General features: G+C 42.7%; 98 protein-coding genes, 3 tRNA genes, 1 other RNA gene and 2 pseudogenes (2 of these 104 cut by a window edge). 66 read left to right on the top strand and 38 right to left on the bottom strand.

Annotation, left to right across the window (positions count from 1 at the left end; all coding sequences use genetic code 11):
- From GTO83_RS08965 to GTO83_RS08940, 6 genes are all read right to left on the bottom strand, one after another.
- A protein-coding gene (locus GTO83_RS08965; protein ID WP_180870553.1) for a glutamate--cysteine ligase crosses the window boundary here: on the bottom strand, positions 1 to 683 show its start. It extends 685 nt beyond the left edge of the window; 683 of the gene's 1,368 nt are visible here — the first part of the coding sequence; the start codon lies at positions 681 to 683; its stop codon lies beyond the left edge, outside the window.
- Between the two features lie 94 nt (positions 684 to 777).
- A complete protein-coding gene (locus tag GTO83_RS08960) occupies positions 778 to 1,503 on the bottom strand; it encodes a gamma-glutamyl-gamma-aminobutyrate hydrolase family protein (RefSeq protein ID WP_180870551.1) in 726 nt (241 codons plus the stop codon).
- Between the two features lie 118 nt (positions 1,504 to 1,621).
- Positions 1,622 to 2,962 (bottom strand): aminopeptidase C, encoded by a 1,341-nt coding sequence (locus GTO83_RS08955; protein ID WP_180870550.1) that lies wholly within the window; start codon positions 2,960 to 2,962, stop codon positions 1,622 to 1,624.
- A 47-nt stretch (positions 2,963 to 3,009) separates the two neighbouring features.
- Positions 3,010 to 3,624, bottom strand: coding sequence for a sugar O-acetyltransferase (locus GTO83_RS08950; protein WP_180870548.1), 615 nt, complete (start codon positions 3,622 to 3,624; stop codon positions 3,010 to 3,012).
- A 140-nt stretch (positions 3,625 to 3,764) separates the two neighbouring features.
- Positions 3,765 to 4,445, bottom strand: coding sequence for a ribose-5-phosphate isomerase RpiA (gene rpiA / locus GTO83_RS08945; protein WP_180870546.1), 681 nt, complete (start codon positions 4,443 to 4,445; stop codon positions 3,765 to 3,767).
- 15 nt (positions 4,446 to 4,460) lie between these two features.
- On the bottom strand, positions 4,461 to 4,754 hold the full coding sequence (locus GTO83_RS08940; protein ID WP_180870544.1) for a GNAT family N-acetyltransferase: 294 nt from the start codon (positions 4,752 to 4,754) through the stop codon (positions 4,461 to 4,463).
- Positions 4,755 to 5,021: 267 nt separating this feature from the next.
- On the opposite strand from GTO83_RS08940, the gene GTO83_RS08935 reads away from it, so the two are divergent.
- The 13 genes from GTO83_RS08935 to GTO83_RS08875 all read left to right on the top strand — a co-directional run bounded on the left by GTO83_RS08935 (position 5,022) and on the right by GTO83_RS08875 (position 16,448).
- Positions 5,022 to 5,561, top strand: a complete 540-nt coding sequence (locus tag GTO83_RS08935) for a dUTP diphosphatase (protein ID WP_180872172.1) — start codon at positions 5,022 to 5,024, stop codon at positions 5,559 to 5,561.
- A gap of 137 nt (positions 5,562 to 5,698) precedes the next feature.
- Positions 5,699 to 7,075: a DNA repair protein RadA gene (radA, locus tag GTO83_RS08930; protein WP_180870543.1), complete on the top strand. Its 1,377-nt coding sequence runs from the start codon at positions 5,699 to 5,701 to the stop codon at positions 7,073 to 7,075.
- A gap of 17 nt (positions 7,076 to 7,092) precedes the next feature.
- The gene (locus tag GTO83_RS08925) at positions 7,093 to 8,199 is read left to right on the top strand and encodes a PIN/TRAM domain-containing protein (RefSeq protein WP_180870541.1); all 1,107 of its coding nucleotides are present in this window, start codon (positions 7,093 to 7,095) and stop codon (positions 8,197 to 8,199) included.
- A gap of 645 nt (positions 8,200 to 8,844) precedes the next feature.
- Positions 8,845 to 10,251, top strand: coding sequence for a cysteine--tRNA ligase (gene cysS / locus GTO83_RS08920; protein ID WP_180870540.1), 1,407 nt, complete (start codon positions 8,845 to 8,847; stop codon positions 10,249 to 10,251).
- Between the two features lies 1 nt (position 10,252).
- Complete coding sequence (locus tag GTO83_RS08915; RefSeq protein WP_180870538.1) at positions 10,253 to 10,663, top strand: Mini-ribonuclease 3; 411 nt, start codon at positions 10,253 to 10,255, stop codon at positions 10,661 to 10,663.
- On the top strand, positions 10,653 to 11,402 hold the full coding sequence (gene rlmB, locus GTO83_RS08910) for a 23S rRNA (guanosine(2251)-2'-O)-methyltransferase RlmB (protein WP_180870537.1): 750 nt from the start codon (positions 10,653 to 10,655) through the stop codon (positions 11,400 to 11,402). The genes GTO83_RS08915 and rlmB overlap by 11 nt, the downstream gene beginning before the upstream one ends.
- A gap of 391 nt (positions 11,403 to 11,793) precedes the next feature.
- Positions 11,794 to 12,375 carry an RNA polymerase sigma factor gene (locus GTO83_RS08905; protein ID WP_180870535.1) on the top strand — a complete coding sequence of 194 codons (582 nt, stop codon included), beginning with the start codon at positions 11,794 to 11,796 and terminating at the stop codon, positions 12,373 to 12,375.
- A gap of 69 nt (positions 12,376 to 12,444) precedes the next feature.
- Positions 12,445 to 12,597, top strand: a complete 153-nt coding sequence (gene rpmG / locus GTO83_RS08900; protein WP_180870534.1) for a 50S ribosomal protein L33 — start codon at positions 12,445 to 12,447, stop codon at positions 12,595 to 12,597.
- Between the two features lie 12 nt (positions 12,598 to 12,609).
- Positions 12,610 to 12,789 (top strand): preprotein translocase subunit SecE, encoded by a 180-nt coding sequence (gene secE, locus GTO83_RS08895; RefSeq protein WP_180870532.1) that lies wholly within the window; start codon positions 12,610 to 12,612, stop codon positions 12,787 to 12,789.
- A gap of 122 nt (positions 12,790 to 12,911) precedes the next feature.
- Positions 12,912 to 13,460 (top strand): transcription termination/antitermination protein NusG, encoded by a 549-nt coding sequence (nusG, locus tag GTO83_RS08890; protein WP_180870530.1) that lies wholly within the window; start codon positions 12,912 to 12,914, stop codon positions 13,458 to 13,460.
- A gap of 123 nt (positions 13,461 to 13,583) precedes the next feature.
- Positions 13,584 to 14,009, top strand: coding sequence for a 50S ribosomal protein L11 (rplK, locus tag GTO83_RS08885; RefSeq protein ID WP_180870529.1), 426 nt, complete (start codon positions 13,584 to 13,586; stop codon positions 14,007 to 14,009).
- A gap of 91 nt (positions 14,010 to 14,100) precedes the next feature.
- The gene (gene rplA, locus GTO83_RS08880) at positions 14,101 to 14,805 is read left to right on the top strand and encodes a 50S ribosomal protein L1 (protein ID WP_180870527.1); all 705 of its coding nucleotides are present in this window, start codon (positions 14,101 to 14,103) and stop codon (positions 14,803 to 14,805) included.
- Positions 14,806 to 14,927: 122 nt separating this feature from the next.
- A complete protein-coding gene (locus GTO83_RS08875) occupies positions 14,928 to 16,448 on the top strand; it encodes a gluconokinase (protein WP_180870525.1) in 1,521 nt (506 codons plus the stop codon).
- Positions 16,449 to 16,749: 301 nt separating this feature from the next.
- Here the strand turns inward: GTO83_RS08875 and GTO83_RS08870 are convergent, their stop codons facing one another.
- Complete coding sequence (locus GTO83_RS08870) at positions 16,750 to 18,189, bottom strand: amino acid permease (protein WP_180870523.1); 1,440 nt, start codon at positions 18,187 to 18,189, stop codon at positions 16,750 to 16,752.
- Positions 18,190 to 18,513: 324 nt separating this feature from the next.
- Here GTO83_RS08870 and adhP point away from each other — a divergent pair, with 324 nt between their 5' ends.
- Positions 18,514 to 19,530: an alcohol dehydrogenase AdhP gene (adhP, locus tag GTO83_RS08865; RefSeq protein ID WP_180870522.1), complete on the top strand. Its 1,017-nt coding sequence runs from the start codon at positions 18,514 to 18,516 to the stop codon at positions 19,528 to 19,530.
- A 313-nt stretch (positions 19,531 to 19,843) separates the two neighbouring features.
- Here the strand turns inward: adhP and GTO83_RS08860 are convergent, their stop codons facing one another.
- Positions 19,844 to 20,317 (bottom strand): MarR family transcriptional regulator, encoded by a 474-nt coding sequence (locus GTO83_RS08860; RefSeq protein ID WP_180870520.1) that lies wholly within the window; start codon positions 20,315 to 20,317, stop codon positions 19,844 to 19,846.
- 1 nt (position 20,318) lies between these two features.
- Entirely contained in the window at positions 20,319 to 20,948 is a 630-nt protein-coding gene (locus GTO83_RS08855; RefSeq protein WP_180870519.1) for an FMN-dependent NADH-azoreductase, read from the bottom strand.
- Between the two features lie 191 nt (positions 20,949 to 21,139).
- On the opposite strand from GTO83_RS08855, the gene GTO83_RS08850 reads away from it, so the two are divergent.
- From GTO83_RS08850 to GTO83_RS08820, 7 genes are all read left to right on the top strand, one after another.
- Complete coding sequence (locus GTO83_RS08850; protein WP_180870517.1) at positions 21,140 to 21,604, top strand: CtsR family transcriptional regulator; 465 nt, start codon at positions 21,140 to 21,142, stop codon at positions 21,602 to 21,604.
- A gap of 14 nt (positions 21,605 to 21,618) precedes the next feature.
- Positions 21,619 to 24,069: an ATP-dependent Clp protease ATP-binding subunit gene (locus tag GTO83_RS08845; protein WP_180870515.1), complete on the top strand. Its 2,451-nt coding sequence runs from the start codon at positions 21,619 to 21,621 to the stop codon at positions 24,067 to 24,069.
- Between the two features lie 219 nt (positions 24,070 to 24,288).
- Positions 24,289 to 24,900 carry a TetR/AcrR family transcriptional regulator gene (locus GTO83_RS08840; RefSeq protein WP_180870514.1) on the top strand — a complete coding sequence of 204 codons (612 nt, stop codon included), beginning with the start codon at positions 24,289 to 24,291 and terminating at the stop codon, positions 24,898 to 24,900.
- Between the two features lie 278 nt (positions 24,901 to 25,178).
- Positions 25,179 to 28,757, top strand: a complete 3,579-nt coding sequence (locus GTO83_RS08835) for a DNA-directed RNA polymerase subunit beta (RefSeq protein ID WP_180870512.1) — start codon at positions 25,179 to 25,181, stop codon at positions 28,755 to 28,757.
- 20 nt (positions 28,758 to 28,777) lie between these two features.
- Complete coding sequence (gene rpoC / locus GTO83_RS08830; RefSeq protein WP_180870511.1) at positions 28,778 to 32,440, top strand: DNA-directed RNA polymerase subunit beta'; 3,663 nt, start codon at positions 28,778 to 28,780, stop codon at positions 32,438 to 32,440.
- A gap of 101 nt (positions 32,441 to 32,541) precedes the next feature.
- On the top strand, positions 32,542 to 33,711 hold the full coding sequence (locus GTO83_RS08825) for a DUF998 domain-containing protein (RefSeq protein WP_180870509.1): 1,170 nt from the start codon (positions 32,542 to 32,544) through the stop codon (positions 33,709 to 33,711).
- A 206-nt stretch (positions 33,712 to 33,917) separates the two neighbouring features.
- On the top strand, positions 33,918 to 34,976 hold the full coding sequence (locus GTO83_RS08820; protein WP_180870505.1) for an NlpC/P60 family protein: 1,059 nt from the start codon (positions 33,918 to 33,920) through the stop codon (positions 34,974 to 34,976).
- Between the two features lie 560 nt (positions 34,977 to 35,536).
- On the opposite strand, the gene GTO83_RS08815 is transcribed toward GTO83_RS08820, so the two are convergent.
- From GTO83_RS08815 to GTO83_RS08805, 3 genes and pseudogenes are all read right to left on the bottom strand, one after another.
- Positions 35,537 to 36,217, bottom strand: a complete 681-nt coding sequence (locus GTO83_RS08815; protein ID WP_180870504.1) for an A24 family peptidase — start codon at positions 36,215 to 36,217, stop codon at positions 35,537 to 35,539.
- A gap of 197 nt (positions 36,218 to 36,414) precedes the next feature.
- Positions 36,415 to 37,524, bottom strand: coding sequence for a transposase (locus tag GTO83_RS08810; RefSeq protein ID WP_255463203.1), 1,110 nt, complete (start codon positions 37,522 to 37,524; stop codon positions 36,415 to 36,417).
- Positions 37,505 to 38,172, bottom strand: a pseudogene (locus GTO83_RS08805) (IS607 family transposase). Before GTO83_RS08805 ends, GTO83_RS08810 begins: the two are co-directional and overlap by 20 nt.
- Before the next feature lie 355 nt (positions 38,173 to 38,527).
- Here GTO83_RS08805 and rpsL point away from each other — a divergent pair.
- From rpsL to fusA, 3 genes are all read left to right on the top strand, one after another.
- Positions 38,528 to 38,941 (top strand): 30S ribosomal protein S12, encoded by a 414-nt coding sequence (gene rpsL / locus GTO83_RS08800; protein WP_019206168.1) that lies wholly within the window; start codon positions 38,528 to 38,530, stop codon positions 38,939 to 38,941.
- Positions 38,942 to 38,973: 32 nt separating this feature from the next.
- Positions 38,974 to 39,444, top strand: a complete 471-nt coding sequence (rpsG, locus tag GTO83_RS08795; RefSeq protein WP_180870501.1) for a 30S ribosomal protein S7 — start codon at positions 38,974 to 38,976, stop codon at positions 39,442 to 39,444.
- A gap of 114 nt (positions 39,445 to 39,558) precedes the next feature.
- Positions 39,559 to 41,646, top strand: coding sequence for an elongation factor G (gene fusA, locus GTO83_RS08790; RefSeq protein ID WP_180870499.1), 2,088 nt, complete (start codon positions 39,559 to 39,561; stop codon positions 41,644 to 41,646).
- A gap of 67 nt (positions 41,647 to 41,713) precedes the next feature.
- Here the strand turns inward: fusA and GTO83_RS08785 are convergent, their stop codons facing one another.
- Together GTO83_RS08785 and GTO83_RS08780 are read right to left on the bottom strand one after the other, a co-directional pair.
- Positions 41,714 to 43,363 carry a glycerophosphodiester phosphodiesterase gene (locus GTO83_RS08785; RefSeq protein WP_180870497.1) on the bottom strand — a complete coding sequence of 550 codons (1,650 nt, stop codon included), beginning with the start codon at positions 43,361 to 43,363 and terminating at the stop codon, positions 41,714 to 41,716.
- Positions 43,360 to 45,306 carry an ABC-F family ATP-binding cassette domain-containing protein gene (locus GTO83_RS08780; protein ID WP_180870496.1) on the bottom strand — a complete coding sequence of 649 codons (1,947 nt, stop codon included), beginning with the start codon at positions 45,304 to 45,306 and terminating at the stop codon, positions 43,360 to 43,362. The genes GTO83_RS08785 and GTO83_RS08780 overlap by 4 nt, the downstream gene beginning before the upstream one ends.
- Before the next feature lie 173 nt (positions 45,307 to 45,479).
- Here GTO83_RS08780 and GTO83_RS08775 point away from each other — a divergent pair, with 173 nt between their 5' ends.
- From GTO83_RS08775 to GTO83_RS08745, 7 genes are all read left to right on the top strand, one after another.
- Positions 45,480 to 46,118 carry a redox-sensing transcriptional repressor Rex gene (locus GTO83_RS08775; RefSeq protein ID WP_180870494.1) on the top strand — a complete coding sequence of 213 codons (639 nt, stop codon included), beginning with the start codon at positions 45,480 to 45,482 and terminating at the stop codon, positions 46,116 to 46,118.
- A gap of 287 nt (positions 46,119 to 46,405) precedes the next feature.
- Positions 46,406 to 46,837: a hypothetical protein gene (locus tag GTO83_RS08770; protein WP_180870492.1), complete on the top strand. Its 432-nt coding sequence runs from the start codon at positions 46,406 to 46,408 to the stop codon at positions 46,835 to 46,837.
- Positions 46,838 to 47,103: 266 nt separating this feature from the next.
- Entirely contained in the window at positions 47,104 to 47,385 is a 282-nt protein-coding gene (gene groES / locus GTO83_RS08765) for a co-chaperone GroES (RefSeq protein WP_180870490.1), read from the top strand.
- Positions 47,386 to 47,435: 50 nt separating this feature from the next.
- Positions 47,436 to 49,070 carry a chaperonin GroEL gene (groL, locus tag GTO83_RS08760; protein ID WP_180870488.1) on the top strand — a complete coding sequence of 545 codons (1,635 nt, stop codon included), beginning with the start codon at positions 47,436 to 47,438 and terminating at the stop codon, positions 49,068 to 49,070.
- Positions 49,071 to 49,577: 507 nt separating this feature from the next.
- Entirely contained in the window at positions 49,578 to 51,416 is a 1,839-nt protein-coding gene (locus GTO83_RS08755) for an APC family permease (RefSeq protein WP_180870487.1), read from the top strand.
- Positions 51,417 to 51,467: 51 nt separating this feature from the next.
- Entirely contained in the window at positions 51,468 to 51,725 is a 258-nt protein-coding gene (locus tag GTO83_RS08750) for a hypothetical protein (protein WP_180870485.1), read from the top strand.
- 398 nt (positions 51,726 to 52,123) lie between these two features.
- A complete protein-coding gene (locus GTO83_RS08745; RefSeq protein WP_370524271.1) occupies positions 52,124 to 53,506 on the top strand; it encodes an MFS transporter in 1,383 nt (460 codons plus the stop codon).
- A 69-nt stretch (positions 53,507 to 53,575) separates the two neighbouring features.
- Here the strand turns inward: GTO83_RS08745 and GTO83_RS08740 are convergent, their stop codons facing one another.
- Positions 53,576 to 54,217, bottom strand: coding sequence for a YigZ family protein (locus tag GTO83_RS08740; RefSeq protein ID WP_180870481.1), 642 nt, complete (start codon positions 54,215 to 54,217; stop codon positions 53,576 to 53,578).
- Positions 54,218 to 54,283: 66 nt separating this feature from the next.
- Here GTO83_RS08740 and GTO83_RS08735 point away from each other — a divergent pair, with 66 nt between their 5' ends.
- From GTO83_RS08735 to GTO83_RS08675, 13 genes are all read left to right on the top strand, one after another.
- The gene (locus tag GTO83_RS08735) at positions 54,284 to 55,600 is read left to right on the top strand and encodes a DEAD/DEAH box helicase (RefSeq protein ID WP_180870479.1); all 1,317 of its coding nucleotides are present in this window, start codon (positions 54,284 to 54,286) and stop codon (positions 55,598 to 55,600) included.
- A complete protein-coding gene (locus GTO83_RS08730) occupies positions 55,597 to 56,283 on the top strand; it encodes a ComF family protein (protein WP_180870477.1) in 687 nt (228 codons plus the stop codon). The genes GTO83_RS08735 and GTO83_RS08730 overlap by 4 nt, the downstream gene beginning before the upstream one ends.
- 198 nt (positions 56,284 to 56,481) lie before the next feature.
- Positions 56,482 to 57,030, top strand: a complete 549-nt coding sequence (hpf, locus tag GTO83_RS08725) for a ribosome hibernation-promoting factor, HPF/YfiA family (protein ID WP_180870475.1) — start codon at positions 56,482 to 56,484, stop codon at positions 57,028 to 57,030.
- Positions 57,031 to 57,185: 155 nt separating this feature from the next.
- Positions 57,186 to 58,889 carry a DNA polymerase III subunit gamma/tau gene (dnaX, locus tag GTO83_RS08720; RefSeq protein WP_180870473.1) on the top strand — a complete coding sequence of 568 codons (1,704 nt, stop codon included), beginning with the start codon at positions 57,186 to 57,188 and terminating at the stop codon, positions 58,887 to 58,889.
- Positions 58,890 to 58,912: 23 nt separating this feature from the next.
- Positions 58,913 to 59,221, top strand: coding sequence for a YbaB/EbfC family nucleoid-associated protein (locus GTO83_RS08715; protein WP_180870472.1), 309 nt, complete (start codon positions 58,913 to 58,915; stop codon positions 59,219 to 59,221).
- A complete protein-coding gene (recR, locus tag GTO83_RS08710; protein WP_180870470.1) occupies positions 59,221 to 59,820 on the top strand; it encodes a recombination mediator RecR in 600 nt (199 codons plus the stop codon). Before GTO83_RS08715 ends, recR begins: the two co-directional genes overlap by 1 nt.
- A gap of 2 nt (positions 59,821 to 59,822) precedes the next feature.
- Positions 59,823 to 60,071, top strand: coding sequence for a YaaL family protein (locus tag GTO83_RS08705; RefSeq protein WP_180870468.1), 249 nt, complete (start codon positions 59,823 to 59,825; stop codon positions 60,069 to 60,071).
- A 9-nt stretch (positions 60,072 to 60,080) separates the two neighbouring features.
- Positions 60,081 to 60,719, top strand: coding sequence for a dTMP kinase (tmk, locus tag GTO83_RS08700; RefSeq protein ID WP_180870466.1), 639 nt, complete (start codon positions 60,081 to 60,083; stop codon positions 60,717 to 60,719).
- A gap of 20 nt (positions 60,720 to 60,739) precedes the next feature.
- On the top strand, positions 60,740 to 61,060 hold the full coding sequence (locus GTO83_RS08695; protein ID WP_180870465.1) for a cyclic-di-AMP receptor: 321 nt from the start codon (positions 60,740 to 60,742) through the stop codon (positions 61,058 to 61,060).
- 32 nt (positions 61,061 to 61,092) lie between these two features.
- Positions 61,093 to 62,106 (top strand): DNA polymerase III subunit delta', encoded by a 1,014-nt coding sequence (gene holB, locus GTO83_RS08690; RefSeq protein ID WP_180870463.1) that lies wholly within the window; start codon positions 61,093 to 61,095, stop codon positions 62,104 to 62,106.
- Positions 62,099 to 62,443, top strand: coding sequence for a DNA replication initiation control protein YabA (locus GTO83_RS08685; protein WP_180870461.1), 345 nt, complete (start codon positions 62,099 to 62,101; stop codon positions 62,441 to 62,443). Before holB ends, GTO83_RS08685 begins: the two co-directional genes overlap by 8 nt.
- An 8-nt stretch (positions 62,444 to 62,451) precedes the next feature.
- Entirely contained in the window at positions 62,452 to 63,324 is an 873-nt protein-coding gene (gene rsmI / locus GTO83_RS08680) for a 16S rRNA (cytidine(1402)-2'-O)-methyltransferase (RefSeq protein WP_180870460.1), read from the top strand.
- A gap of 19 nt (positions 63,325 to 63,343) precedes the next feature.
- Positions 63,344 to 64,090 (top strand): acyl-[acyl-carrier-protein] thioesterase, encoded by a 747-nt coding sequence (locus GTO83_RS08675; RefSeq protein ID WP_180870458.1) that lies wholly within the window; start codon positions 63,344 to 63,346, stop codon positions 64,088 to 64,090.
- Positions 64,091 to 64,409: 319 nt separating this feature from the next.
- On the opposite strand, the gene GTO83_RS11010 is transcribed toward GTO83_RS08675, so the two are convergent.
- Complete coding sequence (locus GTO83_RS11010) at positions 64,410 to 64,544, bottom strand: hypothetical protein (RefSeq protein WP_255463119.1); 135 nt, start codon at positions 64,542 to 64,544, stop codon at positions 64,410 to 64,412.
- Positions 64,545 to 64,815: 271 nt separating this feature from the next.
- On the opposite strand from GTO83_RS11010, the gene GTO83_RS11005 reads away from it, so the two are divergent.
- The 4 genes from GTO83_RS11005 to GTO83_RS08660 all read left to right on the top strand — a co-directional run bounded on the left by GTO83_RS11005 (position 64,816) and on the right by GTO83_RS08660 (position 65,588).
- A complete protein-coding gene (locus GTO83_RS11005; RefSeq protein ID WP_006916985.1) occupies positions 64,816 to 64,947 on the top strand; it encodes a hypothetical protein in 132 nt (43 codons plus the stop codon).
- 99 nt (positions 64,948 to 65,046) lie between these two features.
- Positions 65,047 to 65,118: transfer RNA gene (locus GTO83_RS08670), tRNA-Arg, on the top strand.
- 26 nt (positions 65,119 to 65,144) lie between these two features.
- A tRNA-Leu gene (locus GTO83_RS08665) sits at positions 65,145 to 65,228 on the top strand.
- A gap of 288 nt (positions 65,229 to 65,516) precedes the next feature.
- Positions 65,517 to 65,588 (top strand) — tRNA-Arg (locus GTO83_RS08660).
- A 278-nt stretch (positions 65,589 to 65,866) separates the two neighbouring features.
- Here GTO83_RS08660 and GTO83_RS08655 read toward each other — a convergent pair.
- From GTO83_RS08655 to GTO83_RS08615, 9 genes are all read right to left on the bottom strand, one after another.
- Positions 65,867 to 67,234: an NAD-dependent succinate-semialdehyde dehydrogenase gene (locus tag GTO83_RS08655; protein ID WP_180870456.1), complete on the bottom strand. Its 1,368-nt coding sequence runs from the start codon at positions 67,232 to 67,234 to the stop codon at positions 65,867 to 65,869.
- Positions 67,235 to 67,627: 393 nt separating this feature from the next.
- A complete protein-coding gene (locus GTO83_RS08650; RefSeq protein ID WP_180870455.1) occupies positions 67,628 to 68,128 on the bottom strand; it encodes a shikimate kinase in 501 nt (166 codons plus the stop codon).
- Between the two features lies 1 nt (position 68,129).
- Positions 68,130 to 69,212: a prephenate dehydrogenase gene (locus GTO83_RS08645; protein WP_180870453.1), complete on the bottom strand. Its 1,083-nt coding sequence runs from the start codon at positions 69,210 to 69,212 to the stop codon at positions 68,130 to 68,132.
- Between the two features lie 2 nt (positions 69,213 to 69,214).
- A complete protein-coding gene (gene aroA / locus GTO83_RS08640) occupies positions 69,215 to 70,510 on the bottom strand; it encodes a 3-phosphoshikimate 1-carboxyvinyltransferase (protein WP_180870451.1) in 1,296 nt (431 codons plus the stop codon).
- Positions 70,507 to 71,046 (bottom strand): hypothetical protein, encoded by a 540-nt coding sequence (locus GTO83_RS08635; RefSeq protein ID WP_180870449.1) that lies wholly within the window; start codon positions 71,044 to 71,046, stop codon positions 70,507 to 70,509. The genes aroA and GTO83_RS08635 overlap by 4 nt, the downstream gene beginning before the upstream one ends.
- Positions 71,043 to 72,209 carry a chorismate synthase gene (aroC, locus tag GTO83_RS08630; RefSeq protein WP_180870447.1) on the bottom strand — a complete coding sequence of 389 codons (1,167 nt, stop codon included), beginning with the start codon at positions 72,207 to 72,209 and terminating at the stop codon, positions 71,043 to 71,045. Before aroC ends, GTO83_RS08635 begins: the two co-directional genes overlap by 4 nt.
- Before the next feature lie 12 nt (positions 72,210 to 72,221).
- Positions 72,222 to 72,476: a chorismate mutase gene (locus GTO83_RS08625; RefSeq protein ID WP_180870445.1), complete on the bottom strand. Its 255-nt coding sequence runs from the start codon at positions 72,474 to 72,476 to the stop codon at positions 72,222 to 72,224.
- Positions 72,477 to 72,488: 12 nt separating this feature from the next.
- Positions 72,489 to 73,697, bottom strand: a complete 1,209-nt coding sequence (locus GTO83_RS08620; RefSeq protein ID WP_180870443.1) for an MFS transporter — start codon at positions 73,695 to 73,697, stop codon at positions 72,489 to 72,491.
- Between the two features lie 379 nt (positions 73,698 to 74,076).
- Entirely contained in the window at positions 74,077 to 75,228 is a 1,152-nt protein-coding gene (locus GTO83_RS08615) for a cobalamin-independent methionine synthase II family protein (protein ID WP_180870441.1), read from the bottom strand.
- 116 nt (positions 75,229 to 75,344) lie between these two features.
- Between GTO83_RS08615 and GTO83_RS08610 the strand changes: the two genes are divergently transcribed.
- The 4 genes from GTO83_RS08610 to GTO83_RS08595 all read left to right on the top strand — a co-directional run bounded on the left by GTO83_RS08610 (position 75,345) and on the right by GTO83_RS08595 (position 80,196).
- The gene (locus tag GTO83_RS08610; protein WP_180870440.1) at positions 75,345 to 76,289 is read left to right on the top strand and encodes a LysR family transcriptional regulator; all 945 of its coding nucleotides are present in this window, start codon (positions 75,345 to 75,347) and stop codon (positions 76,287 to 76,289) included.
- Between the two features lie 222 nt (positions 76,290 to 76,511).
- Positions 76,512 to 76,928: a (deoxy)nucleoside triphosphate pyrophosphohydrolase gene (locus GTO83_RS08605; protein WP_180870438.1), complete on the top strand. Its 417-nt coding sequence runs from the start codon at positions 76,512 to 76,514 to the stop codon at positions 76,926 to 76,928.
- Complete coding sequence (locus tag GTO83_RS08600) at positions 76,925 to 79,924, top strand: DEAD/DEAH box helicase (protein ID WP_255463118.1); 3,000 nt, start codon at positions 76,925 to 76,927, stop codon at positions 79,922 to 79,924. Before GTO83_RS08605 ends, GTO83_RS08600 begins: the two co-directional genes overlap by 4 nt.
- Positions 79,925 to 79,929: 5 nt before the next feature.
- Complete coding sequence (locus GTO83_RS08595) at positions 79,930 to 80,196, top strand: helix-turn-helix domain-containing protein (protein ID WP_180870437.1); 267 nt, start codon at positions 79,930 to 79,932, stop codon at positions 80,194 to 80,196.
- A 569-nt stretch (positions 80,197 to 80,765) separates the two neighbouring features.
- Here GTO83_RS08595 and GTO83_RS08590 read toward each other — a convergent pair.
- Together GTO83_RS08590 and GTO83_RS08585 are read right to left on the bottom strand one after the other, a co-directional pair.
- Positions 80,766 to 82,010, bottom strand: coding sequence for an NADH-dependent oxidoreductase (locus GTO83_RS08590; protein WP_180870435.1), 1,245 nt, complete (start codon positions 82,008 to 82,010; stop codon positions 80,766 to 80,768).
- Positions 82,011 to 82,182: 172 nt separating this feature from the next.
- Positions 82,183 to 84,258: a BglG family transcription antiterminator gene (locus GTO83_RS08585; protein ID WP_180870434.1), complete on the bottom strand. Its 2,076-nt coding sequence runs from the start codon at positions 84,256 to 84,258 to the stop codon at positions 82,183 to 82,185.
- A gap of 138 nt (positions 84,259 to 84,396) precedes the next feature.
- On the opposite strand from GTO83_RS08585, the gene GTO83_RS08580 reads away from it, so the two are divergent.
- From GTO83_RS08580 to tkt, 4 genes are read left to right on the top strand one after another with little or no spacing between them, the layout of a single operon-like run.
- On the top strand, positions 84,397 to 84,846 hold the full coding sequence (locus GTO83_RS08580) for a PTS sugar transporter subunit IIA (protein ID WP_180870432.1): 450 nt from the start codon (positions 84,397 to 84,399) through the stop codon (positions 84,844 to 84,846).
- Positions 84,847 to 84,849: 3 nt separating this feature from the next.
- Positions 84,850 to 85,146, top strand: coding sequence for a PTS sugar transporter subunit IIB (locus tag GTO83_RS08575; RefSeq protein ID WP_180870430.1), 297 nt, complete (start codon positions 84,850 to 84,852; stop codon positions 85,144 to 85,146).
- Between the two features lie 57 nt (positions 85,147 to 85,203).
- Entirely contained in the window at positions 85,204 to 86,568 is a 1,365-nt protein-coding gene (locus tag GTO83_RS08570) for a PTS ascorbate transporter subunit IIC (RefSeq protein ID WP_180870428.1), read from the top strand.
- 33 nt (positions 86,569 to 86,601) lie between these two features.
- A complete protein-coding gene (gene tkt, locus GTO83_RS08565; protein ID WP_180870426.1) occupies positions 86,602 to 88,566 on the top strand; it encodes a transketolase in 1,965 nt (654 codons plus the stop codon).
- A gap of 561 nt (positions 88,567 to 89,127) precedes the next feature.
- On the opposite strand, the gene GTO83_RS08560 is transcribed toward tkt, so the two are convergent.
- Positions 89,128 to 90,267 (bottom strand): 5-methyltetrahydropteroyltriglutamate--homocysteine S-methyltransferase, encoded by a 1,140-nt coding sequence (locus tag GTO83_RS08560; protein WP_180870425.1) that lies wholly within the window; start codon positions 90,265 to 90,267, stop codon positions 89,128 to 89,130.
- Between the two features lie 673 nt (positions 90,268 to 90,940).
- On the bottom strand, positions 90,941 to 92,026 hold the full coding sequence (locus tag GTO83_RS08555) for an NAD(P)-dependent alcohol dehydrogenase (protein WP_180870423.1): 1,086 nt from the start codon (positions 92,024 to 92,026) through the stop codon (positions 90,941 to 90,943).
- A 126-nt stretch (positions 92,027 to 92,152) separates the two neighbouring features.
- Between GTO83_RS08555 and GTO83_RS08550 the strand changes: the two genes are divergently transcribed.
- Positions 92,153 to 93,040: a LysR family transcriptional regulator gene (locus GTO83_RS08550; RefSeq protein WP_180870421.1), complete on the top strand. Its 888-nt coding sequence runs from the start codon at positions 92,153 to 92,155 to the stop codon at positions 93,038 to 93,040.
- Between the two features lie 69 nt (positions 93,041 to 93,109).
- On the opposite strand, the gene GTO83_RS11000 is transcribed toward GTO83_RS08550, so the two are convergent.
- The 6 genes from GTO83_RS11000 to GTO83_RS08525 all read right to left on the bottom strand — a co-directional run bounded on the left by GTO83_RS11000 (position 93,110) and on the right by GTO83_RS08525 (position 97,678).
- Positions 93,110 to 93,517, bottom strand: a complete 408-nt coding sequence (locus GTO83_RS11000) for an EAL domain-containing protein (RefSeq protein WP_255463202.1) — start codon at positions 93,515 to 93,517, stop codon at positions 93,110 to 93,112.
- A 12-nt stretch (positions 93,518 to 93,529) separates the two neighbouring features.
- The gene (locus tag GTO83_RS10995; protein WP_255463117.1) at positions 93,530 to 93,916 is read right to left on the bottom strand and encodes a hypothetical protein; all 387 of its coding nucleotides are present in this window, start codon (positions 93,914 to 93,916) and stop codon (positions 93,530 to 93,532) included.
- Positions 93,909 to 95,231, bottom strand: coding sequence for a glycosyltransferase (locus GTO83_RS08540; protein WP_180870419.1), 1,323 nt, complete (start codon positions 95,229 to 95,231; stop codon positions 93,909 to 93,911). Before GTO83_RS08540 ends, GTO83_RS10995 begins: the two co-directional genes overlap by 8 nt.
- A 1-nt stretch (position 95,232) precedes the next feature.
- Positions 95,233 to 95,715: an ABC transporter permease gene (locus tag GTO83_RS08535; protein WP_180870417.1), complete on the bottom strand. Its 483-nt coding sequence runs from the start codon at positions 95,713 to 95,715 to the stop codon at positions 95,233 to 95,235.
- A 195-nt stretch (positions 95,716 to 95,910) separates the two neighbouring features.
- The gene (locus tag GTO83_RS08530; RefSeq protein WP_180870415.1) at positions 95,911 to 97,074 is read right to left on the bottom strand and encodes an RNA-guided endonuclease TnpB family protein; all 1,164 of its coding nucleotides are present in this window, start codon (positions 97,072 to 97,074) and stop codon (positions 95,911 to 95,913) included.
- Positions 97,001 to 97,678, bottom strand: coding sequence for an IS607 family transposase (locus GTO83_RS08525; RefSeq protein ID WP_180870414.1), 678 nt, complete (start codon positions 97,676 to 97,678; stop codon positions 97,001 to 97,003). Before GTO83_RS08525 ends, GTO83_RS08530 begins: the two co-directional genes overlap by 74 nt.
- A gap of 847 nt (positions 97,679 to 98,525) precedes the next feature.
- Here GTO83_RS08525 and GTO83_RS08520 point away from each other — a divergent pair.
- Entirely contained in the window at positions 98,526 to 100,268 is a 1,743-nt protein-coding gene (locus tag GTO83_RS08520) for an IS1182 family transposase (RefSeq protein ID WP_180870412.1), read from the top strand.
- Between the two features lie 45 nt (positions 100,269 to 100,313).
- Here the strand turns inward: GTO83_RS08520 and ssrA are convergent.
- Positions 100,314 to 100,690: a transfer-messenger RNA gene (gene ssrA, locus GTO83_RS08515) on the bottom strand.
- Positions 100,691 to 100,809: 119 nt separating this feature from the next.
- Here ssrA and GTO83_RS08510 point away from each other — a divergent pair.
- From GTO83_RS08510 to GTO83_RS08490, 5 genes and pseudogenes are all read left to right on the top strand, one after another.
- Positions 100,810 to 101,529, top strand: coding sequence for a response regulator transcription factor (locus GTO83_RS08510; protein ID WP_180870411.1), 720 nt, complete (start codon positions 100,810 to 100,812; stop codon positions 101,527 to 101,529).
- Positions 101,530 to 101,532: 3 nt separating this feature from the next.
- Complete coding sequence (locus tag GTO83_RS08505; RefSeq protein WP_180870409.1) at positions 101,533 to 103,056, top strand: HAMP domain-containing sensor histidine kinase; 1,524 nt, start codon at positions 101,533 to 101,535, stop codon at positions 103,054 to 103,056.
- Between the two features lie 176 nt (positions 103,057 to 103,232).
- A pseudogene (locus tag GTO83_RS08500) lies at positions 103,233 to 104,096 on the top strand (GRP family sugar transporter).
- 175 nt (positions 104,097 to 104,271) lie between these two features.
- Positions 104,272 to 105,450 carry a hypothetical protein gene (locus GTO83_RS08495; protein ID WP_180870407.1) on the top strand — a complete coding sequence of 393 codons (1,179 nt, stop codon included), beginning with the start codon at positions 104,272 to 104,274 and terminating at the stop codon, positions 105,448 to 105,450.
- Between the two features lie 507 nt (positions 105,451 to 105,957).
- Positions 105,958 to 107,376, top strand: coding sequence for a YfcC family protein (locus GTO83_RS08490; protein ID WP_180870406.1), 1,419 nt, complete (start codon positions 105,958 to 105,960; stop codon positions 107,374 to 107,376).
- Positions 107,377 to 107,514: 138 nt separating this feature from the next.
- On the opposite strand, the gene GTO83_RS08485 is transcribed toward GTO83_RS08490, so the two are convergent.
- Positions 107,515 to 108,852 carry an SLC45 family MFS transporter gene (locus GTO83_RS08485; RefSeq protein WP_180870404.1) on the bottom strand — a complete coding sequence of 446 codons (1,338 nt, stop codon included), beginning with the start codon at positions 108,850 to 108,852 and terminating at the stop codon, positions 107,515 to 107,517.
- Positions 108,853 to 108,856: 4 nt separating this feature from the next.
- Positions 108,857 to 110,551: an alpha-glucosidase gene (locus GTO83_RS08480; protein ID WP_180870402.1), complete on the bottom strand. Its 1,695-nt coding sequence runs from the start codon at positions 110,549 to 110,551 to the stop codon at positions 108,857 to 108,859.
- 150 nt (positions 110,552 to 110,701) lie between these two features.
- On the opposite strand from GTO83_RS08480, the gene GTO83_RS08475 reads away from it, so the two are divergent.
- From GTO83_RS08475 to uvrA, 3 genes are all read left to right on the top strand, one after another.
- A complete protein-coding gene (locus GTO83_RS08475) occupies positions 110,702 to 111,673 on the top strand; it encodes a LacI family DNA-binding transcriptional regulator (RefSeq protein ID WP_180870400.1) in 972 nt (323 codons plus the stop codon).
- A 138-nt stretch (positions 111,674 to 111,811) separates the two neighbouring features.
- Positions 111,812 to 113,848 (top strand): excinuclease ABC subunit UvrB, encoded by a 2,037-nt coding sequence (uvrB, locus tag GTO83_RS08470; RefSeq protein ID WP_180870398.1) that lies wholly within the window; start codon positions 111,812 to 111,814, stop codon positions 113,846 to 113,848.
- Positions 113,838 to 115,343 carry the 5' portion of an excinuclease ABC subunit UvrA gene (uvrA, locus tag GTO83_RS08465; protein ID WP_180870396.1) on the top strand. 1,344 nt of this gene lie beyond the right edge of the window, so 1,506 of the gene's 2,850 nt are visible here — the first part of the coding sequence; the start codon lies at positions 113,838 to 113,840; its stop codon lies off the right edge, out of view. The genes uvrB and uvrA overlap by 11 nt, the downstream gene beginning before the upstream one ends.

Below are 115,343 nucleotides of genomic sequence, written 5' to 3'. Positions count from 1 at the left end.
CCAAACCCATGGGAGCTTTGACGAATACTCCGTAAGGCATGTTTCGGTTCTTGACCAGGTTCAAAATAGTTTTTTTCAGCAAGGGGACTCGCTCCAAAGAGATATGTAATTAACCAACGGTAACGTAAGAAACCTTGAGCAACGACGGCGTATAAATAATTTTGAACTGCTACCCGATCTTTAAAGTCGGTTGGGAAATGTTCCAAAACAAGGTCGATCACTTCAGGGTTAATACTGAGATTGATATGTGCGCCACAGGGGGTTCCTTCCGAATATCCATGGCGTTTGGTCCATTCTTTTAAATAAGCTTCTTTAGCGGGCCCCATTTTAGCAAATTGTAAGGTACTCTTATCTTTTGGAAGTTTTGGGGGCATAGAAAGGGGCCAAAGTAATTCACCAGGTGCTAGCGCCGAGCGTAAAGCATTATTGATTCCATATAGATAATGCATTGCGTCTAAGGAGTGATGTGCAGGTGGGGTCACAACCTCAGACATGGTTTCCAGGTAGTCATTAGTGATCCAAGGATTGGTCTTTTCATCACCAATTGAAGCTGGATAAGGTTCGGAACTTAGATTGCCGGTTTCATCAACCCGTTGCATTTCAATTTCTAACCCCATCGTAAAATTAGAGGTTTTGGCAACTACTCCATGGTTGAAGATTAATTGCCCAATTCGACTGAACATAGTCTTCACTCCTTTATGAGAAATATTTAATTTTCGTCTAATTCTAGTACTAACAACGCGGATGTTCAAGTAAAAATTAGAATAGGGATTAATACTAATTTTGGCCTTGGGCACGTTGAATCAGATCAGTAAAAAGGTGTTGGGATTCTGGATAATGTTTAAACATATTTTCTGGATGCCATTGAACAGCTAAGATTTGATCATTTGTGGTTGACTCTAAGGCCTCAACAACGTCGTCATCAGCCCTTGCAACCGCTCGAAGGCTTGGAGCAACCTCTTTAATAATTTGGTGATGACGGGAATTAACATAGGGACGATCACCCATTAGGTTGTGGAGTCGTGTTCCACGTGAAACGGTTATATGGTGAGACGGAAAATTTCCAGGTGCATCTTGGGAGTGCTTAAGCACCGTAGCAGGATTTTCTGAAAGATCTTGGTAAAGCGTCCCTCCAAGAGCAACGTTAATAACTTGAAGCCCCCGGCAGATTCCAAAGACTGCCTTACCCGCTTTGAGAGTTTCTTTTAGTAATTCAATTTCAAATAGGTCTCGTTTGCGATATGTAACCCCTAATTTTTGATGCGGTTCTTCATCATAGAAGGTTGGATCAACGTCTGCTCCGCCAGCGAAAATTACCCCATCGAAAAGGTCGAGGTAATCAGGGACAAATTTTGGATTAACGCTTGGTAAAATAACGGGGACTCCACCAGACTTGACAACGGCTTCAATGATTGGCTTTGGGGCAAAAGGGGCCATCCGTTCATTGATGATATTCGTGGCTTCAGTTAAAGTATCAGCAGGGACGGCAATTTTAGGGTGCATAGCTTTTCCTCCTTAAGTAAATTAAATGTTTTAATGAATCTATCATATAATTCTAATTTAAGCAATAAAAAAACGCAATCAGAAGGCAATTTTCTGATCGCGTTTTTCTAGATGGAGTTTAAGCTAAGGTTCCCATTGGATCCCATGGTGCTAAGACTTGCGGCTCTTGGGCTTGAGCGGCCTTGAGTTCATCCGACAGATACTTCTTATTAATCACAATTTGGTAACAGTATTCATCCATCCACTCGTCGCTCATTACGAAGTAACCCTTCGTTCCGACTTTATTACCCCATGAGTTTTCAACCTTCCACTTAGTTGGTTGGTCGTTAACGAGGTCAACCCCTGTTAAAACCATGGCGTGGTTCATCATTGATTCTCCGTAGTCAAGGGCATCTGCTTTGCTCATCTTTAATTCAGTATTAAAGAGGGCTTCGTAGTTGTAAGTGTTGAGAGCCATTAAACCTAGCTTGGTTTCTGAATATTTTGAAACATTTGAACCAAACCAAACACTTTCGCCGCCCTTAAGTTGCTTGATTGCTAAGGCCTTAAATTCGTCCATTGGGAGGTTAAGGTGCTTGATTGGCCGTCCCCCAACAACGTTGCCGAGCATTTCAATCGTGTAAGTTTGGTGATACTTTTTATCAGCTGTTGGGGCTTGGATGATTGAAATGTAGTCATCAAGGTTCCAACCGACATACTTCTTAAAGAAAGTTTGTGGGGTAAGGTTTGCTTCTCGGTGGAATTCATGGTCCTTCTTGGTCCGGTATTCAAAGTCAAAGCTTTGAACTGGTTCGCCAAAACTCATTGCTAGCATCCGATAAACCCGGTTAAGCATTTCCTTGCGAGTTTGGTTAATTCGTTCGTCTTCAACCCCATAATCGTTAACTAACTTACGAAGAATAACAGCATCGTGCCGTAATTGATTATTTAAGACTTCGTTAATTTCCCGTGACTTGGAAGAATTGTAAGTTTCGGGCATTGCGGATTGAGGAACGACCCCGTACTTCTCAATCAAAGCACAAAGCATATCCCATTGGCCCCCGTCTTGTTGTGGAGTTGTCATTAACCAAGCAACTTTCCGGTCATCGTGGGGGAGTTCAGCAGTATTGATTACGTTTTTGTAGAAGTAATTGGCCTTTTCAAACTTATCCCAGAAAAATTGGTAAGATTGGGAAAGTTCAAAGTTCTCTGGCAAATTGAACTTGGCTTGCATTTCATGCCGCATCGTATTTAAAGCCGCAAACATCCAGCAACGACCAGATTGCTTTTGATCACTTACTTCACCAGTAGAAAGGTCAATGGAGAAGTGGGGGTCATTATCAGCTTGAGCATGCCAGTCAAAACTAGCATTTCGAATTCCGTTTTTGGTAACTGCCCGTTCAAGCACTTGGTTTAATGGTTGCTTTTCATAATCTGCTTGAAAAGCTTGAACATCATCATTTGTGATTTTAAAAGTCATTCAAAAGCCTCCCTATTAATTAATACGATTATTATAAGCGGTGAAACTTAATATGGAAAGTTTGTGAGCCGATCCTTTTCGGTGATTGTGCGGATAACCCGCCCTGGGTTACCAACCACTAGAGAATTTTCAGGAACAGATTTGGTAACGATTGTTCCAGCGCCAATCACGCTTCCGGCACCAATGGTTACTCCTGGAAGGACCGTCACGTTACCTGCTAACCAGCAATTATCACCAATTGTGATTGCTGCGCCGTATTCGTAGTCACCTAAGCGGCCATTAGGCTGTTGGCGAAGGATGCGTTGTTCGGCGACAAGGGGATGAAGAGCGGTTAAAAGACTAACGTTTGGGCCAATCATTACGTTATTGCCAATTGTGACGGGACAAGTATCTAAAACGGTAAAGTTGAAGTTAGCGTAGAAGTTATCACCAATGGTAGTAAACCGACCATAATCAAATTGAATCGGACCTTGAAGGTAAATGTTCTTCCCATGATTTGGGATTAATTGATCTAAAATCGCTTGCCGTTGTTTAGTTTCAGTATCGTAGGTTTTGTTATAATCCTGGCTTAAGCGGTGACCCTCACGAGAGTAGCGGTAAAGTTCTTCCGTATCTGGGGTATAGGGCTTGCCTTCAAGCATTTGGCGAGTGTTTGCTTCCATTATGTTTTCCTCCTCAAAATTCTCTTTTATTATCATAAAGGAAACGTTTCCATAAGAAAAGAAATTTGATAAATAAAATACCCCCAGAGTTGATTTCCAACTCTGGGGGTACACGTCAGACTTTCTTCCCAACCGCTAAATTACTTTACTTGTAAAACTTCAGGACCATTTTGGCGACCCACGATTACCGTGTCAACCCGGTTTAAGAACAATCCATGTTCAACTACGCCAACCGTGTGAATTAAATCTTCAGCTAGTGCTTTTGGATCTACAATTTCGCCAACTTTGAGGTCAATAATCAAATTGTGTTCATCAGTTCGGTACTTTTCACCATCCGTCATTCGCCATTTAGGATGATAACCTTGCTTTTCAAAGTAATTAAAGACATGTTGAGCTCCGAACGGGATTACTTCAACCGGAACCCCGAAGTTACCAATCCGGGGCACCATCTTTGATTCATCAACGATCCACATCCGCTTAGTGGAAGCATTATTGACGATCTTTTCCCAAAGAAGGGCACCACCGCCGCCTTTGATTCCGTTGAAGTCAGTATCAATTTCATCGGCTCCATCAATGCAAAGGTCGATGTGATCAACATCATCAAGGTCCTTAATCGTAATTCCGAGGCCTTCAGCTTGAGCGGTTGTCCGGTTAGAAGTAGTTACCCCAACAATCTTTAAACCTTCTTCTTGAACTCGTTTACCTAAAGCATCAACCATATAACGAACCGTTGAGCCAGTTCCGAGACCTACAATCATCCCATCTTGGATGTACTTAACAGCTTCTTGACCCACAAGGGCCTTTAATTCATTTTGATCCATTCTGATTTTCCTTCCTTAGAAACGATCTTCTGGTAGTAAAAGATGCTGATATTCCGGATGTTTTTTAAAACTCATTTTGGCGTATGGGCACATTAATTTAACGGTTAATCCGACTTGATCAGCATATTCAACGAAGGCTACCATCAATTTACCAGCAATCCCTTGCCCCCGATAATCAGGGTTTACAAAGACTCGTTCCAAGACAACTCGGTTGGCATCCTCATCAACCATTGGGTAATCAATTTGCCCAATTAAGGTGCCATCCGTTTCGGTGGCAATTAATTTCTCTTTTTCTGTCGTAATTTGCATGGCTCAACCCCCTAATGGAAAAACGTTTTACTACTCGTTAATATTTTCTAAGGTTCATGCTCAATTGTCAAGCAACGATCAACAATTTGTAATCGCTATCATTAGTTTAAAGCTAATTTTGCCTTCGCGCAACGATAGTTAAAATTTCGTTGTCATTGAACGGTTTGTTAGTGCTTGCTTACTTGGTTATGGTAAAATAAAAAAAGTATTCTAAAAATCAGAAGTTTAAAATACGTGTTTATTCTTAGCGTGAAGGGAAGAGTAAAAATCGTGAAACAACGCGGATTTGAGGTAGTTAGTCACAAGGCTAACCAAGACATAAATTTACCACAACGCCAAACCAAGCAGGCGGCGGGGTATGATTTTGAAGCAAGCGAAGACTTTGAATTGCCTTCAATTTGGAAGCACCATTTCTTAACCGGTTTAAAGATCTTATTGCATAAGCAAACTTTGACTGAGGACGAATTTACGCTAGCCGATAAACCATTAAAGCCCTACCTAGTTCCCACGGGGATTAAGGCTTATATGCAACCAAATGAAGTGTTAATGCTTTTTAATCGGTCTAGTGGTCCTTTGAAACGACGCTTAGTCTTGCCAAATGGCGTGGGAATCATTGACGCTGATTACTATAACAATGCTAAAAATGAAGGTGAAATTTTTGTCCAATTAATTAACTTCGGCCTTAAAGATTACCACATTAAAAAGGGAGAACGGATTGCCCAAGGGATTTTCGTTCCATATTTAGTGGCGGATGATGAAATTGCTCCTCAAGCTGACCGAACCGGTGGCTTTGGTTCGACGAAGTAACATAAAAGTTTTTTCCAGGGGTTACGCGATGATTAGGACAATCTGCCGATGAAACCGGCCAAGTCGGCTTCAAGGTTGAGGACTTAGCTAGAGTGCTATCCTGTATCTAAACGAAGATTTTAAAAGGGAGGAATTAAATGGCAAAAGCACGAACCCATTATGTTTGTCAGAACTGTGGGTACTCATCGCCCCGTTTCTTGGGGCGATGCCCAAATTGTGGAAAATGGAATACTCTGGTTGAAGAAGTTGAACAAGGTCAATCGGTAAATAAAGTTCAACCAACAACGACTTTAACCGGCATTGTTGCTAAGCCACAGAAAATCAACGAAATTGATACTCGAAAAACACCTCGGGTAAAAACAAAACTAAACGAATTAAACCGGGTTCTAGGGGGCGGAATTGTCCCTGGGTCCTTAGTGTTAATTGGTGGGGATCCAGGAATTGGAAAGTCAACTTTACTGCTACAAGTTTCCGGTCAATTAAGTACGGAGGGGCGTTCTGTTCTCTATGTATCAGGGGAAGAAAGTGCTTCCCAGATTAAAATGCGGGCTCAACGCCTTGAAGTAGCAGGAGATAATTTCTACATTTATCCAGAAACAAATATGGATAGTATTCGGGCAACAATTGATAGTTTAAATCCTGAATATGTAGTGATCGACTCGGTGCAAACAATGCAGGCTACCGATGTTACTTCAGCAATCGGGAGTGTTTCGCAAATTCGGGCGGTAACGGCACAATTAATGCAGATTGCTAAGGGGAAAAATATTACGGTATTTGTTGTTGGTCATGTTACCAAGGGTGGGGTCCTTGCCGGGCCTAAAATTTTGGAACATATGGTAGATACAGTACTGTATTTTGAGGGGGATCTCCATCATACTTACCGGATTTTGCGGGCTGTTAAAAATCGGTTTGGTTCTACCAATGAACTCGGCATTTTTGAAATGGATAATGATGGTTTAAAAGAGGTTGCTAATCCATCGGAGATCTTCTTGGAGGAACGGTTACAAGATGCCACTGGGTCAGCGGTGGTGGTTTCCCTTGAAGGTACGCGGCCAATTTTAGTTGAAATTCAAGCTTTGATTACCCCGACCGTTTTTGGAAATGCGCAACGTACGGCAACGGGCTTAAATCGGAACCGGGTTTCCTTGATTATGGCGGTACTCGAAAAACGAGCAAATCTCTTACTTCAAAACCAAGATGCCTACTTAAAGGCAGCAGGAGGTGTCAAACTCGATGAGCCAGCGATTGATTTGGCGATTGCCGTTGCGATCGCTTCTTCTTATCGTGATCGCGGAACTCAACCAACGGATGCCTTTGTTGGCGAACTAGGTTTAACTGGGGAAGTACGTCGGGTTAACCGGATTGAACAACGGGTTGCCGAGGCAGCTAAGCTCGGGTTTAAACGGATTTTTGTCCCGAAAAATAATTTACAAGGTTGGAAAACCCCGGATAATATTGAGGTAATCGGGGTGACTACCATTAGTGAAACTCTGAAGTTAGCCTTGGGTAGATAAGAGAAAGGAGGATTGAAATGAAAAGAAGAACAAATTTTATCCGGCTACTCTTTATTTTAGTGGGGATGGCAATTGGATATTACTACTTACCACCAATGTGGGCGACGTTAGGGATTAAGCCTTCTTTGGTTATCTTACCTGTCATTGTTGACATTTTACTTGGAGCAATTATATTTTGGTTATTATCACTTGCATTGATGGGTTGGATTTTACGGATTGTCCACCAAGTTGAAACAACATTAGCGAAAAAGAGTCCCTTATATCTAATTATGGGGGCAATCACCACCATTCTAGGGTTGGTATTAGCTTCGTTGATTTCTATTCCACTCTGGCGATTACGGATTCCAGTGTTAAACAATGTTTTACCAATTATTTTAATGGTCACTTTTTCTTACTTTGGGTTTGTCTTGGGGACAACCCGACTTGATGAGTGGCGTAAACTTTTGTTTAGTCGGCGCGACAAGGCCAAAGATGGGGCAATCATTAATCGCCAAGATGATAATTACCATCATTACAAAATTTTGGATACGAATATTTTGATTGATGGTCGGATTTATGACTTAGTAAAAACTGGCTTTCTTGAAGGCACTTTATTGGTTCCGAACTTTGTTTTATACGAGTTACAATACATTGCTGACTCAGTTGAAAGCATTAAGCGAGTCCGGGGCCGGCGCGGATTAGATATTCTAAATAAGCTACGGGAAGAAAAAATAGTCCCAGTTGAAATGTATGATGGTGATTTTGAGGATATTCCGGAAGTTGATAGTAAGTTAATTGCCCTTGCTAAAAAAGTTGACGGGGTAATCGTAACAAATGATTGGAATCTAAATAAGGTGATCCAGTTCCAAAACGTTCAAGTTTTAAACATTAACAACTTAGCTAAATCATTACGACCACGGGTAGTTCCCGGAGAAAAACTCCGAGTTAAAGTGGTTAAAAAGGGAACAGAGCGCCAACAAGGGGTTGCTTATCTTGATGATGGGACCATGGTTGTTGTTGAAGATGGTCGTTACTTTATGAACCAAGAATTGATTGTTGAGGTAACAAGCGCTCTCCAAACAGATGCTGGACGAATGATCTTTGCCCGACCACCACATCAAGGAATTGAAGATAAGACAGATTAGTTGATATTGGGAGACATTCTTGGCCAAACTAGTCAACTTGCTTGGCGTTTGTGAGCCCATGCAAGGCTGAATCGGTTGGTGCGACCGTCAGGGAAGCAACTGCCATTCAGCTACCGCTTTGACCATAGTTACTGAGTAACCTTCGGAGACGAAAGAGGTTGGGAAAAAAGCTCCTTGACGGCCTGGTTGGGATAAGAAGGACGAAGGTTGATTCATAGAATCGACCTTTCGTTCGCACTTATCCACTAAGGCCGTGCTTTTTGACCTTAGTTACTGAGTAACATTCGGAGATGACAAAGAAAGGCTGGGGAGAAACATGAGTTTCTTCCCAGCCTTTTCCTTTTCTAATCAAAAAGAGGCTGGCACAGCCAGCCTCAAGGAGTACTACGAATATCTTGGGGGAGATTTCGTAATTAATCTATTTTTCGGTTACTATTTGGGAGGAGTAATTGAAAAATAATAGGTTTCGGTTAATCGTGATAAGACATCTCCTTACCACGGTTCTTATAGTAACAGTCGAGTGTGAAGAAAATATGATGAAAGCCTAAAGTTACCAGTAAGAGCGGCAAAATAATTTACCATGCAGAAGCCGAGCCAACTTGTGGTAAGATTGAGATATTGATCTTGGTGAAAGGAAATAGGACGATGCTAAAAATATACAACACCTTAACGCGGCAAAAAGAAGCCTTTAAGCCAATTACCCCCGGAGTAGTGAATATGTATGTTTGTGGACCAACTGTTTATAATTACATCCATATCGGGAATGCGCGGAGTGTCGTTGCTTTTGATACTGTTCGGCGGTATCTAGAATTTAAAGGCTATCAGGTTAACTATGTTTCTAATTTTACTGATGTCGATGATAAGATGATTAAAGCCGCCAATGAACAGGGGATTACCGTTCCTGAATTAGCTGACAAGTATATTCAAGCTTTTATGGAAGATACAAAAGCACTTAACGTCGAAGATGCCACGATGCATCCCCGGGCAACGGAAAACATTGCGGAAATTATTCAAGTAGTTCAAACGTTGATTGAAAAGGGATATGCTTACGAAGCTGATGGTGATGTTTATTATCGGGCGCGGAAATTCAAACGTTATGGGGCTCTTTCTGGTCAATCCTTAGATGACCTTGAAGTTGGGGCGAGTGAGCACGTTAGCCAAGATGAAGTTGATAAAAAAGAAGATCCGCTTGATTTTGCTCTTTGGAAGGCTGCTAAGCCAGGCGAAATTAATTGGGAGTCACCATGGGGACCGGGGCGGCCAGGTTGGCATATTGAATGTTCCGTAATGTCGACCAAATACTTGGCGAATACGATTGATATTCATGCTGGTGGGCAAGATTTAACCTTTCCACACCATGAAAATGAAATTGCCCAAATTGAACCAGTAACTGGTCAACCATTTGTTCACTATTGGATGCACAATGGTTTCGTGACCATTGGAAAAGAAAATGAAAAGATGAGTAAGTCCTTGCATAATTTTATAACGGTGCATGATTTGCTAAAAACGGTTGATGGGCAAGTACTACGTTTCTTTATGGCAACCACGCAATATCGGCGGCCAATCCAATATAGTGACGAACAACTTCAAGATGCGGCCAATAACTTAAAACATTTGCAAAACACTTTTACGAATTTGAGTTACCGGCAAGAAGATGCAGAGGCAGGAAGTGATCCCGCTGTCTCAGACCAAGTTGCTAAGTTCAAAGCCCAATTTGTTACGGCAATGGATGATGATATTAACGTTCAAAACGGGATTACAGTGGTTTATGATCTTGCAAAGTATGCTAACTTATATACCCAAGCTAAAACAGTAAAGCAAGAAGCAATTGATACTTTAAAAAATTTGTTAATCCAATTAACAACAGTTTTTGGCGTTAAATTGCAAACGGAAAAAATTAACGATACAGAAATCGAAATGTTAATTGAACAACGTAATCAGGCACGGAAAGCTAAAAATTTTGCCTTAAGTGATAAGATTCGGGATGATTTAAAGGCTCAGGGAATTATCTTAGAAGATACCCCACAAGGCACACGGTACAGAAAGGAATAAAATGGCAGTAGATTATCGACAACTAAACGGGATTGCTCTAGCGTACTTAGGAGATGCGGTTTATGAAGTGTTTATTCGTGAGCACTTACTAGCGAAGGGGATGGCTAAGCCAAACCGACTTCAGCACGTGGCGACTAATTATGTTTCGGCCAAGGCACAAGCAGCTCTAATTGAAAAGATGCAAGAGGAAGACCTTTTAAATCTGGAAGAATGGGGTTACTTCAAGCGGGGGCGAAATGCTAATAGTTACACGCATGCCAAAAATACGAATGTGCTGACTTACCGGATGTCAACTGGCTTTGAAGCCTTAATTGGCTATCTTCAATTAGCAGGAAAAAGGGAACGTTTGACTGAAATCGTGCAGTGGTGCATTATGCATGTCGAAAAGGGGGATTTAAGCCGTGCCAAGTAAACAACCGGAATTTATTATTGGGCGTCATCCAGCTGTAGCGGCCTTAAAATCAGATCAAGAAATTAATAAGGTCTTTATTCAAAAAGATTTACGTTCGGATGCAATTGCTTCAGTTATTAAGTTAGCGCGGGAACGGCGACTCGTGATTTCAATGGTTCCCAAGACTAAGCTCGATCAAATGACAAATAACGAAAATCACCAAGGGGTTGCACTAGCTGTCGCGGCTTATAAATACGCAACAATTGACGATTTGTTTGCCCGGGCGACTGAACGAGATGAAGCACCATTCTTTTTAATCTTGGATGAATTGGCTGATCCGCACAATTTAGGTTCGATTTTACGGACTGCAGATGCGGCGGGTGTCCACGGTATTATTATCCCAAGACGCCGTTCAGTCGGCTTAACGAGTGTGGTGGCTAAAACTTCAACCGGGGCGATCGAACACGTTCCGGTTGCTCGGGTAACCAACTTAGTCCAAACTGCCAAAGAATTACAAGCCCGGGGATTATGGTTGTTTGGGACTGATATGCAAGGAACTGATTACCGACGCTGGGATGCTAAGGGTCCGGTTGCCTTAGTGATTGGAAACGAAGGTAAAGGGATTTCTAGTTTACTAAAAAAGACTTGCGATGAAATGCTGACGATCCCGATGATTGGCCATGTTCAAAGCTTAAATGCAAGTGTTGCCGCTAGTCTGCTCATTTATCAAGGATTTAATTCTCGTCACCCACTAGGTTAATTTAAAAATTTTTTCAATTTACTTTTGGCGGTAACTAATTTCTGCACTGAGAAATTATTCAAAAGTTTAAAAACGTTCTGTGGACACACTAACTAATTGGTGTGCCCTTTTTTTGTATATTCAGTATAAAAATTAGTTTTACTCCTAAATTTATATTGCTTATTATCTAATTAATTGATAAAAAACGTTGTTGAAAAAGATAGTTAAAAATGATAACTTATTTTTGCTGATAAGTATTTGAATTGTTAATGATAAATTAATTACTGTAATTTGATCATGATAGTGAATTGCTACTAGCTTACTATTTTAAAATTAAGCAGTTATTTGAATTAGTTTAACAATCAAGTTTTAAACGGTAAAATGCTCAAAAGGGGAGAGATTGATAAGACTAATGAAAAAACCAGAAAAGAAAATTTCCGAGCAAAAGTTAATTTATATGGTTCGGAACCATCATGACGATGCCAGTTTTGAAATGCTTTTTCGCCGGTACCTGCCAATGGTTCATAAACTCCGACGGAAATACACTGGCTTGACAATTAGTTATGAAGATTGGCATCAAGAAGCAGGAATTACTTTGTTTAAGTGTTTGAAGACTTACGATGAAATTGCGGGAGCTTTTGCAACTTACTACCGAAAGATGCTTTTAAATCGATTAAATGATCTTTACCGGAGTCAGCAAACCCAGAAGCGAATGGTGAATACAAAAACCTTTTCTTTGGACCAAATGCCGATGGCTGATCAAATTGAAGATGAGCGGGTTGCAAGTGATAAAGTAGTACGATTCCGCATTGCACTAAATAAATTAACCACTGAATGTTCGAAATTTGAGTTACTTTGTTTCTTAAAGGTTTGTAATGGAATGTCACTTGAAGAAGTAGCAGCCGAACTCCAGAAAGATCCACGCTCAGTTTACTCGGCAATTTGGCGGGTTGAACGTAAGTTTTTGCGAATTCTTGACCAAGAGTGGGATTAAAGAAGCAAGAGACATTCTTGTTCTTCCTATGCAATTATGCTAGAGTAATTCTGAATGGAGGTGGCCGTTATGGCTAACCATAAAGTTGGATTAGAATGCTCAGTCTGCGGTTCACGTAATTATTCAGTCAATGTTAGTACTAATCAGCGTGAACAACGCTTAGAACTAAAAAAATTTTGTAAACATTGTCAAAAAGTAACTGTTCACCGGCAGACACGTTAAGGGGAGGTAGCTATGCACTTAATTCAGTTTTCCAAGAATGTCGTTAAAGAAATGCATCGCATTGTTTGGCCAACTGCAAAAGAAAATCGGCGTGATACAGCGGTCGTTCTTTCAATTACGATCTTCTTTATTCTGTTTTTCGCCCTCTTTGATTGGTTGATCCAAATGGGACTTTTGGCTTTTGTAGGTTAGATTTGATTGGTCAAAGTCTACAAGGTCTGGTATAATGTCTTCTTAGGAAGTTTCCGTCTTAGGGCGGGCTTTTTTATTTTGCTTAAATATTAAGACTTCTAAACGAAAATAAGGAGAAAATCGTGGAATCACAAGAAAAACGTTGGTACGTTTTGCACACGTACTCTGGATACGAAAACCGGGTCAAAAGTAACTTGGAATCTCGGGCCCAATCAATGGGAATGGAAGACTACATTTTCCGGGTAATTGTGCCGGAAGAAACGGTTCACCAAGTTAAGGATGGGAAAAGTAAGGATATTGAAGAAAAGGTTTTCCCAGGTTACGTTTTAGTTGAAATGGTAATGACTGACCGGGCCTGGTACATTGCCCGGAATACGCCAGGAGTAACCGGATTTCTTGGTTCTCACGGTGGTGGGTCAAAGCCAACACCATTACAACCAGAAGAAGTTAATCGGATTTTGAGTTGGATGGATGACGAAGCTCCTGAACGGACTGATATTAATGTTGCAGTTGGTGACCACGTTAAGGTTATTGCTGGTTCATTTGCTAACTTAAGTGGGGTTGTAACTGAAGTTGACCATGAACACATGAAGTTGAAGGCTGAGATCGAAATGCTTGGTCGGCAAACTACGGTTGAACTTGGTTTTGACCAAATTGCAGCGGTTGAATAAATTTAAGTTGTATTTCTAGGATAGATGTGGTAGTTTTATAAGGTATGCTATCAACATACTGTGGGAGGGGCAAATTCTTATCCCCCATCATTACCACAACACGGACTAAGGAGGTTTTGTCTCGTGGCAAAGAAAGTAGCAAACATTGTCAAGTTACAAATTCCTGCTGGTGCAGCAACACCTGCTCCACCGGTAGGTCCTGCCCTTGGGCAAGCAGGGATTAACATTATGGGCTTCACGAAGGAATTCAACGCCCGGACTGCTGATCAAAAAGGAATGTTAATTCCAGTTGTGATCACGGTTTACGAAGACCGTTCCTTCGAATTTATCACCAAGACGCCACCTGCTGCTGTCTTGCTGAAGAAGGCCGCTGGTGTTGAACACGGTTCCGGTGAACCTAACACGAAGAAGGTTGCTTCTGTAACCAAGGCACAAGTTAAGGAAATCGCCGAAACTAAGATGCAAGATCTAAACGCCGCTGACGTAGAAGCAGCTATGCGCATGATCGAAGGTACTGCCCGGAGCATGGGCTTCACTGTTGAAGACTAGGCTCTAGCAGACCGGGCACTTTTTGAAAAAAAAGTTGTCCCCGTGGGAGGAGACTTCCGCTAGACCACATTTGCAAGGAGGATACATCAAGATGGCTAAAACTCGTGGTAAGAAGTACCAAGACGCGTTGAAGAAGGTTGAAGCTAAGAAGCAATACGCCTTAACTGACGCAGTTAAATTAGTAAAAGATATTGATTTTGCAAACTTCGACGCAACGGTTGAAGTTGCATTTAACTTAAACGTTGACACTAAGCAAGCGGACCAACAATTACGGGGTGCCGTAGTTCTGCCTAACGGAACTGGTAAGGACCAAACGGTTATCGTATTTGCCAAGGGTGAAAACGCTAAGGCTGCTCAAGAAGCCGGTGCGGACTTTGTTGGTGACCAAGACTTAGTTGAAAAGATCCAAGACGGTTGGCTTGACTTTGACGTTGCAATCGCTACCCCAGACATGATGCCACAAGTTGGTCGTTTGGGTCGGGTCTTAGGGCCTAAAGGTTTAATGCCAAACCCTAAGACTGGTACGGTTACGATGGACGTAGCTAAGGCCGTTTCTGAATCAAAGGCTGGTAAGGTTACTTACCGGACTGACCGGGATGGAAACGTTGCTGTTCCATTCGGTAAAGTTTCCTTTGATGCTGACAAGTTAGTTGAAAACTTAAAGACGATTGAAGACATCATTATTAAGTCACGGCCAGCTGCTGTGCGTGGGACTTACATCAAGCACGCTTCAATTGCTTCAACTTTTGGCCCAAGTGTTACCTTGGACTTAACTGACTTCTCGTCAGCACGGTAATCAAAGTAAACGCTGAAAGTTAAAAGACTGGGCATTCGCCTGGTCTTTTTTTACATAGCAGGTAAAATGCTAATGGTAAAAGATATCGTTATCATGACCTGTGATAGAAAGAGGAAAAGTAAATGGAATATCTGTTGGGAATCGATGTAGGAACCGTCCGGACAAAAGGAATTTTGTACGACAGCAAATTGCAACCGAAGAAAAGTTTTCGCGAAACGTATCCTTTATATCGGGATGCAAAAGGAATGGCTGAACAAGAGCCCGCTGAGGTTTTAGCAGCGGTCGAAAAGGTAATTAATCAAGCCTATCAAGAAGTACAACGAAATAATTGTGATTTGCTAGCCATCGCTTTTTCAAGTGAAAATCAAAGTTTATTGCTGTTGGATGAAAATTTTCAACCAATCAGTCGGATCTTAACCTGGGCAGATACGCGAGCTCGGTTGGTAGCGAGTCGGGTAAAACGAAATCTGATTGCCCGGGAACTTTACATGGATACTGGGACGCCAATTCATCCAATGTCACCATTTACAAAATTACTCTGGTTGAAAGAAGACCAACCAGAACGGTTGAAAGCTACCGCCTATGTTGCTGATATTAAGTCATATCTTTTTCACCATTTTTTTGGCGAATTCAAGATTGATATTTCGGTAGCTTCTTGTTCGGGAATGTGGAATATTAATACCCGGACTTGGGATCGTCAGGCTCTAGAAATGACAGGAATTAGTACGAGTCAACTACCGGAAATTGTTGAGAGTACTACCCAAGCAATTGGTCTGACGACGAGGGCTCAAAAAGAATTACACGTTCCGGTACAGACACCATTTGTATATGGTGCTTTCGGAGGGGCCTCCTCAAATATTGGAATGGGGGCGGTTGATGCTTCCACGGCAGCGATTGCAATTGGGACTTCAGCCGCTGTCCGCGTCATCACGGATTCACCAGTTATTGATCCACATCAACGCCTTTTTTGTTACACTTTGGATAATGAACACTGGGTTGTTGGGGGACCGTTAAATAATGGTGGTGATGTTTATCAATGGGCAGTTAATCACTTAGTTGACGCTAAAGCGGTTACAAATGAAAAAAAGACGCCATTTCAATTAGCAAATCAAATTATCGAAGGTGTTCCAGCTGGTTCGCACGGTTTAATTTTCCATCCTTTCTTGGGGGGAGAGCGGGCGCCGATCTGGGATGCTAATGCTCGAGGTTCATTCTTCGGCTTGAACTTACTGCATACTCGGGCGGATATGCTACGTTCAGTGATGGAAGGGATTACCATGAATGTCGGCAGTGTCTTTGAAGTTGTTCGCGATCTAGTCGGTGATCCAGAAAAAATAATGGCATCTGGTGGCTTTACTGATTCCGAAGTATGGCGCCAAATGTTAGCTGATGTAATTGGCTTTCCAGTTGGGGTAGCCATGGCCCATGGTGGCTGTTGCCTTGGGGCAGCAACAATTGCCCTCAAGAGCCTAGGACGGATTGATGATTATGCTGAAGTAAAGGGGATGCTTAGTCAGCCTGAGGTTTATGATCCAGATGACATGGCGGCTTATACTTATCAAAAGTACCAGCCGCTTTTCAACCAAGTTGAACATCTTTTAACCCCAGCTTACGAAGCGATTTCCCAATTACAAGAGAAATAAGGAGGTTGGGAAAAAAGCTCCTTGACGGCCTGGTTGGGATAAGAAGAACGAAGGTTGATTCATTAGAATCGACCTTTCGTTCGCACTTATCCGCTAAGGCCGTGATTTGGAGCGAACCAGCCAATTGGTTTGGCGTTTGTGAGCCCATGCAAGGCTGAATCGGTTGGTGCGACCGTTAGGGAAGCAACTGCCATTCAGCTACTGCTTTGACCTTAGTTACTGAGTAACATTCGGAGATGAAAGAACAAGAGGGTGGGAAGAAACTTGAGTTTCTTCCCACCCTCTTCTCATACGGTTGTTGCTATTGCAATTCCCTTTGCCACTTCTGATGACCACGATAGATCCAGAATGGTAAGACTGAAACAATCAAACACATTAGTGCCAAAATTACCACGTAAGTAACCCGTAAATGTTGAGGCGTCCCTTGGGCCGGAATAAAGGTAATGAAGAAAGCAACGAAAGTAATAACAAAAGCAAGGCAAGCAAAGGCGATGCTGAGATTCGGCCGCTGGGTCATCCGATATGCCCGATGAAGGTCTTCATGACGAAGCTTCAGAATGATATATGCCCAAAGCATAATCATGTACACCATTAGGTATTGAGCAGTCGTCGCTGCGAGAGCAACGTTAAAAGCAAAATCAGCATTTTGGCCACTCGTAAAGGTGATTAAAAGGGCAGTCAAAGTGACAATACTGGATTGAAGGACCATGATCCGGAAGGGAATCCCGTGTTTAGTTGCCTTCGCGAAGAAGCCAGGAAGAAACCCTTCACGGGCGGCCTCATATAACCCTTGATTAGGGCCGGCAATCCAATTGCCGAGTTCACCTAGAATTCCGCAGGCGAGCATTAAACCAATAATTTTTTCAAGCTCGTTTCCGGGAAGACCGATTGAACTTAAGAGGCGACCATAAGTATGAACGAAGCCGGTACTATTTTGGATATGAGCTGCTGGCACCGTCATTGCAATTGACATACTTCCTAGCAAATCCAAACTAATCGCAGTTATGACGAGGGCTACCATTACTTTTGGATATTGCTTAGGCTTAGCGAGGTTTTTAACGTGTGGCGCTGAAGCTTCTCCACCACAGAAAGCTAAAATAAAAGGAACAAAAGCAACTAAAGTCGATCCATTAACATGGTGTGGGAAAATGGTATGGAAGTTAATGTGCACATAAACCGGGTTACCTTGAATCAGGTAAACTGCCACGACCAAAACTAGGAGTAAAACTGGTGTCACAATTCCTAACGCAAATAACCACTCAGCAATTTTCCCGACTCGTTTGGCTCCTAAGAGTTGGCTAAAGGTTGCGCCCCAGAGAAGGATCATCATTAAACCAAACCGAATAATTGGGGTGGTATTAAACCATGGAGTGTTTAAGGCAATTGACAAGGCTCCGATGATGACATACATCATTAGGTCCATCCCGGCAGTAATGTGGATCCACTGGTAAAACATGGCGGTAAAGCCGGCCTTTTCGCCAAGGGTATTTTTAACCCAAGTAAAGATGCCCCCTTTTTGCCAGCCATCAATAGAGGCCATTTCCCCGGCTGCTTGTGTGACCGGTAAAAACCAAATTAAGCCGGCCAATAGTAGGTGAAAAAGGGCAGTTGCACCAGTTTTACCGAAGGGGGCAAACTCATCGATCGAAATTACCATCGAGCTGGTCATCGCAAAGAGCTTCAGCCCAGTTAATTGGTTATAGTGCTGGTTAGCAAGATCATTTTCTGCTGAATTTGACATATTAAACTCCTAAATTCTAAATTTGTGAAGACAATCTAAATGGTCAACTTTGCCATTATACCAATAAAATGACCTTCCGGCGGTGAAAATTATTTTAAGGATAAAAAAGTTACCCTAAACGACTTAGTGAAAAACAAATCAATCGCCAAAAAAACTATACCAATTTCGAAAACTGTGTTGATTTAAGGCTTTATTTATTTGATTAAATTATGATTAGCAAAAAATATAATGATAATGTTCAAAAATTCACTTGAAAAATTTTGGAAGTAACAGTACCATAATAATCGTAGAAAGTTTATTAGATTAACAAAGGAGATATGTTCCATGAAGGCTGCAGTTATTAATGATCCAGTAGATGGTTACGTTACTGTTAAAGATGTCACATTACGTGATTTAAAGCCAGGTGAAGCCCTGGTTGATATGGAATACTGTGGGTTATGTCACACTGACTTGCACTGTGCTGCCGGTGACTTTGGTGACAAGCCAGGTCGAATTATCGGTCACGAAGGGGTTGGTCGTGTATCAAAGGTTGCCCCTGGGGTTACGAGCTTAAAGGTTGGTGATCGGGTATCGATTGCTTGGTTCTTTAAGGGCTGTGGCCATTGTGAATACTGCTTGACTGGTCGGGAAACGCTTTGTCGCGACGTTTTGAACGCTGGTTACACCGCCGATGGGGCAATGGCCGAACAATGTATTGTTCCGGCTGATTACGCAGTTAAGGTTCCCGAAGGGCTTGATCCAGTTGAAGCTACTTCCTTAACTTGTGCTGGGGTTACAATGTACAAAGCTTTGAAGGTTGCTGATATCAAGCCTGGTCAATGGGTATCCATCGTTGGTGCTGGTGGTTTAGGTAACCTGGGGATTCAATTTGCCCACAATGTCTTTGGGGCTCATGTTATCGCTGTCGATGGTAATGAAGACAAGCTTCAAGCTGCTAAGGAAAACGGGGCTGAAATCTGCATTAATCGTCATGATGACAATGTCGATGAACAAATTCAAGCAAAGGTTGGCGGTGTTCATGCCGCAGTTGTTACGGCTGTTACTACGGCTGCCTTTGACCAAGCTGTTAACTCCCTTCGTCCAGATGGGAAGTTAGTTGCCGTTGCGCTTCCACAAGGAGACATGAACTTGAACATTGCTAAGACAGTGCTTGACGGAATTATCGTCGCTGGTTCCCTAGTTGGGACGCGGCAAGACTTGGCTGAATGTTTCCAATTTGGTGCTGAAGGCAAGGTTCACCCAATCGTTAAGACGCGGAAGCTTTCTGAAATCAACGATATGATCCAAGAATTGAAGGATAACAAAGTTGTTGGTCGGAACGTTGTTGACTTTGTTCACTAATCTAAACAAATAACGTTAATCAATAATGAAGATAGGGTGGGAAGAAATTCGAGTTTCTTCCCACCCTATTTTTTTATCTCCGAATTGTTGCAACTAAGGTCAAAGCAGTAGCTGAATGCTAGTTACTTCCCTAATGCACCTACTGATTCAACCTTGCATGGGCTCACGAACGCCAAACCAGTTGGCTGGTTCGCTCCAAATCACGGCTTTAGCGAATCAGGGCGAACGAAAGGCCGATGCTAATGAGTCAACCTACGTTCTTTTTATCCCAACCAGGCCATCGACAAGCCTTGTTCCCATTCTTTTATCTTTATTATTGATGATCCACAATTTCTTTTAAGAAACGGGCAATTATTGCTAATTCCGTTGGTTGGTATTCCTTTGCAATTTTTACTTGTAAATCACGATAGAGGTTTTGATGCATCGCTTGGTGTAATTTAGCCAATTGTAACCCGGTCGTTGTTAATTGATAATAGATGCTTTTTTGATTATTTGGATGACGTTGGCTAGTTACGAGATGAAGATTAACAAGGTGCTTGGCTGCTCGGGTCGTCCCACTCCGGCTAACTCCGATCCTTGCAGCCAGTTCAGTACCGTTAAGCTCTTTGGCAGTACTAAGCTGATCAAGAATGTGATAACCTACGATTGCGATTTGGGGAATTAAAGCCGCTTGTTCATCATCTATTGCGTGGGCTAACATCCATGTTTGAGCCTCACTTAGATCGGTTTTCCGTTGATTACGTAAGGTAGCGATTAGAATCGTAATTTCCTGAATTTTCGGGTCCATTTTAAATCCTTTCGGCAATTTTTTCGGCTTGATCAAAACAATAACTTAAGATCTTTTCGCCGTCTGCATTTCCCCAGTCTAACCCTTCAACAAAGATTTGGTGGTAACTATTTTCTTGAATCCCAAATAAACTCATTATCGTTTTAAGGTACATTGATCCTAGATCGAGCTTTGCTTGAGGGATACCAGTGTATTGATCACCACTAGCTTGAATATGAACGACTGACTTATCTTTTAGGAGACCAACTGGACCAGCTGAAGTGTATTTGAAGGTTTTATGGGGGACAGCAATTAGGTCAATGTACTGTTTCAACTCGGCAGGTAGGAAAAGGTTGTACATTGGATTAGTGAAAACATATTTGTCAGCTGCCAAAAACTCGTTTAACCACGCTTGATGTTCTTGAAAATTAATTTCTTCGTCTATCGCTAAGGGCGCATGTTGACGTTGCTTTTCTCGAATAGTCAACGTAGTAGTGTTAAGTGGGGGCACCGGCTTTGTGAAAAGATCTCGAATAATAATTTTATCACTCGGGTGGATTTGCTGATAGTGATTTAAAAAGTGCCGTTGAACTTGAAGGGAATAGCTTTTGGAAACGTGGGGATGCGCTTGAACCACTAATAAAGTTGCCATAATTAATAACCTCACTTTAAATTATTGTTGCTTAGTAACAAAACATGGATGATTGTAATCTGATTATTGTTGCGAGTCAACAATAATTTATCTTTCTTAAAATTTAGTACCAATCCAAGCAAAATCCGGGAAAAGTCAGTAAAATGTGGTATTATTAAGGTCAAGATTAGTCAAGAAGGGAGCTGAAATCAGTGGAAGAACGGAGTATCTCAGACGTGATTGAGGCTTATTTGAAATCCATCTTAGGTAACGATCCGCAAATTGAAATTCGCCGGGCGGAAATTGCGGATCATTTTGATGTTGTTCCCTCACAAATTAATTATGTGATTAAGACGCGGTTTAATCTTCAAAATGGTTACTTAGTTCAAAGTAAGCGTGGCGGTGGCGGATATATTCGAATCGAACGGGTTAACTTGCTTGCCGATGAAGATGTTCTTCAAATGGTGATTGATAATATTGGTGAAGCAATTAGTGAAAAGGATGCTATTAAAATTATTAATACCCTCTATGAAGAAAAATTAATCTCCCATCGTGAAGGGGATTTAATGTTGGTAGCAATTGATAAGGCAACCCTTAAACAGCCGACGCACCAAGCGGAAGATCAGTTGCGGGCGCGGATTTTAGTTGCGCTTTTGACGCGGCTTCGCTATGAATAATAAAGGGGATATCAATGGACGATAACTTTTACACACCAAATGCGCGGGCGGTGCTAGATTTAGCCCGGGAACAGGCAGTTTACTTTAAACATCAAGCAATTGGAACGGAACACCTACTATTAGCCCTTAGCATAGAAAATAGTGGCGTGGCAGCGGAAGTTCTTAACCAATTCAATATTTCGAGTGATGATGTCCGCGCTGAAATTGAGCGGTTTACGGGCTATGGAACTTTGGGTTCATCAAACCTTGATGAATATTTACCGGCTTCACCGAAGTTACGGGTTATTTTGCGATTGGCAACCCAATTAGCACACCAAATGAACGCAAATCGCGTTGGAACTGAGCATTTACTTCTGGCCCTTTTGAGCGATGAAACAATTTTATCATCGCGCATTTTAACCAATTTAGATGTTAATATTCAACAAGCTCGCCGGACCTTGGTTCATAAATTAGGCAAAGCTGCTTCGCAAGCAATGAACCAGCGGGGGTCACGCCGGGCCACTTCAGCCACGCCAACTCTTGATAAGCTGGGGCGTGACTTAACTAATCGGGCTACTGCTGATGACTTAGAAACGGTCGTTGGTCGGGATAAAGAAATTAAGCGGATGATTCAGCTTCTTAGCCGGAAGACGAAAAATAATCCAGTTTTGGTTGGTGAGCCAGGAGTTGGGAAAACCGCAATCGTTGAAGGCTTAGCCCAACGGATTATCAAGAAACAAGTTCCCGATAATTTAATCAATAAACGTTTGGTTGCCTTAGATATGGGGACCCTCGTTGCTGGAACTAAATTCCGGGGTGAGTTTGAAGAACGATTAAAAAAGGTCCTGACAGAAATTTATCAAAGTGGGGATGTGATCCTCTTTGTTGATGAATTACACACGGTAGTTGGTGCTGGGGGAGCAGAAGGTGCCCTTGACGCATCGAATATTTTAAAGCCCGCGCTTGCCCGGGGGGAACTCCAGTTGATTGGGGCAACTACTTTAGATGAGTATCAAAAATACATCGAAAAGGATGCGGCTTTGGAGCGGCGGTTTGCCAAGGTGATGGTTGAAGAACCAACTAAGGAACAAACCGAAGCGATCCTGAAAGGAATCCGGCCGGCGTATGAAGAACACCATCATTTGAAGATTACTGATGATGCTTTAAGGGCAGCTGTTGAACTTTCAACGCGTTATATTGCTGACCGTTTTCTTCCTGATAAGGCAATTGATCTTGTTGATGAAGCTTCTGCGATGGTGCGGATTGATGCTGATCGGCTTGATGATCAGACCCAATCGTTAATCCATGAATTGAGCAACCTTCGCCAAGCAAAAGAAGCAGCAATTGAAGAACAAAACTTTGATCGGGCAGCTAGTTTGCGCCAAGATGAACTGAACTTAAAAGCCGACCTTAATGAACGCTTAGCTAAGCAAAAGGCCAAGTTAAATGCTAAGCAACCAAAAGTAAGTGCAGAAGATATTGCCGTTGTTGTAGCAGATTGGACAGGGGTACCGGTAACCCAACTTAAGCGGAAAGAAGAAGACCGTTTAGTTAATCTTGAAAAGATCCTTCACCAACGGGTAATCGGCCAGGATGAGGCAGTGAGTGCAATTTCTCGGGCGATCCGCCGGTCACGGAGTGGTTTGAAAGATCCGCGGCGCCCAATTGGTTCCTTTATGTTCCTTGGTCCAACCGGGGTTGGAAAGACCGAACTAGCCAAGGCGCTAGCGGCAACGGTTTTTGGTTCTGAAGACAACTTAATTCGGATCGATATGTCTGAATACCAGGAACGGTATAGTACGAGTCGCTTAGTTGGAGCGGCTCCTGGATACGTTGGTTATGAAGAAGGGGGCCAGTTAACCGAAAAGGTTCGTCAACATCCATACTCCGTTGTCCTCCTTGATGAAGCGGAAAAAGCTAATCCTGAAGTCTTCAACTTACTGTTACAAGTTCTTGATGACGGTTATTTAACTGACGCTAAGGGCCGGAAAGTTGACTTTAAGAATACGATCTTGATCATGACTTCAAACCTTGGAGCGACCCAACTTCAAGATGAAAAGACGGTCGGCTTTGGCAATCAGCCAGCAAGTGATGATTATGGAGCGATGAAGGCGACGATTAATCAACAATTGAAACTTCATTACCGGCCGGAATTCTTAAACCGAATTGATGAAACGATCGTTTTCCATTCATTATCAAAGGAAAACTTACATCAAATTGTCAAGTTAATGACTAAGCAACTGGTTAGTCGCCTATCCCAACAAGCGATTGATCTTCGATTAACCCCTGCAGCAATTGATCTAATTGCAGCGAAAGGTTATCAACCAGCATACGGTGCTCGACCAATAAGAAGAGCCATTCAAACGCTAGTCGAAGACCCCTTAAGTCTACAACTTTTGGATCATGAAATTAAACCTGGTGAAAAGGTTACCATCGGGGCTAGAAAGGGAAAGTTAACTTTTACTGCTCAAAATAAAAGATCGTAATTCAATTCTTTATAATCTTAATTAAAATCCATATAAGCGAACCCTCAACTTTAAAAATTAAATTTGGGGGTCGTTTTTTTTTTTTTTTTATAAGTTTTATTGGTGGCGTGGCGTTTAACGATTGACAAATGATAGCGGTAGATAAATAATAATTAATGCTGTGGGAGTATGTTAAATCGAGATAATCGATTTTTTGCATAGAATAGGAGCGTTTAAAAAATGAGACGAGCTGAACAATTGGCCAAAACACGAAATGCGATCTTAACGACGGCAACAAAATTATTTTTGGAACATGGTTTTGCTGGAACGTCAACCCGGGATATTGCTAAGCAAATTGGGATTACCCAACCCGCTTTGTATCATCATTTTACAGATAAGGAAGAACTCTACCTTACAGTTCTGACTGAACTTTGTGGAAAGGTCCGTCAAGAAACCAACAAGGTTTTACGGAAAACAGACCTTACCCCTGAAGAACGGCTTTACCGGATTGCAAAAGTTTACTTGAAGTACCATCCATTAAATATCTATGCTCAATATCAAGCGGCATTACGGCAATTGACGCCAAGTGCACAACATAAGTTGAACATGATTTTTACGATGGATTATCTTGAACCGTTATCTGAATACTTTAAGTTGCCAGATGTTAAACTTCGACCGGATTTAATGCCAAAGGAAGCTGCTGAACTGCTGATTGCAAGTTTAGCTCCCTTGTTTGGGACATTCCAAAAAATCGGAGGTCGGTCATTAAATGCCGAACAACGCCAACGGTTGATTATTGATGCTATTATCACTGGACTGACTGATCAAGCCCACCAAGATGATCGCAAATAGATAAGCAAAAGCAGTTGCTTGGAAGGGAGAGCCGAGCAATTGCTTTTTCTTTCCATATAATGAATCTTTTTCTTGACTATTGAATTTAATTAGTGTACTTTATTCACTGTATGTAATTGTGATTTCAATGCGACTGGCGATCTCTTGTCCGTCAGCCACTTTATAAAAAACCAAAGGCAATTTTTTAGGTTGCTTTTGGATTTTTTTTGCTCAAAAGTAGGCTTTTGGACGAAATGTAATCAAAATGTAACATTGAATCACCCAACAAACTTAGAGAGGTGAATAGTTTGGCCGGACATTTAGTGAAATACGGTAAGCACCGTACTCGTCGTAGTTATTCCCGGATCAAGGAAGTCCTTGATCTCCCGAACTTGATTGAAATTCAAACTGATTCTTACAATTGGTTCATGGATAAAGGTTTGCGTGAAATGTTTGATGACATCATGCCAATCGATGATTTCCAAGGCAAGCTTTCTTTGGAGTTCGTTGATTACCAACTCCTAGAACCAAAGTATACTGTTGATGAAGCTCGTGAACACGACGCTAATTATTCTGCGCCCCTACATGTTACTTTGCGGTTAACTAACCACGAAACTGGTGAAATCAAGTCCCAAGATGTTTTCTTTGGTGATTTCCCATTAATGACCAAGCAAGGGACCTTTATTATTAACGGTGCTGAACGGGTTATTGTTTCCCAATTGGTTCGTTCCCCAGGGGTTTACTACAACTCAGAAACGGACAAAAATGGTCGGCCAAACTACGGAGCTAACTTCATTCCGAACCGTGGGGCTTGGCTTGAGTACGAAACTGATGCAAAGGGGATTTCCTATGTCCGGATTGACCGGACACGGAAGCTTCCAATGACAGAATTAGTTCGTGCTCTTGGGTTCGGTTCTGATGATGAAATTATCGATATCCTTGGCGGAAATAGTGATTCCTTAGCAGCTACAATTGATAAGGACGTTCACAAGAACCCTGAGGATTCCCGGGTTGAAGAAGCTTTGAAGGATATTTACGAACGGCTTCGTCCTGGTGAACCAAAGACGGCTGACTCTGCGCGTAGTCTTTTAAATGCTCGCTTCTTCGATCCAAAGCGTTACGATATGGCACCAGTTGGTCGTTACAAGACCAACAAGAAGTTGAACATGCGTTACCGTTTACTTGGCTTGACTTTGGCGGAAACTTTGGCTGATCCCGAGACTGGCGAAATTCTTGCCCAAAAAGGTGACGTTGTAACGAAGGAAGTTTTGAAGAAGTTGGAACCAGCTTTGGCTCAAGACGACTTCAAGATGATTACTTACACCCCATCTGACGAAGCGGTTGTTACGGAACCGGTTAAGCTTCAAAAGATCTTGGTTTACTCCAAGAATGATCCTGAACGGATTGTGCCAATCGTTGCTAATGGTCACATTCCATTGGAACTTAAGCACATCCAACCAGCTGATATCATCGCTTCCGTTAACTACTTCTTCAACTTACAAGACGGAATCGGATCAACCGATGATATTGACCACTTGGGGAACCGGCGGATTCGTTCCGTTGGAGAATTACTCCAAAACCAATTCCGGATTGGGTTAGCTCGGATGGAACGGGTTGTTCGCGAACGGATGTCAATTCAAGATATTAACACCGTTACCCCACAACAATTAATCAACATTCGGCCAGTTGTTGCTGCCATTAAGGAATTCTTTGGATCTTCTCAACTTTCTCAATTTATGGACCAAACGAACCCACTTGGGGAATTGAACCACAAGCGGCGGCTGTCTGCTTTAGGACCCGGTGGTTTAACCCGGGACCGGGCCGGATATGAAGTGCGGGACGTACACTACACCCACTATGGCCGGATGTGTCCAATTGAAACACCAGAAGGTCCAAACATTGGGTTGATCAATAACCTTTCCACTTATGCTCGGGTTAATAAGTACGGCTTTATTGAAACGCCATACCGGCGGGTTTCATGGGAAACACACAAGGTTACTGATAAGATCGACTACTTAACTGCCGATGAAGAAGATAACTACATCATTGCCCAAGCCAACACGAAGTTAAACGAAGATGGTTCCTTCGCTGAAGAAGAAATTATGTGCCGTGATAAGGAAGACTACATCACAACTTCCGCTGAAAACGTTGACTACATGGACGTTTCCCCTAAGCAAGTAGTTTCGGTTGCTTCTGCATGTATTCCATTCTTGGAAAATGATGACTCTAACCGGGCCTTGATGGGGGCTAATATGCAACGGCAAGCAGTTCCTTTGATTGACCCTCACGCTGCTTTAATCGGGACGGGGATTGAATACAAGGCTGCTCACGACTCTGGGGTTGCTTTGATTGCTAAGAATCCTGGGACAGTTGAATACGTTGATGCTCGCCAGATTCGGATTCGTCAAGAAGACGGCACGCTTGATACTTACAAGCTAATGAAGTTCCGGCGTTCAAACGGTGGTAAGAACTATAATCAACGGCCAATCGTTAAGGTCGGGGATGCAATTGATGCTGATGAAGTAATTGCCGACGGTCCAGCAATGGATCAAGGGGAATTAGCGCTTGGCCAAAACCCATTGATCGCTTTCATGACTTGGCAAGGGTACAACTTCGAAGATGCCATCGCCATTTCCGAACGATTAGTTAAGGATGACGTTTACACATCTATTCACATTGAATCATATGAATCTGAAGCACGGGAAACTAAGCTCGGACCAGAAGAAATGACTCGTGAATTGCCTAATGTTGGGGCTGATGCTTTGAAGAACCTTGATGAGACTGGAGTTATTCGGATTGGTTCTGAAGTTCACGATGGTGACATCCTAGTTGGTAAGGTTACGCCAAAAGGAGTAACTGAATTATCTGCTGAAGAACGACTCTTACACGCTATCTTTGGTGAAAAGTCACGTGAAGTTCGGGACACGTCACTTCGGGTGCCACACGGTGGTGGCGGAATCATCCAAGACGTTAAGATCTTCACTCGTGAAAACGGGGACGAACTAGCCCCTGGAGTTAACAAGATGGTGCGGGTTTACATCGCCCAAAAGCGGAAGCTTCAAGTCGGTGATAAGATGTCCGGTCGGCACGGTAACAAGGGGACGGTTTCCATTGTTATTCCAGAAGAAGATATGCCATTTATGCCAGATGGGACCCCAATCGACATCATGTTGAGTCCAATGGGTGTGCCATCCCGGATGAATATCGGTCAAGTTATTGAACTTCACTTGGGGATGGCTGCTCGTCAACTTGGTATCCACATTGCGACGCCAGTCTTTGATGGGGCAACTGATAAGGATGTTTGGGAAGCCGTTAAAGAAGCTGGCTTGCCATCAGACGGGAAGACGATTCTTTATGATGGTCGGACTGGTGAACCATTCGAAAACCGGATTGCTGTTGGGGTCATGAACTACCTTAAGCTGGCCCACATGGCTGATGACAAGATTCACGCTCGTTCAATTGGACCTTACTCCTTAGTTACGCAACAACCACTTGGTGGGAAGGCTCAATTTGGTGGTCAGCGTTTTGGTGAAATGGAAGTTTGGGCCCTTGAAGCATACGGGGCCGCTTACACCCTTCAAGAAATTTTAACTTACAAGTCTGATGACGTGGTTGGTCGGGTTAATACTTACGATGCCATCATCAACGGTGAACGGATTCCAAAGCCAGGGGTTCCAGAATCATTCCGGGTCTTGGTTAAGGAATTACAATCCCTTGGGTTAGATATGAAGGTCTTAGATGGCGACCACAAGGAAGTTCAACTTAAGAACGAAGATGAAGAAGTAATTGACGTACGCAAGCGCGCTCAAGCTAACCGTCAAAACAATGATGAAGTAAAGCCAGCTCAAACTACGCCAAATGAAGTTAATGCTGACTAAAGAATAAGGAGGATTGCCCTTTGATTGACGTCAATAAATTTGAAAGTATGCAGATCGCTTTGGCATCACCAAATAAGATTCGTTCATGGTCTTATGGGGAAGTTAAGAAGCCAGAAACGATCAACTACCGGACGCTAAAGCCAGAAAAGGAAGGGCTGTTTGACGAACGGATCTTTGGGCCAACCAAGGACTATGAATGTGCTTGTGGAAAGTACAAGCGGGTTCGTTTCAAGGGTTTGGTCTGTGATCGTTGTGGGGTCGAAGTGACTACCGCTAAGGTTCGGCGGGAACGGATGGGTCACATCGAATTAGCAGCTCCTGTTTCACACATTTGGTACTTTAAGGGAATTCCATCACGGATGGGATTAATTCTGGACATGAGCCCACGGGCCTTGGAAGAAGTAATTTACTTTGCTTCTTACGTTGTCCTTGATCCGGGTGACACGCCACTTGAAAAGAAACAACTTCTTTCTGAACCGGAATACCGGGAAAAGAAGGCTGAATATGGCGACCGTTTCATTGCTCAAATGGGGGCTGAAGCGATCCAAAAGTTGTTGAAAGATGTCGACATGGAAAAAGAAGCAGCCGAATTGAAGGCAACGCTGAAGGAAGCTACGGGTCAAAAACGGACGCGTGCCGTTCGGCGGCTTGATATTTTGGAAGCCTTCATTAAGTCTGGAAACAAGCCAGAATGGATGGTAATGGACGTAATTCCAGTTATGCCACCTGACTTGCGGCCAATGGTCCAACTTGAAGGGGGACGGTTTGCAACTTCTGACTTGAACGATCTTTACCGGCGGGTAATTAACCGGAACAACCGGTTGAAGCGATTGCTTGAATTAAATGCCCCTGGAATCATTGTTCAAAACGAAAAGCGGATGCTTCAAGAAGCCGTTGATGCCTTGATTGACAATGGTCGGCGGGGTCGTCCAGTCGCTGGTCCTGGTAACCGACCATTGAAGTCCTTGTCACACCTCCTTAAAGGTAAGCAAGGGCGGTTCCGGCAAAACTTGCTTGGGAAGCGGGTTGACTACTCCGGTCGTTCCGTTATCGATGTTGGTCCATCTTTAAAGATGAGCCAAATGGGATTACCAATTCAAATGGCTTTGGAATTGTTCAAGCCGTTCATTATGCATGAGCTGACAAAGCGGAACTTGGTAACGAACGTTAAGGCGGCTAAGCGCTTAATTGATAAGCAAGACGATAAGGTCTTCGATGTTCTTGAAGATGTTATCAAGGAACACCCCGTACTTTTAAACCGGGCACCTACTTTGCACCGGTTAGGGATCCAAGCTTTTGAACCAATCCTGGTTTCTGGTAAGTCAATGCGGTTGCACCCACTTGTTTGTGCGGCCTACAATGCCGACTTTGATGGTGACCAGATGGCTATCCACGTGCCATTGTCTGATGAAGCCCAAGCTGAAGCGCGGCTTTTGATGTTGGCTGCTCACCACATTCTGAGTCCGCGGGACGGAGAACCAATCGTGGCTCCATCTCAGGATATGGTTATTGGTAACTACTACATGACCACGGAAGACAAGGCGCGTGAAGGTGAAGGGATGATCTTTGCTGATGCTGCCGAAGCTGAAATGGCCTACAAGGATGGTTACGTAGCTCTTCAAACCCGGGTTGGGATCAAGACGGCTTCGTACAAGAATAAGCCATTCACTGATAACCAACGGGAAAAGATCATGGTAACGAGTGTTGGGAAGATCCTCTTCAACAACATCATGCCAGCTGATTACCCTTACATTAATGAACCAACAGATGATAACCTTCAAAACGGGGTTCCTGACAAGTACTTCTTGGATAAGGGACAAGATATTCACGAATACCTTGCCAACGCACCACTTGTGCCACCATTTAAGAAAGGGTTCTTATCTGACATCATTGCTGAAGTTTACAAGCGTTACAAGGTAACGATTACTTCTGAACTTTTGGATAAGATGAAGGACCTTGGTTACTACGAATCAACCATTTCCGGGTTAACGGTGGGGGTTGTTGATATCACTGACTTGAAGGAAAAGCCAGGGATCATCGAAAATGCTCACAAACAAGTTGCCATGGTTACGAAGCAATTCCGGCGTGGTCTGATTACCGATAACGAGCGGTATGAACGGGTTATTGCCATCTGGAACGATGCTAAGGATGAAGTTCAAGAAAAACTGATTGAACACATGGATATCCACAACCCAATCAACATGATGTCTGACTCCGGTGCGCGGGGGAACATTTCTAACTTTACTCAGTTGGCCGGGATGCGTGGTTTAATGGCTTCCCCATCTGGGAAGATCATGGAATTGCCAATTCTTTCTAACTTCCGGGAAGGACTTTCCGTTTTGGAAATGTTCATTTCTTCTCACGGAGCGCGGAAAGGGATGACCGATACGGCCTTGAAGACTGCCAACTCAGGTTACTTGACTCGGCGGTTAGTTGATGTTGCTCAAGATGTAATTGTTCGGGAAGAAGACTGTGGGACTGACCGTGGTTTGGAAGTTACGGCTATTACGAACGGTAACGAAATGATCGAACCATTGTACGATCGAATCCTTGGTCGTTACACGATGAAGTCTGTCTTTGATCCAGAAACTGGGGAAAAGATCGTTGGCAAGAATGTCTTACTTGACGAAGAAATGGCCCAAAAGATCGTTGATGCTGGTGTTAAGAAGGTTACGATTCGTTCTGCCTTTACTTGCAACACGGAACACGGGGTTTGTGAACGGTGCTACGGCCGGAACGCTGCTACTGGTGACCAAGTTGAAGCCGGTGAAGCAATTGGGACGATCGCTGCCCAATCAATTGGTGAACCTGGGACGCAATTGACATTACGGAACTTCCACACTGGTGGGGTTGCCGGTAACGACGATATTACCCAAGGGTTACCACGGGTTCAGGAAATTGTGGAAGCCCGGAATCCTAAAGGGAAAGCAACTATTTCAGAAGTTACTGGGGAAATTGAATCAATTGAAGAAAACCCAGCTGAACAAACGAAAGACATCACCGTTAAGGGTGAAAACGACACGCGGACGTACACCTTACCAATTACTTCCCGGCTTCGGGTTACGGAAGGTGACTTTATCCACCGTGGTTCGGCCCTGAATGAAGGGTCAATTGATCCAAAGGAATTAATTCGGGTTCGTGACGTTCTTTCAACTGAAACTTACCTCTTAGCCGAAGTTCAAAAGGTTTACCGGATGCAAGGGATTGATCTGCTTGATAAGCACGTTGAAATCATGATTCGGCAAATGATGCGGAAGGTTCGGGTCATGGATCCAGGTGATACTGATGTCTTACCTGGTGAATTAATGGACATTAACCAATTCCGGGACGCTAATTACCAAACCTTGGTTGAGGGGAAGGTTCCAGCAACCGCTCGGCCTGTTATCCTCGGGATTACCAAGGCGGCCCTTGAAACGAACAGTTTCTTGTCGGCAGCTTCCTTCCAAGAAACAACGCGGGTTCTTACCGATGCTGCTATTCGTGGTAAGGAAGACCCACTGGTTGGTTTGAAGGAAAATGTTATCATCGGGAAGATCATTCCAGCTGGTACTGGAATGGGTACTTACCGGAACATCAAGCCAAAGGAAGTTACGGTTAACAAGCCAAGTAGCGAAGCGGCATATGCAATGCCAAGTGCTTCAATCCGTGAAATGGAAGCACAAATGAAGCAGGACGAGAACTAACGGTCGGAAGAAAAAACTTTTTGCCAGAAGTTTTGTCCTATTGAAAAGAGGCTGGGTTACCAGCCTCTTTTCTGTGTACATAATTAATTGGGGGAGAGAAGATGCGTAAGTATTTGGTAGAGGTTCCAGAAGATGTAGCTAAGCGCCTTGAACGAAGTGGTGCAACTTCAATGCACATTGATAATCAATTGTTGGTAATTCGACCGGATGATAGTACGGCCCTAATTCCGCAATTACACTTTCGAAGTTTTGGAACATTAGCCGTCCTCTTTACCTTGGTCTTCTTAGCATTCATTAAATGGGGGACGAAGGCACCGTTTGTTTTACCATGGACGGGTGAATATTCGATTAGTAGCTCCATTGCTCTTTTAAGTATGGTTAGTGGGGTAGTATCCTTTGCAGCAGCCTTTATTCGCCAAAAAATTACCAAACAAGGACCGGCACGAAATTTTACTTGGCGAAGTTTACTCCCACTCGTGGTGGCTTGTGCAATGATTATTGCCATTATTGCCCTTGGTTTAGGTTGGTTAATTGATCAGCTATTTCCAGGTTTGGGGTTGGACCAGTATACGACCACCGTGTTAGTTTTTGTTAGTTTGTGTATTGTTAACTATTTGTTAATCAACCTTGCTTATACCCTTTCACCAGGAGTAGTCATTAACTTAATGACGATTATGATCATTGGAGGTGTGGGGGTTGCAATGTTAACCAATTCAAGTAAGGATTGGTGGCGTTATAATTTCAGCTTTCTGGGTACTCATGATAGTGAAAGTGCTTGGCAGTTTAATATCACCTTGATCTTTGCAGGAATGTTAATGGCAACCTTGGTGGACTATCTCTTTGTTAACCTGGCTAAGCAGTATCGTAATTGGAAAGTAACCTCGCTCCGGTGGCTCTTGTTGGCTTTAGCAGCTAACATTGCCGGGATTGGCCTGTTCCCCAATGATCCTAAGTACCACTGGTTGCATGATCAAATCGCAATGTGGTTAGTTTACCTCCTTTGGATTTTAATTGTTATTGTTCGCTGGTGTCTCCCCAAAGTTACTACTCAATTCTTGAAGGTTTCCTACGCAATTGGTGGGGTGATTGTCCTTGATTACTTTATGTTTAAAGTGGTGCGTTACTTATCATTAACCGCCTTTGAACTGTTTGCTTTTATCTTAGCTTTTGCTTGGGTTTTACTACTTTTTCAATATATTGAAAGTCTTTTACCAAGTGGAAAAGAGATCGTGCCAGTCAAGCTCGTACCAATTAAAAAGCAAAATCAGTAAATTTGAAAATTGTTTAATGTTTTTTATAATTTTTAGAAGGTTTTATTATTTAAAAGTGACCATAAAATGACTAATTTCATCGCGATTACAGGATCAATTAATTTGTAAAAATTTGTAAGTTTTTAGTAACTCCCAAGTAAATTCTTACGGCTATATTAAGAAAGTGAACTAAGGAAAAAGGTTCACAAAAAATAAGTTGGGAGTTGATGATAATTAAAGTTAAGCAAGTTGCATTAGCAACAACCATTGGCTTGGCCGGAGCAATGTTATTGACCTCTGCCAAAGCTAATGCCGATACAATCACAATTCAAAGTGGTGACACAGTTTGGGGACTTTCCCAAAAGTACGATGTTTCAATGGGTGAAATCATTCAAGCTAATCACCTTCAAAATCCAAATTTAATTTATGCGGGGGATTCTTTATATATCCCAACGTCGGCTGCTAAGTCGGCAACATCGGCAGCTCGTACGCCAGTAAGTGCAAATTCAGCGATTGCTAGCCAAGCAAGCGTAGCTAGTTCAGCATCTTCACAGGCCCCAGTAACGACCAGTGCAAGTGCTGTTATCAGTAGTTCGACTAGTGCTTCAGCAAATGTTACTAGCGCCACAAATACTACGAGTGCCGCTACAACGACCAGTGCTAATAGTATTAGCAGTAGTGCTGCTACTAGTTCAGCAACAAGTGATAATTCCGCAAACAATGTTTTATCAACGAACAGTGTTGCTTTACGAACGAATAGTTCATTAAGCGCAGCTAGTTCAACAACGACGGCTACTTCAACCAGTACGCCAGTTGCATCTTCAGATGCCACAAGCAGTGCTACAACGTCAACCGTTAGTTCATCTGCGACAACGAGTACGACGAGTTCAACGACCACTAGTGCGTCAACGTCTACAAATGGCTTAACGACTTATTCCGTAAGTGAAGCTGTTGCCCGGGCTCAATCCGTAATTGGGACACCATATGTTTATGGTGGTAACACGACGAGTGGTTTCGACTGCTCAGGATTAGTTCAATGGTCATATGGCCTTTCAAGCAGTTACCGGACGACTTACCAACAACAAGCATTAGGGACGCACCATTACGATATTGCTAATGCCCCAGCAGGAGCAATCTATTTCTGGGGTTCTGACAGTGCGCCATATCATGATGCGATTGCACTTGGAAACGGAAGTTACATTGCGGCACCAGATGTTGGTCAAACCGTTAAAACAGAAACAATTAGCGAATTTACGCCAAGTTACTATGTGGTAATTGGTGAATAAAATTGCCCAGGTCAACACAGCTAATTTGGTTGGTGTCTACTAGATAGTTTGATGTGGCAAAGGGAAGAGGAGGAGGTTGGGAAAAAAGCTCCTTGACGGCCTGGTTGGGATAAGAAGGACGAAGGTTGATTCATTAGAATCGACCTTTCGTTCGCACTTATCCGCTAAGGCCGTGCTTTTGGACCTTAGTTACTGAGTAACATTCCGAGATGAAAGTCCAGGATGGTAAAATTCATCCTGAACTAATCTTAGGTTGTTTAAATTTGTTTAATCCGGCTCCACTAAGAAAGCTTCCTCTAGATAAGAGTAAGCTTTCTGGTGGAGCCTTTTAACTTTCCTTAGAATTATCTTTTTCCGGCTTCGTGGAGTTCAGTTAAATGCTGGAAAATACTCCGACTTGAGACTAGCTAAAGTTTCAGTTAACCTTTGCAAAGTGTAGGTAAATAAGGTCTTTGGTTACATCCGGGCCAATCCGGTTTTTGGGAGTGTACTCCGGATAAGAACTTAGCTTCATGCCTTTCTGATTGTTCTCACCATCGTTAGTTCCTTGAAAAAGCCGATTATGTTACCCAACCAAAATTAATTAGTGTAATTGTGAGAATTAGCCCACCAACTAGATAGGGGATTAGGGGCAAAGCTTGCTTTTGCCAAAGTCGGCGGTTCGTCAAACTAAGGGCACAAGCAAGAAGAATTGTTAAACAAGCGGCTTGACTCCCCAAGCAAATGGTCAAAAGAAAGAGAAATTCACCGTCGCCAAGGCCGATGCCCGGGAAAAAACCAATTATCAAAAAGAGAAAGGCTATTAAGAGGTCAAATAACCAGATATGGGGATGCGGGACTAAGAAGGCTAAGGGGATGAGAGTTGGTAAAATCGTTGGGTAGATCCATTGTTCATACCAGTCAGTGGTAGTGAGAACTAACAAGCCACATACTAAGATTGTGGTTAAAAGAAGCGTTTGCCATGAGAGGGGCAAAAATAGAAAATAAAGCCAGCCACAGAAAATTTCAGTTACCGTTTGAAAGGGGCTGATCCAAGAATGGCACCACCAACATCGTCCCCGCTGAATTAACCAGCCAATAATTGGGATTAATTGCCAGGAAGCTAAGCGCTGATGACAGGTATCACAAATCGAAAAGGCAGGGTAAGTTTTACTCTTACTTAAAAGATGCCGAGACACCATTGTCGTGATAAAAGAAGCCAGACAAGCTCCCCAAAGAAATTCCGTTAAAATGATTAACATCAAAGTTCTGCTATATAAAATGTGAACAAATATAATCATGAATTAGATTTGATTATATTTGAGAAAGAATTATATAGTTTTCCTTTCTTAATTTTATTTACTACCGTCAACATTAGTATTCCCATATCCCAACAAGGGGGGTAATGACATTGACTAACTCTGATAGCTTTAGGGTGTAGCCCACCCATTAGTATTATTTATGCTAAAGCTAAAAGATTCTGAACCGCATTTTCATCACGATCCATGACTGCACCACACTCATAACAAATATATTCATTATGTTTGGTATGATGTAACTTGTTGCCATCAAGACCAACTTTATCTGTGCCAGTCTTGATAAAACCACATTGAGAACACCGTTGGGTGCTAGGATAGAATTGATCTGCCAATCGTAATTCTTTACCATACCATTGGCATTTATAAGTTAAAGCCTGTCTGAAATAGCCAAACAACGACCGTTGTAAACCTTTAGACGCAACATGGCTCATCTGCATTTGTTTCACCGCTAAATCTTCAATCACGACTTTGTCATAATCAGTAACTAGCTTAATGGTAAACTTTTGAATAATATCATGCTGAATGTTGGCAACACGCCGATAATCACGCTGTAACTTGGCTCTCGTCTTAGCATAATTATTCGATTGGGTTGCTTTCTTTCCATTGACAGTGCGCTTTCTAGCTAACTGACGTTGATAATGCATAATGCGTTTATAGAGCTTCTTTAAATGATCGGGTAGAGTATTAACTTTACCTTCGGTATAGTTAAAATGACCGACGTTAATATCAACCGCTGTTTTCTTACCAGTTTTACTTTTCTTGGCTATTTCAACTTCTAACGGTAAACTAGCCCAGTATTTACCATTTTCACGAAATACTGAAACAACTTTTAGATCACCCTTTAATGATTTTGCACCAACCATTTTAATGTCAGCCCAATCATTAACTCCGTGGGGTTTATCCAATCTCAATTTGCCATTAATAATTTTGGCACGATCAGTTTTAAAGCCCTGCCTAGGCGCTTTCTTAGATTTAAAACGAGGTTTACCCCAGTCTGGTTGAGCTTTATCAAAGAAATTCTTCCAAGCTTTACCCAAATCGGAAATTGCTAGTTGTAAGCACCGTGCTGAAAGCGCATATTGCCAGTCAACCTTCTCTGCCACTAGAATATTACGTACTTTTCTTTCACTAGGACGCAATTTTTTGTTGTCCATAATTAGAGATTCATAATACATATCATTCCATAAAGCCAGCCCTTGGTTCCAACAATAGCGACGATAGTCGCATAGTTCATCGAGATGCTTTTTCATCATCTGATTTGGATATAGCCTTACCTTCTCCGTGCGTATCACTTGTTTCACCACCTTTCAAAGTCTTATCAGCTACTAGCTTACGTTTATATTTTCGCAAACCATCTAGACGGCAAGAGAATACATGAATAATACTTACTAAATCATCTACTAATTCTTGATTAGGACTTGTATCTGGGTTGTTTATAACTACGATTAGTGTTGGCATAGCTGTTCAAACCAGTCATATCCGAAACGAACAAAACGATCCTTATAAGTAATGTAAATTGTCTTAATTTTGTCATCCATTACCTCTTGTAGTAATTGATTCCATTTCTTACGCTTGTAATTCAATCCACTGCCAATATCAGTTATAACTTCATCAAGAATTACACCTTTGGCATTCACAAACTGACGAATAAAGGCAATTTGATCTTTTAAGTCGTCCTTTTGCCCGTAGGTAGAAACCCTAGCATAGGCTACTGTTTTGCGATCCTGTACATTTTCGGACATCCCAATATATTGCAAGTATTGTTCTTCTGTATAATATCTTCGATTGGTTGGTGTTCGATGAGCTTTTAGAATTCCTTTATTATCCCAACGTTGGAGAGTTAGCACTGTAACCCCCAATTTTTCAGCCATATCTTTTGGCTTTAATATTTTAGACATAATACTCGCCCCATATTCTTCTTTCTGCGAGTATTATGTCACATTTGATTATAATTGACTATATTTAATTTAACTGTTATCTCCTCCTTAGATTAGAATTAGGCGGTTGAATCCTCTAATATATATATACGGATTTTTTGCCGAAAAATTAGCGCATCACCCAAACTTTTGTTGACTTTTTTTGCTAAGCATGTTAATTTAACAAAGGTGCTTTTTTAGCAACGGAGGGTCTGTCGGTGGGCAGACAAATGTCCCAGCGATAGCACAGAAAGAAATAATATCCAAGCACTTTTTTTATTCTCAAAAAAGAACCGCCTGGATATGTGGACTTAAAAAATTAGGAAGGGGAAAAATAATGCCTACAATTAACCAATTGGTTCGTAAGGGCCGGAAGAGCCACAAGGGTAAGTCAAAGTCACCAGCTCTTGGCTACGTCTACAACAGTTTCAAGAAGGAAGAAATCAAGGATCCATCTCCACAAAAACGTGGGGTTGCAACCCGTGTTGGGACGATGACACCAAAGAAGCCTAACTCTGCTTTGCGAAAGTACGCCCGTGTTCGTCTCTCTAACTTGATCGAAGTTACGGCATACATCCCAGGGATTGGCCACAACTTGCAAGAACACTCAGTTGTCTTGATCCGTGGGGGCCGTGTTAAGGACTTGCCTGGGGTTCGTTACCACATTATTCGTGGTACGCTCGATACTGCCGGGGTTGAAGGCCGGATGCAAAGCCGTTCCAAGTACGGTGCTAAGAAGCCTAAGAAGTAAACAAGACTTTATCAATAAGGAGGGATTAAGCAATGCCGCGTAAAGGACACATTGCAAAGCCAGAAGTATTACCAGATCCAATTTACAATTCAAAGCTGGTAACGAGTATGATCAACCACTTGATGCTTGATGGTAAGCGGGGAACTGCTTCCAAGATTTTGTACCAAGCATTTGAAATGATCAAGGAACAAACTGGGAACGACCCAGTTGAAGTTTTTGAACAAGCTATGGAAAACGTCCAACCTGCCTTGGAAGTTAAGGCACGGCGGATTGGTGGTTCTAACTACCAAGTTCCAATCGAAGTACGCCCAGACCGGCAACGGACCTTGGCGCTTCGTTGGTTAACTCAATACGCACGCCTTCGTGGAGAACACACGATGGTTCAACGGTTGGCAAACGAAATCATTGATGCTTCAAACAATACGGGTGCTTCCATCAAGAAGAAGGAAGACACTTTGCGGATGGCTGAAGCTAACCGTGCATTTGCACACTACCGCTGGTAATTTCTTGAGGACAGTCGCCTGACTGTGTTCAAATGTAAAGGGGCGACGCAGAAAATTTTTCGTCACCCCTTTTTCTAAAATTAAGACCAAATTTGAAGGGAGATTAATTTCAAGATGGCTAACAAACGTGAATACCCACTTGCAAAGACCCGGAACATCGGTATCATGGCCCACATCGACGCTGGGAAGACTACCGCAACGGAACGGATTCTCTACTACACTGGTAAAATTCACAAGATTGGTGAAACCCACGATGGGGCTTCCCAAATGGACTGGATGGATGAAGAAAAGGAACGTGGGATCACGATCACTTCCGCCGCTACTACGGCCGTATGGAAGGATCACCGGATTAACATCATCGACACCCCAGGACACGTGGACTTCACTGTCGAAGTTGAACGGGCCCTGCGGGTGCTTGACGGTGCCGTTACGGTGCTTGATGCCCAAGCCGGGGTTGAACCACAAACGGAAACGGTTTGGCGGCAAGCTGACGACTTCAACGTTCCACGGATCGTCTTCGCTAACAAGATGGATAAGTTAGGGGCAAACTTTGACTACTCCGTTCAAACGATCAAGGACCGTTTGAACGTTACTCCATTGCCAATTCAAATGCCAATTGGTGCTGAAGATGACTTCGTTGGTTTAGTTGACTTGATCGAAATGAAGGCTTACATTTACGACGAAGATAAGCTTGGTGAAAACTGGGATACGGTTGATATTCCAGACGACTTGAAGGAAGAAGCCCAAAAGCGTCATGATGCAATGATTGAAACGTTAGCTGATGTTAACGACGATATCATGGAAAAGTACCTTGAAGGTGACGAAATCTCAGTTGACGAAATCAAGGCGGCTATTCGGAAGGCTACTTTGGATATTGAACTCTTCCCTGTTTTAGCAGGTTCTGCTTACAAGGATAAAGGGATCCAAATGATGCTTGACGCCGTTATTGACTTCTTGCCATCTCCACTTGATGTTAAGCCATTTGTCGCTACTGATGAAGATGGAAACGAAGTTGAATTGACGGCCGGTGATGACAAGCCGTTCGCTGCTTTGGCCTTCAAGATTGCTACTGATCCATTCGTTGGACGGTTGACTTTCTTACGGGTTTACACTGGTTCTCTTCAATCTGGTTCTTATGTGCTTAATGCAACTAAGGGTAAGCGGGAACGGATTGGTCGTTTGCTTCAAATGCACTCTAACCAACAACAAGAAATCCCAGAAGTCTTCTCTGGTGATATTGCCGCTGCGATCGGTTTGAAGAACACTACAACTGGGGATTCCTTAACTGACCCTGATCACCCACTTCAACTTGAATCTATGGACTTCCCAGAACCTGTTATCCAAGTTTCAGTTGAACCTAAGTCCAAGAATGACCAAGACAAGATGGACAAGGGACTACAAAAGTTAGCTGAAGAAGACCCAACCTTCAAGGCTGAAACGAACCCTGAAACTGGTGAAACTTTGATCGCCGGGATGGGTGAATTGCACTTGGACATCATCGTTGAACGGCTTCGTCGTGAATTCCACGCCGAAGTTACGGTTGGTAAGCCACAAGTTTCTTACCGTGAAGCATTTACGAAGCAAGTTTCTGCACAAGGTAAGTTCGTTCGTCAATCTGGTGGTAAGGGTCAATACGGGGACGTATGGATTGAATTTACGCCACTTAAAGAAGGGGAAGGCTTCCAATTCGAAGACGCTATTGTCGGTGGGGTTGTTCCTCGTGAATACATCCCAGCTGTTGAACAAGGTTTGAAGGAAGCAATGGCTAACGGGGTGCTAGCTGGTTATCCATTGGTTGACTTGAAGGCTAAGCTTTACGATGGTTCATACCACGAAGTCGACTCTTCTGAAGCAGCCTTCAAGGTTGCTGCTTCCTTAGCCCTTAAGAACGCTGCTCCTAAGGGTGAAGCTGTTATTCTTGAACCAATCATGAAGGTTGATATCGTTGCCCCTGAAGACAACCTTGGTGATGTGATGGGTCACGTTACTGCACGGCGTGGTTCAATCGACGGGATGGAAGAACGTGGGAACGCTCAACTCGTTCACGCCTTCGTTCCACTTTCCGAAATGTTTGGTTACGCTACGACCCTTCGTTCCGCTACGCAAGGTCGTGGTACCTTCACGATGACCTTTGACCACTACTCAGCAGTGCCAAAGTCTATCCAAGAAGAAATCATCGAAAAGAACGGTGGCAACAAGTAATTTCCGATTACTTAGTTACCAAAAATAAAAAGGCCAGGAGACGTCCTGGCCTTTTTAGTACATAAAATTAGAAAAACAAGTAAACTAGCATTCGTTTGGTTATGGAAGGTTGGTTTTGAAGCTTGGCGAGGGTTTGCTTTGCTTCACTTAAATTATTAGTGATGATTCCATCAACGTGGTAAAAGTACATTTCCCTAATCCCCCACTTTGTATCTACGGTCCAAGCAAAAACTAATTGTTTTAGTTGGTGGGTTTGGCGAATAAAGTGGGGATTTAAGGTTGAATATTCCATATCTTCACCAACCTCTGAAAGTGGATTAGTTATGGTGTAGGGCTGAAGGTAGAGGAGTTTTAACTGTGGATTAAGCTGATGTAACTTTTGAATGACTCGATAATCCAATGAATGAACATAGGCATGGTGACGAATTAAAGTTTGACCATATAAGCGATTGAAATGGTTAACCATTGTGGTTGAATCGGCCGGAGTAGTTTTGATTTCAACGATTAAAGGGACGTGAAGTTGATCAGCCACCTTCAAATAGTGAGAAAAACTGACTAATTTTCCGGAATGACCGTGCTCATGAACTCGGAGCTTAGTTAATTCACGGAGGGTTAATTGGTGGGGCCGTTTATTGATCCCAGTTAGGTGCTTTAAATTTTCATCGTGCACCACGATAAACTGATGATCCCGGGTTTCGTGGATATCCATTTCGATCGCGGTTGGGTGATCATGCCGTGTTTTCTTTAATGCTGCTAAGGTATTTTGCACCGCATTATTAGCATTAGTTCCCCGGTGGGAAATTACCATTGGACGCCGGAGTGGTTGGAAATACCACTGAGCCTCAGTGAATGCAAGCCCGAGAAAAAGTAGTGATAATCCCCCGCCTAACACCCAACCCTTTTGCCGACGTGGTCTTTGGGTTTGGAGAACTTGATCAACAAACCATCCACCACTAAGCGTGAGGATTATTAGATGTCCCCATTGGATCAGTGCCAGGGTTAAGCTTGGTGTGGGGTGCCAGCTTGCTTGGATGGCGAGCCCGATTAAAGTGATGAGCACGCTAAAACCACTTGCTAAAATGCTAATTCGCCAAGTGGCTTGCCAAACAACCGGCGCCTTAGTTCGACTATGTTGCCAAGCTGTTTTAAAAGCCATTCGCTGATTGATTTGATACCAAATGGTTGGTAAGAACCGAATGGTAAGACTAAGGCAGACAAGGTTAGTAATGACTCCTAAAATCAAAAAGGTGGGTTTTCGGAAAAGAAAATCTAAAAGAATTTCCGGTAAGCGAAGTTCGACAAAGAGTGGCGTTTTAAAGATTAGGCTTACCCAGGGGGCTAAGGCTAAAATGAGAATCACAGTCTCTAACACTAATGGACCGCCAAGTAAGCGGTAGTGTTTTAGCCATTGCCGCAGGCTTGTTTTCCACGTAAAGGAGCCATCAGTAATCGCTTTAGCGGCGATAACGATACTAATTAGCTCGCTTGTAAAAAGGCCTAGGACGACAAACAGCTCAATAATTAGCAAGATGACGATTATTAACCGATGAGTAATTAACCACGTTGTGTTAGTAAGCGAAACAAAAGGGATGCTGGCGGCCTTTAAAAGGGGCGTCGTTATTTGCCAAACTAAGGGCAAAAACAGGTAGTGATTGAGGAGCTCCCATAAAAAGCCGAGGGCAACGAGAGGACCCCACGATTTTAATCTTGAAATCATGATTGTTTGGCATCAAATTGTTCAAGCTCTTCCGCGGCCGTTGTCCAATCGGTTTCAACTTGGTCAAGCTGAGTAGAAACCGTATCAAGTTGCTTTTGGAGATCGCTTAATTTGGCAATATCAGTAGCAATGTCCGGTTGACTCATTGCTTCTTCAATCTGGGCTTGTTGCTCACTGAGTTCGTTCATCTGCTCTTCTAAGCTGTCAACTTGGCGTTGGAGCTTCCGCCGGGCCCGTTGAGTTTCCTTACTTTGTTGGTAGGAAGTTTGTTTTTTTGACCCCCTTGGACGCACAGAATTTTCATTAGTCATCGTTGAGGCTTGATTAGTAGTTGGCTTAGCGATTGCGGCGAGGTAATCATCATAATTACCCTCGTAGGCGGTCATCTTATCCTTGGTAACGGCAAGAACATCAGTTGCTATTTGGTTGATAAAGTACCGATCATGGGAGATAAAAAGGACCGTCCCTGGGAATTCATTAATGGCGGTTTCAAGTACTTGGCGACTATCAATATCCAAGTGGTTCGTTGGTTCATCAAGGATTAAGAAGTTAATCGGCTTAAAGGACAACTTGGTTAATTCCAGCCGTGCTTTTTGGCCCCCAGAAAGGTCCTTAACCAATTTGAAGACGTCATCACCAACAAAGAGAAAACTCCCTAATAAGGAGCGAATATCGGTTTCGGGAACTTCGGGATGGTCATCCCAGACTTCGTTTAAAACGGTTTTCTCGGGATGGAGTTGTTGCTGTTCCTGGTCGTAGTAACCGATTTGAAGATTAACGCCAAATTTTACTTCCCCGCTAATCGCTGGTAACTTATGGAGTAAAGTTTTAAGCAGGGTTGATTTTCCAATTCCATTTGGCCCGATAATACCGATCCGTTGCCCTTTTTGTTCCTTAAAACTGAAGGGACCAGCGATGGCTTGTTCATGATAGCCAATTTTGAGATCCTTAACGGCTAAAACGTCATTTCCACTGGGTTCGCCGTATTCAAAGCTAAAGTGGATTGAACGGTCATCACTAACCGGTCGTTCAAGGCGATCTATTTTTTCGAGTTGTTTCCGGCGGGCTTGAGCTCGCTTGGTTGTTGAGGCGCGAACGATGTTGCGGTTAACAAAATCTTCAAGTGCCGCAATCTTCTTTTGTTGTTGCTCATAGTGTTTCATTTCCGCTTTAATCCGTTCGGCCTTATGTTGCATAAAAGCGGTGTAATTCCCGGTGTAGTGGGTCAAAGTTTGATTGTCAAGATCATAAACTTCATTGACTACCTTGTCTAAGAAGTACCGGTCGTGGGAAACAATTAACAAGGCCCCCGCATAACTCTTGAGGTAATCTTCTAGCCAAGTTAAAACGCCCATATCAAGGTGGTTAGTTGGTTCGTCGAGAATCAGTAAGTTTGGGGCTTGGAGTAAGATCTTGGCTAAGGCAAGCTTAGTTTTTTGCCCCCCAGAAAGGGAATTGACCGGCATTTCATACATACTTTCGGGGAAACCAAAGCCAGTTAAGACCCCACGCATCTTTGATTCAATGGCAAATCCGTCTTGCTTTTTAAAGGTAGTTTGCAAGCGGTCGTAATTATTTAAAATTTCTTGATACCGCGGAGTTGTTGAATCAACTTCAGCAAGTTGCTCTTCCAAGTGATGGATGGTTTTTTCCATTTGGTGAAGTGGAGCAAAAACACTGTCTAATTCGGCCCAAATGGTATTTTGACTATCCAGCCCCTGATCTTGGGCGAGGTAACCAATGGTGACGTTTTTAGCGACGGCAAGGGTGCCTTCATCCGGTTCCGTAATCTGGGCTAAGATCTTTAAGAGGGTCGTTTTACCAGCTCCGTTGCGACCAACAAGAGCGACCCGGGCATGATCAGTAATTTGCAGATTGATATTGTGAAATAAAACGTCCGCGCCAAATCGGCGGAGGACGTCATTAGTTTGCATTAATAACATGGGTTTAACCTATCTTTCCTTTAAACGAATATTATTGTCCACTGATGATTCTACCATGCTTTTTCGGATCAAAAAAATAACTTTTATTGCAATAAGGTTCACAAAGCTAAAGGGAATTGCTAGAATAAGTTATATGGAAAATTCACAAGTTGGAAGTTGAGGAGGAAAAAAACATGCCATCTCGGAAAATTCCGCGGGCGACAGCCAAGCGTCTGCCGGTTTATTACCGTTATCTAAACGTCTTGTTAAACGCAAATAAAAAACGGGTTTCATCAACCGAATTATCAGAAGCAGTCCAAGTTGATTCAGCGACGATTCGGCGGGACTTTTCTTACTTTGGTGAACTGGGCAAGCGTGGTTACGGCTATGATGTCGAAAGTTTATTAAAGTTTTTCCGTGGAATTCTAAACCAAGATAAATTAACGAGTGTAGCTCTTGTTGGGGTCGGGAGTTTGGGTAGTGCATTGATGAACTATAACTTCCATCAAAGCACGAATTTACGAATTAGTGCCGCTTTTGATCCAAAGCCAGAATTAGCCAATACGATTAAGAGTGGAATTCCAGTTTACCCGGCTTCAGAGTTAAAAAAGCAAATCAAAGAGCAGCAAATTGATGCGGTTATTTTGACGGTGCCTGGTGACAAATCTCAAGCGGTAACTGATGAATTAGTTGCTGCTGGGGTACACGGGATTTTAAACTTTACCCCGGTGCGGTTGTCAGTGCCGAAGAATGTGCAAGTTCAAAATATTGATTTAACCAATGAATTGCAGACCTTGATCTACTTTATTGAAACAAATAAGGTAAATGAATAGTTAAATTATTAACTCTGAGTGGGTGTGACTCAGGAAAACTTTTCGTTAGCGCTGTGCCAGGTATTTGGTGCAGTTTTTTAGTTAGGCTTTAGCAAATTTTAAATTGAGCTACCATTTTATGCTGAAATTGTTTATAATTTATTAGTGTTGTTTTTCTACATATGAGGATAGCGCAAATTAGTTATTCAAATGATGAAATGAATAAAAAGGTAATACTCTTTGGTTAAATGGGAGATAAACTAAGGGGAAACCGGTTAATCTAAGTTTGTTTTAGGGAGTACAGGGGAATGATTTCAAAAGCACAATATCAAGAAGCAAATTACCAATATCAACGGATGCGGGGGCTGAATCTTGATTTGGCGCTTGATGCCGTTTCAAATTCAGCTCGTTTTAAGATCAAGTGGTTTAGTCGCGCATCTGAAGAAGAACAAAATGAAATTGCAGTGCTGTTGAAAAACTTGATCGTCGATGGGCCAATGGAGGCCCCACGGCTATTATCTCGTTATAATCCAAATACGCAGGAATGGCAATTAACGGCTGAACAAACACTGCGGTTACGCGTTTTGTACAACCAAGGTGAACTTCAGCACCTTAACCAACAATGGCAGGCTGCTAAGAAAGTCTTAGATGAATATGCCAAAGACAGCCATCACCGATCGACAGTGATTACTAATCATGATCGGTCGAATCAGCAGTCTTTGATCGTTAATTTGGGTTAGAATAAGTGGTGTAGACTAGGGAGGAATTCTTTTTCTTTCTAGTCTTTTTTATTTTTAAATGCGATGCAAAACCAGGTTTTAAGCAGAGTAGTTCTCCCATTCCGCTTTTAAAAAAGTCAAAAAAGGTCAAACTTTTTTGTTGCAATCTGACTAAACCGTGATATAGTAGAAAATGTAATTAGCACTAGAGAACATTAAGTGCTAACACTGCATCGTGTTGAGTGCTAACTTTACTTAAAATAAAAAATATATTTGGAGGGATTAACGTGTTAAAGCCATTAGGAGATCGCGTAGTTCTGAAAGCTGAAGAAGAAGAAAAGACGGTTGGTGGGATTGTCTTAGCATCTAACGCTAAGGATAAGCCAACTACTGGTAAGGTAATTACCGTTGGGGCAGGCCGGACTTTGGACAACGGTCAAGTAGTTGCCGTTAGTGTTAAGGAAGGCGATAAGGTTTTATTTGATAAGTATGCCGGCCGCGAAGTTGAATATGACGGTGAAAAGTACTTAGTTGTTCATGAGAAGGATTTAGTTGCGGTTATTGACTAAGTTTTTCGTTTAAAAATTAAGCTTGGATAAAATTGATGAGGTGAGAATTAATGGCAAAGGAATTAAAGTTTGCTGAAGATGCACGGGGTGCAATGCTTCGCGGAGTTGATAAGTTAGCTGACACGGTTAAGACCACCATTGGTCCGAAGGGTCGGAATGTGGTTTTGGAACAAAGCTATGGTTCTCCAACGATCACTAACGATGGGGTTACGATCGCCAAGAATATTGAACTTGAAGACCACTTCGAAAACATGGGAGCTAAGTTAGTTTCTGAAGTTGCTTCTAAAACTAATGACATTGCTGGTGATGGAACGACGACTGCTACGGTTTTGACCCAAGCAATTGTTAACGAAGGAATGAAGAACGTCACTGCCGGTGCTAACCCAGTTGGAATTCGTCGTGGGATTGAAAAGGCTACGAATGCCGCTGTTGAAGAATTAAAGACGATGAGCCACGACGTTAAGACCAAGGATGACATCGCCCAAATCGCTTCTATTTCTGCTGCTAACCAAGAAGTTGGGAAGTTGATTGCCGATGCCATGGAAAAGGTTGGTAACGATGGGGTTATCACTATCGAAGATTCTCGTGGGGTCGACACCAGTGTTGACGTCGTTGAAGGGATGAGCTTTGACCGTGGTTACATGTCTCAATACATGGTTACTGACAATGATAAGATGGAAGCCGACTTGGACAACCCATACGTTTTGATCACGGACAAGAAGATTTCAAACATCCAAGATATCTTGCCATTACTTCAATCAGTTGTTCAAGAAGGTCGGGCTCTTTTGATCATCGCTGATGATATTACTGGTGAAGCTTTGCCAACTCTTGTTCTGAACAAGATTCGGGGAACTTTCAACGTGGTTGCTGTTAAGGCTCCTGGCTTTGGTGACCGGCGGAAGGCTCAACTTGAAGATATCGCTGTTTTGACTGGTGGGACAGTTATTTCTGACGACCTTGGGATGCAACTCAAGGACGCTACGATTGACCAACTTGGTTCTGCCAACAAGGTAACGGTTACGAAGGATAGTACGACAATTGTTGACGGTAGTGGCGACAAGGCTGCCATTGCTGACCGGGTTGAACAAATCAAGAAGGCTATCTCTGAAACGACTTCTGACTTTGATAAGGAAAAGCTTCAAGAACGGCTTGCTAAGTTAGCTGGTGGGGTTGCTGTTGTTAAGGTTGGTGCCGCTACGGAAACTGAATTGAAGGAACGGAAGTATCGGATCGAAGATGCTTTGAACGCTACCCGGGCTGCTGTCCAAGAAGGATTCGTTCCTGGTGGTGGTACGGCCCTTGTTAACGTAATTCCAGCCCTCGAAAAGCTTGAAAACGAATCAACGGGTGATGAACAAACTGGGGTTAAGATTGTTAAGGCTGCTTTGGAAGCACCAGTTCGCCAAATTGCTGAAAATGCTGGGGTTGAAGGTTCTGTGGTTATCAACCAATTAAAGAACGAAAAGCCAGGTATTGGTTACAACGCCGCTGATGGTAAGTACGAAGATATGGTTGAAGCCGGAATTGTTGACCCAACCAAGGTTACCCGTTCAGCTCTTCAAAATGCTGCTTCTGTTTCTGCCCTCTTGTTGACGACGGAAGCTGTTGTAGCAGACAAGCCTGAACCAAAGAGTGATGCACCTGTAAACCCAGCTGCCGGTGCCGGCATGGGTGGAATGATGTAGTAGGTTTTGCCGAAAAGTCTGTGAGGATGAGCATGACTGGTATAGAGGCCGGGAAGAAACTAATGTTTCTTTCCGGCCTCTTTTGCATCTCCGAAGGTTACTCAGTAACTAAGGTCAAAGCAGTAGCTGAATGGCAGTTGCTTCCCCAACGGTCGCACCAACCGATTCAGCCTTGCATGGGCTCACAAACGCCAAACCAGTTGGCTGGTTCGCTCCAAAGCACGGCCTTAGCGGATAAGTGCGAACGAAAGGTCGATTCTAATGAATCAACCTTCGTTCTTCTTATCCCAACCAGGCCGTCAAGGAGCTTTTTTCCATCCTCTTTAATTTTATGGTACTAGTTATTTCTATCCGTTTTCGCACGGGAATGAGACATTTCATCCATAAAAACTTGTCTTTTGAATAGGGATTGCGTTACAATTTAGCAATGGCCCCACGTTGTACTAGATGATAACGTGGGGTTGAAATCTTGAAAAGAGAAATTTAAATTAATATAGGAGAGAAATCATGTGGCGGTATCTTAAACGCGTTTTGATTGGGAAACCGTTGAAGACCCTCGATGAAGGTCAAGCCCACCTTACTAAGTTTAAGGCCCTTGCCTTACTATCGTCAGACGCTTTATCGTCGGTCGCCTACGGTACAGAACAGATTACGACTGTTTTAGTTACCCTTTCAGCAGCGGCAATTTGGTATTCGTTACCGATTGCGGCGGTTGTTTTGATCCTTTTGTTGGCGATTACCTTATCGTACCGACAAATTATTAATGCCTACCCAAGTGGTGGGGGTGCCTACGTGGTTGCAACTAAGAACTGGGGGAGTAACGGTGGTTTGATCGCTGGGGGCTCACTATTAGTTGACTATATGTTGACCGTGGCGGTTTCCACGACTTCTGGAACTGAAGCCATAACTTCGGCTATTCCAAGCCTGTACAAGTATTCAGTTGCAATCTCAATCATTATTGTTTTCTTGATCATGTTTTTGAACCTCCGGGGGATGAGCGAGAGTGCTAATTTCTTAACCATTCCGGTTTACTTCTTCGTGGTTATGATTTCAGTCATGATTATTTGGGGCTTTTATAACATTTTCACTGGGCACGTTACTTATCATGCAACAGCCGATTTTGGTCAACCAGTTGCCGGGATTTCACTAGTCCTTTTGATTCGGGCTTTCTCAGCTGGTTCAGCTTCTTTGACTGGGGTTGAAGCAATTAGTAATGCAGTGCCAAACTTTAATGAACCAAAAGAAAAAAATGCGGCTAATACGTTAGCCATTATGAGTTTAATCTTGGCGGCTTTCTTCGCCGGGATTACCTTCATGTCTTTCTACTTTGGGATTATTCCAAATCCCCGGGCAACGGTTTTATCTCAAATTGCAGCCACGGTCTTTGGTGGTCATGGAATCGGCTTTTATCTTTTGCAATTAGCGACGGCGATGATCTTAGCGGTCGCTGCTAACACTGGGTTCTCAGCCTTTCCAATTTTGGCATACAACATGGCCAAGGATAAGTTCCTTCCCCATGCCTTTATGGATCGAGGGGATCGGCTTGGCTATTCCAACGGGATTATCATTTTAGCCGTAGGCGCAGCGATCTTAATCGTTATTTTCCATGGACAAACGAACCTCTTAATTCCACTTTATGCGGTTGGGGTTTTCGTCCCATTTACCCTTTCACAATCAGGGATGATTATCCACTGGTTCCGGGAACGAGAAGGAGTTTGGCTTGGTAAGGCAACGATCAACTTGGTGGGGGCCTTAATTTCCTTGGCCTTAGTGATCTTCTTGTTCTGGCAACATTTTAACAATGTTTGGCCATACTTAATCATTATGCCAGTGCTGATGTACTTATTCCATAAGATTCACAGCCACTACATCAAGGTTGGTCAACAGTTACGAGTTGCTGAAAAGACGAAGGTTCAACTTCACGATTATGATGGAGCGACTGTAATTGTTTTAGTTGGTAACGTAACCCGAGTGACCCGGGGAGCAATTAATTATGCTCGTTCGATTGGGGACTACGTAATTGCGATGCACGTTTCCTTTGACGAAAATCCGGGTAAGGAACACAAGACGGCAAATGAATTTAAGGCGGAATACCCCGATGTTCGGTTTGTGGATATCCACTCCTCCTATCGGTCGATTGCCACGCCAACGCTCCGGTTCGTTGATGTGATTGCTAAGCGAGCGGAAGCTAAGAATTACTCAACGACCGTCTTAGTTCCACAATTTGTCCCGAAGCACCCATGGCAATTGGTTTTGCATAACCAGTCGGCATTACGCTTGCGCACACTATTAAATAGTCGGGAAAACATCATTGTTTCAACTTATAACTATCACTTGCACGAATAAGAGGTTTAAATTCAGTGCCTCTTAATTTCCCGGGAAATTAAGGAGAGGTTAATGCTTAACCGAAAAGTTATTGCGGCGATTATGGCCCTGTTAGGAATCATTTTGATGGCTTCTTTTTCCATTCAAAGCGAATGGTTTCATTCGGGGATTCTTGGAATTCTCGGAAGTGGCTGTGTGATTAGTGCCTACTTAATCTTAAATTGGAAACAGTGGCAAGCTAAAGATCACCGGGTTCGCTCGGTTACCTATACTTTACTAGCTCTTTGTTTAATCCTAATCTTTCTAAGATTTGGCGAGGCCTTGATATAAAAAAACGCGAAAAGTTAAATTGGGGTGTTAGAAATACTTCCTCCATGCTTAGCTTTTCGTGTTTTTTAATTGAAAATTGGCTAGTTGGCTAGCTAAAATAAGTGCGGAATGGGTTTGGACCAATTACTTAGCTGACTAGCCCAAGCAGTTAGCAAGTCCCAAGACAAACGAACGGATTTCATATTCAACGGTTAACAACGCCGAAATTGCGCCAATTTTGTGAGTCAAAATTTGATTAGTAGCGGAAAGCTGCTTATTTGACAGCTGAGACTGGGAATTTGTCCTAATAATTAAAGGTTATCTTTATCAAATGGAAGGTAAACTTAGTGTTAAACTTAATTCTGAAGAACTAACGGTGGTTAAACGGTCATTAATGCAAATGGTGAAGGAAGATGACAATGAGTAAGACAATTAAAGTAGCACCTCGAGTGATTGCAGCCATTGTGGCTACGGGGTTATTAACGTTTAGTGGGATTATTGTCGAGACGTCAATGAATATCGCCTTTCCGACTTTAATGCGGGACTTTAACGTACCTACCGACCAGGTTCAGTGGATGACTTCGGCTTACTTATTGGTGATTGCCATTATTGTTCCAACGTCAGCGTATTTAAAACAGTCCTATCCGATGAAGCGCTTATTTGTAGTTGCTAATTTACTCTTTTTAAGTGGGATTTTTATCGACGGGTTAGCCATAAATTTCTCAATGTTACTCGTTGGCCGGGTAGTGCAAGGACTAGGGACCGGGATTGCCCTCCCGTTAATGTTTAACATTATTTTGGAACAAGTCCCCAAGGAACGCCTTGGCTTAATGATGGGAATCGGTAACTTAATCCCGGGAATTGGACCGGCTTTAGGGCCAACTTTTGGAGGAATTGTTGTGACCCAGCTTGGTTGGCGAGCCGTTTTCTTTAGTTTAGTTCCGGTCCTAGTCGTTTCTCTCGTCTTAGGAATTTGGGGTATCCAACAATCAAGTGCGCTTGAACAAACCCAGTTAGATTGGGGAAGCTTATTGCTGATTATTTTACTGTTTGTTGGTTTTGTCACTGGTTTTGTCAATTTAACGAATAATGCCTTTTTAAGCTGGCAAGTTGGGGGAATGTTACTTCTGGGGTGTTTAGGTTTAATGGGTTTGCTTAGTCATACCTTCCGAATCGAACGGCCACTTTTGGATTTGCGCTTGTTTAAGCATCAGCGCTTTAGCCGCTTAATCTTAATGTTCTTTTTAACTCAGATGTGTTCGCTTGGCTTAGCCTTCTTGTTGCCTAATTATATCCAGTTAGCAAATCATCAATCTGCCTTTTTAGCTGGGGTAATCGTTTTGCCCGCTGGTTTGGGCGGCGCTTTAGCCGCTCCAATCGGTGGCCGTTTGTTAGATCGCAAGGGACCGTTTTTGCCGATTGTAAGTGGCGAAAGTTTAATGTTGCTATCTTTGGTTGGCTTACTAAGCCTAGGAGCAGTTAAAACTAGTTGGGCTATCGGATTGGTCTACATTCTTTATATGGCCGGAATGGGGATGTCGATGGGGTGCATCATGACGACTTCCTTAAGTGGTTTAGACCACCAAAGCCAGGCCCAAGGGAATGCGATCTTAAATACCCTCCAGCAATTTGCTGGATCAATGGGGACTTCCTTAGTTGCGATGATCGTTGCTCAAGCCCAACTTAATCATTCAAGCCAACTTGGAACCCAAATTGGGACCCTTCACGGTTATTGGCTACTTATCATCAGCAGTGTCATCATTCTCGGAACAGGTTTGGTGACTTTACGAAAAACAAACTAAAGTCGAGAAAATAGGCCACTAATTTGAAGGTTGATGTTTTAACCTTTAAATTAGTGGCCTAAATTATTTTTAATTAACCTCAACCTCATGAAAACTCAGCTCACCTTTATGGATTGTGAGTTGGTTATTAAAGCGGTTAGTAAGTTCAGTAATGTAATGCTCAGCATCGGCTTCATCGACGTAAACATGAATGATGACGTGAGTACCATAGTCTGGAGTAGCTTGAGCTAGCGTTTCTTGATTGAGGTAGTAGTTGACCTGGTCATAAAGCGAGTAAGGAGTAGTGATGTCGAGGGTTACTTGTTGGATCCGTTTGATGATCCCGGCTTGATGGATTGCCCCAGTGGTGGTGTTGCTATAAGCCCGGATTAATCCACCAGCGCCAAGCTTAATTCCGCCAAAGTACCGGGTAACAACGGCACAGACATCGTGGAGATGTTCCATTTTTAAGGCTTCTAAGATGGGAACCCCAGCCGTGCCGCTCGGCTCCCCGTTATCACTTTCGCGTTGGATCTGGTCTTGATCACCCAGCAAGTAGGCAAAACAATTGTGGTTAGCCTTCCGGTTGGCTTTGCTAGTTTCGGCGATAAAAGCTTGCGCTTCGGCTTCACTTTTAATTCGGGTTAATGAACAGATAAAACGGGACTTTTTAATTACCACTTCATAGGTTGTTCCCGTTTTAATGGTGAGATAGGGAAAATTTTCTGACATTTTTTTGCTCCTTAAAAAATGTAATTTCAATTTTTTTACGTATATATAAAGTAGGGAGGTGAATAAATGGAAAAGGAACTTTTGTATGGACGGCGAGAATTAGTTCCCATTATCCAGGTTGCCAAAGATTTAACTGCGGTTTCGGTCCTACCAACTATGGAAATTAAGGGCGGAATGATCCGCTGTTGTCGCTGTAATCATCAATTTGCCAAGGATCAAGTGGCCTTACCAAACCAACAGTATTATTGCCCGGCTTGTATTAATCTCGGCCGGGTTTCAACATTATGTAAATTTTACCATGTTGCTGAACCAAATCAATTTAACCCGCCAGTAACAATTTTGAAGTGGCAGGGGGAGTTATCACCACTCCAAGTTAAGGCGGCTGAAACGGTGAAGGCGAAAATGGCGGCTCATGCTCATCACTTATTGTGGGCGGTAACTGGGGCGGGCAAGACAGAAATGACCTATCCCGCGATTGCCCAAGCGTTAGCGAAAAAAGAACGGGTGGCGATTGCTTCACCACGGATCGATGTTTGCCGAGAACTTTATCCCCGATTTAAACGAGATTTTAATGTTGAAATTGCCTTATTGTACGGTGGTATGGAAGAACCATATACTTATCGGCAATTAACAATTTGTACCACTCACCAGTTGTTACGTTTTTACCACGCCTTTGATCTTTTAATTGTGGACGAAGTTGATGCTTTTCCGTATGCGATGAACCCAGAGTTATTATTTGCAACTCAGCAAGCTATTAAGCCGAAGGGAGGGCTTTTGTTAATGACGGCTACTCCGGATCAACGCTTGCTCCAACGGGTTCGAAAAAAAGAACTATCGATTAGTTATCTACCACTCCGTTATCATCGCCATCTTTTACCGGAAATCCACCCAGTCATAGTTGGTAATTGGCGGAAACGGGTTACTAAGGGGAACTTGCCAACGAGCCTAATTACCTGGATCAAGCGGCGACTGAATGAAAAACGAGAATTTCTCTTCTTTGTTCCTCACATTGCGGATCTATCGGGGGTGGCAGCAATTTTGCGGCAACGGTTTAAAAATATTCGTTTTACTACGGTTCATGCTGCTGATCCGGACCGGGCCGCTAAGGTAATGCAGATGCGACGCCACGAATTGGATTTTCTGATTACCACCACGATCTTAGAGCGGGGAGTAACCTTCCCGGCAATTGATTTATTAGTGTTGGGGGCTGATGATCCGATCTTTTCACCAGCAGCTTTGGTGCAAATTGCAGGACGGGTTGGGCGGTCACCCCAACGACCAACTGGAAACATAACTTTCTTTATTGGTGCTTATGCGAAAAATGTTACTCAAGCAATCCACCAAATTAAATTAGTAAATCAAAAGGGGCGCCGCTTGCAATGAAAAACTGTTTACTATGTAATCGTCGCTTAAATTGGCAACCTAGTTTTAAGGCCCTCTTGCTGTTAGGCGACATTCAAGTACCACTGGTTTGTCAAACCTGCCGAGCAAGTTTTCAAACTTGGCAGGGCCCTCATTGTGTCGGTTGTGGGCGAACTAGTCCGAGTGGTAAATTGTGTACGGACTGCCAACGTTGGCAACAACAAGGGACCCCAATGATCGAAGTTACAACCTGTTATCAATATAATTCGGCGATGCATGACTTTATGCAACGTTATAAATTTCACGGTGATTATCGCTTACGGCAGGTTTTTCGGACGCAACTGACGCAACGGGCAAAGCAGTTAGGTGATTATTTTGTGCCGGTCCCGGTGAGCCAGATGACGATGCTCACGCGGGGCTTTAACCAAGTCGCGGGGCTGCTAGATTTAAAGCTTACGCCATTACTGTCAGTGAAAGCGAAAACCAAACAAGCCCAGTCAACCAAGACGCGGGCCGAACGGTTAGCCACCAAGCAGCCCTTTGAAATTACAAAAGGGATTTCGCTACCGCAAGGTCCAATAGTCTTGATTGATGATATTTACACTACCGGGCGAACCTTTCATCACGCGATTGAGGCCTTGCACGCAGCCGGGTGTCAAGACATTAAAGGCTTGGTTTTAGCCGCGGCAAGATTAAATAATTAAAATGAACCAAAAATCGATAAAAATTGAAAAATTTGCTAATTTTTACGCTTTGAAACGAATTTTCTAAGAAAAAGAAAACGATTCCGATAAGCATTGTATATTTTAATTTATTCCTCTATAATATAGGTAAGATATCAAGGAAAGGGCTTTCTTGATATTAACAAGCCTAGTTGCTTGTGCTGAAAGGAGAGAGGTACAATGCTACAATTTAATATTCGCGGAGAAAACGTTGACTTAACTGATGCGATCCGTGACTATGTTGTAAAACGGATCAGTAAGTTAGAAAAATACTTTGAGGACAACGTTGAAGCGACTGCCCACGTCAACTTGAAGGTGTACACTAACAAGCAATTTAAGGTGGAAGTAACGATTCCACTTCCATACTTAACTCTTCGGGCAGAAGAAACTTCCAACGATATGTATGCAAGCATTGACTTGGTGACCGATAAACTTGAACGGCAAATCCGGAAGTACAAGACGAAGGTAAATCGTAAAGCTCGTGAAAAGGGCTTCAAGGGACTTGAATTCGTCGCAACTCAAGAAGAAGAACCAACTTCGCCTACTGATTCCTTAAAGATTGTGCGGACGAAGCAAATCTCTTTGAAACCAATGGACTCAGAAGAAGCTGTGCTTCAAATGGATATGTTGGGCCATGATTTCTTTGTCTTTGAAGATTCTGAAACCAACGGTACTAGCATTGTTTACCGTCGTAAGGACGGCCGGTATGGTTTGATTGAAATTAACTAAATTGTGTGATGAACATTTCGTTAGCGTTTGAAATGTAAATCGTCAATCCGGAAAGGAACCCGCGGGTTGCTTTCCGGATTTTTCGTTTCCTACTACCTATAAAAGCTTGTATAATGGATAGAGTAATCTTTGCAGCAAGGAGGAAAAAATGTAAAATGAGCTATCAGGCTTTGTACCGGGTATGGCGCCCCCAACGGTTTAGTGACGTTGTTGGGCAAGAGCTAGTGGTTACGACTTTAAAAAATGCCATTATCACTAATCAAATTAGTCACGCCTACCTCTTTGCCGGCCCCCGCGGAACTGGGAAAACGTCGGCGGCTAAGATTTTTGCCAAGGCTGTTAACTGTCATCATCAAGTTAATGGTGAACCTTGTAATGAATGCGAAACTTGTCAGGCTATTACTAATGGTCAACTAAACGATGTCATTGAAATTGACGCGGCTTCTAATAACGGAGTTGAAGAAATTCGAGACATTCGCGATAAGGCTAAGTATGCACCAACCCAGGCGGACTACAAGGTTTATATTATTGATGAAGTGCATATGCTTTCGACGGGGGCTTTTAATGCCTTGTTAAAGACCTTGGAAGAACCCCCGGCCAACGTGATTTTTATTCTGGCAACGACGGAACCGCATAAGATTCCACTAACGATTATTTCCCGGGTCCAGCGCTTTGATTTTCGGCGAATTAGCCCCCAAGATGCTTTTAACCGGATGAAGTTTATCCTCGATCAAAAGCAATTGCAATATGATGAAAAAGCCCTCTGGGTCATTGCTAATGCGGCCGAAGGGGGGATGCGGGATGCACTAAGTATCCTAGATCAAGTGCTCTCCTTTAGCGATAATCAGGTGGAATTAAAAGATGCCCTCTTAGTTACTGGGAGCGTTACTAAACAGCTGTTAAAAAAGTACTTTTTACAAGTAGCCGCTGGTAAGAGTGCGCAGGCGCTTACGACAATGGGAGAAATATTGGACCAAGGAAAAGATGGCCAACGCTTTATCGAAGACCTGATTTCCTTTATCCGGGATGTGCTCTTATACCAAGAGTCGCCGGAGCTCCTGCATGTCGAAGCTACCGGGTTAACTACCGAAGACTTTGATGAATTGATCAAGGCGGCAGATGCTCAAACCTTGTATTCAATGATCGATACCTTAAATGATATTCAAGAAGAAATGCGGTTTACGACCCACCCAGATGTCTATTTGGAAGTCTTAACGGTCCGGTTGAGTCAACAAAAAGCACCAACTCAAGCGAATGCCAAGGTTGATAACCAAGTTGTCAACCAACTACAACAAGAAGTTGTGACTTTGCAAAAGCAAATACAAGATTTACTGAAACGCTCAACTGTGCCAGCAATGCGGCGGCAACAGCCAGTTGTCCAGCCAAAAACGACTCCGCAAAGTCATTTCCGTTTGAACTTGGAACAGGTTTACCAAGTCCTTGATCATGCCACAAAAGGAGATCTTACTAACCTCCGTGACTTATGGGGAGACGCTTTAAGCTTACTTGATTCAGCTCAAAGTTCCTTAATCCGGATGGCGAAGCCAGTGGCGGCAAGTCCATCCGGAGTGGTCGTCGCTTATGAAAACGCCTTTCTGCTAGAGCAAGCTGCCGGTGGTAGTCTCGCTGAAAGTCTGGGAAAGGCGCTGGAACAAGTTAGCGGGACGCACCGGACCGTCGCCTTCGTGCCGAGTGAGCGATGGCCCAAAATTCGGCAGGATTTCTTAACCTCACGGGGATATTATGATAAGAAGGCAGCGGTGGCCCCGGCTGAAAAGCCAAAAACGCCGGCTGATCCCATTGTTGCCCAGGCTCACCGCCTTTTCGGGACTGATGGGGTTAAAGTTGAAGACAATTAATAAATAAAGGATGGTAAAAAAATATGATGCGCGGAATGAACATGCAACAAATGATGAAGCAAGCCCAAAAGATGCAAAAGAAAATGATGGAAGAACAAGCTGAAATTGCGGCGCAATCATTCACTGGGGTGGCCCCCGATGACATGGTCAAGGCTACTTTTAGTGGGGACAAGAAGTTGACTGACTTACAAATTAAGCCGGAAGCGATTGATCCTGATGATCCAGATATGTTAAGTGACTTGATTGTCGCTGCCGTTAACGATGGCTTGGCAAAGTTGGACCAAGCAACCCAAGCTAAGCTCGGTAAGTACACGAAGGGCTTAGGTCTCTAATGCAGTATCCAGAACCAATTGCGAAGCTGATTGCTTCTTACATGAAACTCCCCGGAATTGGTGAAAAAACGGCAACCCGTTTGGCCTTCTTTACCCTGGGGATGGAAGATGATGACGTTAAAGAATTTGCGCAATCTTTGGAAGCCGTCAAGCGGGATCTTCATTATTGTTCAGTGTGTGGCAATATTACCGAAGATGATCCTTGCCCAATTTGTAAGGATGCTTCCCGAGATCAAACGACGATCCTAGTAGTTGAACGCTCCCGCGATATCATGGCGATGGAACGAATGAACGAATACCATGGTTTGTATCACGTCCTTCATGGGACGATCTCACCAAGCGCCGGGACGGGGCCGATGGATATTAATATTCCATCCTTGATTGAACGGTTAAAGCAGTACACTGAGGTCAACGAAGTGATTGTGGCTACAAACGCTTCATTAGATGGGGAAACTACCGCCCAATATTTAGCCAAGTTGATTAAGCCGGCCAAGATTAAGGTTACGCGGCTGGCCCACGGACTTTCAGCCGGTTCAGATATTGATTACACTGATGAAGTTACCCTCTTTAAGGCAGTTCAAGGTAGAACGGAGATGTAAGAATGGCTTTGTTTACACGTCATCACCATATTAAGCAGGAGACCGATCAAGACCTCCTACAATTGATTTACGCTACCAAAGCCAGCTGGGACCATGCCAAGGAAACAGCCCGGGCGGTTTATGAAAGCCAAGTTGATACGGAGTTAGTTGAGCGTACCAAACTCCAAGAACAAAAGTACCTGTATTTATATGATAAAGCTCGGCAACGTCATTTGCATGGGCAATTGAACGATGGCGTAATTCAAAATTAGGTGATCAGCATGGCAGAGAAAGGAATTTTTATTTCGTTTGAAGGACCAGATGGTGCTGGCAAGACGACGGTTATGACGGCGGTGGCGGATTACTTTAAGCAAAAGCTCGGGGTTGACCAAGTCTTAGAAACGCGCGAGCCAGGAGGAACTCGGATTTCAGAACAAATCCGCGATGTCCTCTTTGATGATCAAAATACGAACATGGATCCCCGAACGGAAGCTTTACTCTTCGCGGCCGCTCGACGGCAATTAGTGGTTCAAAAGCTAAAGCCATTTTTAGCAGCGGGGAAGCTGATCCTGGCTGACCGGTACGTTGATAGTTCAGTGGCCTACCAAGGAGCGGGCCGGCATCTTGGAGTCGACCAGATCTGGGATTTAAACCAGTATGCGATCGATGGATGCTTACCGCAACTAACGATCTATCTTGATCTACCGGTCCAAGTGGGAATTGAGCGGATTACTAAGTTTCGGGCCGATCAGGTTAATCGCCTGGATAAAGAAACGCTAACTTTCCATGAAGCGGTCCACCAGGCTTTCGACCAACTAGCAACCCGACATCCCCAACGGATCGTTAAGATTGATGCCACCCAGCCCAAAGAAAAGGTAATTCAAACGGTTTTAAAAACGATTAATGACCGTTTCTTTTAAGAAGCAAGGAGGCTACAAAAATGAAAATGTTGATGGCAATTGTCCAACCAAAAGATGCAACCAAGGTCCAAACGGGTCTAGCTAAAGCTAAGATTGGAGCCACTAAACTTCAATCAACCGGGGGCTTTCTGCGCGAAGGAAATACAACCTTTATGATCGTTGTTGATGACGAGCGGGTTGATGAAGCCCTTGCTGTTATCAAGGAGAATGCTCAAACCCGGGAACAATTTGTCGCCCCATCGGCTTATATCGATAATGCGGCTAATTCGGTCCCCATGAACGTTCAAGTTGGTGGGGCAACGGTCTTTGTCCTGCCCGTCGATCAATTTATCCATTTTTAACGCAAACTTACTAAAGCTGAAAGGAGGGGGCCATGGTTTTTCAAGCGGAAGTTCTACAACCCCAAATGGTTGCGCGCTTTAAGCAAATTATTGACCAAGGTGAATTAGCCCACGCCTACTTATTAGTTGGCCAAAGTGGGGCCGGAAAAAAGGCCTTAGCTCAGTGGCTGGCCCTCCGCTTATTCTGTCAGCACGTTCAAGATGGTGAACCGGATGGAAGCTGTCCGGAGTGTGAACGGATTTTATCTGGCAACCACCCGGATGTAGTAGTAGCAAAAGCAGAAGGCCGTCAAATCAAAGTTGACCAGGTCCGGCACTTAAAAGCCGAATTTACTAAAACGGGGATGGAAGGCCAGACCAAGGTTTTCTTGATTGAAGATGCTGAAAAATTAACGGTCAGTGCAGCTAATAGTCTACTCAAGTTTATTGAAGAACCTGGTCCAGGGGTCTATATTCTGATGTTAACGACTAATAAGAATGCTGTCTTGCCAACGATCCAATCGCGGACGCAAGTTCTTGATTTATTTCCCCTTAGTCATGAGGCGGTTGATCAAAACCTAAAGGCTGCTGGGGTGCCTGACTATCTCCGGCCAGTAATGTTGGGGATAACGACGGATCCGGACCTAGCCAAAAGTTTAATTGCCGATGACTGGTTTGCCAAAGCGGTTAAGGCAGTTTGGGGCTGGTTTAAGCTCCTCGCCCAAGGAAACCCAATGGCTTTCGTTAACGTCACAACTACGCTAGTCCCATTAATGAATGATCGTCAGCAAGCCGTGGTGATGTTGGATTTAATCACCATGCTTTGGCGGGATGGGCTGATGCTCCAAAATGATTTGGCAGATCATTTACATTACCGCCAGTGGGAGCCAGAATTAGAACAACTAGTCGGACAATTAACTCACCAGCAGATTTTGCAAGCGAGTGAATTAACCTTAGAGTGTCGGAAACTACTTGATCAAAATTTAAGTTTTCAGACAGTTGCTGAGCAATTAACCTTGCGTCAACTGGCTGTCATTAATTTGGAAGGGAGGATGCATCGTGGTTGATCGCCTTGATAAAAGCGATATTTATGAACGGTTTGCGGAAGTAACGCGGCAAACGAAAGATCTGGTTGAAAGTATGGAGGTTCTCTCAGAAAAACTGAGTTTAGTGCTTGCGGAAAATGCGAAGTTGGCAATCGAAAACGATCACCTTCATGAAGTGATTAAGCAACAACACCGGGAGCAAAAGAAAGAGGGCCTTTCGGACTCACGAAAGATGCTCCAACGGCTTTATCAAGAAGGCTTCCACGTTTGCAATGATATGTATGGTAAGCGGCTGGAAGAAAATGAAGCTTGTACTTTTTGCTTAGATGCTATTTATGGTCGCCACCAGGTAAAGTGAGGGTAAAAATGCAACGAGTACGAAGTTTTCAAACAACTGATACTGGAACCCTTTACCTAGTCCCAACCCCAATTGGCAATCTAGGAGATATAACTTTTCGGGCCCTGGATATCTTTAAAGCAGTTGACCTAATTGCGGCTGAGGATACTCGCCACACCCAGCAGTTATTAAATCACTTTGAGATTAAGCAACGCTTGGTTAGTCTCCATGAACATAACTACGAACAACGGGTTCCCCAACTAATTGCTGACCTCCAAAAGGGGTTGGACGTTGCTCAATGTAGTGATGCGGGGATGCCATCCATTTCTGATCCGGGGAAAGAATTAGTAGCCGCCGCAACCCAAGCGGGGATCCCAGTGGTGGCTTTACCGGGACCTAATGCGGGCTTAACGGCCTTAATTGCCTCGGGGTTAGTGCCGCAACCCTTTACTTTCTATGGCTTCTTAGAGCGTAAGCACCAACAACAGGTTACCGCCTTGTTAAAGCTTAAACAACGTCCGGAAACTTTGATCTTTTATGAGGCTCCCCACCGGCTAAAGAAGACTCTACAATCAATGGTAGAGGCCTTTGGGGAAGAGCGACGGGTCGTTTTAGCCCGGGAATTAACCAAACGGTACGAAGAATACCTTCGGGGTACCCTGGGGGAGGCCTTGGCTTGGGCGGAAACCGAAACCGTTCGTGGAGAATTTGTCGTTCTCGTTGCCGGAAATGACCACCCGGATAAAGCACCAGCTGCCCAAGGAGCGGCAGACCCAATCCAGCAAATCAACGCGGAAGTTGCCAGGGGGCTATCGACAAATGCGGCCATTAAATTAGTGGCCAAACAACGGGGGCTTAAACGCCAAGAACTTTATCGGCAGTATCACGGGTTGAATGATTGATTTGCAAGGGGGAAGTCTGATGATTGCGAGTTACGAAATGAAACACCAAGTGCCATACTATGAATGCGACGCTACGGGCCACCAAACGCTTGCTATGTTATTTCGCCTCCTAATTCTAGCTTCTGAGGATCATAGCGACGCTTTGGGAGTTGGAACCGCCAAGATTAAGGAATATGATGGCGGTTGGGTAATTATCAATTATGCGGGCGATGTGGACCGTTTACCACGGGAAAACGAAACAGTAACGATTAAGACTTACGTGGAAGCTTATAATCGTTTTTTTGTTGTTCGGACCTTTGAAGTTTATGATGCTGACGGTAAGCAATTAGTGAAGGTAAAGGGGATGTTTGCCTTTATGAACCTAACGACCCGGAAAGTAGCAAGCATTCCAGAACCCCTTATTGTTCCTTATCAGAGTGAAGAAAGTCGCCGCTTACCAAAGGTTGCCCGGCCGCAATTAATGGCGAATGACCTAGCTTGGGAGAGGTTAGATTACCGGGTACGGTTCTTTGATATCGACCTAAATAACCACGTTAACAACGCGGTCTACTTTGATTGGTTACTAGATCCGCTCGGTGGGGAATTTTTGCGTCATCACCGCCTAGTTAATCTAAAAATGAAGTATGACCATGAAGTCCGGGCCGGTGAAAAGGTTGATAGTCAATTCATTAAAATTGAAGAAAAGAACCAAATCATCACTCATCACCAAATTCAATGCCAAGGAAAAATTGCGGCGGAAGCGGAATTTGAGTGGAAATTGGTATAGTAGCCTAAGGAGCAAACTAGCCAACTGGTTTGGCCTTTGTAATCCTATGCAAGGCTGAATCGGTTAGTACGACCGTTAGGGAAGTAACCGCCATGCCGTTCCTGTATAATATTCAGCGATGAAAGCAAGAGAGGGGCTGGGGAGAAACTCGTGTTTCTTCCCAGCCCCTCTTCATCCCCGAAGGTTACTCAGTACTAAGATCAAAAAGCACGGCCTTAGCGGATCAGGGCGAATGAAAGGTCGATTTTAATGAATCAACTTCGTTTTGCTTATCCCAACCAGGCCGTCAAGGAGCTTTTTTCCCATCTTCCTCTCGTTTTTATTTTAGATCTTCACTAATCAAATCAAGTTCAATCGTGGCACATTCATGGTCGAGTTGTGGACGATCCTTATTTTCGGCGTGGGCCTTAATTAAATCAAGTTCTTTTTGAATGTTTTTTTCGAAACGTTGCATTGTGTAAATCCTCCATTAATGATCGTATTAACTTATTATTGGTAAGTCGATTTATATACTTATTAAATCTGATATGACACTATCATAATCAAAATTGGTATAGTTAGCAAGCCCTTTTAATATTACATTTTTGACAAGGGTTTATCAATCGTGGTCTAGTAGGGATAAAGTGGTAAAATTAAAAAGTGGCTGTTAAAGGTTGATTTTTTGGCTAGATTTAGTTACAATCGGAATGTTGATTATTGACGATAGAAAAAAGGAGGCAGATAGCATGCGTAAAGCACATCCACATGGTGTACAAGGCCGTCGCCCAGTTGCTCCAAAGTACAAGCGGGCATTGAAGGAAAAGAAAATCGAAGAAATTCGTAAGTGGGCCAAGGAAAAGCCAGCTGACGAAAAGTAAATTTATCGATAATCAATTGCTAGTTAAGTTTTCTGAGAATGTTCAGAAGAATACTTGCAATTTGGTTATCAATCAGGTATTATAATACCTGTTGATAACGCGCCCTTAGTGTAATGGATCGCACGTGAGATTCCGGTTCTCGAGATCGGGGTTCGACTCCCCGGGGGCGCATTTGTTATATATAAATATATTTCGCTGCCCCAGTGGCGGAATTGGCAGACGCGCAACGTTCAGGTCGTTGTATGGGTAACCATGTACAGGTTCGAATCCTGTTTGGGGCATTAGACAACGAAAGAAGAGGTTAGGAAGAAGCACAAGTTTCTTTCTAACCTCTTTTTTTCATCCCCTAGTTTTATTTGCTAAGTTTGTAAAGGGGGTGATAGTTTGACCAATGCGATTTTGCGGATGGTAAAAGTTGCTTTTGACTTAGAAGTGTTATTGTCAAAGTAATATCTTTGGTGTAAAATAACAACGTTAGGGCGATCGATGGTATCGCTAGTAACAAATGAAAATTATGCAAAAAAGGCTAGTAATTTAGGGCCTGTTTATGTATAATAGTTAATGCTGATGCGCCCTTAGTGTAATGGATCGCACGTGAGATTCCGGTTCTCGAGATCGGGGTTCGACTCCCCGGGGGCGCATAATTAAACAGGATGAAGTAAAAGCTTCATCCTGTTTTTTCGTATATCGAAAATTTTTCCCGCGATGGATAAGCAGGTTGCGGGTAAAAAACTTGGGATGATGTGGTTCGCGGCACCTTGTGCGCAATCTGGTCTTATTTAGCATCAGAGAATTTTCAACGCAGCTTTTTCAATCAAAAGACCCAGCACTAAAGGGGAATGCTGGGTCAAGAGGAAAGGGGTTATTGGGTAATTTGAGTGTGAGTATCTGTATGGGTGTAATGCAGGGGATAATTTCTTTATTGCGCTTCGTAAACGAGGTGTTGGTTAACAAATTCGGTAAAGCCGATTTCACTCAATTCACGGCCGTAACCGGAGTGCTTAACCCCACCAAATGGAATTTCAGGTAAGGATGCCCAACCATCGTTGATCCAGGACATTCCTGTTTCAATCTTGGCAGCCACTTCACGGGCGTGCTTTACTTCACCAAAGACGGTGTTTCCAAGGCCATAGCTAGAGTTATTAGCTAACGCAATGGCTTCGTCTTCGGTCTTGTAAGTGTAGACTTCTGCTACTGGACCGAAGAGTTCTTGATCGAAAATGGGGTTGTTTTCGTCAATGTCAGTCAAAATAGTCGGTGGGAAGAATTGACCTGGTAAGTCAACTGGTTCGTGTTGGTAAGCTAAGGTTGCCCCACCGGCAATGGCGTCAGCAACTTGCTTTTCAAGCTTTTCCTTGGCCTTCTTGGAAGAAAGCGGAGCTAAGGTTGTGGAACGATCCAGTGGATCACCCATCTTAACGTTTGAGAAGACTTCCTTAACCATGGCAATAAATTGATCTTTCATGTCTTCTGGAACGAGGAACCGCTTGGAAGAAGTACATACTTGACCGGCGTTAAAGAGCCGTGCAAATTGAATCGTTGCCTGCAACTTGTCCAGATCAGCGTCGTTCAGAACAATAAAGGCATCGTTCCCACCAAGCTCCATCGTACTCTTCTTGAGGTGCTTTGCGGCTTCGGTAGCAACGGCTTTGCCACCTCGTTCAGAACCAGTTAAGCAAACGCCGGCGATGCGCGGATCCGCGATGATGTCGGCAACTTGGTCGTAGGAAATGAAGAGGTTGGTCAAGCTACCTGCTGGTGCCCCTGCTTCAGCAACCAAGTCACAGAAGGCTTGAGCAGAAGTTGGACAGTTGGCAGCATCCTTTAAGAGCATTGGATTTCCAACTAAGAAGTTTGGAATAAAGACCCGGGCGATTTGGTAGAATGGGAAGTTCCATGGTTCGACCGCCATCAATGCCCCGAGGGATTGCTTCAAAACATAAGCATTCCCAGACGCCGTGTAGATTGGCTTGGGTTGTAAGAACTCGTTGGCTTTGTCAACGTAGTAGTCACAAAAGGAAGCGCAAAGGTCAACTTCGGCTTCAGCTTCACCAATTAACTTTCCCATGTCGCGGACCATTAGTTCAGCGAGTTCCGTCCGGCGTTCCCGAAGTAATTCCCCCAAGCGAATGATCACGGCTTTCCGGGCTTCTAAGTCGTTGTCTTGCCGCCATAACTTGTAAAGGGCGTGGGCTTTGACTAAGGTTTGTTCAATTTCTTCGTTGGTCGTGTTTTCATATTCGTGTTCAACTTCATTGGTATATGGGTTTACAGTTTTGTATGCCATTTGTGCATTCCTACCTTTCGAAATTGGTTGATTATTGACTATGGCTATATTGTAACCGCTTTTTTAAATTTCACAAGTGCTTTGGTAATTAAAGATTAAATACACAATAGTTGTTAATTGGTATTGTTGTGATTGGTTGTGAAAAAAGTTGATTCTGACCGTTATTTCACAATAATTAACGCACAAAGTTGAGTAAATCATGTAACCAAAATTGATTGAGAACAATTAAAAACCCTGTTATTTTCACCGCTGAAGTTTGTGAAAATAAAAAAATAATAGCAAGGCTTTTGAACAGTCCTGCAAGATACAAAAAAAGCCGAAGCTAAATTCAGAAAACGAATTTGCTCCGGTTAATTTAGCTATTTAAATTGATAGCTCAGTTTGGCTGTTTGCTTAAAATGGGACCCGCGCTTCAATTGCTAAAGCAACTTCCATTGGTGAAAGAAGGTTGGTATCGATTGTGTAATTAGCGCAGGCTTGGTAGGCCTGGTGGCGTTGCTTTTTTAGGGCTTCAATTCCAGCTTGATCAAGCCCCTTGGCAAGCGGTCGGTTTTGGGTGTTGCCAAGCCGGGAGAGGGTTTCCTTAGCGTTAGCTCGCAGGTGGATAATCGGGACAGCGGAGTTTTGTAAGAGTGCCTGATTATCAGCACGTAATGGCGTTCCGCCACCAGTTGCCAAGATTCCTGGTTGATCAATTACGGTCGCTAAGACTTGGTGCTCTAGCTTTCGGAAGTAGGTTTCACCGTGAGTCGCAAAGATTGCGGGGATCGTTTGGCCCGCCGCTTCTTCGATGGCTTGGTCGAGATCAATTACCGGGAGACCATGACGTTGTCCGAGGAGCTTACCAACGGTGGATTTACCGCTTCCCATAAAGCCGATTAAAATTAGTTTCATCCTAATCCCCCCGATCAATAATTTCGTAGTGTGGTGCTAAAACGGTGGCGGCTGTTTTGACTTCAGCTGCGGTCCGAAAGGTCAATTGAAGAATGCCGTCAATTTCATCCCGGACTTCTAAAAGTTGGATGTTAATTAAGGACAAGTGGTGGTTGGCCAAAAGATGAGTGACCTTAGCGATTGCGCCAACCTCATCCGATAAGTTTAAAAAGAGATCGTAGAAAGGCGCCCGAGCTGGTTGATTGAGTTTTTCTCGACTAACCTTAGCTTGATTGAAGAATTGGTGGATGGCGGTTTGATCTCCAGCTCCAATTGCTTGATCAATCTGGTGTAACTGGTCGATAAAACCGGTAAGTTGTTGGCGGATGATGGATCCGTTTGCCTGTAAGATCGCTGTCCACATGGTCGGATCTGCCGCCGCAATCCGGGTCACTGACTTAAAGCCCCCGGCCGCAAGCCGCATCCCTAAGGGTTGGGTCTTAAACCGCTGATTAGTTTGGTTAACTAAGGCTGCCGCAATGATATGGGGGAGGTGGCTAATCTGGCTTACAATTTGGTCATGCTCTTGGGGCGTGACCGTTAACCACTTAACATGGGTGGCACTAAAGAGGTCCTGGATTTGTTTAGTTGCTTTTAGATGGCCGTTTGGGACCTGAAAGTAAAACGCATTTTCAAATAGGTCGGGTCGGCCCGCTTGGACACCACTTTTATGGGAACCAGCCATTGGGTGGCCGCCGACAAAGGCAACCCCCTGAGCTAATAATGGTTGGGCCGCCTTAATCACGGTTGACTTGGTACTACCGACGTCGGTGATAATCACCCCGGGTTTCAAGTTTAACTTGGCAAGGGTTTTTAAGTCAGCTTCGATTTGACTAACGGGACTGGCTAAAACAATAAAATCAGCTCGTTCTACCTGGTCAAAACCGATCGTGGCTTGGTCGATAATCCCGTGATCTAAGGCATAGGCGGTTGTCCCGGCTTGTGGATCACTGGCCAAAATCTCCATCTTTGGATGGGCTAACCGGATTGCTTGGGCCAAGGAACTGCCAATTAAACCTAGGCCTTTGAAAAAGACAGTTATCATGCTTAAGCCTTCTTTCTAAACCTTGCTAGATCAGTAAAGAATTCCGGATAGGAAACTGCCACCGCGTCCGCGTGTCCTAACGCTAGAGGCCGGTCGGCTTTGAGGGCCGCAATCGCCAGCATCATCCCGATCCGGTGGTCACCGTGACTATCGAGCTGGGTGTTTTTGATTGTCCAGTGAGGACGCCCGGTAATGATCATTCCATCGGGAAGTTCGGTAACTTGAACGCCAAGTTTTCGAAGTTCAGCACTCACGGTCGCAATCCGGTCGGTTTCTTTGACCCGGAGTTCACTAGCTCCAGTAATCTTACTGGTGCCCTGCGCGCAGGCCGCCAAAAGCGCGACCAGGGGAAGCTCATCGATGACAGCCGGAATATCAACGGGTCCCAAGTTAATTGGCTTTAAGGAACTACTTTGAATGGTTAAGTCGCCAATTGGTTCGCTAGCACTAGGGTATTCAGTAACGGTAAGCTGAGCCCCCATCTGCTGGAGAACGTTCAAGATCCCGGTCCGCGTTGGGTTGAGGTTGACTCCGGTAAGGGTGATTTGGGAATGGGGAACGATTGCTCCCGCGACTAAGAAGAAGGCCGCTGAGGAAATATCCCCTGGCACCGTAACGGTTTGTCCCTGTAAGTGGGGTGCGGGATGAACGGTAATTGTCCGCTGGTCACTTGCTGTAGTTATGTCAGCGCCAAATTGGCGTAACATTAACTCGGTGTGGTTCCGGGTTGGAAGTTTTTCGATGATCGTAGATGGCCCATCGGCTTGGAGAGCGGCGAGGATTAAGGCGCTCTTAACCTGAGCGGAAGCTACTTGTAATTCAACCGTAGCGGGGTGGAGGATCTGACCAGTGATTGTGGCGGGTAAGGTCCCCGCTGGACTTAATCGGACTTGACCGCCAAAAGCCTTCAAAGGTTCGGTTACCCGTTTCATTGGCCGTTTTTGTAGGGAAGCATCCCCAATCATTTGACTTGCAAAGGGCCGTCCTGCTAAGAGTCCCATCATCAAGCGGGTAGTCGTTCCCGAGTTTCCCATTTGCAGGGGATGATTAGTGGCGTGGAGCCCAGCCCAGCCTTGTCCATGGATTAAGACTTCATCTTGAGCTTGTTCGATCTGTACTCCCAGCTTCCGGAAGGCTTGGAGCGTCCGGAGGCAGTCTTCACCGGCTAAAAAGTGGTGGATCTGGGTCGCGCCCTGACTAATGGCGCCGAGCATAACCGCCCGGTGGGAAATACTTTTGTCACCTGGGATGGCGAGGGTCCCGGCAAGACCGGTCGGGGCAGGTAAAAGTTGGGTCATTGGCTGTGTCCTTTCGTTGGTAAAATTTGGTACACACTCCAAAGCATCGGGGTGTGAATTGCTTTCAAAATGGTAATTTCCGGGTCAGCTGGTAAAAGGTTCTGACTAGTTAAGACGTATTCGCCGTTCAGTAAAAATTGGTTAGCCGCTACAACCTTGCTGGAACAGGCTTTAATTTGAATCTCCGGGGGCAATAATTGTCTTAATAAATCAGCCGTTGCCGGATGGCTATAGGCCAGTTTTGTCGTCCGGCCTTGATAGTGGGCGACTGCCATCGGTGCCAGTTCAAAAACAAAGCCGTCAACTAACTGGAGTTGGTTTAAGCTTCGATAATGAAGTTGCCCCCAACTGAGGCCAGTCGGGCTTTGATAGGCCGCCGGAATTAAGAGATAATCACCGGCCAAGTGATTGAGTTGATCATAAATCGCCGTAAAGCTAGGGTGGAGTTGGACCGTAAATTGGGGATGGGTGTTTAAATACGCCGCCGCGGCGTGAGCACTGTCAGTTGCCGCTGGGCCAAGAGTATGCAAGATCATTGGTTCATTTCCATGCGCCAAGCTTTGACTTGGTCTTGTAAGCGGGCGAGGTTGTCGCCTTCAAAAGCCTCCAGGATGGCCTTGGCAAGTTCAATTGCCACCACGTTTTCAACGACTAAAGCGGCCGGAACAATTGCCGTGGTGTCAGACCGTTCGACGTTGGCTTTCATGACTTCCTTCGTTTGGACGTCAACGGTTTGCAGGGCCTTATAGAGGGTCGGAATCGGCTTCATCGCCGCATTCACGACTAATGGCATCCCATTAGTCATCCCCCCTTCAAAGCCACCGAGGTGGTCGGAAAGCCGGTGGTAGCCAGTTTTTTGATCAAAGGCAATCGGATCCATGACTTGACTCCCGGGGCGGGTAGCAGCTTCAAAACCATCCCCGATGGCAACCCCCTTCATGGCGTTAATCCCCATCACGGCGCCGGCAATTTTGGCATCTAATTTAGTGTCCCAGCTAACGTAAGAACCTAAACCAACGGGGACATTTTCCGCGATCACCTTGATCAAACCACCCAGAGTGTCACCGGCCCCCCGGGTATCATCAATTAACTGGTGAATGGTATCGACCTTGTCGGGATCAGTAATCCGCAGGTCATTGGCGGCGGTGACCGCCTTGATTTCTGCGACGCTTTTTAGGGGTTGCTCTGCTGGCACGGGGCCAATCTGGCGGACGTAACCAACGATTTGAATGTCCAGAGCGGCTAAGAGTTGTTCACAGACGTTGCCAATGGCGACCCGCATGGCAGTTTCGCGGGCTGAGGACCGTTCCAAGACGTTGCGCATATCGTTATGGCGGTACTTGAGGCCCCCGACTAAGTCAGCGTGACCTGGGCGGGGCCGGGTCACTTTCCGGGTCGTGTTTTCCGGCGTAGCGGGAGCTGTTGGGTCCATGATCGCACTCCAATGGGCGTGGTCGCGGTTGTGGATGACTAAGGTAATCGGTGAACCCAAGGTTACCCCGTGACGGACCCCACCGAGGATTTCGACTTGGTCATGTTCGATCTTTTGGCGGTTACCCCGGCCGTAGCCCCGTTGGCGATCAGCTAAGGCGGCGTTAATTTGGTCGACGTCAAGGGTTAAGCCGGCCGGAATCCCTTCGATAATTCCCGTGAGTTGAGGGCCGTGTGATTCGCCGGCAGTAAGATAAGTAAATGTCATGACTTCCTCCCATTATTGTCGTTCTAAGGCCCGTGATTGGGCCATAATCGTTTTAAAAACTTGTTGCAAGGGTTCTTTTAATGATGGATCTGCCTTCCCAACTTGAGCAAGGATTTCGGCTTCCCGTTGCGGATCGCAAACCGGTAACTGGGTAGTTTGTTTGAGATTGCCCACCTCAGTCACTAGGTTAAAGCGTTGAATTAACAACTGTTCTAATTGCTGGTTAATGGTGTCAATTTCGTGGCGGAGTTGGTTTAAATCAGCCATCTTAATCCCTCCTTACTTTGTCTGGTGCAAACCGGCCAAGCCAATCACGATTACCGTACCAACCAGGCCAACGATTAAGTCACCTGAGAAGGCGAGGGCAATACTTTGGGCAGATAAGAGCCCGGTAATTAGTGGAACCGTAAAGGAAGCAATACTGCCGAAGAAGTAAAAGGCGCCAGTGATCATTCCGTGGTGACTGGGGAAAAGCTTCATGAAGACCGTTAATCCGGTTTGCATGGCCCCGCCAGCCGCCGCAAACCCAAAGATAAGACTAGCCAGGTTAGCTAACCAAACGATCCGGCCGGCAAAAACCAAAATCGCTAACGCAACCACGGCCGTTAAGTTCAAAGTGATCAAAAGCTTTAGTTCGCTAACGGCACGGTTTAAGAGAATAAAGAGAATAATCACTCCGGTGATGGAACCGATACTGTAGAGGGATAAGATAAAGTGAGCCGCCGTTTCGCCGAAGTGAAGTTGTTGCTGGGCAAAGAGGGTGATCCATTGGGTAAACCAGATCATCAAGGCCATTGAGGTGTAGCCGTAACCGAGTAATAAGATTGTAGCGACAACTTTTTTAAATCCTCGTGGACCGTGACTAGTTTGACTAACGGCTTGGTTAAGTTGCTTTAGTTCGGCGTGGTTAGGAAAACGAACGGTTAAGACGTTGATGAAATTTAAAACGATGATGGTAGCCATCACAATGAAGGACCAGCCAAACCACCATTCGTGATTTGCTAGGGTCGCAACTAAGATGGGGAGGATAAATTCCCCGAGGGACATGAACCCCTTCAGTAAAATTGTGCCATCACCTCTCCCATGGTTGATTTCAACTAAAGTCGTGTAGGTTCCGGCATCGAGCGCTGAGTTGGCGATGCCGGCAAGGATGGCGAGACCGTAAGCGACGGGGATGGAAGGGCTCATCACCATCCCAACGGCAAAGACTAGGTAACACAACATCCCGATGACGACGAAGAGTTTCCGACTTAAAAGGTCGGCTAAACTCCCAGTGATTAGGTAAGCAATTAAACGACCAACCCCAATCCCGGAAATCACGAAGGAGACGGTCTTCAATGGCACGTTCCAACTATTTCCGAGGGCGGTCATGTTTTGGGCAAGGATGATAATCCCAAACCCGTGAATTAAGTAATTTAAGTAAAGAGTAAGTGATAAACGCCATTTATTGATATTCACAGTCGTTTGACTCCCTGGGGCAATTTCCATTATGGACCTCCTAAATTAATTATCACGAGGGAAACGAAAAAAACCAACTAGCATGCTTTGGGGGACGCAATCTAGTTGGTTTTCAAGTTAATATTGATTGGAGTAAATGCTACTCACTAACTTGACCCTGCTAGATTAGTACCTAGCAGAAGTCGTTAAAAGATGACTTTGCTTCGGTACGAACGCCCGCGTCCGTACCGAAATGGCCGGACGATTACTTAAAATAAGCAAAGCCAAAATAGAAACTCGTCATCGTTAGATTAAGTAACATTCTTAAAACTCCCTTCGAAATTTGTTGGTTATATTAAAACATTCTCATTTGGTGATGTCAAGAAGAAGATTAAAAAAGAGAAGCTGGAAAATTGGACGCGGGAAGTAATTATGATTGCCAGAATTCCTCGGCGAGGCGTTCACCTTGATCGATTTTAGCCCACTGTTGGTCAATCGTTAGTTCATTGCCTTCGTCACAAGAGGCAAATCCACACTGATGAGAGAGATAGAGCCGATTCTTATCCAGAATAGTGGCTGCCCGATTAAGAAGACGACGAACCCGATCTTCATCATCAAGTTCAGCTTGTTTACTTGAAAGTAGACCAAGGACCACTTCTACTTCTGGTCGATTTTGAAGGACTTTGAGGGCCGCCAGATCCCCGGCCCGTTCATCATCCCACTCCAAGAAGAAACGATCGTAGTGTTGTTCACCGAGAAATTTCTTGGCGATGGTCGTATAGGAGCCGCCGGCAGCGTGACGGGAGGCGTAGTTGCCCCGACAATTATGGGTCCATACTTTTAGACCAAGTTGGTGGCCATAGTCGGCAACCGCATTGTTAATCGTAATGAACTCATCGGCAAGGCCGGCAACCTTGTTGTCATCCCCCTTAAAGAAGGATTGTTGATTATCGGAAGCAAAGAGTTCCCAAAGGCAGTCGTCAAATTGAATGATTTCGCCCCCGGCAGCTTTATATTCAGTTAAAAATTCCTTATAAGCGTTAATTAAGCCATCGCGAAGGTCGGCTGCTGTCTGATAGACTTGGTCGTCTCCATAGAGATGATCAAAGATGGATAATTCGGTATAAGCGTGGGCGGCACCCCAAACGGTTGTTTTAATCGTTTGGTTAGGGGCGAGTGCTTTAAGTTCTTTGAAGATATCAATAAAATGGTGCCCCTTACCTGAAAGGGGAGCGGTGATGCGGACACCGATGTCTTTACGGGTTTCATAGGCGGATCCATCATGATCTTCAAAGGTGTATCCGTGGTCAGCAATGTAGCGTTCCACTCCCTGAAGGCCCCAGATAAAATCAAGGTGCCACATTGACTTGGAGTATTCGCCATCGGTAATGACCGAAATGCCGTGATCAAGTTGATCCTTAACGACTTGTTTAATCGCAGCCGTTTCAGTTGCTTGATAACCAGGAAAGTCATCATAAAATGGATAGGTAATGTCATCCCGTTTTTCGATGGCGCGTTTGTACTTCAATAATTCAGGGGTCCGCAGTAGTGATCCTACCAGTTGAAATCGATTAGTTGCCATGTTTTTTCCTCCTCGTGCTTTAAGTTGACATTAGTATAACAAGGCTAGTTGATTTTAGATAATACTTATTAACTTGATGGTATAATAGGCATTACTTATAAGAAGGGGGAATCCGCGTGCGAATTCAACAATTACAATACTTTGAAAAGATTGCCGCAACTGGCTCGATGAACGAAGCGGCCAAACAGCTGTATATCAGCCAACCATCACTTTCTCAAGCAATGAAGGAGTTGGAAAAGGAGTACCAGGTGCAATTATTGTACCGGTCTAAGGTAGGAATTACGCTAACTGATGCGGGACGGGAATTCCTCAATTATGCCCGGGGAGTTTTAGACCAAGTTTCCTTGTTAGACGAACGTTTTGGGACGAAAACGACCCATAAGCAAATTTTTTCCGTTTCTGGGCAACATTATGCCTTTGTAGTCCATGCTTTTGTGGAATTAGTAAAGAAGATTGGTAAAGAAGAATATAATTTTACCCTGCGGGAGACCCAAACTGAAAACGTCCTTAATGATATCCAAAATTTAAGGAGTGAGGTGGGGATAATCTACCTAAATCCTTTTAATGCAACGGTAATGCACCGTTTGATCAGTGAACGAAATCTCGAATTTATACCGCTTTTTTACGCTAAGCCCCACGTCTTTGTTAGTCGGGATAATCCACTGACTAAAAAAGCCTCACTAACGATTAGTGATTTGGAAGACTACCCTTACCTTTCGTATGAACAGGGGGAAACGAATTCCTTTTACTTCAGTGAAGAAATCCAATCAACGCTCAAGCATAAAAAGTGGATTCAAATTTCAGATCGGGCCACCATCTTTAACTTAATGGCCGGTTTAAACGGCTACACAATCAGTTCAGGGATTATTTCGGCTGATCTGAATGATGATAAGATCGTGGCGATTCCCCTTGAAGTGGATGATTATATGGAATTAGGTTACCTAAAACGTAAACAAATTGAGCTATCACCGATTGGTCGGGATTATATCAACCTCTTAAAGCAACATATTAAAAACTTTGGCTTTTCAATTATTGGTGAGGCAGATGAAACAACTAGGTAAAAGCTAGAATGTAATTAATTGTAAAAACAAGACCAGATAGATCTAAAAATCTGCGCAAGATTAACACAAATTGCGCAGATTTTTAGATCTGTTAGGTGTCATTTGGGATGTTTTGAAGATTTCGGTTTGATTTTGTAGCTAATGGTTGATAGTTCGGTAATGAAAGCACCTACATTTTTCGGGTGGGGGCTGCTATACTTAACAAAAAATGGGAGGAAATTTATGAGTAAGCAAATTTACGTTGTTGGCGCAACGATTTTAAATGAGAAATATCAAGTCTTAGCTTCCAAGCGAGCAGATGACCGAATTTTAGGGACGCTTTGGGAATTTCCGGGTGGCAAAATTGAACCAGGCGAAACCCCAGAGCAAGCGTTGACCCGGGAGTTACGCGAAGAATTTAACGACCAGATTACGGTCGGTCCAGCTGTTGGTCCAACTTCAGTTTACGAATATGACTTTGGGACAGTCCATCTAACGGTCTTTTATGCCCATCTTGAAAGTCACCACTTTGATTTAGTAGCTCACAGTGAATTGCGGTGGTGTGATCAAGCAAAACTAGGTGAATTAACTTGGGCTGGTGCCGATGCCCCAATTGCAAAGTTAGTTAGTCAAGCCAACTTAAAGGAGATTTCGTTTTGAGTACTAATCAACACCAGGATTTTGACTATGGGCAGTTAAGTAGCCTGGCGTCAGCGATCCAAAAAGAAACCGGCATGGCCCGCGAAGTTGCCGGGGCAGTTTTAAATGGTTACGTTAATAGTGATCAATTTCCGGCAGCAGCTAAGTACGCACCACGGCTTTTGACCAATCAATTTGGTAATCAGATTTACGATCAAATCAAAACCGAATTGGAAGAATGCCAAAGTTTTACGTTTGCCGTTGCTTTTATCACGGATGCGATGTTATCAAATCTCAAGCCAATCTTCTTACGGTTAGCCAATCATGGAGTGCAGGGGCGACTATTAACTTCAACTTATCTTTGTTTTAACAGTCCCAAAGTTTTCCACGAACTGTTAAAAATTCCGAATCTAGAAGTTCGTCTTGCTGATGTAGATGGGTTCCATCAAAAAGGCTACATTTATGAAAAAGAGGACTACCAAACGATCATTATTGGGAGTGCTAACTTAACGGAAAAAGCCCTAATGAAGAACCAAAATTATGAGTGGAGCTTGCAAATTTCATCCTTGGATAATGGAGAGATTGTTCACCAAGTCAGTGAAAATGTGGAAACGGAATGGCGAGCAGCGCAGGCATTGACAGAAGAATGGATTGAGCTGTACGCCAGTAAATACGCAGAAGCAAAGCCTGCTTTAAAGCAGATCCATTCGGGCCATGTGATTGTTGATCGGCCAGGGGAGCAAACGATTAAGCCCAATCAAATGCAGCGGGATGCCTTAGGACAGATTCAAAATCTGCGGAACCATGGGGCTGATCGGGGATTAGTGGTTTCAGCAACCGGGACGGGGAAAACTTACTTAGCTGCTTTTGACGTTCAGAATTACCGCCCCAAGCGGATGCTTTTTATTGCTCACCGGGAACAGATTTTGAATAAATCTCGCCAAAGTTTTCAACGGATTCTTGGTGGTCCGGATCAAGACTTTGGTTTGTTTACCGGAAATCACCATGAAACGGATGCCAAATACGTCTTTGCCACTAACCAAACCTTAGCTAAGGAAGCTAATTTAAAGCAGTTTAAGCCGGATCAATTTGATTACATTTTAATTGATGAGGTCCACCACGTGGGGGCTAGTACCTACCAGCGGATTTTGAATTACTTTAAGCCGCAGTTCTTCTTGGGGATGACGGCAACGCCAGAGCGGAATGATGACTTTAACGTCTTTGAACTCTTTCATTATCAAATTGCTTATGAAATTCGCCTGCAAGATGCCTTGCTGGAAAAAATGCTGTGTCCTTTCCACTATGTAGGGGTCCATGATTTTGAGTTCAAAAACGATGCCGATAATGAATTAATCAATCAATATAATGCGGCTTTAGCGAAGAATAAATCAACGAATGACCTTGAACAACGAGCGTTAAGCCTTTTAAGTAGTCAAGAGCGGGTTAAGTATATTCTGCAAGCCACGGATTACTACGGTTATTCGGGGGATGTTTTACATGGGCTGGTTTTCTGTTCAAACCGGCAAGAAGCCAAAGAAATTGCCGCTAAATTTACGCAGCAAGGTCATCCGGCTAAAGCTTTGACTGGCGAAGACTCGCAAACAATCCGGGAAGCGGTGGTAGCGGAATTGGAAGCTGGTAAGATTGACTACATCGTGACAGTTGATATTTTTAACGAAGGGATCGACATTCCCTGCGTTAATCAGGTCGTTTTCTTGCGAAATACCAATTCCAGCATTATCTATACTCAGCAGTTAGGGCGGGGGTTGCGAAAAGCATCAAATAAAGATTACGTGGAAATTATCGACTTTATCGGGAACTATCAAAATAATTACCTGATTCCAATTGCTTTGACGGGAGATAATTCTGCTTCTAAGGATAATGCACGAGGAACAATCAACACGGAACCGACGATCGGCCTTTCCACGATTGCCTTTGACGAAGTGGCTAAGGAGAAAATCTATGAATCCTTACGCCAAGTTAAATTAGATGAAATGCAACGCTTGAAGGGAATCTACCAAAACATTAAGCAACGGGTGGGGCGGATTCCACGCTTAGAAGATTTTTATCGATTCGATTCAGTAGATCCGGAAATTTTAGCTAATAAGCAAAAAAATTATGCTCGCTTCTTGCAAAAGATGAAAGAAGATGTCGTAGTTACTGATCAAGAAGATAAATGGTTAACTTTCTTAGCTGCTGAACTGCTGAACGGAAAACGACTCTATGAATTGACCTTGTTAGAACTTCTTTTGGATCAGCAAACGGTAACTGGCAAGGAACTTCTTAGTCTTCTAAAGGCCCGCGGTGCTTATCTCAAAGACTGGTCACTCTGGTCAATGCGGCAAGTGTTGAGTCTCCAGTTCTTCAGTGAAAAGGCCGCCCCAAATCGTGCGGGGTATGGTGGTGAATCCTTGATTAACTGGGATGAAGAAAGTGATACCTATACCTTAAATGTTCACTTGCAAAAAGCGTTAAAAACGAATGAATGGTTTGCCAAACTTTGGCGTGATGGGGTCACGACCGGTATTCTCCGATCAAAGCGCTACTTGGGTGCGACTCCCTTCAAGTTAGGAGAGAAGTATACTCGGAAGGATACTTTACGACTGACTGGCTATAAGCAAAATCTCACCCCATTAAACATTGGTGGCTATTACTTTACCGATCGGGAAGGGTTAATCTTCATGACCTATGACAAAGCGGAGAATATCCAAAAGTCGATTGATTATGAGGACCGCCTGTTAGATGATCAACACTTACATTATTATTCCAAAAACAATCGTCGCTTGGATAGTAGTGAGATCAAAAAGTTTCAGTCGGGTAATTATGAATTACAACTCTTTGTTCAAAAATCTGGGGCAGACGATAACAAGACTTTTTATTACCTGGGAACGATGAAGTATAACCCAGGATCGGCGCGGCAAGAAGAAATTGCTGGGAAGCCGATTGTTTCGATGAATTTTACTTTGGCTCATCCGGTTGAACACAACCTGTACGAATTATTTACTAAGGGGAATTAATAATAATGGCAATGGAACGAGAATACTTTCTTGCATGTAATTATTTAATTCATGCAGTCAGTGGTAAATGGAAGCCTTCAATTATTTGCTCTCTGGACTTAGAACCGAAACGTTTTGGTGAACTCAGAACCTATTTTAAAAAACTTTACGGAGTGACTGCATCAGAAAAGGTCTTAGCAGAACAATTAAATCAACTAATTAACGACAAAATGGTTAAACGAACTAGTTACCCAACAGTACCGCCGAAAAACAATTTACTCATTAACTGCTAATGGAAAAAGAATGAAAAATATATTAATAGAAATGTCAGAATTTAGTGAGCAACTTATTAATTCAGGAACCATTTCTGATGTTAAGTATAAGTATGGAACTCAGAATATGTTAGGAATAACAATGGTTCCTCAAGGAAGCATTAAGAATTTTAAATCAAAAAAATAAAGCGGATGAGAAACAGACTAACATTAGTAGTGAAGTTGACATGTCGAGAGCTTTTTTGTCCTTAGGAGCAACTTTACTAGATAACCACGTTTTGTTCGAAATGTTGATTTTTAGCTTTTGCATAGGAAATGGAAAATCCCCCGAAAGAATTGAACTTCAAACAGAGGATTAATAATTAATGCGATGCATATTTTGAATTGATGTTAGTAGTAGAAGTTTCTCGACGGCTTGGAAGCAGAAAGGTTGGTTCGTTAGAATGGTTGTTGGTGTTTGTGAGCTCACACAAGAACAAACAGGATTGTGCTAATTTGTATTGCCTTGACCGTAATTCTTAATAATATTTGGAGATGCAAGAGGGCGGGAAGAAACTTGATTTTCTTCCCGCCCTTAGCTTTTCATTTAATTATTCTTTAGTTTCAGAATTCTTAGGATAGTGAATTTCAGACCAACCACCAAAACCGTTATGCAGAGAACGAATATTTTCCTCACCAGGAATAGAAATTCCGGTATTTTCTGATGAATAGTTGTCAATTAGTCCCTGGGTCATATGGTTTTTGTTAACTTGCTCGATACTTAATTCAGTAACAATATCTTTCTCATCGTTATGCATTAGTTTCTCAGCAAAAAGCGGATCAATAATATTTTCACGACCAACAGCAATAAGATCAGCTAAAGCAATGGCAGATTCTGCTTTTGCTTTACTATTAATACCACCGACGATAATTTCCTTTGCGCCATTTAGGTAAGGCTTAAATAGTGTAGCAAATGGTTTATTTGAATCCTTATACTTACTGTCAGCTATATCTCTATCTAGTAACATTGCATCTCCAGGCTTAGCATCGTAATGAGGCATTGATAAATGGATATAGTCAAGCTCAAATTGCTTCGTGATAGCATCAATTAACTTTGTTGATTCGTGCCAGGTATAACCAATGTTTGTACCATGAATTTCTTCCGGACTAATCCGGTAACCGACGATAAAATCTTTAGGAGCATACTTTTTAACGGTATTCATAACTGATTCTACAACGGCTAATGGAAAGTTAAAACGTTTTTCTAATGATCCACCCCAGTGATCATCTCGACGATTAGAAAATGCAGAAACAAATTGTTGAATTAAATAATGATTAGCACCGTGTATTTCCACACCGTCAAAGCCTGCATCAATTGAACGTTTGGTTGCCTTACCAAAATCAGAAATAATGTCCTTAATTTGTTCATCACTTAACTCATGAATTTTGTATGGAAGAAATGATAGGTCAAGAGCACTTGGCGCATAAACCGGTTTACCCTGGATAGCACGATAATTAGCCTCACGTCCAGTATGGGCAATCTGCATAATAGCTTTATTACCAGAGTGTTTAATCGCTGTTGCAACTTTTGTTAACTGGGGAATGAACTTATCATCATAAACTGCTAGTTGTTCTCTTCCTCGTTTCCAAGTTAGTGCGGGGCCACCATTTTCACTAACATACATATATTCAGTGATTATCATACCGCCTGACTTAGAATGAGCATTGTAGTAATCAATCGTTTCCTGTGTTGCATAGCCATCTTTACCATTACTTGTTAGCATTGGCGGTTGAACAAAACGATTTTTAACGGTTGCTCCGTGACGGAAAGTTAGGGGTTCATCATAGTTTGCCATATTTGTAATCTCCTTTTATAAAATGCTTACAAATATATGATATGCATTTGTGATCGCTTACACAATTAGGCACTTTTTTGTTAGTAGCTTACCTAAAAGTAAGTAATTATTTTAAAGCTTTTGCTACCTTGTGGAGATGGTAGTAAGAATTTTGTCGTAAGGAAATGGAAACTTAATTTATTAAATGACTATGAATCAATGCAGTTTCTAATTCAGCTTGAGAATGAATATGATTTAACTGATTCATCCAACTATCATTTTGAATATGATGCATGAGAGCGCCTAATACTTTAAGGTGCTTTTTTTGATCGATTGGAGCTAGACCGATAATTAACTTAATTTGTTTATGCGAATTTCCAATATAGAAAGGATGTCTGAAGAGGGTATAGGTAAAGCCAAGCTTATTAACACCAGCGTTTGGGGCTGCATGGGCCAGAAATATTCCTTTCCCAATTGCCATATAGTCCCCATGCTCTTCAGTTAATTGGATAATTTTTGATACATAGCTAGGTTCAATTGACGAATTATTAATTAGTGGATTCATTGCTAACCAAGTTGCATTCTTCCATTCAACTTCTTGTTCAATATAGGTTGCAAAACTATTGTCAAAAATAGTTGGAGTAATCTTTTCAGATTGGGGTGACATTTGGTAGAAATAGCCTTTGAGCGCTTTTTCTAAACCTGGATAGTCGACAATCCGAACGTAATTAGAAATAACATCAATTACTGCATCTACCGTAATTGAAGGATGTGATGAAATAGCTTGTTCAGAAATCAAGCCGACCTTAACTAACCACCCGTCAACTCGTTGCCAATCTGTTCTGGTCGGCATTACGGGCATTGTGATTAAGGGGCGAGCGGTTTCGATACGATTAGTCAATTTAACCGTACTAATAATTAAGCGGACATTATTTATCGAGGCATTTTCATATTGGAAACTGTTGAATGGACCTAGGAAGTTAACCGATGGATAGCGTCGTCGTAACTGGGTAATTAATAGTTGAGAAGTACCAATTCCGCTTGAACAAATTACCATCACACCGTCATCACTGTCGATGGGGAGATTTAAATTTTGGATAGCTCCACTAAAATAAACCGTAATGAGGGCTAGCTCATCATCTGAAAGTGGACGTTGCGTAAAATCGATAAAGGGTTGGACGGCAGTCCGAGTGATTTCAAATGATTCACGGTAATTTTTCTTAATTTGATTTAGTAACGGGTTGTGGTATTTAATATCGTATTTTGCTCGATAATAAGTAGAAACCATATGAATTAGCAAATCATGAGATAGTTTACTATCACCTATAGGAAGCTCTGTTCCCGAAACTTGGTTAAACCGTTGAATCATCTTTTGCGTGATTGGCTTTAACTGTTTAATGAGGGGATTATTCCAATTAATATGTTGAAAAGCCTGAGTATTGATAATTTCAGCTAGGAAGGTCGCTTCACTACGGGATGTTACCTTTTCATCACTTAAGAAACTATTAGCCCAGGTAAACGCAAGACTAGTATCTCCGTTTGTAGAATTTTGAAGTTGAAAATCTGGATAGTTAATAATTCTTTCAAGTAACCATTTAATATAGAGTGTCATTGATCGAAAAGCATCATTAACTAAAGTATTTCCAGTTATTTTTTCTAAGAGTTTTAGTTGCTTTTCAATTTTAAGGTCTGTTTTAAAAGTGAGATAAGCGTCTATTAAATTAAAAATTTCCATGAGGTTAGTAAATACCCACCGTCGTTTAACAACTTCAGGACCAATGATTTTCTTTCCAATTGATGTATTTACTAAATGTAAATCATGTGGAAGAGTTTCTGAGACTATCTTTAAGTCATTAATTGTAGTGTTTCGACTGACATTAAAGAATTGATTACATTTATTAATTGAAGTTGCGGGGCGACTGATTAGAAGCCACTTAATTAAAGTGTAACGATCATTTTTGCTAAGTTGCTTTGAAAATCTTCCATGAAGTAACAATTCGTTAAAGGTAGTGAACTTGAGTGATGCACTCTGTAATTTTTTTAGCGCAATAAGCGTGTCATTAGGAAGTAGATAGCCAAGGTTGCGAATATTGATAATCCCATCAAGTTCTTCTTTAGCAAGGGCATCATTAATGGCATTGAGGGTATAAAAAATAGTTCGCCGCGATACATTAAGAGTGTTCCTTAGGGTTGATAAAGAAACACCGTGGGGATTTTGCATTAGTAGTTCTAATAGTTGGTAGCCATGTTTATTTTTTATCTGAAGCATAATTTACACCTCTTTTGATTTATATATCTTAGTTAAATTTTTGCACTTTAGCAAGTGTCTGGTTTGCACTTGTGATAAAAAATGCAAATCGATATGATTTAACCATAATCATAAGTTAATTAGAAATGAGGTGAAAATTTGGCATTAGAATTATTGAATTCACAGATGATTCAGGTAATTGATGGGAAAGGACTAGATTGGAAAGAAGCAATCAGAAAGGCTGCCAATCCACTAGTTAAAAATGGAACGATTGGTATGGACTATGTTGAAAGTATGATTCAAGTTGTAACTGATAAAGGTCCTTACATTAACATTGGTCCAGAAATTGCACTAGCACATTCTAGGCCCCAGGGCAGTGTTACTAAGGTAGGATTGTCTTTGATGAAAACAAATCAACCAATCAACCTAGTTTCTGCAGAACATCCTGTTAAATTATGGTTTGTTTTAGCTGCTGTTGATAGCACAAGTCATCTATCTGTTATTCAGGAACTTTCGCAACTGTTAATGAATAAGGAAAATCTTAAACAGTTGTTAGAAGCTGAAACGGTAGATGATATTTTGGATGTCTTAAACGTACAGGAGGGATAAATTATGAGGTTTTTAGCGCTTTGTCAATCAGGTTTAGGTAGTTCATTTATGGTGCAAATGAACATTCAAAATCTTCTGCAAGAAGAAAATGTAGCTACAGAGATTTCCGTAGAACACTCTGATATTGGTAGTGCAACTGCTGACCAAGCAGATTACTTTTTCTTAGATCCAACCTTAAAGACTTCTGCAGGAAGTCTTCCGCAAGATAGATTGGTTATTTTGGAAAGTTTAGTGGATGCCGATGAACTAAAAGAGAAAGTTAATGCTGTTTTGGATCGTGAAGGAATTGCTCACGATTAATAAAATATTTGCCTTGATCATTCTTCCTGAATGTCTTTGGCAGTTAGGAGTATAAGTATGCAAGCAATTATAAATTTTTTCGTTAGTTTAGTTCAACAGCCTTCTTTGTTGGTTGGACTCTTAGCTGTTTTAGGGCTAATTCTACAAAAGAAAAAAGCTACCGACGTTGTTCAAGGTGGGGTTAAAACTTTTGCTGGGTTTTTGATCCTCACTGGTGGAGCAACGATCTTACAAAATGCATTGGTACCATTTGCAAAAATGTTTAAATTTGCTCTTCATGTTCAAGGGGTAGTCCCAAGTAATGAAGCTGTGGTGGCAATTGCACTTGTTAAATATGGGTCAATTACTGCGTTGATTATGTTTGTGGGGATGGTTGTCAACATCGCCCTTGCCCGTTTTACTAAATTTAAGTACATCTTCTTGACGGGGCAAGCAATGTTATACGTTTCCTGTTTAACTGCCGTAATCTTAGTTAGTGCAGGATTGGGAACTGGTTGGAAAACCATTATTCTTGGTGGACTTTTCGAAGGGACTCTCTTGACTGTTACGCCTGCTCTTTGTCAACCATTTATGCGTGAGATTACCCATGGTGATGCCGTCGCAATGGGGCATACTGGGAATATTGGATATGCCATTGCTGGTTGGATTGGTAAAATTTTCGGTAATAAGAAACACAGTACGGAAGATATCCAATTCCCTAAAGCATTAGGTTTTTTACGTGACTCAACAGTATCAATTACTTTAGTAATGGCAATTGTTTACATCTGTTTAGCAATTGCATCTGGTCCTCATTTTGTTGAAACTAAGTTAAGTGCCGGAACAAACTTCTTGGTATATGTAATTGTTCAAGCAGGTACATTTGCTGCCGGATTCGCAGTTGTTCTGCAAGGGGTACGGATGATTCTGGCTGAAATTGTACCCGCCTTCCAAGGGATTTCTAAGAAGCTGGTTCCAAATTCAAAGCCAGCCTTGGACGTACCAATTATCTTCCCATACGCACCAAACGCTGTTTTGCTTGGTTTCTTTGTATCATTTATCGTTGGTACTTTATCAATGTTCGTAATGATTGCCATGCATACTACCGTTATTATTCCTGGAGTTGTTGGCCATTTCTTCTGTGGAGCTGCGGCTGCAATTTATGGTAATTCAAAAGGTGGACGTCGTGGTGCAATCTTAGGGGCAACTGTTAATAGTTTGCTGATTTCCTGGTTACCACTTTATATCTTACCAATGTTAGGAAGTTTAAAGTTAGCCGCATCAACGTTCGCTGATACTGACTACTTAATTCCAGGAATTTTACTTGGGAAGTTAGGTAGCTTTGGTAACGTGGCAATTACAGTTGGTATTCTTGCATTTGTAGTTATCGTAATTTTAGTAAGTGCAATGATGAAGCAACCAGCTACTAAAGCTGAAGCTAAATAAAAAAGTTAGAAAATTAGCCTAATGGAGGTAAAAATGGAGAGACATGAAATTAGGGCAGTTAATGCACTGCGAATTTTAAGTGCAGATATGATTCAAAAAGCCAATAGTGGGCACCCTGGAGTGGCTATTGGGGCAGCTCCAATGGCGTTTGCACTTTGGGAAAAGGTCATGAATTTTAATCCTAATTTTGCTAATTGGATTAATCGAGATCGGTTCGTGCTTTCGGCTGGACATGGTTCTTCTTTGCTATATAGTTTGTTGTACTTCAACAAATTTGGGTTAACAGTGGATGACCTCAAAAGTTTCCGTCAATTAGATTCCAAACTACCCGGACATCCAGAAGTTGGCCATACTGCTGGGGTTGATGCAACCACTGGTCCATTGTCACAAGGGCTAGCAACTGCTGTTGGAATGGCGATGGCAGAGAAGCATTTAAGTGCTCTTTATAATCGGCCAGGTTTTAATGTGATTGATCACTATACGTATTCTATTATCGGGGACGGCGATCTAATGGAGGGCCTCAGTGAAGAAGCTCTTAATATTGCCGGAGATAAGAAATTAAATAAACTGATTGTCCTCTACGATTCCAATGATGTATCTCTAGACGGACCATTGAGTTTAAGTACAGATGAGAATGTAAAGTCTCGGGTAGAAGCTGCTGGTTGGGATTACTCATTAGTGGTAGATGGAAATACGAATATTGATGCGATTACGTTAGCCATTCAAAAAGCACAAAAGACTGATCGACCTTCTTTGATTGAAATTAAGACCACGATTGGATACGGAACACCGCAACAGGGAACGAATGCGGTACACGGATCAGCTTTAGGGGAAGAAAATCTTGCTAAAATGCGTGATTTCTTTGATTGGAAGTTAGCGCCCTTCGAATTTGATGATGAGATTTTCGAAACCTTTGATCAAGCAGTCGTAAATAAACGGGTAAATTACGATAATTGGTCAAAGATGTTTGCGGATTATTCAGCAGAATATCCTCAGGAAGCAGTGCGGTTAACTAGTCAAGAGCTGAACGTTGAAAGTCTGCATAATGAATACAAGGTAGGAGACCAAGTAGCAACACGTGTGGCTAGTCAGACAGTAATGAATCAGTTAGCGAAAGCGAATCCGCAATTCTGGGGTGGAGCAGCTGACTTAGCTTCGTCAAATAAGACGTATTTGAGCGATGGTGGGAACTTCACTTCAGAAACTCCAAAAGGAAAAAATGTTTACTTTGGGGTTCGTGAATTTGGGATGGCGACTGCAGTTAACGGGATTAACTTACATGGCGGTAGTCGTGCATTCGGAAGTACTTTCTTTGTCTTCTCAGATTATATGCGGGCGGCAGTCCGACTAGCTGCGATTATGAATTTGCCTTCAATTTTTATCGGTTCGCATGACTCGATTGCCGTTGGTGAAGATGGTCCAACCCACGAGCCGATTGAGCAGTTAACAAGTTTTCGTGCAATGCCAAATTTGAATGTAATTCGACCAGCAGATGCTAATGAAACAGTTCAAGCCTGGAAGTTAATCGGCCAAACAACGAACCGACCTAGTTTCTTAGTAACCTCCCGGCAAAAATTACCGGTATTAGCGGAAACAATTGACGCACCAATTGAAAAAGGTGCCTATGTGATTGTTGATTCTGATAAGGAAACGCCGGATGGGATTTTATTAGCTGCCGGTTCTGAAGTGTCACTAGCAATCAAAGCCAGAGAGTTACTATTAACTGAAGGAATTGATGTTAGAGTTGTATCAGTACCAGTGATGAATTTGTTTAATGATCAAAGTGATGATTACAAAGAAGCAGTCTTACCAGCCAACGTAACCAAGCGATTAGCAATTGAGATGGGAGCTAGCCTAAGTTGGTATCAATATGTTGGCTTAGATGGACGAGTTATGGGAATCGATAAATTCGGCCTTAGCGGAAAAGGCCCTGAAGTTATTGAACGATTTGGTTTTACACCAGAGAAGATAGCGGATCAGTTCAAAAAAATGATGTAACCACAATTTGAGGGGAAAATGATGTTATACACAGTTATACAAAAAACAGCCACGTTAATACGTGACTGTCACGGTTTACTAGTATTATTGCGAGTAATACAAGTAAATGGATTAATAGCGTTAACTTTGCCTGGAAAACAAATAAACGCTCCCCTCCATAATAGCATATTGTATTGAAATCTCTAACTTCCGGACAAATAAGTTAGAAAGTTCTTTTAAAATTGGGAAATCACTCCTCTAAATGAACCAAAAAATTTTATTTCCCAGGGAATACAAGAGGGTGGGAAGAAACTTGTGCTTCTTCCCACCCTCTTTGTCATCTCCGAATGTTACTCAGTAACTAAGGTCAAAGCAGTAGCCGAATGGCAGTTGCTTCCCTGGCGGTCGCACCAATCGATTCAGCCTTGCATGGGCTCACAAACGCCAAACCAGTTGGCTGGTTCGCTCCAAATCACGGCCTTAGTGGATAAGTGCGAACGAAAGGTCGATTCTATGAATCAACCTTCGTCCTTCTTATCCCAACTAGGCCGTCAAGGAGCTTTTTTCCCAACCTCTCTGTCCTTATTTTCCCCAAACTTCCTGGGCGATTTCTTGGATTAACTTAAGCTTGGCCCACTGTTGGTCGGAAGTTAAGATATTTCCTTCTTCGGTTGAAGCAAAGCCACATTGAGGACTTAAACATAACTTGTCAAGGGGATGGAACTTAGCGGCTTCATGGATCCGGTTAATAATCGTTTCCTTATCTTCAAGTTTGCCGGTCTTGGAAGTTACCAAACCTAAAACAACGTACTTATCATTAGGAACCTTAGTGAGCGGTTCAAAGCCACCGGCCCGTTTTGAATCATATTCAAGATAAAAAGCAGTAACATTTTCTTGAGCGAGCAGGGTATCAGCAACTGGTCCATAACCACCAGCGGCCGCCCAGGTTGAATGGTAATTTCCGCGGCAAACGTGGGTATTAATGGTTAAGTCGGCTGGCCAGTTGGCAAGGGTTGCGTTGTTGACTTTCAAAAAGCGTTCTTGGAGGGCTTGGAGTTCACTAACATCAGCTTTTGGATCTTTCTTTTTTAAATTAGCAAAGGCGTTGACCGAAATCCCCCAGGTACAATCATCCAATTGGAGGGTGCGACATCCAGCATCGTATAAGTCTTGGATTACTTGGCGGTAAGCCTTCACAACAGCACTATCGAAGTCTGCAAGATTTACGTAGAATTGCTTAACGTTTGCTTGATTTTCGGGTCGCAAGAATTCTTCTAAAAATTGAGCGGGGGCAGGAATCGTTTGTTTGACTTGGGTGCCTTTAGAAACATAGTCACGAACAAACTTAAAGTGTTCTACGAAGGGATGATGATCACCAGTCAAGGGACCCGTGATCTTAACGGTTTCGGGCCGCGTTTCCTCATCGGCAAAGTGATAGCCATGAGCAAGGGTGGCTTTTTCAACGCCTTGGAAGCCCCAGAAGAAATCTAAGTGCCACCAACTCCGACGAAATTCTCCATCAGTAACGGCTTTAAGTCCCGCTGCCTCTTCTTCCTTGATTAGCTTAATAATAGCTTGGTCTTCGACGGCAGTTAATTCTGCCTGTGAGATTTTACCCTGGGCAAATTTTTCCCGCGCAGCCTTAAGTTCAGCGGGCCGCAGAAAGCTGCCGACAATATCATAACGAAATGGTGAAGTTGTCCGGTTAGTAAATTCAGTCATAAGATTAACTCCCTTCTCAAATAAAAAATCCCTAGAACCAGCAAAAAATGTTGATTCTAGGGACGTTGATTAGCTTAATTACGTGTTGCCACCCTAATTCGATCTAGTCTCGCGGCTAAATCCTCAATAAGTACTCTGCAGAATACTTTGGTACGGTAACGGGTACCAAATCGCAAGTTGCTTGCAGATTGCTCACAACTTTAACCGCTCAGAGACCATCTTCATTGTTTTTCCCAATCCTGCTTCTCACCTAACGCAGTTCTCTGGAAAAGGGTAGCCCAACTACTCATCCCGTCATTGCGGTGGTTAAATTAATTTAATTGCCATCATACTATGGCTATATCTTAATTTTGTCAACATCAAATTTTAATTTAAGTCCCAAAAATAATTGGGGTTGCTACGCCACTGACTTTCGCGATCAATATTAATTGGGGAAATGATCCCTTAGACTATGGGGATTCAGGTGAGTTTGTTTAGGGGTTTGGCGATGAATTTGAAAGGCCATGGAGAGGCCATGGTTTGATTTTATTTATAATTTTGGAAGGCTTTGTTCACGTGCATTTGCTAACGTTTGTTATCTTAATAGTGTGAGCAAAATGGTTGGGCGGTGATAAGGTAACAATGACTTCCAGCTCTGTGCCGCATTATTTGCTTTTGGGGCATTGGGGATCAACTACATTTTTACAACTGGCTTTAATACTTTACCAGCCTTAAAATCTGCAATTGCTTGATTAAGTTCACTAAATTGATAAACTTTGATCATCTTGTCAAAGGCAAAGCGACCTTCTTGATAGTACTTGATCATCTCAGGAATAAATTTTTGTGGAATAGCATCGCCCTCGACTAAACCAGTAATCTTTTTAGACTCAGCAACAATATCGCTCATCATGTTGAGTGTAATATCGCCACCAATCCCTACGAGGACCGCTTCTCCAGCCGGGCACAAGATGTGGACACAGGTTTCAGCAACAGCAGAAACACCAGTTGTATCAAGACTATAGTTAACGCCGCCAGGAAGAATTTGATTAATAATTTCTTCTGGATCGACTTCTAAACTATTATAAACATCGGTTGCTCCGAACTCTTTAGCAAGCGCCAATTTATGTTCTTTACGGTCAAAAGCAATAATACGTTTTGCGCCAGCGATTTTAGCTCCTAAAACGGCTGACAAGCCAACTGGTCCCATCCCGAAGATTGCAATTGTATCGTCTACGGTCGGCTTAATGTAATTGAGGACTGTTCCAGCTCCAGTTTGAATACCACATCCTAGTGGCCCTAAGATATCTAAATTAATGTTATTAGGAACCCTAACCACGTTGTGTTCATCGGCAACAGCGTAGGTAGCAAATGACGATTGCCCGAAGTAAATGTTCAGGTCACCGTGTTTATCATGCATTCGATGAGTACCGTCGAAATTTGAGCCCGCAAAGTTTAATTCGTTGAACTTTTCACACATTCCGGGGTGACCAGCTTTACAGTTCCGACATTTACCACAGTAACTAAAAGATAGGATTACATGGTCACCGGGTTTTACGGAAGTAACATTGGAGCCAACCGCTTCTACAATTCCAGCCCCTTCGTGACCAAAGACGGCATTAAAGGGTGTTGTTAGGCCATCTTGACCAGCGATATCAGTATGACAAACCCCGGTTGCGGCAATCTTGATTAGGACTTCGTTTGCTTTAGGACTGTCTAATTCAACTTCTTCCAACTTAAAGTCTTCATGAGCGGCTTGAGCCACAGCGGCAGTAATTTTCATTTGTTATTCCTCCAAAGTCAAACTTTGTAAATTATTGAACAAATAAATTTTAGCATTAAGAAAAAATTACCGGTATGATCAATATCGTTGCCACCCGAAGTGTATAATTCGGGTAGGAGGGATATGATGAACATTCAAGCAATGAAACTGTTTTTACAAGTAGTTGAGTGGGGGAGCTTTCAAAAAGTGGCGGATCAAAATTTTATCAGTCAACGGGCTGTTTCCCAGCAAATTAAGAAATTAGAAGAAGAATTAGGGGTGTTGCTCTTTATTCGTAAACATAATCATATTCAGCTGACGGCTGCTGGGGAATATTTTCGGCAACGTTGTGAGTTAATAATCGATATGATGGAAGATACTGTGGGAAGAGTTAAAAATTATAAAGCTGTGGCTACTCGACAAATAAAAGTTGGTTATTTTTCACCGTTTGATGCAGCGTTAATTCGTGAACGGTTGCTAGCGCTTCCTTCAGAAACAGCCTTCACAATGGTTGAGGAAGGGATTGAGCATTTGACTTCTGATGTTATCATGGAAAATTTAGATTGTGCCATGATTATGGATGACTACGGGTTTAAACGTAACTTTGAAGAACTTGGCCTTTCAACGGTTACTTTGTTCGAAGATACGATGGGATTTGGAATTGGAAAACGATTAGGGATAGCTCCAGAGGTAAGTCTAAATGACATTAAAAGTTTACCAGTGATTTACTACAGCCCTGAAAATTCTAACTATCTAAAAGAAGCCTTTTTAGCTAGCTTAAATCGAGAAATGCATACTTTTGATGTTCAACGGGTCAATTCGTACGAGCAAATGCAGATGCTGGTTAGTTTAGGAGAAGCAGTTGCTTTTTACCCTATTAAATTAGCTAAACATTTCTCTAATCCAACTGAGCCAATTCAATATGTGATTCCTAAAGATTATCGTTCACGCCGATTTACGTTCAAGCTTTGCTATCGGTCAAAAATCAATAATCCAACTTTAAAGCAATTAGTAAAATTAATCATTGAGAGTTAACCGCTTGAGAATTTCCCGGGAAATAACAATACTCACCCCGATCTTTATCGCGATGAGTATTGTTAAAACTTATTTTTCTGGTTTTAAAGTAACTGGTTGCCCATAGGCATATCCTTGCCGCAGGGGGATGGCAAGCTGGTTGGCCAATTCAACTTGGATTGGCGTTTCAATCTTCCCAACGACGATTTTGACGTTTTTAGCTTGGGCTTGCCGTTGCCACTGGGCTAAGGTGATATCAATCCAGTGGTTTTCGGATTTCTTAAAAGCATCAATTCGGAACTTCAAGAAATCTACTCCAGGTAAGAACCTTTGGAGCTTTTGGTACATTTCTTTTGAGGAATCAATGTTTTCAATGGTGACTTGAATTTGGTGGTGATCCAGCGTTTTTAAAAGACGCTGTAAATGTCGTTGTTGGTACCGGGGAGTGTTAAGGAGATCCTTGGCATCAATTTCTACAGTGAGTTGTTGTTGATTAATAATCCCTAAAACCTACTTGAAAAAGTAGGCGGCCCGAAAATCGGTTAGTTGACTGACGGTCATATTTAAAGCCAGAATCTCAAGGTTAGCGGTGATGGCCGGGTCGATCTGGTGGATTGTGTGGACCATTTTACTAAGGGGAAAGTTAACTACGTTTTGGGGAAGTTGCCACCGTTGCGTTTGCTGGTTATATTCTCGCAAAAGTAGTTCAAGCCCAATCTTTTTACCCGATACATTGTGGATGGATTGGCCAAAGTAGGCGTACTGATTGGTAAACTCCCGTTCTTGATCGATGCCGCGTTTGTTTTGGTACCGATAGTGGGCTTCCAGACAGATTAAAATACAGATGACCGTAAAGATTAACCAAACTAAAAAAAGAAAATGAGCTAAATCAGCCATTTAAACCAGACCTTCTTTCCGGACTAATCCATTTCCCGCTCCCGTGACCAAGGATGGTTTTTACGGCTTTACCGAAAGTAGTGATAATCGTCAGTGGATTAATCATCCAGGTAAAGAGAAGATAGAGCGGAGAAAAAATGAGGTATTTCAATTTAGCCCCGTTAAAGTCGAGCAGCAGGGCAGCAAAGACTTGGAAGAGGCCAGCAATTAGCTGGAAAGTGACGAAGATCATACTCATCACAATTCCATGCCAGACCCGTTCGTAGTTACCGGTGAAGGCAAAGTTAGTCATTAATAGCATGAAAATGATGGTCGTGATCCAAAAGAAGAAGGACCAGATGATTGACAGGGTCGTGTCGACAAACATCGGTAAGACAAAGCGGTATTGCCAAGGATGACCGAGGACCTTTTTGAAGTTGGTTAACCAGACTTCGGTTCCCCCTTGGGCCCAACGTGTCCGTTGACGATAAAGATCGCGGAAGGTTTCAGGGACGTTCATGTGGAAGACAATGTCTGGGGCAAACTTTGGCGTCACGTTCATAAAAGTGTGGTCCCAAGCAATACTAATGTCTTCAGTGGCCCGGTCCTGGCGAAAACCACCGGCCGTAATCAAAAAGCTCTTCCGATACATTGTGTTGGCGCCACTGTAAGCGTACATCGTGTTGTTAATGGCGGTTTGGCTACGTTTAATAATGCCAACGATACTAGAGAATTCAACGGTTTGGGATTTACCCCAGAGACTGGTTCGATTATAGACGTCCATATTGGCGGTAATGGCCGCGTAGTTAATTCCCTGTGGCTGGGTGAAGTACTGCATGTACTTGGTTAAGGCATCGGGTTCGGGAAGGGTATCGGCATCGTTACTGAGGATGTATTCTCCCTTGGCAAAGAAGGTCCCGATGTTAAAGGCGTGGGCCTTTCCTTGGTTATCTTCAATGCGGATTACGCGTAGTTTAGGAAATTGAGTTTGAAGGCGGGCTAGGATGGTTGGCGTTTGATCGGTACTACCGTCGTCCATCACTAAGACTTCGTAGTTGTGGTAATGTAACTTCGTTAATAAATAAGTTAGGGTATCTTCGATCACGACGGCTTCGTTATGGGCTGGAATCATGATCGTGATAAAGGGCTCTTTTTTTAAAGGAGGCAAGTTTTTTAATTCGTCTTTTTCCCGGAAAAGGGCATAGGAAACCGCCCCGAAGAACCAGAACATCGCCCCGAGCACTGGATAAAGGCAAAGAATCAAGTTGATGATCAATCGGGCCGTCACCCATGGAGAAGTGGCATGAAAGGTAGTATTCATAATATTAGCGACCATCTTACTCACCTCCCTTTGGCTGGTGGATAGCTTGATTGAGTTCATCCTTGGCCAGGTTTTGAGCGGCTTTGACCGTGTAGTTGTGGACATTATGACGGCTTTCAGCAGGGCCAAAGCGGCCGGCCATAAAGGTTTCTGCCATTTCTAAGTCGGCTTGTTCTTCACTAGTATCAAAAAGCGGCCACTTGTCGACGAGCCCGTTCGAACGTTGAGTTTGGACATAGGCCATCGTTAAGCAGAAGACGATCGTGATTCCCAAGGCAAAGAGAAGGAGAATTATGAGAAAATTTAATTCCTGGAAGCCCTCGGCATAGTACCAGAAGTAGTGGCCATGACGACCGTCAGTGATATAGGCCCAGTAGGTAAGGCCGGTGATAATAATTGGAATCGCTAGCAAGCTCCAAACCAAAAGCACCACTAAGCTTTGGCGGACCTTTAAAAGCCAGTGACCCCGTTCGTAGAATTGATCATGGTAATTATGCATGCGAACTGCTATATAAAATGTGAACAAATATAATCATGAATTAGATTTGATTATATTTGAGAAAGAATTATATAGTTTTCCTTTCTTAATTTTATTTACTACCGTCAACATTAGTATTCCCATATCCCAACAAGGGGGGTAATGACATTGACTAACTCTGATAGCTTTAGGGTGTAGCCCACCCATTAGTATTATTTATGCTAAAGCTAAAAGATTCTGAACCGCATTTTCATCACGATCCATGACTGCACCACACTCATAACAAATATATTCATTATGTTTGGTATGATGTAACTTGTTGCCATCAAGACCAACTTTATCTGTGCCAGTCTTGATAAAACCACATTGAGAACACCGTTGGGTGCTAGGATAGAATTGATCTGCCAATCGTAATTCTTTACCATACCATTGGCATTTATAAGTTAAAACCTGTCTGAAATAACCAAACAACGACCGTTGTAAACCTTTAGACGCAACATGGCTCATCTGCATTTGTTTCACCGCTAAATCTTCAATCACGACTTTGTCATAATCAGTAACTAGCTTAATGGTAAACTTTTGAATAATATCATGCTGAATGTTGGCAACACGCCGATAATCACGCTGTAACTTGGCTCTCGTCTTAGCATAATTATTCGATTGAGTTGCTTTCTTTCCATTGACAGTGCGCTTTCTAGCTAACTGACGTTGATAATGCATAATGCGTTTATAGAGCTTCTTTAAATGATCGGGTAGAGTATTAACTTTACCTTCGGTATAGTTAAAATGACCGACGTTAATATCAACCGCTGTTTTCTTACCAGTTTTACTTTTCTTGGCTATTTCAACTTCTAACGGTAAACTAGCCCAGTATTTACCATTTTCACGAAATACTGAAACAACTTTTAGATCACCCTTTAATGATTTTGCACCAACCATTTTAATGTCAGCCCAATCATTAACTCCGTGGGGTTTATCCAATCTCAATTTGCCATTAATAATTTTGGCACGATCAGTTTTAAAGCCCTGTCTAGGCGCTTTCTTAGATTTAAAACGAGGTTTACCCCAGTCTGGTTGAGCTTTATCAAAGAAATTCTTCCAAGCTTTACCCAAATCGGAAATTGCTAGTTGTAAGCACCGTGCTGAAAGCGCATATTGCCAGTCAGCCTTCTCTGCCACTAGAATATTACGTACTTTTCTTTCACTAGGACGCAATTTTTTGTTGTCCATAATTAGAGATTCATCATACATATCATTCCATAAAGCCAGCCCTTGGTTCCAACAATAGCGACGATAGTCGCATAGTTCATCGAGATGCTTTTTCATCATCTGATTTGGATATAGCCTTACCTTCTCCGTGCGTATCACTTGTTTCACCATCTTTCAAAGTCTTATCAGCTACTAGCTTACGTTTATATTTTCGCAAACCATATAGACGGTAAGAGAATACATGAATAATACTTACTAAATCATCTACTAATTCTTGATTAGGACTTGTATCTGGGTTGTTTATAACTACGATTAGTGTGCCGTGTTGTTGGCATAGCTGTTCAAACCAGTCATATCCGAAACGAACAAAACGATCCTTATAAGTAATGTAAATTGTCTTAATTTTGTCATCCATTACCTCTTGTAGTAATTGATTCCATTTCTTACGCTTGTAATTCAATCCACTACCAATATCAGTTATAACTTCATCAAGAATTACACCTTTGGCATTCACAAACTGACGAATAAAGGCAATTTGATCTTTTAAGTCGTCCTTTTGCCCGTAGGTAGAAACCCTAGCATAGGCTACTGTTTTGCGATCCTGTACATTTTCGGACATCCCAATATATTGCAAGTATTGTTCTTCTGTATAATATCTTCGATTGGTTGGTGTTCGATAAGCTTTTAGAATTCCTTTATTATCCCAACGTTGGAGAGTTAGTACTGTAACCCCCAATTTTTCAGCCATATCTTTTGGCTTTAATATTTTAGACATAATACTCGCCCCACATTCTTCTTTCTGCGAGTATTATATCACATTTGATTATAATTGACTATATTTAATCTAACTGTTATCTCCTCCCTTCAATAAATGGTAAAAATTTTCAGCTTTTCCATTATAGCAGTTGAAAGCGGATTAATTAGCTTTTTTGCGAGAAAGTAAAATAATTGATTCTTGATGATCATGATCTTTGCGATCAGGAACCATGTGGATTAAAGCCTAAAATATTAAGCTAACTTTATCGTTTTTTAGGTTTTAATGTGGTTGATGAACCCGTATAGATAATTGCTATTAATTTTCTGGGTGAAGAAAGTGGTTTAGCCACAGTTTTTAGCCATAAATTTTCAACTTTCTAATTAAATCGTGATATAATATCATCGAGTACATGAAGTATTCGTAATGAGGCTGGTGACTTTGCGACGTATTCTTATAGTAGACCATGCAGTAATTTGCTAGGGATGCGCTAAAAAGTACGTTGCAAGATGATCAGCTCCTTTTGAAGAATCACAGCACCGAGGGCTTTTCGGTGCACTTACATATAACAACGTAGAGGTTGGGAAAAAAGCTCCTTGACGGCCTGGTTGGGATAAGAAGAGCGAAGGTTGATTCATTAGAATCGACCTTTCGTTCGCACTTATCCACTAAGGCCGTGCTTTTTGACCTTAGTTACTGAGTAACATTCGGAGATGAAAGAAGAGAGGCTGGGAAAAAACTCCTAGTCCAAAGTAAAAACCGGATGATGAATTTCTTAAACAATTCATCATCCGGTTTTTATGTACACAGGAAGTTGCTCCTGATATGATGTAATTATCACGAAAACAAACAAAAAGGAGCGATTTCCATGTATCAAAATTATACCATAGGGCAAACCGAATTCGTACTAAACTATAACTATGATTTACCAAAGAACCATATTGCGCGACTAATTAGTGCATTTGTCGACTCAATTCCACAGGAGGTTCTATTGGAAGAGTCGGTGGCGGCTACTGGCCGCCCTGCATCGCATCCAGCAATTATGCTTAAGATCCTCTTGTTTGCCTACTCGCGTCAAACCTATTCTGGAAGAAAGATTGAAATGATGTTGGATGAGAGTCTACCAATGCGTTGGTTAGCCCATGACTATACTTATAGTTACCACACCATCAATAACTTTCGGAGCAGTCAGCACGCTAGTAATCTGATCAAGCGTGCTTTTGTCTACTTTACCATGGCTTTAACAGATCACGGCCTAATTCAAAATGATGCAGTTTTTATTGATGGAACCAAGGTCGAAGCTGATGCCAATAAATATTCATTTACTTGGCGTCGTGCAGTGGAAAAGTACCACGCTAAGTTAAGGGAAAAGACAAGTAAGATTTATGAGGAATTAGTGGAAAAACGAGTGGTGCAAGAAATGGCGCCAGAGCTGGTCACTTCTGCCGAAGGCATGAAAACAATGGAACAAGAACTCGGAGAGCAAATCACTAAATTAGATGAAGAGATTGAGCAAGAACCCAAAATCATCAAAGGTGGTTCAGTTAGGAAACGGCGTCGTCGTTTCCTAAAAAAACTTCGCCACCAGCTAAGCAACGACTTAATTCCTCGTGCCCAAAAGTATGAACATGCCGAAGATATCTTCCAAGGTCGCAATAGCTACTCCAAGACTGATCATGATGCGACTTTTATGTGTATGAAAGAAGATCCGATGATGAATCGGGAATTGAAACCTGGCTATAACTTACAAATTGCCACTCATAAGCAATTTGTTCTTGATTACGGATTATTTTCAAACCCAACTGATACAAGGACTTTAGTGCCATTTCTTAAGCAATTTCATGCCTTAGGCTTCTTTAAACATATCGTCGCTGATGCAGGTTATGGTAGTGAATACAATTACACAACGATTCTTGATCAGTTTGAAAAGCAACCTATTATTCCCTATACAACTTATCAAAAGGAACAGAAGCGCAAGTTTAAAAACGACCCAACTAACTCACAAAATTGGCAGTATAACGCCGAAGATGATTACTATATTGATCATTTAGGGGTTCGTTTTAGCTTTTATCGGTATAGTGAGCAAATCGATAAATATGGTTTCAAACGTGATTTTAAAATCTATCGGGCAGATAAGCACCAGCCGTCAGCGCAATTGGATAAATTAACGAAAACACCAGGTGGTCGGCAACGTTATATGAAGGTTAACCCGACCTGGAATTATTACAAAGCAAAAGTGAAAGCGACCCTCTCAAGTGACGAAGGTAAGGCGATTTATCGTCGACGGAAGTTCGACGTTGAGCCAGTCTTTGGTCACATGAAGAGGGATTTTGGCATACGCCGAACTCACTTGCGTGGTCAACGGGCTGTGGAAAATGACATTGGCCTGGCCCTGATGACATTAAACATAACGAAATTGGGACAATTAATTAACCGATGGAGGGCCAATTTCATAAATAATCGAAAATCCGGACTACAATTTTTGATCAAGGCAAAAATTATAGTCCGGATTTTAATGTTAGAGGGGCAAAAATTAATAGTTAATTCCCAGCCTCTCTCGTTTTATTACTTTTACTATTTTATGTGGTTTAACAAAAATAAGGAATGTTGATTTATCGGGCTTTCTAGCACCAATCAACATCCCTTAATAGTTTAAAAATGGAGATGAGGGGAGTCGAACCCCTGTCCGAGCATATCGCCATCCTAACCTCTACGCTCATAGATTAACTACTTAAGCATTTAACCTACCAAAACGCCGCTAATCAAGGCAAACATGCTAGGCGAGCTGGGAAAATCTCTTTTGCTAACCACCAGCTGAAGCTAACAACGTAGTCCACTAATTAATGAAACCCGAAACCGCATCATGGACGAACCCGGTCCGGATTTACGTCCGCTTACCGGTTAGGCAGCGAGGGCGTATGATTGTGAATTATTGTTTGCAGTTATAATTTAAAAACTGAGCGTTTTTAGAAGCGCCACCTTCAAACGCAATTAGAACTCGACCTATACCCGTCGAATCCAAAAAACATCCCCAAAATAGGTTACAAACACTATACCATATTCTTAAAGTTTCTTTCAACTTTGCGGATTTCAAAGAAAAATCATGAAAGCTCGGTATAATTAAATAAAATCATGCAACGGAGGCCAAAAAGATGAAAATTTTGATGGTTGAAGACAATCAATCAGTCTGTGAAATGATGGGAATGTTCTTCAAAAAAGAAAACTGGGAAGCTGAATTTGCTTACGATGGTGAAGCAGCTGTCACCATGTACGAAGAAGGTAAGGATGAGATTGACATTATCCTTTTGGATTTGAATTTACCAAAAAAGGATGGGATGCAAGTTGCGGCCGATATTCGCCGAATCTCACCAACCGTGCCAATTATCATGTTAACGGCGCGGGATTCCGAATCCGACCAGGTATTGGGACTTGAAATGGGGGCAGATGATTACGTCACTAAACCATTCTCCCCAATTACTTTAGTAGCGCGGATTAAGGCACTTTACCGGCGAACTCAATTAGGGCAAATTACTCAGCGGGCTTCTAAGGTGGCATCCGACTTTGATGTCGAAACACCGCACTTCAAAATGAATAGTAAGACCCGGGAAGCCTACTTAAATGGTAAGTTAATTAATGATTTGACGCCAAAGGAATTCGATCTTTTGAAAGCCTTAGCCTCCAAGCCTAAGCAAGTTTTCACGCGGGAACAATTGCTTCAGTTGGTTTGGAACTATGAGTTTTATGGAGATGAACGAACGGTTGATGCCCACATTAAAAAGCTTCGTCAAAAGATGGAAAAGGTTGGCCCCAAGGTAATCCAAACTGTTTGGGGGGTTGGTTATAAGTTTGATGATTCTAACATCGAGGGGTAAAGTATGCGATTAGTTTGGCGCCAAATGTTGGGGATTTTGGTAGTCATTGTGGTATTATGCACCACCTTAACGATTTCTTTTATTGGGGTAACTAATCGTACCCTATACTTAAATACCTGGCGGCAGCTGTCCCAAAATGCGGATAGTTTAATTAATGATGATGAAATAATTTTTAATAAAAAAACTGGACAGATTATTGGTATCGAAAAAAGCCAAATTGATTCCAAGTCACGGATGCTAACGCGACAACACGTAAAATTTGCAATTTACGATGGAAAACATAAACTACGTTATACTAACGAAAAGGAGTACACCCCCACTATTAATAATAGTGAGTGGCAAAAATTAAAGCAGGGTAAGGCAATTCAGAAACGAACCTCCATAACCTCGTTTCATAAATCGACAGCAAAAGCAAATCATTCCAAACAACCAGAGCCGCCAGAGATGACCATGGTCATTAAACCCTATTTCTATAAGGGTAAGTTGGTAGCTGCCGTCACGATTGGCTCTTTTACTTCAACCATGCGGCAAAATATGCATCAAATTGTCAATGATTTGCTGGTTTCCTTTTTATTTGCAGTTTTGATTGCCTTGATCATTTCCTTCTTTGTTTCCCGGTCGCTAACTCAACGAATTGATGCGATGAACCGGGCAACCCGGCAAGTGGCCAAAGGAGACTACAACGTTCACCTTGAAAATCATCAAAAGGATGAACTGGATGAATTGAGTCATAATTTCAACGTCATGGCGCGGTCCCTCCAAGAATCACAAGAAGAAATTAAAGATCAAGAAGAGCGTCGGCAACAACTCCTGGCCAATGCGGCTCACGAAATGAGGACACCATTGACGACGATTAATGGGATTCTCGAAGGATTAGCTTACGATGTGATTCCAGAAGACGAGCAAAAGCACAGTATCGAGTTAATGCAGCAAGATACCAAGCGTTTAATTCGGTTGGTTAATGATAATTTGAGTTACGAAAAGATTCGGACCAACCAAATTTCCTTGGATCGGAAGATGTTTGATGCCGGTGCGGTAATCACAAATCTCCGGGATCAATTAGCTAAGAAGGCCCAGGAAAAGGGAGACGAACTGATCGTGACGGCTCCACCTGAGCTTAGGGTTTATGCTGATTACGACCGATTTGTTCAAATCCTTTTTAATATCATTCAAAATGCGATCCAATTTACCGACCATGGGAAGATCACAATTAGCGGGGAGCGGGTGACGCATGGGACCCAATTTAGTGTCCAAGATACGGGGATTGGTATGACCGAAGAGCAAATCAAGCATATTTGGGAACGGTTCTACAAAGCTGATCGTTCCCGGATGAATACCCGTTATGGTGAATCGGGAATTGGGATGGCAATCGTTCATCAATTAGTAACGCTACATGGCGGTAAAATTAAGGTCACATCAAAGTTAAATAAGGGTTCAACCTTTACCGTTTTCTTCCCTAGTCAGCAATATGCGCCGCATGCCGGAACGAAAAAATCCCATGAAAATAAGCATGAAAGCGATAAATAATTTGCAATTAATCTTGACTTCCGTTAAAATGTTAAACGTTTTCTAAAAAAGCATTGATTGGCGACAACCGGTGCTTTTTCTGTGCAGTCTTGTGTAAACGGTTTCGATACACGAGCAATTTGCCAGGCTGAGAGTAAAAAGAGATTTAGAGAGATTTGATATAGGAGAATTATTTTATGGCTTATTTAATTGCGTTAATTCCGGCCCTTGGTTGGGGCTTTATGCCGATTATTACCGGAAAGATTGGAGGTTCCTCAGCTAACCAAATCTTTGGGATTGGGGCTGGAGCTTCAATTATTGGGATTTTAGCCTTCTTAGTAATGCATCCACACGTTTCGGCAACTGCTTTTATTTTTTCCCTCGTTTGTGGGGCCCTTTGGTCAACGGGACAAGTTGGTCAGTTTGAGTCTTTTAAACGGATGGGAGTTTCTAAAACAATCCCGTTATCCACGGTTTTCCAATTAGTTGGTAATTCTATCATTGGGGTGCTGTTTTTGGGGCAATGGTCTGGAAGTAAGGCCTTGATGATTGGTTTCGTTGCCTTATTGATTGTGGTAATTGGTGCATTGTTGACTTCCGTTAGCGATGAGGCCGAAGGTAGCCAAAAGGTAACCGTTGGAAACTTCCTATTTTTATTGGTTACAACGATCGGATACTGGGTCTACTCCACATTTCCAAACTTACCACAAGTTAAGCATGAGGATCCGGTTGGTGTTTTCCTACCAGAAATGCTTGGGATTTTGGTTGGCGCGGCTATTTACTCAACCTTCGCAACCAAAGGTGCCAGTTGGAAACAAGCGGAAAACTACAAGAATATCCTTGGTGGGCTCTCCTGGGGGATCGCTGCGTTTGCTTATATTTTTGCGGCTCGGTAACTGGGAAGTAATACGGCCTTTATTTTCACGCAGTTAAACGTGATTATCGCTACCTTCGGGGGGATCTTACTCCTTCACGAACACAAGAGTGCTAAAGAAATGAAGTTTACCGTTGGCGGAATTGCGCTGATTGTGATTGGCAGTATCTGCACAATTTTTGCCTAATTAAAAAATTAAAGCAAGGAAACGCGTTCTTTTAAGAATGAGCTTCCTTGCTTTTTTTAAATTTTTATTGTTATTATTTGCACAATACGATATGATGGTTTAGTCATTTTTTTAAATGACTAAACAAAAGATGTTGCATAACTTAAATGGGATGTAACGAAAACGGGAGGATTTTATGTATAACTTGTACTACTCTGGAACTAATTTGTTGGTCCTTGGAGCAGCACTGTTAGTAACTTGGGGAATTACGTTTTTAGTCACTAAGCGATCCAAAAAGGAACGTACGAAGCAATTAATTAATAACTGGCAATACGCTATTCTAGCAATTATACTTTACGTTTTTTACGCTTTTGCATGGTTTACAACTGATGCAAATGTTTTAGCTGGTAATTTAATTGTCTTGGTAACGATTGTTAATTTAATTGGGATCAAGAAACCGGCTGTTTTTGAAAAGCGGGTAAATGAATGGGCGGTAGGACTTTCATTTATCTTAGCTGGGTTAATGATTGTTTTTGATTACTCAAGTTGGATATACATTGAGTATATTATCATCGGGATTCTTTGGATTTACTTCAAAATTTTCTATAAAAAAGAAATTAAGTTTAAGTATGGATTTCGTGGCTTAATGCTGGCAATTACAATTGTTGCGGGAATTATCCTTTATCTGTTTGGAAACTATGTAAATATTAATACTGCTCATATTCGGACAAATGATTATTCCGTTAAGTTAGGCAAACGTAGTGCTGTTGTAAGTGGATATGCAACTCCAAACTCAAAAGTCCGTACCTACCTTAACGGGAGTGAAGAGACTCCAGCAGAACATGCAGATAGTGATGGCTATTTTGAGTTTACTGCACAGACGCCCGGCAAATGGGTTGTTAAAGTTACCAAAAACGGAAAAACCGATAGTGATTATACTTATGTGAAAAAATCAGCAGCTTGGAAAAAGCATCAGGCTAAAATTGAAGCGGATAGAGTAATTCGACATTTTGAGGAATACTATCAAGAAGCTACTGAAGCTATTGATAATATTGGGGTCGATGAGTATAATACTTGGTCAAACGAAAATGATTCAGGAGTTGGTGGCAGTATAGATAGTACATTGGAAAATGTCCAAGAGAAACACAAGAAAGATTTGAATACTGCAAAATTAGATTTAATTTTGTTACAAAGTGAACTAAAGGTTTTAGAAGATAGTGGCAGTTCAGACTATGAAACTTATCATCAGTATTATAAAGATTTAAAGAAATTTTATATTATTACTGTCAACCCTCCTGCTGGAGATATTGATAACTTTGGGAATGAGTATCAAGATGCTCGTCTTACAGTGTTAGATGATATAGATGAATTTTAAGGTTAAACGTAGCGAGGAAAAATTCAAGCTACTTTTTTCATCTTCAGCAAATTCTTTCTTACAAAAGTATACTGTGCCAAAATAGGTAAGACGTCAAAGAAGTTGGCTAGCCCACTTAAAGGACGGTTTTTATCGATACGTCAGCCGGAGTAAATTTGCTATAAGCAAAGTTCACTCCGGCTTTTGCTTTCTCTCAGAACCGTCTAGAAATTTCTTAGCGGCGCCGGAGCTGTAGACAAGGGGATGGCGGCTGGATGATCAAATTCGGGGGATACAGATACCAAGTAATTTGGTTCATACCACCGTTTCCAGACAAACGGTGACTTTTTAGGATTACTTGATGCTTCTTGAATTTTTTTGAAGTTGAAGGCCTGCAAAGTGGTTGCTATTGCCAAACAAAATAAAAAAATAAGAATTAATCAAGTACCGATAGAAGAATGTTGAGAACGCTTTCTAAAATAGTTGTGGATGTAGTTGCAGTGTGTGTAAGTAATAGGGGGGATTCAAATGGATTCAACTGCGACACCACAAAAGCACCGTTGGCGGTTAAAGATGCCCGGTGCCTTTACAATTTTATTCTTCTTGACGGTGATTGCGGTCATGCTGACGTGGGTAGTGCCAACCGGGAGTTACTCCAAGCTTCAGTATACTAATAATCATTTACAAGTAACGAAACCTTCTGGAGCGAAGGAAAGTTTACCGGCAACGCAAGCGACCTTGGATAAGTTGAACGTTAAGATCGACATCCAACAATTTAAGTCCGGGGCGATTTCAAAGCCGGTTTCGATTCCAAATACCTACCAACGGCTCAAGCAACACCCAGCTAGCATTTATAGTATTTTTACCAGTATGGTTAATGGGACCATGCAGGCTGTTGACATTATGATTTTTATCTTCGTGCTTGGGGGAACTTTGTGTGGAATTGAAGAAGAAGCGGTAGCCTTCTACCCAATCCTCGTTCCGGTCTTTCTTGCGATGGGGTATGACTCAATTGTCTGTGTTGGGGCGATCTTCCTGGCTAGTTCGATTGGGACGACCTTCTCAACGATTAACCCCTTCTCAGTCGTCATTGCTTCCAACGCCGCCGGAACGAACTTTACCCAAGGTTTGATCGGCCGGGGTATTGGTTTAGTAGTGGCCGGAATCTTTGTGATCCTTTACCTTCACTGGTATGCGCGGAAGATCCAAAAAGATCCGAGTTCCTCTTATACTTATGAAGATCATGAATCCTTTGATGCCATGTGGTCAATGGAGAGTGATGCTGTTTCACCAGACTTTGATTGGAAAAAGAAGGTTACTTTAACCCTCTTTGCGGTGGCCTTTCCGCTAATGATCTGGGGCGTCATGGCCAAGGGCTGGGGTTTTCCTAATATGGCTGCTTCCTTCTTGACGATTGCGATTATCATCATTTTCTTGAACTGCTTTGGTAAAAATGGCCTGGGTGAAAAACGAGTTGTTGACGCCTTTACTAATGGTTCAGCCAGCCTGGTTGGAGTTTCAATGATCATCGGACTTGCCCGGGGGATCAATTTGGTTTTGAACAACGGGTACATTTCCGATACCATCCTGTATGAATCGACGAAGTTAGTCCAACACATGAGCGGTTCAATGTTTATTATCATGATGATGCTGATCTTTTTCGTTCTTGGTTTCATTGTGCCATCTTCATCTGGTTTAGCGGTACTCGCCATGCCAATCATGGCTCCGCTGGCCGATACGGTGCAGATTCCTCGTTATGTCGTGGTTACTGCTTATCAATTTGGACAGTATGCAATGCTCTTCTTAGCTCCAACTGGGTTAGTTATGGCGACCCTGCAAATGCTTGATATGAAGTACTCCCACTGGCTTCGCTTTGTTTGGCCAGTGGTGGTCTTTGTCCTCGTCTTTGGGGGTGCCCTCTTGGTTGGTGAAGTATTAATGAATTAGCAATCAGCGAAATAGATGAAGTCACTAACCTGGGTTGGTTAGTGGCTTTTTGATTTTAAAAATGAGTGAAAACGATTATGGTTTAAAACAAAAAAGGTTGGGAGAAAAATTCCCAACCTTTTTTGACAGATAGTTTGATTAGGCATTTGGTTGTTCTTGAATTTGTCCGACAAATAATGCCCCACAAGCAATTACAATTCCGGCTAATAAAAGCATTCCTGGCATAGACTTGCCAATTAGCGGGAAGATTGCAAAACTAGCAACCGAGGCAATAATTTGAGGTAAACAAATACTACAGTTGAATAGTCCCAAATATGCTCCTTCGTGTTTACCAGCGAGGGCTGTTGTTAGCAAAGCAAATGGAATAGAATTCATAGAAATCCAGCCAATTCCAATTAGAGCAAAGGAGAAAATGAGTAGCATCTTATCATGGATAAAGAAGATAGATATGAAGCCAAGTCCACCTAAGATTAAGCCTAAACGATACATTACCTTACGTTGGAACGGTTTAGTTTTGGATAAGACCATCCCCCATAGAACTGCAGCAATGGATTGAACGGCTGAAAGTACACCAAACCAATTACCAGCAGCTTGATAGCCGGATGTAGATGGATCGGTTACATTCCATACATTTTTAGCTATGGCACCAGTACCATAAGTCCAGAGATATTGAAATGCAAACCAGCAAAACATTTGAACCAAAGAAATTTGCCAAAAAGCTTTTGGTGCTGTTTTCAGTAAAGTAGCAAAACTTAGCTTTTTTTGATTGGCAGTAACGTCAACCCCGTGGTATTTAGCATATTCCTGAGGATTATATTCATGCACTTTAACCAAAGTAAAAATACTAGTTAAAAGGAGTACAACTGCACCAAGGTAGAAGGTCCAAATAACTGAGTGAGGGAGAGAACCCTTTTTAGCTGTATTGGCAACACCCAAGAATGTCATAATAAAAGGCATTAAAGTTGCAAGAATTCCTCCTAAATTGGAGAAAATTTGTTGCCAAGACCATGCAAAGTCTTTTTGATCTTCGTTAACCATGTCACCAATAATCATTTTAAATGGTTGCATGCAGACGTTGGAAGAAAGATCCATGAATAGGACGGCAATCGCTCCAAACCACAATGCTGCCAATGAGCCATAGCCAAATCCAAATGAACCAGCATTAGGTAGGAGAATTAAGACTAGCGCTGCAATTGGTGCACCAACTAATAGATAAGGCATCCGCCGTCCAAAGCGATTCCAGGTTAAATCAGAATATTTACCGACAAGTGGTTGAACGATCATGCCCATCAATGGAGGTAAAATGAAGAAAAAGCCAAGTTTAGTTGGATCGGCACCAATTGTTTGGAAAATACGTCCCATTTGAGAACTTTGTAAAGAGAATGCCATGTTAACGCCAAAAAAACCAAAGGTCATGGCAAAAAGAGTGCTTAAGGGAAGGTTAGGTAACCCAGTAGTAGTTTTATTGTCTTTCATGTTGCTACTCCTTTGAACTAAATTGATATATCTTTGCTTCATACGGGCGGAGCGTCTCTCCTTGATCATCTTCGTAGTTGCTCAATAGTAGCGTACCTTGACCCGCAGCATATTTACGAACGATGGTTGCTTTAGTGAAATTAGTAATTACTAACAAAGTTGTGTTCCCATCGCTACGAGTGTATGCAAAGACTTGATCGTCAGATTCATTCCCGCTGACTAGAGCAAAGTTACCTTCTGTCATTACTGGCAGGTTATGACGAAGCTGAATTAATTTTTGGTAATAGTAGAAGATTGATGTTGGGTCAGCGAGAGCTGCTTTTGCATTAATTTTTGGGTAGTTGGGGTTGACACTTATCCAAGGAGTAACATCAGAGAAGCCAGCATTCTTACTATCATCCCATTGCATCGGTGTCCGGGCATTGTCACGGGAATGGGCAGCTAAATACTTAAGCATTGTTGAATCGTCAACCAAATGTTCTTCTTCAACTAATTGATGGTAAGCATTCAGGCTCTCCAAGTCACGGTAATCAGATAGAGAATTGAATTTTGAATTAGTCATTCCTAATTCTTCACCGGCATAAATATATGGAGTTCCTTGAAGACAATGTAGCATTGTGGCAAGCATCTTAGCTGAGACAACACGATATTTTGGATCGTCGTTACCAAAGCGAGAAACGACTCGCGGCTGGTCATGATTATTCCAATAAAGTGAGTTCCAAGCTTTACCACTAAGTTGAGTTTGCCATTTAACAAAATTATTTCTTAATGCAGATAGGCTAACCTTTTTATCACTCCATTTTCCCAAAGTAGGGTTAGGATTAGCATCTAAACCAACATGTTCAAATTCAAAGACCATGTTTAATTCTGATTGATTGAGGTTAGCATACTTTTTAGCATCTTCCGTTGAAGCATTTGGAGTTTCACCAACCGTTACTAAATCATGCTTAGCCATAACGGCTTGATGCATTTCTTGAAGAAATTCGTGCACTCGATGACCATTAGAAATAATTGGTTCAACGTTTGCATATTCACCACCAGCTGGGATTTCACCATCTTGGTAAACAGCTGGTTTGGAAATTAAATTGATAACATCCATTCGGAATCCATCAACCCCAAGATCGGCCCACCAATTCATGATGTTGTATACTGAATGACGAACTGATTGGTTTTCCCAGTTCAGGTCGGGTTGCTTGGTTGCGAATAAGTGGAGGTAGTATTGTCCACTTTTTTCATCAAATTGCCAAGCTGAACCTGAAAAGTAAGATCCCCAGTTGGTTGGCGCGTGTCCGTCCACTGGATCACGCCAAATATAGTAATCGCGATAAGGATTTTCTTTTCCTTGCCGACTTTGTTTAAACCATTCGTTTTCGTCCGAAGAGTGATTAACTACTAGATCCATCATAATCTTTAGTTTTCGGTGATGGGCAGCTGTCAGCAATTCTTTGAAATCGTCCAGAGAGCCAAATGTTGGATCGATTGCTCGATAGTCACTAATGTCATAGCCGTTATCAATGTTTGGTGAGCGATAAATTGGATTGAGCCAGATAATGTCAGCACCAAGTTTTTTTATATAGTCAAGACGGTTAATAATGCCTTTTAAATCACCAATACCATCATGATTACTGTCTTGAAAGCTCCGTGGATAAACTTGATATACGACGGCGTTTTGCCACCATAATTTAGGTTTGTATGCCATGAATCATCATTCCTTAAAAAATAAAATAAATACTACTCAAACGTTTGCGTAAATTGTAAAATAATAAAAACGGTATTCAGTAACCGCTTTCACGATGAATTATATAACAATGATATTAAAAGTCAATGCTTTTTTGAAAGGAGGACTCTGATGGGCACAATCAAAGACATTGCTAAATTGGCACAAGTCACGCCTTCAACAGTTTCTCGAGTTTTAAACCATAGTGGTGGTTATAGTGAGAAAACACGTCGTCGAATTGAGAAAATAGCACGTGAACTTCACTATCAAAAAAATGAGGCTGCCGTAAATCTAGTAGCCCAAACTTCAAATCTGATCGGAGTAATTGTTACCAATGCAACTACAAGTTTTGCAGCTCCAATTATTGATAGTATTGAAGATTGGTCTTATCAACATGGAAGTCGAATTTTGCTAGCTCATTGCGGATTGAGTGATTCAGATCGATTGAAAGCATGTTTGAATTTGATGGTTGGGCGGCAAGTAGCAGGAATAATATCGATTTCTGTGCAGTTTGATAAAGAAAATTTAAAACTGCTCGACCAGTTAAAATTACCACTTGTTTCATTAGGGGTTAATGTTCCAAAGAGACCAACAATTTCTATCAATAATTATCAAGCAACGTTAGCTGGTACGCAGTATCTAATTGATCATGGGTATCAGAAAATTGCTTTAGTAGCAGTTGATCCTAATGATTCACAGACTGGGCAACAACGGATTAAGGGTTATCAAACAGAAATGAAGAAGGCCGGGTTAAAGCCATTGGTCATTGCTGGTGATTATTCTTTTTCCGCCGGTAAGAAGGCATTTAATAAATTTCTATCAAGTTCAGATCTTCCTGAGGCTATATTTGCTGCTAGTGATGATGCTGCCGCAGGTGTCATTTATGTTGCTCAAGAGAATGGTATTAAAATTCCTGAGCAATTGGCAGTTTTAGGCTTCGATAATTCTCAAATTTCCGGTATGGTATACCCTGGAATCACGACAATTGATCAACCATTTAAAGAGATGGGTAAATTAGCAATTGAAGTTTTAAATAGTCAAGATAACAGCTCAGTTAATCTGCCGTATCGGATCAAAGAGCGAGGATCAGTACCGAAACGGTAGATGGATTTTATTGAATTGCTGTGCAAGGGAATTTTCTGGACTTTTTTGTTTTTGGGCATCTTACAAATTTCTTCTTACAAAAAGTACACCGTGCTAAAATAGATAGGATAATTAGACGATTAGAGGGGGTATTCGGGCATGATCTATCGGCAAGCGGATCAGCAGTTTGATCTCGTTTCAGATTACCAACCAACGGGTGATCAGCCAGAAGCAATTGAACAATTAACCAGGGGAATTAAAAAGGGTGAACATGCCCAAATTCTCTTGGGGGCAACGGGGACCGGGAAGACCTTTACCATCTCCAATGTGATTAAAAACGTCAATAAACCAACTTTGATTCTTTCCCATAACAAGACCCTTGCTGGGCAGCTATATGGGGAAATGAAGAAGTTTTTTCCCCACAATGCGGTGGAGTATTTTGTTTCTTATTATGATTACTACCAACCGGAAGCCTACGTACCATCAAGTGATACCTATATTGAAAAGGACGCTTCAATTAACGATGAAATTGACCAACTTCGGCACTCGGCAACTTCATCGTTGTTAGAACGTAACGATGTGATTGTTGTCGCTTCAGTTTCTAGTATCTTTGGATTAGGGTCCCCGGCGGAATATCAAAACCACGTGGTATCTTTGCGGGTAGGGCAAGAAATCTCCCGTGACCGCTTGTTGCGGGAATTAGTAACGATTCAATTTGACCGCAATGATATTGATTTCCAACGGGGCCGCTTCCGGGTGCGCGGTGATGTGGTTGAAGTTTTCCCTGCTTCTCGGGAAGAGAAGGCTTTGCGGATTGAGTTTTTTGGGGATGAGATCGACCGCATTCGGGAAGTCGATGCCTTAACCGGTGAAGTATTTGGTGACTTAGAACATGTTTCGATCTTCCCGGCGACCCACTTCTTAACCAGTGATGAGATCATGGACTTAGCCTTGCCAGAAATTGAAGCCGACATGAATAAGCAGGTTGAAAAATTTACCAAAGAAGGTAAGCTCCTTGAAGCTGAACGGATTAAGCAACGGACAACCTATGATATTGAAATGATGCGAGAAATGGGTTACACCAACGGAATTGAAAATTATTCCCGGTATATGGATCGCCGGAAGCCAGGTGAACCACCGTACACCTTGCTTGATTTCTTTCCGAAGGATTTCTTATTAATCGTCGATGAATCGCACCAAACGATGCCCCAAGTCCGGGGGATGTACAACGGGGACCGGGCCCGGAAGCAACAATTGATTGACTACGGTTTCCGGCTTCCTTCGGCTTTAGATAACCGGCCACTGAAGTTAGCCGAGTTTGAAAAGCATGTTAACCAAGTAATTTATATGTCAGCCACGCCCGGACCATACGAAGAGGCCCAGACGGACCACGTTGTCCAACAAATTATTCGGCCAACCGGCTTGCTTGATCCAACAATTGAAGTCCGGCCAATCATGGGTCAAATTGATGATTTGGTAGGGGAGATTAACAAGCGGATCGAAAAACACGAACGGGTCCTTATCACTACCTTAACCAAGAAGATGTCAGAAGACTTATCCGACTACCTCAAAGACCTGGGTTTGAAGGTGAAGTATCTCCACTCTGATATCAAGACTTTAGAACGGACGCAGATTATTCGGGATCTGCGGCTCGGGAAATTTGACGTCCTGGTTGGGATCAACCTTTTACGGGAAGGGTTGGATATTCCAGAAGTTTCCTTAGTGGCGATTCTGGATGCCGACAAAGAAGGATTCTTGCGGAATGAGCGGTCCTTGATCCAAACGATTGGGCGGGCGGCCCGGAACGCAAATGGGGCGGTTATTATGTACGCTGACACGGTAACCGAATCAATGCAAAAGGCGATTGATGAAACTAAACGGCGGCGGAAAATCCAGGAAGCTTATAACAAGAAACATGGCATTACACCGAAGACGATTATTAAACCAATTCAAGAAGTGATCTCAGCGGTTAAGAAGGTTGAAGATGATGAAACAGATCAATCCGCTGAATTTACGGCCGACGACTTTGCCAAGTTAAAGGTTAGTGAACAAAAGCAGATGTTAGCCGAATTAACCGATCAGATGCGGTCGGCTGCTAAGCGCCTGGACTTTGAACAAGCGGCCACACTCCGGGATACGATCATGGAACTAACGGCGCAACAAAAAGGAAAGGGGAATAAAACTCGTGGCAAGTAATGAAAAGATCGTCATTAAGGGCGCCCGCGCTCACAACTTAAAAAACATTGACGTAACGATTCCCAAAAATAAGCTGGTGGTAATTACCGGTCTTTCAGGATCGGGGAAAAGTTCCTTGGCCTTTGATACGCTTTATGCGGAAGGCCAGCGTCGCTACGTGGAAAGCCTATCTGCCTATGCCCGCCAATTTTTAGGGCAAATGGATAAACCAGATGTTGATTCGATTGAAGGCTTATCACCAGCAATTTCCATTGACCAGAAAACCACTTCTCATAACCCGCGGTCAACCGTGGGGACGGTGACTGAAATTAACGATTTTCTCCGGCTGCTCTGGGCCCGGGTGGGAACCCCAATTTGTCCGAATGACCACATTCCAATTTCTAGTCAATCGCCAGAACAAATGGTTAACCGAGTCTTAGAACTACCCGAACGAACGAAGTTACAAATTCTTGCTCCAGTGGTCCGGGATAAAAAAGGAACCCAAAAGAAGACCTTTGACCAAATTAAAAAAGATGGTTTTGTCCGGGTTCAAGTTGATGGTGAGATTTATGATGTTGAGGAATTACCAGAACTTGATAAGAATAAGAAGCACCAGGTAAACGTTGTCGTTGACCGGATTGTGATCAAAGCCGGCGTCCGTTCACGGCTCTTTGATTCTTTTGAAGCGGCCCTTCGCCTTAGCAGTGGTTACGCGATTGCGGATGTAATTGGTGGGGATCCGCTCTTTTTCTCTGAACAATACGCTTGCCCAATTTGTGGTTTTACGGTTGGTGAACTTGAACCCCGGCTCTTCTCTTTCAATGCTCCAATTGGTGCTTGCCCAGCTTGTGAAGGGCTAGGTTCCAAATTAGAAGTCGATGAAGATCTCGTTATTCCAGATCGGGGAAAGACGCTCAACCAAGGGGCCTTAGAACCTTGGAATCCAATTTCTTCCAAGTACTATCCAGAAATGTTAGCTCAATTCTGCCAATCGGCTGGGATTGACATGGATACCCAATTTAAGAAGTTACCAAAGAAGCAACAGACCCAGCTACTTTACGGGAATGGTGATAAGTTATTCCACTTCCATTACGAAAACGATTTTGGTGGGGTCCGGGATGTGGATGTTCCTTTTGAAGGCGTCATTAACAACGTTAGTCGCCGTTACCGGGAAACTAATTCGGATTTTACCCGGGAACAAATGCGGAAGTACATGGCAGAATTACCATGTCCGGTTTGCCATGGGTACCGGTTAAATGACCGGGCTTTAGCGGTGAAGATTAACGATCAAAATATTGGGGAAGTTAGTGAACTACCAATCAGCAAGGAATTAACCTTCTTTAAGGGCCTTGATTTAAGCGAAGCGAAGGTAGAGATTGCCCGGCCTATTTTAAAGGAAATCATTGACCGCCTTACGTTCATGCAAAATGTCGGGGTTGATTATTTAACCCTTAGTCGAGCAGCGCGGACCCTCTCTGGTGGGGAAGCCCAGCGGATTCGGTTAGCGACCCAAATC

The sequence above is a fragment of the Lactobacillus sp. 3B(2020) genome (assembly GCF_013487845.1).
Lineage (GTDB): Bacteria > Bacillota > Bacilli > Lactobacillales > Lactobacillaceae > Limosilactobacillus > Limosilactobacillus alvi.
This window is presented reverse-complemented; position numbering and strand designations above follow the sequence as displayed.

Excerpts from the sequence above, each read along its gene's own strand:
- aroA (WP_180870451.1), bottom strand. The coding sequence starts at position 70,510 with ATGACCCAACTTTTACCTGCCCCGACCGGTCTTGCCGGGACCCTCGCC.
- GTO83_RS08770 (WP_180870492.1), top strand. The coding sequence starts at position 46,406 with ATGATTTCAAAAGCACAATATCAAGAAGCAAATTACCAATATCAACGG.
- GTO83_RS08530 (WP_180870415.1), bottom strand. The coding sequence starts at position 97,074 with ATGGTGAAACAAGTGATACGCACGGAGAAGGTAAGGCTATATCCAAAT.
- GTO83_RS08550 (WP_180870421.1), top strand. The coding sequence starts at position 92,153 with ATGAACATTCAAGCAATGAAACTGTTTTTACAAGTAGTTGAGTGGGGG.
- rplA (WP_180870527.1), top strand. The coding sequence starts at position 14,101 with ATGGCTAAAACTCGTGGTAAGAAGTACCAAGACGCGTTGAAGAAGGTT.
- GTO83_RS08840 (WP_180870514.1), top strand. The coding sequence starts at position 24,289 with ATGAGACGAGCTGAACAATTGGCCAAAACACGAAATGCGATCTTAACG.
- GTO83_RS08925 (WP_180870541.1), top strand. The coding sequence starts at position 7,093 with ATGAAAAGAAGAACAAATTTTATCCGGCTACTCTTTATTTTAGTGGGG.
- GTO83_RS08730 (WP_180870477.1), top strand. The coding sequence starts at position 55,597 with ATGAAAAACTGTTTACTATGTAATCGTCGCTTAAATTGGCAACCTAGT.
- GTO83_RS08715 (WP_180870472.1), top strand. The coding sequence starts at position 58,913 with ATGATGCGCGGAATGAACATGCAACAAATGATGAAGCAAGCCCAAAAG.
- GTO83_RS08505 (WP_180870409.1), top strand. The coding sequence starts at position 101,533 with ATGCGATTAGTTTGGCGCCAAATGTTGGGGATTTTGGTAGTCATTGTG.
- GTO83_RS08940 (WP_180870544.1), bottom strand. The coding sequence starts at position 4,754 with ATGCAAATTACGACAGAAAAAGAGAAATTAATTGCCACCGAAACGGAT.
- GTO83_RS08615 (WP_180870441.1), bottom strand. The coding sequence starts at position 75,228 with ATGGCAACTAATCGATTTCAACTGGTAGGATCACTACTGCGGACCCCT.
- fusA (WP_180870499.1), top strand. The coding sequence starts at position 39,559 with ATGGCTAACAAACGTGAATACCCACTTGCAAAGACCCGGAACATCGGT.
- GTO83_RS08570 (WP_180870428.1), top strand. The coding sequence starts at position 85,204 with ATGCAAGCAATTATAAATTTTTTCGTTAGTTTAGTTCAACAGCCTTCT.
- GTO83_RS08650 (WP_180870455.1), bottom strand. The coding sequence starts at position 68,128 with ATGAAACTAATTTTAATCGGCTTTATGGGAAGCGGTAAATCCACCGTT.
- GTO83_RS08480 (WP_180870402.1), bottom strand. The coding sequence starts at position 110,551 with ATGGCATACAAACCTAAATTATGGTGGCAAAACGCCGTCGTATATCAA.
- GTO83_RS08590 (WP_180870435.1), bottom strand. The coding sequence starts at position 82,010 with ATGGCAAACTATGATGAACCCCTAACTTTCCGTCACGGAGCAACCGTT.
- GTO83_RS08585 (WP_180870434.1), bottom strand. The coding sequence starts at position 84,258 with ATGCTTCAGATAAAAAATAAACATGGCTACCAACTATTAGAACTACTA.
- GTO83_RS08750 (WP_180870485.1), top strand. The coding sequence starts at position 51,468 with ATGCTTAACCGAAAAGTTATTGCGGCGATTATGGCCCTGTTAGGAATC.
- GTO83_RS08775 (WP_180870494.1), top strand. The coding sequence starts at position 45,480 with ATGCCATCTCGGAAAATTCCGCGGGCGACAGCCAAGCGTCTGCCGGTT.
- radA (WP_180870543.1), top strand. The coding sequence starts at position 5,699 with ATGGCAAAAGCACGAACCCATTATGTTTGTCAGAACTGTGGGTACTCA.
- GTO83_RS10995 (WP_255463117.1), bottom strand. The coding sequence starts at position 93,916 with ATGGCTGATTTAGCTCATTTTCTTTTTTTAGTTTGGTTAATCTTTACG.
- hpf (WP_180870475.1), top strand. The coding sequence starts at position 56,482 with ATGCTACAATTTAATATTCGCGGAGAAAACGTTGACTTAACTGATGCG.
- GTO83_RS08740 (WP_180870481.1), bottom strand. The coding sequence starts at position 54,217 with ATGTCAGAAAATTTTCCCTATCTCACCATTAAAACGGGAACAACCTAT.
- GTO83_RS08755 (WP_180870487.1), top strand. The coding sequence starts at position 49,578 with ATGTGGCGGTATCTTAAACGCGTTTTGATTGGGAAACCGTTGAAGACC.
- GTO83_RS08495 (WP_180870407.1), top strand. The coding sequence starts at position 104,272 with ATGTATAACTTGTACTACTCTGGAACTAATTTGTTGGTCCTTGGAGCA.
- GTO83_RS08915 (WP_180870538.1), top strand. The coding sequence starts at position 10,253 with ATGGCAGTAGATTATCGACAACTAAACGGGATTGCTCTAGCGTACTTA.
- GTO83_RS08745 (WP_370524271.1), top strand. The coding sequence starts at position 52,124 with ATGAGTAAGACAATTAAAGTAGCACCTCGAGTGATTGCAGCCATTGTG.
- cysS (WP_180870540.1), top strand. The coding sequence starts at position 8,845 with ATGCTAAAAATATACAACACCTTAACGCGGCAAAAAGAAGCCTTTAAG.
- GTO83_RS08825 (WP_180870509.1), top strand. The coding sequence starts at position 32,542 with ATGCGTAAGTATTTGGTAGAGGTTCCAGAAGATGTAGCTAAGCGCCTT.
- GTO83_RS08625 (WP_180870445.1), bottom strand. The coding sequence starts at position 72,476 with ATGGCTGATTTAAACCAACTCCGCCACGAAATTGACACCATTAACCAG.
- uvrB (WP_180870398.1), top strand. The coding sequence starts at position 111,812 with ATGATCTATCGGCAAGCGGATCAGCAGTTTGATCTCGTTTCAGATTAC.
- GTO83_RS08860 (WP_180870520.1), bottom strand. The coding sequence starts at position 20,317 with ATGGACCCGAAAATTCAGGAAATTACGATTCTAATCGCTACCTTACGT.
- GTO83_RS08635 (WP_180870449.1), bottom strand. The coding sequence starts at position 71,046 with ATGATCTTGCATACTCTTGGCCCAGCGGCAACTGACAGTGCTCACGCC.
- GTO83_RS08855 (WP_180870519.1), bottom strand. The coding sequence starts at position 20,948 with ATGGCAACTTTATTAGTGGTTCAAGCGCATCCCCACGTTTCCAAAAGC.
- GTO83_RS08555 (WP_180870423.1), bottom strand. The coding sequence starts at position 92,026 with ATGAAAATTACTGCCGCTGTGGCTCAAGCCGCTCATGAAGACTTTAAG.
- GTO83_RS11010 (WP_255463119.1), bottom strand. The coding sequence starts at position 64,544 with ATGCAACGTTTCGAAAAAAACATTCAAAAAGAACTTGATTTAATTAAG.
- aroC (WP_180870447.1), bottom strand. The coding sequence starts at position 72,209 with ATGACATTTACTTATCTTACTGCCGGCGAATCACACGGCCCTCAACTC.
- GTO83_RS08620 (WP_180870443.1), bottom strand. The coding sequence starts at position 73,697 with ATGGAAATTGCCCCAGGGAGTCAAACGACTGTGAATATCAATAAATGG.
- GTO83_RS08735 (WP_180870479.1), top strand. The coding sequence starts at position 54,284 with ATGGAAAAGGAACTTTTGTATGGACGGCGAGAATTAGTTCCCATTATC.
- GTO83_RS08485 (WP_180870404.1), bottom strand. The coding sequence starts at position 108,852 with ATGAAAGACAATAAAACTACTACTGGGTTACCTAACCTTCCCTTAAGC.
- GTO83_RS08785 (WP_180870497.1), bottom strand. The coding sequence starts at position 43,363 with ATGATTTCAAGATTAAAATCGTGGGGTCCTCTCGTTGCCCTCGGCTTT.
- GTO83_RS08490 (WP_180870406.1), top strand. The coding sequence starts at position 105,958 with ATGGATTCAACTGCGACACCACAAAAGCACCGTTGGCGGTTAAAGATG.
- GTO83_RS08960 (WP_180870551.1), bottom strand. The coding sequence starts at position 1,503 with ATGCACCCTAAAATTGCCGTCCCTGCTGATACTTTAACTGAAGCCACG.
- rpsG (WP_180870501.1), top strand. The coding sequence starts at position 38,974 with ATGCCGCGTAAAGGACACATTGCAAAGCCAGAAGTATTACCAGATCCA.
- GTO83_RS08525 (WP_180870414.1), bottom strand. The coding sequence starts at position 97,678 with ATGTCTAAAATATTAAAGCCAAAAGATATGGCTGAAAAATTGGGGGTT.
- GTO83_RS08875 (WP_180870525.1), top strand. The coding sequence starts at position 14,928 with ATGGAATATCTGTTGGGAATCGATGTAGGAACCGTCCGGACAAAAGGA.
- GTO83_RS08820 (WP_180870505.1), top strand. The coding sequence starts at position 33,918 with ATGATAATTAAAGTTAAGCAAGTTGCATTAGCAACAACCATTGGCTTG.
- GTO83_RS08845 (WP_180870515.1), top strand. The coding sequence starts at position 21,619 with ATGGACGATAACTTTTACACACCAAATGCGCGGGCGGTGCTAGATTTA.
- GTO83_RS08510 (WP_180870411.1), top strand. The coding sequence starts at position 100,810 with ATGAAAATTTTGATGGTTGAAGACAATCAATCAGTCTGTGAAATGATG.
- GTO83_RS08540 (WP_180870419.1), bottom strand. The coding sequence starts at position 95,231 with ATGGTCGCTAATATTATGAATACTACCTTTCATGCCACTTCTCCATGG.
- GTO83_RS08815 (WP_180870504.1), bottom strand. The coding sequence starts at position 36,217 with ATGTTAATCATTTTAACGGAATTTCTTTGGGGAGCTTGTCTGGCTTCT.
- rsmI (WP_180870460.1), top strand. The coding sequence starts at position 62,452 with ATGCAACGAGTACGAAGTTTTCAAACAACTGATACTGGAACCCTTTAC.
- groL (WP_180870488.1), top strand. The coding sequence starts at position 47,436 with ATGGCAAAGGAATTAAAGTTTGCTGAAGATGCACGGGGTGCAATGCTT.
- GTO83_RS08520 (WP_180870412.1), top strand. The coding sequence starts at position 98,526 with ATGTATCAAAATTATACCATAGGGCAAACCGAATTCGTACTAAACTAT.
- GTO83_RS08475 (WP_180870400.1), top strand. The coding sequence starts at position 110,702 with ATGGGCACAATCAAAGACATTGCTAAATTGGCACAAGTCACGCCTTCA.
- secE (WP_180870532.1), top strand. The coding sequence starts at position 12,610 with ATGCACTTAATTCAGTTTTCCAAGAATGTCGTTAAAGAAATGCATCGC.
- rpiA (WP_180870546.1), bottom strand. The coding sequence starts at position 4,445 with ATGGATCAAAATGAATTAAAGGCCCTTGTGGGTCAAGAAGCTGTTAAG.
- GTO83_RS08645 (WP_180870453.1), bottom strand. The coding sequence starts at position 69,212 with ATGATAACTGTCTTTTTCAAAGGCCTAGGTTTAATTGGCAGTTCCTTG.
- GTO83_RS08780 (WP_180870496.1), bottom strand. The coding sequence starts at position 45,306 with ATGTTATTAATGCAAACTAATGACGTCCTCCGCCGATTTGGCGCGGAC.
- GTO83_RS11005 (WP_006916985.1), top strand. The coding sequence starts at position 64,816 with ATGCGTAAAGCACATCCACATGGTGTACAAGGCCGTCGCCCAGTTGCT.
- GTO83_RS08655 (WP_180870456.1), bottom strand. The coding sequence starts at position 67,234 with ATGGCATACAAAACTGTAAACCCATATACCAATGAAGTTGAACACGAA.
- GTO83_RS08870 (WP_180870523.1), bottom strand. The coding sequence starts at position 18,189 with ATGTCAAATTCAGCAGAAAATGATCTTGCTAACCAGCACTATAACCAA.
- dnaX (WP_180870473.1), top strand. The coding sequence starts at position 57,186 with ATGAGCTATCAGGCTTTGTACCGGGTATGGCGCCCCCAACGGTTTAGT.
- tmk (WP_180870466.1), top strand. The coding sequence starts at position 60,081 with ATGGCAGAGAAAGGAATTTTTATTTCGTTTGAAGGACCAGATGGTGCT.
- GTO83_RS08535 (WP_180870417.1), bottom strand. The coding sequence starts at position 95,715 with ATGCATAATTACCATGATCAATTCTACGAACGGGGTCACTGGCTTTTA.
- GTO83_RS08595 (WP_180870437.1), top strand. The coding sequence starts at position 79,930 with ATGGCAATGGAACGAGAATACTTTCTTGCATGTAATTATTTAATTCAT.
- recR (WP_180870470.1), top strand. The coding sequence starts at position 59,221 with ATGCAGTATCCAGAACCAATTGCGAAGCTGATTGCTTCTTACATGAAA.
- GTO83_RS08810 (WP_255463203.1), bottom strand. The coding sequence starts at position 37,524 with ATGAAAAAGCATCTCGATGAACTATGCGACTATCGTCGCTATTGTTGG.
- GTO83_RS08575 (WP_180870430.1), top strand. The coding sequence starts at position 84,850 with ATGAGGTTTTTAGCGCTTTGTCAATCAGGTTTAGGTAGTTCATTTATG.
- GTO83_RS08950 (WP_180870548.1), bottom strand. The coding sequence starts at position 3,624 with ATGGAAGCAAACACTCGCCAAATGCTTGAAGGCAAGCCCTATACCCCA.
- adhP (WP_180870522.1), top strand. The coding sequence starts at position 18,514 with ATGAAGGCTGCAGTTATTAATGATCCAGTAGATGGTTACGTTACTGTT.
- tkt (WP_180870426.1), top strand. The coding sequence starts at position 86,602 with ATGGAGAGACATGAAATTAGGGCAGTTAATGCACTGCGAATTTTAAGT.
- holB (WP_180870463.1), top strand. The coding sequence starts at position 61,093 with ATGGTTTTTCAAGCGGAAGTTCTACAACCCCAAATGGTTGCGCGCTTT.
- GTO83_RS08955 (WP_180870550.1), bottom strand. The coding sequence starts at position 2,962 with ATGACTTTTAAAATCACAAATGATGATGTTCAAGCTTTTCAAGCAGAT.
- GTO83_RS08675 (WP_180870458.1), top strand. The coding sequence starts at position 63,344 with ATGATTGCGAGTTACGAAATGAAACACCAAGTGCCATACTATGAATGC.
- GTO83_RS08605 (WP_180870438.1), top strand. The coding sequence starts at position 76,512 with ATGAGTAAGCAAATTTACGTTGTTGGCGCAACGATTTTAAATGAGAAA.
- GTO83_RS08695 (WP_180870465.1), top strand. The coding sequence starts at position 60,740 with ATGAAAATGTTGATGGCAATTGTCCAACCAAAAGATGCAACCAAGGTC.
- GTO83_RS08705 (WP_180870468.1), top strand. The coding sequence starts at position 59,823 with ATGGCTTTGTTTACACGTCATCACCATATTAAGCAGGAGACCGATCAA.
- GTO83_RS08905 (WP_180870535.1), top strand. The coding sequence starts at position 11,794 with ATGAAAAAACCAGAAAAGAAAATTTCCGAGCAAAAGTTAATTTATATG.
- rpsL (WP_019206168.1), top strand. The coding sequence starts at position 38,528 with ATGCCTACAATTAACCAATTGGTTCGTAAGGGCCGGAAGAGCCACAAG.
- GTO83_RS08560 (WP_180870425.1), bottom strand. The coding sequence starts at position 90,267 with ATGACTGAATTTACTAACCGGACAACTTCACCATTTCGTTATGATATT.
- rpmG (WP_180870534.1), top strand. The coding sequence starts at position 12,445 with ATGGCTAACCATAAAGTTGGATTAGAATGCTCAGTCTGCGGTTCACGT.